At 56.7% G+C, this 115,343-nt stretch carries 102 protein-coding genes and 7 pseudogenes (2 of these 109 running past the window's edge); 52 read left to right on the top strand and 57 right to left on the bottom strand.

Going from position 1 to position 115,343, the window contains the following annotated elements; genetic code table 11:
- A protein-coding gene (locus VSQ83_RS12745; protein ID WP_326426930.1) for a polyamine ABC transporter substrate-binding protein crosses the window boundary here: on the bottom strand, positions 1–260 show its beginning. The gene continues 820 nt to the left of window position 1, outside the view; only the first 260 of its 1,080 coding nucleotides appear in the window; the start codon lies at positions 258–260; the stop codon falls past the left edge of the window.
- A 111-nt stretch (positions 261–371) separates the two neighbouring features.
- Here VSQ83_RS12745 and VSQ83_RS12750 point away from each other — a divergent pair, with 111 nt between their 5' ends.
- The gene (locus tag VSQ83_RS12750; protein ID WP_326426931.1) at positions 372–1,271 is read left to right on the top strand and encodes a LysR family transcriptional regulator; all 900 of its coding nucleotides are present in this window, start codon (positions 372–374) and stop codon (positions 1,269–1,271) included.
- Between the two features lie 324 nt (positions 1,272–1,595).
- Here VSQ83_RS12750 and VSQ83_RS12755 read toward each other — a convergent pair whose 3' ends face one another.
- On the bottom strand, positions 1,596–2,669 hold the full coding sequence (locus VSQ83_RS12755; RefSeq protein ID WP_326426932.1) for a GlxA family transcriptional regulator: 1,074 nt from the start codon (positions 2,667–2,669) through the stop codon (positions 1,596–1,598).
- A gap of 359 nt (positions 2,670–3,028) precedes the next feature.
- On the opposite strand from VSQ83_RS12755, the gene VSQ83_RS12760 reads away from it, so the two are divergent.
- Genes VSQ83_RS12760 through VSQ83_RS12775 form a run of 4 tightly spaced genes read left to right on the top strand, consistent with a single transcriptional unit; the run spans position 3,029 to position 9,071 of the window.
- Entirely contained in the window at positions 3,029–4,888 is a 1,860-nt protein-coding gene (locus VSQ83_RS12760) for a DUF1302 domain-containing protein (RefSeq protein WP_326426933.1), read from the top strand.
- A gap of 28 nt (positions 4,889–4,916) precedes the next feature.
- Positions 4,917–6,221 carry an MFS transporter gene (locus VSQ83_RS12765; protein ID WP_326426934.1) on the top strand — a complete coding sequence of 435 codons (1,305 nt, stop codon included), beginning with the start codon at positions 4,917–4,919 and terminating at the stop codon, positions 6,219–6,221.
- 55 nt (positions 6,222–6,276) lie between these two features.
- A complete protein-coding gene (locus VSQ83_RS12770; protein WP_326427716.1) occupies positions 6,277–7,374 on the top strand; it encodes a M14 family metallopeptidase in 1,098 nt (365 codons plus the stop codon).
- 47 nt (positions 7,375–7,421) lie between these two features.
- On the top strand, positions 7,422–9,071 hold the full coding sequence (locus VSQ83_RS12775; RefSeq protein ID WP_326426935.1) for a CapA family protein: 1,650 nt from the start codon (positions 7,422–7,424) through the stop codon (positions 9,069–9,071).
- Between the two features lie 96 nt (positions 9,072–9,167).
- Here VSQ83_RS12775 and VSQ83_RS12780 read toward each other — a convergent pair whose 3' ends face one another.
- The 3 genes and pseudogenes from VSQ83_RS12780 to VSQ83_RS12790 form a co-directional block, all read right to left on the bottom strand.
- Positions 9,168–9,692 carry a lysis system i-spanin subunit Rz gene (locus VSQ83_RS12780; RefSeq protein ID WP_326426936.1) on the bottom strand — a complete coding sequence of 175 codons (525 nt, stop codon included), beginning with the start codon at positions 9,690–9,692 and terminating at the stop codon, positions 9,168–9,170.
- A complete protein-coding gene (locus VSQ83_RS12785; protein ID WP_326426937.1) occupies positions 9,689–10,222 on the bottom strand; it encodes a glycoside hydrolase family 19 protein in 534 nt (177 codons plus the stop codon). The genes VSQ83_RS12780 and VSQ83_RS12785 overlap by 4 nt, the downstream gene beginning before the upstream one ends.
- A 324-nt stretch (positions 10,223–10,546) precedes the next feature.
- Positions 10,547–10,878: pseudogene (locus tag VSQ83_RS12790) on the bottom strand (phage late control D family protein); the annotation flags it as partial.
- A 218-nt stretch (positions 10,879–11,096) separates the two neighbouring features.
- Between VSQ83_RS12790 and VSQ83_RS12795 the strand changes: the two are divergent.
- The 7 genes and pseudogenes from VSQ83_RS12795 to VSQ83_RS12825 all read left to right on the top strand — a co-directional run.
- Positions 11,097–11,345: pseudogene (locus VSQ83_RS12795) on the top strand (hypothetical protein); the annotation flags it as partial.
- A 7-nt stretch (positions 11,346–11,352) separates the two neighbouring features.
- On the top strand, positions 11,353–11,679 hold the full coding sequence (locus VSQ83_RS12800; protein WP_326426938.1) for a hypothetical protein: 327 nt from the start codon (positions 11,353–11,355) through the stop codon (positions 11,677–11,679).
- Complete coding sequence (locus VSQ83_RS12805; protein WP_326426939.1) at positions 11,655–12,194, top strand: recombinase RecT; 540 nt, start codon at positions 11,655–11,657, stop codon at positions 12,192–12,194. Before VSQ83_RS12800 ends, VSQ83_RS12805 begins: the two co-directional genes overlap by 25 nt.
- Entirely contained in the window at positions 12,191–12,958 is a 768-nt protein-coding gene (locus tag VSQ83_RS12810; RefSeq protein ID WP_326426940.1) for a lambda exonuclease family protein, read from the top strand. The genes VSQ83_RS12805 and VSQ83_RS12810 overlap by 4 nt, the downstream gene beginning before the upstream one ends.
- A complete protein-coding gene (locus VSQ83_RS12815; RefSeq protein ID WP_326426941.1) occupies positions 12,955–13,185 on the top strand; it encodes a hypothetical protein in 231 nt (76 codons plus the stop codon). Before VSQ83_RS12810 ends, VSQ83_RS12815 begins: the two co-directional genes overlap by 4 nt.
- A 493-nt stretch (positions 13,186–13,678) precedes the next feature.
- Complete coding sequence (gene csrA, locus VSQ83_RS12820; protein ID WP_326426942.1) at positions 13,679–13,864, top strand: carbon storage regulator CsrA; 186 nt, start codon at positions 13,679–13,681, stop codon at positions 13,862–13,864.
- A gap of 302 nt (positions 13,865–14,166) precedes the next feature.
- Positions 14,167–14,526 carry a hypothetical protein gene (locus VSQ83_RS12825; RefSeq protein WP_326426943.1) on the top strand — a complete coding sequence of 120 codons (360 nt, stop codon included), beginning with the start codon at positions 14,167–14,169 and terminating at the stop codon, positions 14,524–14,526.
- 415 nt (positions 14,527–14,941) lie between these two features.
- On the opposite strand, the gene VSQ83_RS12830 is transcribed toward VSQ83_RS12825, so the two are convergent.
- Positions 14,942–15,484, bottom strand: a complete 543-nt coding sequence (locus tag VSQ83_RS12830; RefSeq protein WP_326426944.1) for a hypothetical protein — start codon at positions 15,482–15,484, stop codon at positions 14,942–14,944.
- 115 nt (positions 15,485–15,599) lie between these two features.
- Positions 15,600–16,181, bottom strand: a complete 582-nt coding sequence (locus VSQ83_RS12835) for a hypothetical protein (RefSeq protein ID WP_326426945.1) — start codon at positions 16,179–16,181, stop codon at positions 15,600–15,602.
- A gap of 626 nt (positions 16,182–16,807) precedes the next feature.
- On the opposite strand from VSQ83_RS12835, the pseudogene VSQ83_RS12840 reads away from it, so the two are divergent.
- The 3 genes and pseudogenes from VSQ83_RS12840 to VSQ83_RS12850 all read left to right on the top strand — a co-directional run.
- Positions 16,808–17,104, top strand: a pseudogene (locus VSQ83_RS12840) (tyrosine-type recombinase/integrase); the annotation flags it as partial.
- A 543-nt stretch (positions 17,105–17,647) separates the two neighbouring features.
- Entirely contained in the window at positions 17,648–18,631 is a 984-nt protein-coding gene (locus VSQ83_RS12845) for a lysozyme inhibitor LprI family protein (RefSeq protein ID WP_326397859.1), read from the top strand.
- A 57-nt stretch (positions 18,632–18,688) separates the two neighbouring features.
- Positions 18,689–19,876, top strand: a complete 1,188-nt coding sequence (locus VSQ83_RS12850) for a DUF4236 domain-containing protein (protein ID WP_326426946.1) — start codon at positions 18,689–18,691, stop codon at positions 19,874–19,876.
- Between the two features lie 248 nt (positions 19,877–20,124).
- On the opposite strand, the gene VSQ83_RS12855 is transcribed toward VSQ83_RS12850, so the two are convergent.
- Positions 20,125–20,925, bottom strand: coding sequence for an NYN domain-containing protein (locus VSQ83_RS12855; protein ID WP_219261808.1), 801 nt, complete (start codon positions 20,923–20,925; stop codon positions 20,125–20,127).
- A gap of 55 nt (positions 20,926–20,980) precedes the next feature.
- The gene (locus VSQ83_RS12860) at positions 20,981–21,181 is read right to left on the bottom strand and encodes a hypothetical protein (protein WP_326426947.1); all 201 of its coding nucleotides are present in this window, start codon (positions 21,179–21,181) and stop codon (positions 20,981–20,983) included.
- A gap of 849 nt (positions 21,182–22,030) precedes the next feature.
- On the opposite strand from VSQ83_RS12860, the gene VSQ83_RS12865 reads away from it, so the two are divergent.
- Complete coding sequence (locus VSQ83_RS12865; protein ID WP_326426948.1) at positions 22,031–22,795, top strand: scabin-related ADP-ribosyltransferase; 765 nt, start codon at positions 22,031–22,033, stop codon at positions 22,793–22,795.
- 18 nt (positions 22,796–22,813) lie between these two features.
- Positions 22,814–23,170 carry a hypothetical protein gene (locus VSQ83_RS12870; RefSeq protein ID WP_326397856.1) on the top strand — a complete coding sequence of 119 codons (357 nt, stop codon included), beginning with the start codon at positions 22,814–22,816 and terminating at the stop codon, positions 23,168–23,170.
- A gap of 232 nt (positions 23,171–23,402) precedes the next feature.
- Here VSQ83_RS12870 and VSQ83_RS12875 read toward each other — a convergent pair whose 3' ends face one another.
- The 5 genes from VSQ83_RS12875 to VSQ83_RS12895 all read right to left on the bottom strand — a co-directional run bounded on the left by VSQ83_RS12875 (position 23,403) and on the right by VSQ83_RS12895 (position 28,151).
- Positions 23,403–24,224, bottom strand: coding sequence for a MinD/ParA family protein (locus VSQ83_RS12875; RefSeq protein ID WP_219261805.1), 822 nt, complete (start codon positions 24,222–24,224; stop codon positions 23,403–23,405).
- 120 nt (positions 24,225–24,344) lie between these two features.
- Positions 24,345–24,878, bottom strand: a complete 534-nt coding sequence (locus VSQ83_RS12880; protein ID WP_326397854.1) for an AAA family ATPase — start codon at positions 24,876–24,878, stop codon at positions 24,345–24,347.
- 126 nt (positions 24,879–25,004) lie between these two features.
- A complete protein-coding gene (locus VSQ83_RS12885) occupies positions 25,005–25,433 on the bottom strand; it encodes a LexA family protein (protein ID WP_326397853.1) in 429 nt (142 codons plus the stop codon).
- A gap of 118 nt (positions 25,434–25,551) precedes the next feature.
- A complete protein-coding gene (locus tag VSQ83_RS12890; protein WP_219261942.1) occupies positions 25,552–27,054 on the bottom strand; it encodes a sensor domain-containing diguanylate cyclase in 1,503 nt (500 codons plus the stop codon).
- A gap of 173 nt (positions 27,055–27,227) precedes the next feature.
- On the bottom strand, positions 27,228–28,151 hold the full coding sequence (locus VSQ83_RS12895; protein WP_326426949.1) for a LysR family transcriptional regulator: 924 nt from the start codon (positions 28,149–28,151) through the stop codon (positions 27,228–27,230).
- A gap of 116 nt (positions 28,152–28,267) precedes the next feature.
- Here VSQ83_RS12895 and VSQ83_RS12900 point away from each other — a divergent pair, with 116 nt between their 5' ends.
- Positions 28,268–29,329, top strand: a complete 1,062-nt coding sequence (locus tag VSQ83_RS12900) for an SDR family oxidoreductase (RefSeq protein ID WP_219261801.1) — start codon at positions 28,268–28,270, stop codon at positions 29,327–29,329.
- Between the two features lie 171 nt (positions 29,330–29,500).
- Positions 29,501–30,031, top strand: coding sequence for a glyoxalase superfamily protein (locus tag VSQ83_RS12905; protein ID WP_326426950.1), 531 nt, complete (start codon positions 29,501–29,503; stop codon positions 30,029–30,031).
- Positions 30,032–30,297: 266 nt separating this feature from the next.
- Here VSQ83_RS12905 and VSQ83_RS12910 read toward each other — a convergent pair whose 3' ends face one another.
- Complete coding sequence (locus tag VSQ83_RS12910) at positions 30,298–31,323, bottom strand: alpha/beta hydrolase (RefSeq protein WP_326426951.1); 1,026 nt, start codon at positions 31,321–31,323, stop codon at positions 30,298–30,300.
- 54 nt (positions 31,324–31,377) lie between these two features.
- Positions 31,378–32,586 (bottom strand): MFS transporter, encoded by a 1,209-nt coding sequence (locus tag VSQ83_RS12915; RefSeq protein ID WP_326426952.1) that lies wholly within the window; start codon positions 32,584–32,586, stop codon positions 31,378–31,380.
- 128 nt (positions 32,587–32,714) lie between these two features.
- Here VSQ83_RS12915 and VSQ83_RS12920 point away from each other — a divergent pair, with 128 nt between their 5' ends.
- Positions 32,715–33,608, top strand: coding sequence for a LysR family transcriptional regulator (locus tag VSQ83_RS12920; protein ID WP_326426953.1), 894 nt, complete (start codon positions 32,715–32,717; stop codon positions 33,606–33,608).
- Between the two features lie 220 nt (positions 33,609–33,828).
- Here the strand turns inward: VSQ83_RS12920 and VSQ83_RS12925 are convergent, their stop codons facing one another.
- The gene (locus tag VSQ83_RS12925) at positions 33,829–34,281 is read right to left on the bottom strand and encodes a hypothetical protein (RefSeq protein WP_219261940.1); all 453 of its coding nucleotides are present in this window, start codon (positions 34,279–34,281) and stop codon (positions 33,829–33,831) included.
- Positions 34,282–34,506: 225 nt separating this feature from the next.
- Complete coding sequence (locus VSQ83_RS12930) at positions 34,507–35,388, bottom strand: LysR family transcriptional regulator (RefSeq protein ID WP_326426954.1); 882 nt, start codon at positions 35,386–35,388, stop codon at positions 34,507–34,509.
- A gap of 122 nt (positions 35,389–35,510) precedes the next feature.
- On the opposite strand from VSQ83_RS12930, the gene VSQ83_RS12935 reads away from it, so the two are divergent.
- Positions 35,511–36,617 carry an oxidoreductase gene (locus tag VSQ83_RS12935; protein WP_219261795.1) on the top strand — a complete coding sequence of 369 codons (1,107 nt, stop codon included), beginning with the start codon at positions 35,511–35,513 and terminating at the stop codon, positions 36,615–36,617.
- Between the two features lie 10 nt (positions 36,618–36,627).
- On the opposite strand, the gene VSQ83_RS12940 is transcribed toward VSQ83_RS12935, so the two are convergent.
- Positions 36,628–37,506 carry a serine hydrolase domain-containing protein gene (locus VSQ83_RS12940; protein ID WP_326397846.1) on the bottom strand — a complete coding sequence of 293 codons (879 nt, stop codon included), beginning with the start codon at positions 37,504–37,506 and terminating at the stop codon, positions 36,628–36,630.
- A 317-nt stretch (positions 37,507–37,823) separates the two neighbouring features.
- A complete protein-coding gene (locus VSQ83_RS12945) occupies positions 37,824–38,726 on the bottom strand; it encodes a phytanoyl-CoA dioxygenase family protein (protein WP_219261793.1) in 903 nt (300 codons plus the stop codon).
- Positions 38,727–38,976: 250 nt separating this feature from the next.
- Here VSQ83_RS12945 and VSQ83_RS12950 point away from each other — a divergent pair, with 250 nt between their 5' ends.
- Both VSQ83_RS12950 and VSQ83_RS12955 read left to right on the top strand, forming a co-directional pair.
- Positions 38,977–39,669, top strand: coding sequence for a response regulator transcription factor (locus VSQ83_RS12950; RefSeq protein WP_326426955.1), 693 nt, complete (start codon positions 38,977–38,979; stop codon positions 39,667–39,669).
- A 188-nt stretch (positions 39,670–39,857) separates the two neighbouring features.
- Entirely contained in the window at positions 39,858–41,309 is a 1,452-nt protein-coding gene (locus tag VSQ83_RS12955; protein ID WP_326426956.1) for an APC family permease, read from the top strand.
- A gap of 784 nt (positions 41,310–42,093) precedes the next feature.
- Here VSQ83_RS12955 and VSQ83_RS12960 read toward each other — a convergent pair.
- Positions 42,094–42,618 (bottom strand): hypothetical protein, encoded by a 525-nt coding sequence (locus VSQ83_RS12960; RefSeq protein ID WP_326426957.1) that lies wholly within the window; start codon positions 42,616–42,618, stop codon positions 42,094–42,096.
- A gap of 365 nt (positions 42,619–42,983) precedes the next feature.
- Positions 42,984–43,511 (bottom strand): annotated as a pseudogene (locus tag VSQ83_RS12965) (LysR substrate-binding domain-containing protein); the annotation flags it as partial.
- A 2-nt stretch (positions 43,512–43,513) separates the two neighbouring features.
- Here VSQ83_RS12965 and VSQ83_RS12970 point away from each other — a divergent pair.
- Positions 43,514–43,834: pseudogene (locus VSQ83_RS12970) on the top strand (zinc-binding dehydrogenase); the annotation flags it as partial.
- A gap of 220 nt (positions 43,835–44,054) precedes the next feature.
- On the opposite strand, the gene VSQ83_RS12975 reads toward VSQ83_RS12970, so the two are convergent.
- From VSQ83_RS12975 to VSQ83_RS12985, 3 genes are all read right to left on the bottom strand, one after another.
- Positions 44,055–44,543 carry a GNAT family N-acetyltransferase gene (locus VSQ83_RS12975; RefSeq protein WP_326426958.1) on the bottom strand — a complete coding sequence of 163 codons (489 nt, stop codon included), beginning with the start codon at positions 44,541–44,543 and terminating at the stop codon, positions 44,055–44,057.
- Between the two features lie 227 nt (positions 44,544–44,770).
- A complete protein-coding gene (locus VSQ83_RS12980; protein ID WP_326426959.1) occupies positions 44,771–45,817 on the bottom strand; it encodes an alpha/beta hydrolase family protein in 1,047 nt (348 codons plus the stop codon).
- A 450-nt stretch (positions 45,818–46,267) separates the two neighbouring features.
- Positions 46,268–47,338: an SDR family oxidoreductase gene (locus tag VSQ83_RS12985; protein WP_219261785.1), complete on the bottom strand. Its 1,071-nt coding sequence runs from the start codon at positions 47,336–47,338 to the stop codon at positions 46,268–46,270.
- A gap of 74 nt (positions 47,339–47,412) precedes the next feature.
- Here VSQ83_RS12985 and VSQ83_RS12990 point away from each other — a divergent pair, with 74 nt between their 5' ends.
- Complete coding sequence (locus tag VSQ83_RS12990; RefSeq protein WP_219261784.1) at positions 47,413–47,802, top strand: MerR family transcriptional regulator; 390 nt, start codon at positions 47,413–47,415, stop codon at positions 47,800–47,802.
- 383 nt (positions 47,803–48,185) lie between these two features.
- Here the strand turns inward: VSQ83_RS12990 and VSQ83_RS12995 are convergent, their stop codons facing one another.
- From VSQ83_RS12995 to tynA, 4 genes are all read right to left on the bottom strand, one after another.
- Positions 48,186–48,818, bottom strand: coding sequence for a hypothetical protein (locus VSQ83_RS12995; protein WP_326426960.1), 633 nt, complete (start codon positions 48,816–48,818; stop codon positions 48,186–48,188).
- Positions 48,819–48,957: 139 nt separating this feature from the next.
- Positions 48,958–50,547, bottom strand: coding sequence for a gamma-glutamyltransferase family protein (locus VSQ83_RS13000; protein ID WP_326426961.1), 1,590 nt, complete (start codon positions 50,545–50,547; stop codon positions 48,958–48,960).
- A 16-nt stretch (positions 50,548–50,563) separates the two neighbouring features.
- Positions 50,564–51,841, bottom strand: coding sequence for an oxalate/formate MFS antiporter (oxlT, locus tag VSQ83_RS13005; RefSeq protein ID WP_326426962.1), 1,278 nt, complete (start codon positions 51,839–51,841; stop codon positions 50,564–50,566).
- A 479-nt stretch (positions 51,842–52,320) separates the two neighbouring features.
- Positions 52,321–54,591, bottom strand: coding sequence for a primary-amine oxidase (gene tynA / locus VSQ83_RS13010; protein WP_219261780.1), 2,271 nt, complete (start codon positions 54,589–54,591; stop codon positions 52,321–52,323).
- Positions 54,592–54,971: 380 nt separating this feature from the next.
- On the opposite strand from tynA, the gene VSQ83_RS13015 reads away from it, so the two are divergent.
- The 13 genes from VSQ83_RS13015 (at position 54,972) to VSQ83_RS13075 (ending at position 65,906) form a co-directional block, all read left to right on the top strand.
- On the top strand, positions 54,972–55,871 hold the full coding sequence (locus tag VSQ83_RS13015) for a helix-turn-helix domain-containing protein (RefSeq protein ID WP_219261779.1): 900 nt from the start codon (positions 54,972–54,974) through the stop codon (positions 55,869–55,871).
- A 310-nt stretch (positions 55,872–56,181) separates the two neighbouring features.
- Positions 56,182–56,529 carry a metalloregulator ArsR/SmtB family transcription factor gene (locus VSQ83_RS13020; RefSeq protein ID WP_219261778.1) on the top strand — a complete coding sequence of 116 codons (348 nt, stop codon included), beginning with the start codon at positions 56,182–56,184 and terminating at the stop codon, positions 56,527–56,529.
- A gap of 22 nt (positions 56,530–56,551) precedes the next feature.
- Positions 56,552–57,835, top strand: coding sequence for an arsenic transporter (locus VSQ83_RS13025; protein WP_326426963.1), 1,284 nt, complete (start codon positions 56,552–56,554; stop codon positions 57,833–57,835).
- Positions 57,836–57,863: 28 nt separating this feature from the next.
- Positions 57,864–58,334, top strand: a complete 471-nt coding sequence (locus VSQ83_RS13030; protein WP_219261776.1) for an arsenate reductase ArsC — start codon at positions 57,864–57,866, stop codon at positions 58,332–58,334.
- A 9-nt stretch (positions 58,335–58,343) separates the two neighbouring features.
- Positions 58,344–59,042, top strand: coding sequence for an arsenical resistance protein ArsH (gene arsH / locus VSQ83_RS13035; protein WP_133078648.1), 699 nt, complete (start codon positions 58,344–58,346; stop codon positions 59,040–59,042).
- Between the two features lie 256 nt (positions 59,043–59,298).
- The gene (locus VSQ83_RS13040) at positions 59,299–60,282 is read left to right on the top strand and encodes an AraC family transcriptional regulator (RefSeq protein WP_219261775.1); all 984 of its coding nucleotides are present in this window, start codon (positions 59,299–59,301) and stop codon (positions 60,280–60,282) included.
- A 147-nt stretch (positions 60,283–60,429) separates the two neighbouring features.
- Positions 60,430–61,464, top strand: a complete 1,035-nt coding sequence (locus VSQ83_RS13045) for a DUF1254 domain-containing protein (RefSeq protein ID WP_219261774.1) — start codon at positions 60,430–60,432, stop codon at positions 61,462–61,464.
- A 50-nt stretch (positions 61,465–61,514) separates the two neighbouring features.
- The gene (locus VSQ83_RS13050) at positions 61,515–62,360 is read left to right on the top strand and encodes a MipA/OmpV family protein (RefSeq protein WP_326397839.1); all 846 of its coding nucleotides are present in this window, start codon (positions 61,515–61,517) and stop codon (positions 62,358–62,360) included.
- Between the two features lie 14 nt (positions 62,361–62,374).
- Complete coding sequence (locus VSQ83_RS13055; protein WP_326426964.1) at positions 62,375–63,190, top strand: acid phosphatase; 816 nt, start codon at positions 62,375–62,377, stop codon at positions 63,188–63,190.
- Between the two features lie 16 nt (positions 63,191–63,206).
- Positions 63,207–63,974 carry a hypothetical protein gene (locus VSQ83_RS13060; protein ID WP_405046692.1) on the top strand — a complete coding sequence of 256 codons (768 nt, stop codon included), beginning with the start codon at positions 63,207–63,209 and terminating at the stop codon, positions 63,972–63,974.
- A gap of 362 nt (positions 63,975–64,336) precedes the next feature.
- Positions 64,337–64,879 carry a DUF3833 domain-containing protein gene (locus VSQ83_RS13065; protein ID WP_326397837.1) on the top strand — a complete coding sequence of 181 codons (543 nt, stop codon included), beginning with the start codon at positions 64,337–64,339 and terminating at the stop codon, positions 64,877–64,879.
- The gene (locus tag VSQ83_RS13070; protein ID WP_326426965.1) at positions 64,876–65,586 is read left to right on the top strand and encodes an SDR family NAD(P)-dependent oxidoreductase; all 711 of its coding nucleotides are present in this window, start codon (positions 64,876–64,878) and stop codon (positions 65,584–65,586) included. The genes VSQ83_RS13065 and VSQ83_RS13070 overlap by 4 nt, the downstream gene beginning before the upstream one ends.
- Positions 65,587–65,600: 14 nt before the next feature.
- Positions 65,601–65,906, top strand: a complete 306-nt coding sequence (locus VSQ83_RS13075; RefSeq protein WP_219261769.1) for a DUF6482 family protein — start codon at positions 65,601–65,603, stop codon at positions 65,904–65,906.
- Positions 65,907–66,009: 103 nt separating this feature from the next.
- Here VSQ83_RS13075 and VSQ83_RS13080 read toward each other — a convergent pair whose 3' ends face one another.
- Positions 66,010–66,579: a YceI family protein gene (locus VSQ83_RS13080; RefSeq protein ID WP_219261768.1), complete on the bottom strand. Its 570-nt coding sequence runs from the start codon at positions 66,577–66,579 to the stop codon at positions 66,010–66,012.
- A gap of 412 nt (positions 66,580–66,991) precedes the next feature.
- Between VSQ83_RS13080 and VSQ83_RS13085 the strand changes: the two genes are divergently transcribed.
- The 3 genes from VSQ83_RS13085 (at position 66,992) to VSQ83_RS13095 (ending at position 69,686) form a co-directional block, all read left to right on the top strand.
- Positions 66,992–67,975 carry a DUF1852 domain-containing protein gene (locus VSQ83_RS13085; protein ID WP_326426966.1) on the top strand — a complete coding sequence of 328 codons (984 nt, stop codon included), beginning with the start codon at positions 66,992–66,994 and terminating at the stop codon, positions 67,973–67,975.
- 27 nt (positions 67,976–68,002) lie between these two features.
- Positions 68,003–69,037 (top strand): methionine synthase, encoded by a 1,035-nt coding sequence (locus VSQ83_RS13090; RefSeq protein WP_326426967.1) that lies wholly within the window; start codon positions 68,003–68,005, stop codon positions 69,035–69,037.
- A gap of 139 nt (positions 69,038–69,176) precedes the next feature.
- Entirely contained in the window at positions 69,177–69,686 is a 510-nt protein-coding gene (locus VSQ83_RS13095) for a flavin reductase family protein (RefSeq protein ID WP_326426968.1), read from the top strand.
- A gap of 79 nt (positions 69,687–69,765) precedes the next feature.
- Here VSQ83_RS13095 and VSQ83_RS13100 read toward each other — a convergent pair whose 3' ends face one another.
- From VSQ83_RS13100 to VSQ83_RS13110, 3 genes are all read right to left on the bottom strand, one after another.
- On the bottom strand, positions 69,766–70,605 hold the full coding sequence (locus VSQ83_RS13100) for a 5'-nucleotidase, lipoprotein e(P4) family (RefSeq protein WP_219261764.1): 840 nt from the start codon (positions 70,603–70,605) through the stop codon (positions 69,766–69,768).
- 187 nt (positions 70,606–70,792) lie between these two features.
- Positions 70,793–71,161: a histone-like nucleoid-structuring protein, MvaT/MvaU family gene (locus VSQ83_RS13105; protein ID WP_326426969.1), complete on the bottom strand. Its 369-nt coding sequence runs from the start codon at positions 71,159–71,161 to the stop codon at positions 70,793–70,795.
- A 256-nt stretch (positions 71,162–71,417) separates the two neighbouring features.
- A complete protein-coding gene (locus tag VSQ83_RS13110; RefSeq protein ID WP_326397831.1) occupies positions 71,418–72,239 on the bottom strand; it encodes a MinD/ParA family protein in 822 nt (273 codons plus the stop codon).
- Positions 72,240–73,251: 1,012 nt separating this feature from the next.
- Between VSQ83_RS13110 and VSQ83_RS13115 the strand changes: the two are divergent.
- The 7 genes and pseudogenes from VSQ83_RS13115 to VSQ83_RS13145 form a co-directional block, all read left to right on the top strand.
- A pseudogene (locus VSQ83_RS13115) lies at positions 73,252–73,494 on the top strand (ornithine cyclodeaminase); the annotation flags it as partial.
- Positions 73,475–73,834, top strand: a pseudogene (locus tag VSQ83_RS13120) (amino acid permease); the annotation flags it as partial. The pseudogenes VSQ83_RS13115 and VSQ83_RS13120, both read left to right, overlap by 20 nt.
- Positions 73,835–73,988: 154 nt before the next feature.
- Complete coding sequence (locus VSQ83_RS13125) at positions 73,989–74,324, top strand: hypothetical protein (protein WP_326426970.1); 336 nt, start codon at positions 73,989–73,991, stop codon at positions 74,322–74,324.
- Positions 74,325–74,912: 588 nt separating this feature from the next.
- Complete coding sequence (gene glcD, locus VSQ83_RS13130) at positions 74,913–76,412, top strand: glycolate oxidase subunit GlcD (RefSeq protein ID WP_326426971.1); 1,500 nt, start codon at positions 74,913–74,915, stop codon at positions 76,410–76,412.
- On the top strand, positions 76,412–77,473 hold the full coding sequence (gene glcE, locus VSQ83_RS13135) for a glycolate oxidase subunit GlcE (protein ID WP_326426972.1): 1,062 nt from the start codon (positions 76,412–76,414) through the stop codon (positions 77,471–77,473). The genes glcD and glcE overlap by 1 nt, the downstream gene beginning before the upstream one ends.
- A 3-nt stretch (positions 77,474–77,476) precedes the next feature.
- Positions 77,477–78,730, top strand: a complete 1,254-nt coding sequence (gene glcF, locus VSQ83_RS13140; RefSeq protein ID WP_326426973.1) for a glycolate oxidase subunit GlcF — start codon at positions 77,477–77,479, stop codon at positions 78,728–78,730.
- Positions 78,709–79,110: a heme-binding protein gene (locus VSQ83_RS13145; RefSeq protein ID WP_219261756.1), complete on the top strand. Its 402-nt coding sequence runs from the start codon at positions 78,709–78,711 to the stop codon at positions 79,108–79,110. Before glcF ends, VSQ83_RS13145 begins: the two co-directional genes overlap by 22 nt.
- A 151-nt stretch (positions 79,111–79,261) precedes the next feature.
- On the opposite strand, the gene VSQ83_RS13150 is transcribed toward VSQ83_RS13145, so the two are convergent.
- The 5 genes from VSQ83_RS13150 to VSQ83_RS13170 all read right to left on the bottom strand — a co-directional run bounded on the left by VSQ83_RS13150 (position 79,262) and on the right by VSQ83_RS13170 (position 87,691).
- The gene (locus VSQ83_RS13150; protein ID WP_219261755.1) at positions 79,262–80,689 is read right to left on the bottom strand and encodes a sigma-54-dependent transcriptional regulator; all 1,428 of its coding nucleotides are present in this window, start codon (positions 80,687–80,689) and stop codon (positions 79,262–79,264) included.
- Positions 80,658–82,136, bottom strand: a complete 1,479-nt coding sequence (locus tag VSQ83_RS13155) for a sensor histidine kinase (RefSeq protein WP_219261754.1) — start codon at positions 82,134–82,136, stop codon at positions 80,658–80,660. The genes VSQ83_RS13150 and VSQ83_RS13155 overlap by 32 nt, the downstream gene beginning before the upstream one ends.
- 100 nt (positions 82,137–82,236) lie before the next feature.
- The gene (locus tag VSQ83_RS13160) at positions 82,237–83,253 is read right to left on the bottom strand and encodes an SCO family protein (RefSeq protein WP_219261753.1); all 1,017 of its coding nucleotides are present in this window, start codon (positions 83,251–83,253) and stop codon (positions 82,237–82,239) included.
- Positions 83,250–86,057: a multicopper oxidase domain-containing protein gene (locus tag VSQ83_RS13165; RefSeq protein ID WP_219261752.1), complete on the bottom strand. Its 2,808-nt coding sequence runs from the start codon at positions 86,055–86,057 to the stop codon at positions 83,250–83,252. The genes VSQ83_RS13160 and VSQ83_RS13165 overlap by 4 nt, the downstream gene beginning before the upstream one ends.
- A gap of 182 nt (positions 86,058–86,239) precedes the next feature.
- On the bottom strand, positions 86,240–87,691 hold the full coding sequence (locus tag VSQ83_RS13170) for a sensor histidine kinase (RefSeq protein ID WP_326426974.1): 1,452 nt from the start codon (positions 87,689–87,691) through the stop codon (positions 86,240–86,242).
- 282 nt (positions 87,692–87,973) lie between these two features.
- On the opposite strand from VSQ83_RS13170, the gene VSQ83_RS13175 reads away from it, so the two are divergent.
- Genes VSQ83_RS13175 through VSQ83_RS13190 form a run of 4 tightly spaced genes read left to right on the top strand, consistent with a single transcriptional unit; the run spans position 87,974 to position 93,600 of the window.
- Positions 87,974–89,320: a hypothetical protein gene (locus VSQ83_RS13175; protein ID WP_219261750.1), complete on the top strand. Its 1,347-nt coding sequence runs from the start codon at positions 87,974–87,976 to the stop codon at positions 89,318–89,320.
- A gap of 35 nt (positions 89,321–89,355) precedes the next feature.
- Positions 89,356–91,605, top strand: coding sequence for an Ig-like domain-containing protein (locus VSQ83_RS13180; protein ID WP_326426975.1), 2,250 nt, complete (start codon positions 89,356–89,358; stop codon positions 91,603–91,605).
- Between the two features lie 57 nt (positions 91,606–91,662).
- Positions 91,663–92,124, top strand: coding sequence for a curlin (locus VSQ83_RS13185; protein WP_219261748.1), 462 nt, complete (start codon positions 91,663–91,665; stop codon positions 92,122–92,124).
- A gap of 27 nt (positions 92,125–92,151) precedes the next feature.
- Positions 92,152–93,600, top strand: coding sequence for a curlin (locus tag VSQ83_RS13190; RefSeq protein WP_326397823.1), 1,449 nt, complete (start codon positions 92,152–92,154; stop codon positions 93,598–93,600).
- A 344-nt stretch (positions 93,601–93,944) separates the two neighbouring features.
- Here VSQ83_RS13190 and VSQ83_RS13195 read toward each other — a convergent pair whose 3' ends face one another.
- The 19 genes from VSQ83_RS13195 to mnxG form a co-directional block, all read right to left on the bottom strand.
- Positions 93,945–94,805 carry a CsgG/HfaB family protein gene (locus tag VSQ83_RS13195; protein ID WP_133079447.1) on the bottom strand — a complete coding sequence of 287 codons (861 nt, stop codon included), beginning with the start codon at positions 94,803–94,805 and terminating at the stop codon, positions 93,945–93,947.
- 31 nt (positions 94,806–94,836) lie between these two features.
- Positions 94,837–95,256: a curli assembly protein CsgF gene (locus VSQ83_RS13200; RefSeq protein WP_133079446.1), complete on the bottom strand. Its 420-nt coding sequence runs from the start codon at positions 95,254–95,256 to the stop codon at positions 94,837–94,839.
- Complete coding sequence (gene csgE, locus VSQ83_RS13205; protein ID WP_257622883.1) at positions 95,253–95,615, bottom strand: curli production assembly/transport protein CsgE; 363 nt, start codon at positions 95,613–95,615, stop codon at positions 95,253–95,255. Before csgE ends, VSQ83_RS13200 begins: the two co-directional genes overlap by 4 nt.
- Positions 95,616–95,641: 26 nt before the next feature.
- Positions 95,642–96,181 carry a type II secretion system GspH family protein gene (locus tag VSQ83_RS13210; RefSeq protein WP_219261745.1) on the bottom strand — a complete coding sequence of 180 codons (540 nt, stop codon included), beginning with the start codon at positions 96,179–96,181 and terminating at the stop codon, positions 95,642–95,644.
- A complete protein-coding gene (locus VSQ83_RS13215; RefSeq protein WP_219261744.1) occupies positions 96,156–96,530 on the bottom strand; it encodes a type II secretion system protein in 375 nt (124 codons plus the stop codon). Before VSQ83_RS13215 ends, VSQ83_RS13210 begins: the two co-directional genes overlap by 26 nt.
- 4 nt (positions 96,531–96,534) lie before the next feature.
- Positions 96,535–97,008, bottom strand: a complete 474-nt coding sequence (locus VSQ83_RS13220; RefSeq protein ID WP_219261743.1) for a type II secretion system protein — start codon at positions 97,006–97,008, stop codon at positions 96,535–96,537.
- A gap of 2 nt (positions 97,009–97,010) precedes the next feature.
- Positions 97,011–98,843 (bottom strand): secretin N-terminal domain-containing protein, encoded by a 1,833-nt coding sequence (locus VSQ83_RS13225; protein ID WP_133079441.1) that lies wholly within the window; start codon positions 98,841–98,843, stop codon positions 97,011–97,013.
- Positions 98,840–99,364 (bottom strand): hypothetical protein, encoded by a 525-nt coding sequence (locus VSQ83_RS13230; RefSeq protein ID WP_326397821.1) that lies wholly within the window; start codon positions 99,362–99,364, stop codon positions 98,840–98,842. The genes VSQ83_RS13225 and VSQ83_RS13230 overlap by 4 nt, the downstream gene beginning before the upstream one ends.
- Positions 99,364–99,912 carry a GspMb/PilO family protein gene (locus VSQ83_RS13235; RefSeq protein ID WP_219261740.1) on the bottom strand — a complete coding sequence of 183 codons (549 nt, stop codon included), beginning with the start codon at positions 99,910–99,912 and terminating at the stop codon, positions 99,364–99,366. Before VSQ83_RS13235 ends, VSQ83_RS13230 begins: the two co-directional genes overlap by 1 nt.
- On the bottom strand, positions 99,899–100,444 hold the full coding sequence (locus tag VSQ83_RS13240) for a PilN domain-containing protein (RefSeq protein WP_326397820.1): 546 nt from the start codon (positions 100,442–100,444) through the stop codon (positions 99,899–99,901). The genes VSQ83_RS13235 and VSQ83_RS13240 overlap by 14 nt, the downstream gene beginning before the upstream one ends.
- A 1-nt stretch (position 100,445) precedes the next feature.
- Positions 100,446–101,249, bottom strand: coding sequence for a hypothetical protein (locus tag VSQ83_RS13245; RefSeq protein ID WP_326426976.1), 804 nt, complete (start codon positions 101,247–101,249; stop codon positions 100,446–100,448).
- On the bottom strand, positions 101,230–102,936 hold the full coding sequence (locus tag VSQ83_RS13250) for a GspE/PulE family protein (protein ID WP_326426977.1): 1,707 nt from the start codon (positions 102,934–102,936) through the stop codon (positions 101,230–101,232). Before VSQ83_RS13250 ends, VSQ83_RS13245 begins: the two co-directional genes overlap by 20 nt.
- 84 nt (positions 102,937–103,020) lie before the next feature.
- Positions 103,021–103,551 carry a response regulator gene (locus VSQ83_RS13255; RefSeq protein WP_326397817.1) on the bottom strand — a complete coding sequence of 177 codons (531 nt, stop codon included), beginning with the start codon at positions 103,549–103,551 and terminating at the stop codon, positions 103,021–103,023.
- A 217-nt stretch (positions 103,552–103,768) separates the two neighbouring features.
- Complete coding sequence (locus tag VSQ83_RS13260; protein ID WP_326426978.1) at positions 103,769–104,722, bottom strand: peptidylprolyl isomerase; 954 nt, start codon at positions 104,720–104,722, stop codon at positions 103,769–103,771.
- A gap of 13 nt (positions 104,723–104,735) precedes the next feature.
- Positions 104,736–106,286 carry a cytochrome c/ABC transporter substrate-binding protein gene (locus VSQ83_RS13265; protein ID WP_326426979.1) on the bottom strand — a complete coding sequence of 517 codons (1,551 nt, stop codon included), beginning with the start codon at positions 106,284–106,286 and terminating at the stop codon, positions 104,736–104,738.
- 9 nt (positions 106,287–106,295) lie between these two features.
- The gene (locus VSQ83_RS13270) at positions 106,296–106,931 is read right to left on the bottom strand and encodes an SCO family protein (protein ID WP_219261734.1); all 636 of its coding nucleotides are present in this window, start codon (positions 106,929–106,931) and stop codon (positions 106,296–106,298) included.
- The gene (locus VSQ83_RS13275) at positions 106,928–107,584 is read right to left on the bottom strand and encodes an SCO family protein (protein ID WP_133079431.1); all 657 of its coding nucleotides are present in this window, start codon (positions 107,582–107,584) and stop codon (positions 106,928–106,930) included. Before VSQ83_RS13275 ends, VSQ83_RS13270 begins: the two co-directional genes overlap by 4 nt.
- A gap of 13 nt (positions 107,585–107,597) precedes the next feature.
- Positions 107,598–109,526, bottom strand: coding sequence for a cytochrome D1 domain-containing protein (locus tag VSQ83_RS13280; protein ID WP_326426980.1), 1,929 nt, complete (start codon positions 109,524–109,526; stop codon positions 107,598–107,600).
- Positions 109,527–109,613: 87 nt separating this feature from the next.
- Positions 109,614–115,343 carry the 3' portion of a manganese-oxidizing multicopper oxidase MnxG gene (gene mnxG, locus VSQ83_RS13285; RefSeq protein ID WP_219261731.1) on the bottom strand. 87 nt of this gene lie beyond the right edge of the window, so 5,730 of the gene's 5,817 nt are visible here — the last part of the coding sequence; the start codon falls outside the window, past its right edge — the gene reads right to left on this strand; it ends in the stop codon at positions 109,614–109,616.

Consider the following 115,343-nt stretch of genomic DNA (forward strand, 5'->3'; position numbering starts at 1 on the left):
TTGGCCTTGATCGCCATCCCCAGTGACGTGGCTGAGGGGAAAACCACGTCATACCCGCTGCGCCCGGTCATCAACTTGCTGTCTTGTTCATCGGCGCTAGAAAATACATCGAGTGTGACCTTGATTCCGGTCTTATCCTTGAAACGCTGCAGCGCTTGCTCCGGCACATACTCGGCCCAAGTAAAGATACTTAACTCTTTATCGGCAGCCTGGACACTTGCTCCCAGCGACAGACACAACAAACCGACCCAAGCACGCATGTGATCACTCCTCTGCCAGTAACAGTGAAGAGATCCTAGAAGATGCCATGCTTTAAATAAATATGAAGCATGCTAACTTGGCATTCATAACTATCAATGTTTGGAATGTCCATGCTCAGCCAGGTACGCGATCTTGATCTGCATTTGCTGCGTTTGTTCGTCACCGTGGTGGAGTACGGCGGCTTCAGCGCAGCTCAGGGTGCGTTGCGCATAGGGCAATCAACCATCAGCACCCAGATGGCCAAGCTTGAAACCCGTCTTGGCTACCGATTGTGCGAGCGCGGCAAAGCCGGCTTTCGATTAACGCCCAAGGGCGAACTGGTGCTACAAGCCACACGCAGGCTGTTCGCCTCAATTGACCAATTCAAGGGTGAAACCCAAGGCATGGCCGATACCTTGCTAGGCGAATTGTCCATCGGTTTGTCGGAAGCGCTGGACTCACATGTGCTTGAGCGGGTAGCCAATGCCATCGGCAACTTTCGCAAGCGCCGGCAAGCGGTCCAGATTGAGTTGATCAGCGCCATGCCGGCCGAGTTGGAGAGGCGCCTGCTACAAGACCAGTTGCATCTAGCGATCGGCTATTTTTCGGGGCATCAACAAGCCTTGAATTACCAACCCCTGTTTGACGAGCAGCAACGCCTTTACTGCGCCAAGGGCCACCCGTTATTTGGCGTGAAGAGCCCAAACCAAGCACAATTGGAGGCGTGCGACGGAGTCCATCACCCTTACCGCTTCAGTGTCCCGGCCGAACCTTTTCTCCCGCGCCAAAGCACTGCCCGTACGGAACAAATCGAAGGCACCTTGACCTTTATTCTCTCAGGTGCCCACATCGGATACCTGCCCCGCCACATTGCCGAGCCCTGGCAAGCACGCGGTTTTGTGCAACCGCTTGGTACGGAAACTCTGGGTTTCAATGTGCAATTTCATCTAGCCAACCATCGCGGGCGCAATCCTAGTGAGGCGCAGCTCGCCCTAATGGAAGATTTGAAGCTCGCGTTTGCAAAAACCTAACTCAAGATCGAATCGAGGCCCACAAGCTCGCGGAGACCTAGCTGACTCTGCTGCCTCTAGGTTCAGCGTGGCCGGATACTGTTGCTCAGGATCATTGGACGAGTTAAACACTGACTCGCGACCAATATTGACCGCTGCCTGGCTGAAACAACAGGCAGCTTGGGTCGGTGACTGCCTGTCGCCACCGGCAGCAATGGGCAGCTCTCCGACGATCATGTTGATTAGCGTGCTGGTGAAATCCAATGGAATCGGTGGTCATATCCAATGCAAACGCTTGGCCAAGTGCAACGCAAACGAGTGGTCAGTACCGATGCAATCAGGTGGTCAAGTTGAGTGCAATTTCGCATTATGGTCAGGCTCAATACTCAGTCCCTTGATCAAGTCATCGACTCTTTCCTTGGGGCCAGACTCGTCAGCCCGCCACCAACGACTAGATATGCGCATGGTGTAGCGACGGCGATATTCCGAAGGCGTGACTCCCGTTGCTCGACGGAACAGGCGCCGGAAAGCGCTGGCATCCTGATAGCCGCAGTACTCCATCACTTCAGTCAGATCTACCAAGGTGACTTCCAATAATTGCTTGGCCCGTTCCACCCGCAGTCGGTGCAGATAGTCGAGCGGCGTCATGCCTTCTACTTCTTTGAAATGACGCAGCAAGGTGCGAGGACTCGCTGCCGCTTCCTGAGCGACGCGTTCCAGGCTGTAAGGCGTCTGAATGTGCTGCTGAATCCAGTGCTTGGCACGGAACACCACGCTGTCACGGGTCTTTACCGAAATGCCAGGGAAGTTAAGGCTCGAATGCTCAAAACGCATTGGGTGATAGAGCAACCCATTGGTCGCAATCTGCGCCATTTCTTCGCCTGCAAAATGACGAATCAACTCCACCATCAAATCGCATACGGCTGCCGGCGCGCCTGCGGTAAAGACCAACCCGTCAACCACCACCGGGCCTTCCATTGCCAACTGCACCGCAGGAAAGCTTGAGGCAAACCAATTGGCAATCATCCATGTGACCGTCGCACGCCGGCCGTCCAGCACACCCGCTCGAGCCAGCATCACCGGGCCGTTAAAGCTGGCTGCAACGACACGTCCTTGAGAGTGATAACGCGCGATGCAATTCAGCTCCTCGGTGCATTGATCGAGCACATGCTTAAGATCCGGCACGCTTTTCATCTGCACCCCTGGCACAAACAGCGCGGTCTGCGAAGGCCGCAACGCTTTGCGCCCTCCGGAAGGCGATTGCATCCCTGACAACCAGTCCGGAAGCGGCAGTTCATGGCCCGCTGCATCAATCAATCGCCAGTGAAAAAAGGCCCCTCGCTTATCCGGATTACGCATCTGCCACAGGTTATTAAAGGTGCGCAGAATGTCGATCACACTGAACAGCGTCCCGGCCATGCCATGGGGGCTGTGCAATAAATCTATTCGGACGTTCATCGGTCCACCTGGCGTTATTGGATTTATTTTTGGCGATATTAGCCCTACTTCCAAATGCTGTCTGCCTACGGCTCGTACTCGCTGCCCTACCCTGCTCCCCCTCCCTGCCAGAACACTCGATATCGAAGCGTATGAGTAGGCTGACTCAGGGGTGGGCTAGCTTCTTTTGAGCGCTCAAATAAAGGGCCTTAATGCCTGTTTTCTGCTGGCGATATTGACCCCATCGCTGTCGGTATTCGCCGTATTAAGAAAAATAGTTCAGCGCTAGACTGAAAAACGCCTGGCATTCACAAGAGAAACAAAAATAAAGGTATTAGTCAGTGACAACAACAATAAGAAAACAGTGGGCAGCGACCCGAAACCCCGTATTTGCAGGGCTGGCCACGTCTTTATTGACCGTTGGCATGACGGCTTCCGCTGTGGCTGGAGAGCTTGCTTTCGGCGATCTCAAGTCAGGATTGGGCAAAGGTATCGAATGGCAGCAGGACGACACTCGCCTGAACGTGAAAGGTGCTTTTTCACTGGGCTCCGTGTGGCGCATGGACAAACCGAGCCATCGATTGACCAGCACCGAGTACGGCATGAATTTGTTCAATGACGGCAATCTCAACTACAAGCGCGGCGATGCGGTTTCTACTTCCACCGAGGCTTACCTGCAAGCGGATTTGAGCCACCGAAACCTTGGCATGTTTGTGAGTGCCAAAGGCTGGTACGACTACACCCAAAAACACCAGAACGTGGACTACGGCAGCGTTCCGAACGGCTATCAATCCGGTGAGCCGCTGAGCGATGCAGGGTTTGATTCGCTGGCGCGGTTTTCCAATGCAGTCATCAACGACGCGTATGTTTACGGCACGTTCCAGCCTGGCGGGCATAACCTGCTGGTGCGACTCGGCGATCAGGCGATTCCCTGGGTCACGCCAACCACCATCGGCGGCGGCTTACAGGCAGTGAACGCTTTTGATTGGGCCGCGGCACGTCGAGCCACTTCAATTGCAGAAGCTCGCACCGTGGCGATGCCGACCCTTTACGCCAAGTTGACGCTGACTGAAAACCTGTCGGTCGATGCGTTCAACCAGTTTGAGTTCCGTCCCAGCGCTTATCCGGGTTGCGGTACCTTTCTATCGACCAGCGATTACGCTCAACCGGGGTGCGATCAGTTTCTTCTCAATGGCAGTATTTTGAGCTCCCTGGCCGGGCGCCCGATTTACACCACCGACGGCCAGGCCTTGAACAACCCTCTGGATTACGTGTCCCGTGGCCCGGACCATCGCCCCAGTAACAATCAGTTCGGCGCCAGCCTGCAATATTTATGGCAAGACGTCGGCATGTTCGGGCTGTATTTCGCTGACTACACCAGCCGCGAAGCAGTCACCCAGGCGGTACGTACCGGCCCCGGCGTTCTGACGCCGCCCGCCGCCAACCTTGGCCAAGCCAAACCCACGGGGATTGCCGCTTATTATCAACGCGCCTTCCCGACCAGCATCCGGATGTACGCCCTTAATTTCAAAACGCGACTGCCAGGTGGCACAGGTATCTACGCTGAATACAGCTATCGTCCCAATCAACCGATCGCCTGGAACGGTTCCGATTTCATTGCTGGCCTGTTAGGAGGCAACGGGCCCATGGGCTACCTGTCCAAAACGCCCACAGGTTATGTGGCCAGCGGTTTCGACCGGTTTCGAGTGAGCCAGCTTAATCTCGGCGCCAGCCATCCTTTTGGCACTGTATTGGGCGGCGAGATGAAGTTGTCAGCCGAGGCGGGATTCAAATATGTCCACGACCTGCCCGACACTGACGACATCCGTTACGGACGCCCCGGCTTCGGCAGCGCGCCTTACGGCAACAGTTCGAAATGCACAGGCCCGGCGGCAAAATGTGCAATCGATGGTTTCGTCACACCTTTCTCGTGGGGAACCCGTTCCAAAGGGGAGATTCGTTATAGAAACGTCTTGCCCGGACTTGACCTGACGCCTTCGTTAACCCTGGTGTATGACGTTAAAGGGCACGCCTATGACGGCGTGTTTTCCGAAGGGCGTTATGCACAAATTTTCGGACTGCAGGGCGAGTACAAAAGCGACTACAACTTTGAGCTCAACTACCTGAACACCGGGGGTGGCGATTACAACATGGTTGCAGACCGAAGCATGTTAGAAGCCAGTGTCGGCATGCGCTTCTAAAAAAGCTCCTCAATTAAAGGCCATACCCATGCATTTACTTCCCGATAAAAGACGTCCGTTCGTTGTTGCTTTGCTGATGACTGTGGTGATTATCAGCGTGCTGGATAAAACCATTTTTGCCTTCGCCGGCCCGCAGATTATTGACGAACTGAAACTGACGCCCGAGCAGTTCGGTTTTATCAGCAGCGCGTTCTTTTTTCTGTATTCCATCTCTGGGGTACTGGTGGGCTTTCTGGCCAACCGCATGCCAAGCCGCTGGATCCTTTCGGGCATGGCCTTGGTCTGGATGGCCGCGCAATTGCTCGCCGCCCTGTCGAGCAGCTTCGTAACCCTGCTCATCAGCCGCGTCATGCTGGGCGCCGGTTGCGGCCCTGGCACAGCCGTCACCCAGCACGCCTGTTTCAAATGGTATGCCACCCGCGAGCGGGTGCTGCCAGCGGCGCTGATTCAAGTCGCAATCATGTTAGGTGCCATCGCAGGCGCCCTGGCCCTGCCGACCTTGATTGAGCATTACGGCTGGCGTACGGGGTATGTGCTGCTGGCAGGTGTTGGCCTGGTGTGGCTGCTGCTGTGGCAACTGTTTGGCCGCGAAGGCCAGCATGACGATACAAAAGCCGCCAATGGCAGCCTGTTGCCCACACTGCCCTACAGCCGACTGCTGCTCAATCGCACGTTTGTCTGCATTACTCTGGTCGCTTTCTGTAGCTATCTGCCCAATGCCCTGCTTTACAGCTGGCTGCCCACCTACCTGCAAAGAGGGCTGGGGATGACGCCGATGCAGTCCGGTTATCTGGTGCTCGCCACCACGCTGGGGGTGATCTTCATGAACTTGCTGGTGTCCAGCCTGGCCCAACGAGCAATGAAGCGTGGCGCCAGCATCCGCAAGGCGATGGTTATTCCGCCCCTCGTGGCATGCCTGATCGCATCCGTGGCTTACATCATCATGGGCTTTAGCTCGACATCGCTGACGGTCACGCTGGGGCTGTTTCTTCTGGGCAGTATCCTTCTTAACTTGCTGTCAGCCTTTGGTTTTAGCATCGTCGCCCACATCGCACCGGCCCGCCAACGCGGAAGTATGCTGGCCATCCACATCGCCTTGCTGACCACCGCAGGCATGCTCGCGCCTCTTCTGGTGGGTCAGGCCATCGGCTGGCAGGGGGGGGATTTAGTCACCGGTTTCGAACTGGCGATTGGCCTGTTCGGGATCGCACTTTTAGTGTTCACCGTACTTGGCCTGGTGCTCATCGACCCTGAGCGCAGTCGTCGCGAACTTAACGCCAACCTTCCCGAGCCCGCCCCTTCAACTGCCTGCCCGGCCCACATCGCGCAGTGATTACCCCCACTCCCTGATCGCCAAATTTGGCACGACTGTTAATAGGACATCCTTGATGGACGTATCCTGCTTTTCACAAAGCTACGCCGAAGCTCGGCAAAAATTCCTGCAGGCTTGCGCCTATGCCCATCTGGAAGTTGAATCCCGCGTTCACCCGTTACCCGGCCGCGATGGAGAAGAACTGGCACTTGATGTCGCACTTCTTGGTTCACCCACAGCAGCCAACCTGCTTGTAGTGAGTAGCGGCGTGCATGGCGTTGAAGGCTTTTGCGGCTCGGCTGTTCAGGTGGATCATCTGCGCAATCATGATTGGAGCAGGCAGTGTCGGGATCAGGATATGGCCGTGCTTTATGTGCATGCGGTCAACCCTTATGGCTTCTCCTGGCTGCGTCGCGTCAACGAAGACAATGTCGATATCAATCGCAACTTCATGGACTTCGATCGGCCTTTGCCCGGTAACCCCGAATACACCTCAATCGCTCCGTTGCTGGTGCCACGGCGTCAACCGCCCACTCTGCTCAGTACCCTCGGGCTCCTCGGATATGCGTTACGCCACGGCACCAAAGCCTTGCAGTCGGCCATCACCCGAGGCCAACACAACGACCCTGACGGCTTGTTTTTTGCGGGCACCCAGCCCACCTGGAGCAACGTACACGTTCGCCAGATTATTCGACGTTATGGCGGCCAATGTCGGCGCATAGGCTGGATCGATGTGCATACAGGGCTTGGTCCCAGTGGCGTGGGAGAGCGCATTTATAAAGGACGCGATACCCCGGACGCGATTGCACGGGCACGAAGCTGGTGGGGTGAACAGGTCACTCTCAGCACACAAGGTACTTCTTCATCAGCCGTTTTAAACGGCACCCTTGATTTAGCCGTGATGCAGGAATGCCCCGACGCGCAATACAACGGATTGACCTTGGAGTACGGCACCAAACCCGGACCAATGGTGCTCAAAGCGTTGCGTGCCGATCAGTGGTTGCACAACCAAGCAGCTGTCCCAACAGAACGGTTAATGCAGATCAAACGCCAACTGCGCGATGCCTTCTATATTGATACCGACCCATGGAAACGCCGGGTACTGCAGCAGGCGCAAGACGTGCTTGAGCTCACCCGACTCGGGCTGGCCGACACCCCGAAAGTACATAGTTAAAACCGACTTGCGCTGTAATCATCAAGCAAACCAAGAGGATATTCAGGATGAATGCTTATATGTTTGAAGCATTAAAGGATCTTATACGGTCAATCAAGTGTTGCCTGGATGGGCACGAAGCCGAGACCATCGACATACTGCGGCGCGTTGCTGATGGCGACCTGGAAATGGTCGAGACCATCAGCCCCGAGGAAGAGGCTTACGCGCGGGCGTTGTTCGGCTGGATTGCACAGCAGGGCCCGAAGCGGGTCTGGGAGAGGCTTCAGTCGGTGCTCGCCGACCCATCTCAATTACTCAAGGCGGAGATCATGCTCGAGAAACTCCTTTATGATCCCGGATTTGGAGTACTTCCCCCTGCCCTCAAGGACCCGATACACCAGCGCACCCTGCTCAGGCTTGGTGTTTTGCTAATGAGTTACATCTGCTATGACCAGTTTCATTACCCGCAGCCCGAATCAGGCGTGTATGACATCTCGGGCAATACTTTCCAGAAGACCAAGTGGCTCTACCGCTACTGGCTTAATCAACTTGAAGTTGCCGAAAAAGAGTCGGGGCTCGAAGGATTCTTCGCTGACCAGACCTTGAAGTTCCGTAACCTGAGTGACCCCTCACTTGAACAAGGGGGTGTGTTCCCGGTTATTCCCGTCCTCTCAGTTTCATGTGCGGGAGACTTGCTTGCGGTGGATGTGCTGACGCCTGAAAACACACAGCACCTGTTCGACGACATCACAGATTTTTACAGCACCGCTGACATCGTTAGTGCCAACCTGGAGTCGACCGTTGATGAGAGCAAGCCTATAGGGCGCCACCAGCAAACTGGCAAGCCGGCGCAAATGAACACCTCTGAAGCGATGTTCAACAAGTTCCGCCATGAAGCGAAGATCAACTTCTTCAGCACAGCGACAAACCACGCAATGGACTGGGGCAAGGAAGGCGTGGAGGCCACACTCAAAGTACTTGAGAAGTCAGGGGCCTACTATTCCGGCACTGCCCTTAGTCAGGTCGAGCAGGATGATGTCGTCGTGGTGGAAAAAAACGGCATCAAAGTCGCTCTCCTGTCTTACACATTTGACCTCAACGGTCACTCACGGAATGGGGAGCTTTACCTGGCCAACGAAGTGCGATTCAACGACGTTGACCCGCCTCCGGATTACGCCCTGATAAAAAAACAGGTCGCTGCCGCCAAGGCCAAGGGCGCCGACTGGATCATTGCCTACTGCCATTGGGGCTGGGAGTTCGAAATGTACCCCCATGCAAAAACTGTTGATGCCGCGCACAAGGTTATCGAGTGCGGCGTGGACACCATCCTCGGCAACCACGCGCACGTCAGCCAGCCAGCGCAAGTGATTCCACGGCATGGCAAGCAGGATGCGTTGGTCATCTACGCTTTCGGCGACTTCGTGAGCTTCCATCCAGAGAGTCGCAACTCAAAACTTGCCTACTCCGTAAAGTTCGACATTGGCAAAACCCTTGGGATGACTCGGCTGTATAACCTAAAGGTACTGCCCATCTATATTGTTAACGAAAAACGTGACACGACCGACTACAACTGCCGCATCGTCAAGTTCGAAAATGTCCTGAGCAACCCCGACCACTACGGCCTCACCGAACTGGAAAAGAGTCAACTGCCTCATCTGCGTGACAAGGTGTGGAAGGAGATCCTGTCACCTCTTTCGAGCCTCTATTCGGACCTCTAGAGAATGGTTTGAGAGAAACACCCGCCCCTTGCAGGACTCAACTTCGGAATTGTTGGCCGGGCTGGATGTTGACGCATCCAGCTTCGGCCGCTCCTTTTATTTCGTGCCTGATACTTCTTTGGCGTAGGCCTGGCAGGCCTGCAGCGCGATCAGTCCTTGATCGCCGTCGCCGGTGATTTCGATAATTCGTTGAGCATGCGCTCGGTCAAGTTGGGCTCTACGGGCTCCATAAACCACGCCGTCGGTGTTGGTGGTGGCTTGCATTCCGTCACAACCAGTTGCGGTGGCGTTGAGTTGGACTGACAACCGCAGGTCAGCAGTAGCAAGGCGATCACGCAGGCGTGCTTGTTTGGTTTTTTCATCGCTCAGGGCTCGGTAATGGGCTTGGTCACTGGCTGCCAGCCATTGCTCCAGAGCGAGGCGTTTGTCCTGCTCCGCCAAAATTTGCGCGGAGTTGGCATTGGCCAGATTGGTGCGCTCGATTTGGCGGGTGGTTTCCTTGGCGGCCAACTGCTGACCGTAGGCATTGGCCTGCCACTCCCATGCAGCCCATGCGCTGCAAGCCATCAGGGCAAGGTTGACCAGCAGCACCCCGCCCCACTTCACAGCATCGATCTTCACGCCAACACCTTGAGCCCACGGGCATACAGCGCCTGACGATCCTCCACGCCATTCTGGCCACCATTGATGCGCTGAGTGATCTTGTCGAACTGGCCAGCGTCAGCCAAGGTGCTGAGACCCTTGGTCGCCCAGAACCATGCGGCCGACATACAGGCATGCTCAGGCGTCTCCAGTAGCTCGGGCTGCTTGATCAAGTCAAGGCCCAGCGCTTCACCGCAAGCCATGTAGTTGGCCCGGCCGGTGATTTGGATCAGGCCACGCCCTCGATACTTGGATCCGTCGCCGACCACGGTATTACCTAGGTCTTTGCGACCTTCGTATCTGGCTTGGGCAGCCGTTGGGCCCCAGATTTCTTTTACGTATTTGAGCTGGCCCGACTCATGGCCAATCTGAGCGATAAAGGCGGCCACGCGCTTGGTGCCTATAATCTGGTACCGGTTCATAGAAATGTTTAAGGCAGGAACAAAAACGCCGGCAACTTGGCCGGCGTTCGGGAGGATCTGCAGCAAGTGCTGCTTTGAAATAGGCATAAGGCCTCCAGCTTTTTACAAATACTTAATATTTAGAGCTATACCATTCGTTAGTGGCTATTTGATATTGTTCCAACTCCTAAAATAATTGCCCGGAAGCAACGTCATGAGTACAGCCTCTAAACGTGGATGGATGTGGGCGTATCGCAAGATACGTGACCTTCACTGCTCTCGATCGACTGCGATCTACAGAGCGACTCTGTATGCAGTTCGAGGCGATACGGGGACTTTTCCCAGCACGTTAACTCAGCGAAAGATCCATATTCGCCGCTGACGATTGGTTTATCACCACCTCGAAAGAGCCCAGATGTGATGGTCGCCGGGTTAGAGCTGAACGATTTTCAGGGTCTTCTCAGACTTCTTGCCGGCATTGCACTCGATCGCCGTCGACCAACCGGATTGGGTGAACACATATTCCCGAGAGTCGACCATATACTCACCATTGAGCCCGTCCTTGAATCCCTGGGCGTTGATCATCTGTTCAGCGAATAGATCGGTGCGCCCCGGCATTTCCAGCCGCACACCTGCAGTCGAGCAGTTGAACGCCGTCAAGCGCGCCTTGGTGGCCTGCTCGACGGCGGTTTTGTTGGGGTGGATAGCCGATCGGTGTGCACCGGCGGCAGGCCGTCCGGTGCGTCTGAACTGGCCAGACTCATGGCCAATCTGAACGATAAGGGCGGCCACCCGCTTGGTGCCACAAATCTGATACCGCTTCATCGAAGTGTTTAAAACAGGAACAAAAACGCCGGCAACTGCGCAGTGATGGGCATGACTTTCTCAGGAAAAAAGAATACCTGCGCTTTGCGGGGTTAGATGTAGCTGGTCAGATTAGCTCGGCCGTTCTGGCCGCTGGCTTGAATCGGGATATCCTTCGGCGTCCATCCAGCGCCAGGCGCAGGCCGTTGAACAGGCCAGGCAAGATGAAATCCGGCGCCAGAACGAAGCCAAAGCCGAGGAAGAGCGCCAGGCCAAAGCCCGCGAAGCTGACAAAGCCCACAAGGCAAAAATCAACCGTGCCGCACTGGACGCTTTTATTGCCGGTGGCATGCCCGATGAGTGCGCCCGACAGGCCGTCACCTTGATCGCTCAACGCAAGATCCCGGCGATCGCCATCACCTACTGAGGTCGTTATGAACAATGATCTGGCAGTTGTCTCGCAGGACATCTATGCCTGCCGTGACGTATTTTTGGCCGTGCAGGCCGAGCCCTCACTGAACTTCGACCGCGAAGCCAATTTCGCCATTCAGATACTGGAAGGCAACAGCTTCACCCTCAAAGTCGCCTTGCAGAACCGCCAAGCGGTAATAGACGCCATCACCAATATTGCCTCCATCGGCCTCAGCCTGAACCCCGCCAAAAAGCAGGCTTACTTCGTGCCTCGCAAAGGGAAGATATGCCTCGATATCTCGTATATGGGCCTTATGGACAAGGAATGGTCATCGGTGTCTATGTGGTGATCAAAACGTCAGACGGCGACTACCTGACCCACCCGATGAGCATGGCCGAGGTAACCGCGATCCGTGACCGCTCAGAAGCTTGGAAGGCCTACGTTAAGGACAACTCAAAGCTTTGCCCTTGGGTCACTGACCCGGGCGAAATGACCAAGAAAACCTGTGTAAAGCAGGCCTACAAATACTGGCCGAAAACGGACCGACTCGAAAATGCTATTCACTACTTGAACACCGAGACGGATGAAGGGCTCAAACAAACCCCTGTTACACAGCAAGTGGATCACGCCCTGACTCAACACTTGGTCGCTCAGGCCAATGCAGCCGCAACGCCCGAGACGCTGACGGAGATCTGGAAGACTGGTGTGGCGGCAATCAACGAGGTCAAGGACATGGCCTCCTACGACGCATTCAAGGCCGCCGTGGTTGCACGCGGTACAGAACTGAAAGCGGCGTCGGTTGACGCCGAGCCTCAACCCGCGGCCGATGAAGAAGAAATCGAATTTGCAGAGGTGAACCCATGATCATCGTCAATTGCACTCAGGGCTCCGAAGCCTGGCACCAAGAACGCGCTGGAGTTATCACGGCCAGTATGTTCAGCACCGCCCGCTCCAAAGTGAACGGCCTGACCTCTCAGCAACAGAAATACGTCAGCACCATTCTGGAGGGACGCAGCGAAAGCGCTGCACGCGATATCGCCGGTTACAAGGCTGGCCCGAAGGCAGAAGTGGTTCAGCGCGCCCTTGATGGTGAGACCGTTGGCGAGCCGTCAGCAGCAGCCCTCAACTACGCCTTCCAACTGGCAGTAGAGCGCATTGGCGGCAAGCCGCTGGATAACGGTTTTGAAACCTGGCAGATGCGCCGGGGCCATGACCTTGAGCCTGAAGCACGGATGGAGCATGAAATCCAGACAGGTCTCATCGTCACCCAAGTCGGGCTGGTTAAAACTGACGACCACGCATTTGGCGCCAGCGCAGACGGCTTCATCGGTGAGGATGGCGGCTCGGAGTACAAGTGCTTCCTGGCCCCTGAAAAGCTGCGCGCCTACCACATCGACAATGACGCCAGCGAAATCCTTGACCAGGTGATGGGCTGCATGTGGATCACCGGCCGCAAGTGGTGGCATATCGGGATGTACTGCCCGCTGCTCAAGCCTGTCGGCCGCCAGCTCTGGCTGCAGGAATTCAAGCGCGATGACGACTACATCGAAAAGCTCGAATCCGACCTGTGGAGTTTCAAAGTACTGATCGATAGCTACGAGCAAAAACTGCGGAGTAAAGCGGCATGATCGATAACCAAATCCTCGCAAGCGCCGAGAGGCAAGCCCAACTGGATGCCGCAAAAGCGGCCTTCTTCAATTCTGGCGGGCAGATCACACAGGTGAGCGGCTTCGCATTCAAGCCTGTGCTCCCGACCCGCCCCGACAAAATTGACTCCGGCACTATCCTGAAGCGTCGCCGTATTTCGCCAGCTATGGCTGAGCGAAAAATCCTACAACGACTCGCGGAGGAATGACGCGTCGCGACCGACGCCCATCAGAGCATCGTCCCGCTGAAATGCGCTTGGTTCGACGAGCCTAAGCGATGGAGTTGGACGTGTATCCCGAGTCAACCAGCGCTACGACAGCCTGTCGCTAACTGCCCGGTCACCTGCGTGCCAAAGCGCAGGCTGTATCGGAGAGTGATCGAAGCGTGTCCAAGCGTGCTGTAGCGCTAGGATCGTAAAGCCCCGTAAATCTCCTGAGCTGGATTTACCCGCCAACACAAGAAACGCGGCGGGAAACAAGCGGGCCAATCCAAATGCATACCGGGCAGTTCCGGCGTCTGCAATTTCAACCTCAAATCATAAAGACTGCACTTAAAGGTGCCAGTTAGATTCAATCCGCAAAACGTACGGACTAGACCATTTGCATATTGCGAAGTTTGCAAAGCTCTGAAATATTGAGGCTTATTGTCCGACAATCAGACGTAAGACAACCTAAAAACTCAACGAATTCAGGAGCAGATCCTTGCTGGCACTTAGACGAAGCGTAGGCGAAACCATCCGCATCAACGACGACATCAGCATTCAAGTGCTGAGCGTGAGCGGGCAGCAAGTCAAGCTAAGTATCCGTGCTCCAGCAAGCACGACGATACACCGAGAGGAAATTTATAAACTGATTAAAGCGGAGCGCGAGAAAGCGATTTCACCTTAATCAGATGGTATTTCCTCAGATCATTTACTGATTGGATTTTGAGGGGTGGCTGCCAGGCTAATAGATCATGGTGTCCCCCCCCCCTACACCTCAGCGACGAAAAAACCGGAGGGCTCAATCATGAAAACCTAACAACACCGGACGCACCCGCACAGCCTTGCTCTTACATACGGTGGCGTTTTAAGAGTGCAACACAGCCCGGTTTCGACTGGGCTTTTTCATACATGTAATTATTTGTCAGCTACGCCTCATCGCAAGGCCTGAGTACTGAAAAATAATCGTAATTCTGTCGAGAATCGACCATGCCTAACTCCATACACCCATCTTTTGCTAAGCGCTGCGTAATTCTAGAAGGGTTGCGCGAGCGTACACGCCAAGCTACGGCTGAGTTCTATCAAAAGCCAAACATTATTGCTCCAGCCTTAGCGCCGCGATTCATCGTCAAGCCCAGCGGAAACAACAACTTCGAAGTGGTTGAACGCGCCACCGGCAAGATAATCGCCGAGCGCTTCGGTCACAACAACGCTACCGGTCACGCTCGTGAACTGGAAGCTAGGACAGCGCCATTCAGCGGCAAGCGTTTGGGGCTAATCCTGCGCGACTGGGCCTTTCGCATGAGCGTGATGTTAGTGCTATTCGCCTATTTCGGCAGTCACGTTTGAGGCGCATAAGAATATCTGTGCTGACCAAACCTGACATCAAATGGCGCCTAACAAAATTAAAGAGGTCGGAAATGGCCAAATCAGTACAGTAACCACCGGCTTAGTCTGCCAAAAAACGTATAGCTGCACATGAAGGATTGTGGCTCCGAGTGCCGCCGGGTTCTCAACAGCAATCACGGATCTCATGGCTTAAGGCCGATATTACTGAGTAGGGGGAGGCTTTGACCTTGATGACTCATCATCTGTGCGCTCTGGGCTCTAGCCGTTGCCAGCCACTTATAAAGCCTTCGCTCCACGGATATATACCATCGTAAAACTTGGCGCAGGAGTTTCGTAATAAAAACCTCTTTCAAACTCAGCCCCCCTAAAAACGAGATTATCGAGCCTGTAACAAGCCAATGAAGACTATTACAATCTAAACTGGAAAGAAATACCAGGCTGCACTCCCAATACCAGCGACAAGAAGAATCGCCGAGGTCCACTTCAAGACTTGAAAAGACCTCTCACCTCTTTTCACTCTCCCCCACTCACCTTTTAGAATCACCTGCGTTTCAGTTACCAAATCCTGAATTTGAGCCTCTGACTCTTTTTTGCTCAAACCTTCAGACTCGTCAATTTCCTTGAGCAGCTTTAGCATATGAGTATGTTCATTCACATTCAGCCGCAAACGTATACGTGCAAGAAGGTTATTTATATCTACAAAATGATCTCTGCTGGACATCGCAAAATCATATGCATAATCGCCACCCTTCTTTTTGACAGGCTCCGTTAGGGCAAGCAACATATGTAAAATACCCGCAAGCTTAGAAACATCGTTTCGCAGCTCATCTATCCACAGCTGTCGAAACTCTGATATTTTCTGATCTTTCGCGAGAATTGTTACAGTCAAAGAGATTGCACCAGCAATGCCAGCAACTATAACGGTCCCCACCAAGGGAATTAACAGTTCATCCTTCAAAGTACAACACTCCTTCATATCACAATAAAACGGACTAACAAGCCTCATCTAGCAACAGATGTTGCGCCCATCCGCAACGACTGAAATTATCCGTAACCAAGTAGCTTTTTAACTATCACACCCCTCCAAAAAAACTAAGAATTTTAGGACCAAAAATCACACCAACTTTTATAAACCCATACATAACCGTTACAGCTCCAATAATTGCTGACCAGCCTGCTAGCCTTATTAACCACGAAGGGTATTGGCGCTGCAATATTACTGATATTGCTTTTCCAAACCCATCATCGTGTTTAATGCCTATATTTATACCGGTCACAAGCAACGGCGCAAAATACAGGTATGAAATTGTAACTTGCTGACCTGGTACGACTGTAGGAAACACTAAATCTATAGCGCCATCAGGCAGATTTTCAACGTGGTAAGGTATTTGTGGAAAAACATTCACATTTGGCAGTGTTGCGTGACTCACACGAAGATTTTTTGCGCTACGCTTACCCACATTACGAATAACAACCGTATGCGTATTAATTGTAATCGGAGCAATATCATTCGAATTTATGCTAAATGACGATGCATGCCCAAAAAAAGAAACTATTACAGGTCGCCTTTCAAGCTTGCGATTAATGATTGCACCGATAAAAAGGCATGAGACTGGTACAGCGACTGATGCAACTAAATTCCAATCTATAGCCATGAAAAGCCTCCTAAGCTACGCAATGGCAAAATGCCTTACCGGCTATTATATTAAAACCTAAAGCAAGCTTCATAACCACCCCTCCCCCTTAAAATTCACCAGCTACCGCGAAAAGTACGAAGTCATACCTGTAATAACTATTTTCACTCTTCCGGGGCGCGTAATACGCGACAACATGGACTCTTGGACTTATTTTGACCCGGAATGAAATGGATCTCCCTCTCGATCCACGACACATTGGAAGGGGCGATCTGGGTGGGTGCGCTGTTCACGTAAGGAATAGTCGTCGCTTAATGGAGAGGATGAGGTCCTGTAACTCCAACAGACTAAAGCAACGCAGGGGATTCGATGGGTCTACCACAGTGCATGCACAAGCAGTGCTGTTCTTGATTTGGAGCCGTACAAGAGCAGCTTAAAGCCCTGGCACACAAATACTATCAACCGGATTTCTTTACGGTTAAGGCAATAACTCTACACGTAATCATCAAAAATCAGGTGCTAGAGGTTCTAGCATGACTCACGACCCAAAAGGCTGCATGTACTACGTATACCAGAACGCCCGTCGTGACTGCAGCCCCTGTAGTTCAAGCAACTGCGGTGCACCCAAACATTACAACTCAAAATACATACTGGAAAGGAAAAAGGGGCACAAGATTCGATCCACGCGACTGGTTGTCATGGACAACGGGCAGCCGATGACCACGAGCATGTTGCGAGGACGATTTGACGCGGCCCGGATGAAGGCCGGAATTCAAAAGTCAGCGTTTCAAATGCGCGATCTTCGCGCAAAGGCTGCAACGGACAAGGAGGAATCAACAGGCAGCATCAGGGATGCTCGAGACCAACTTGGGCACACCACTGTCGGTATGACAGAGCAGTACATTCGGCGCCGCAAGGGCCTGAAAGTGATGCCGACAAAGTAGAAATTTCGTTCCGCAATTAAAAAAGCCCCCTTGAAAATAAAGGCTTTCAGGCCAGTTACAGCTGGCTGACTGCGGAACGTAGAAACACACAAGTTACTGATATGTATAGGTTTATTATCGGACTTAAAATCCCCCGCTCGTAAGGGCGTCCCGGTTCGATTCCGGGTTCGGGCACCACTTCTCTGTTTCAAGACTTCCCAAGAGGTCTCTGAAACCCGCATAGAACCTGCCTTGTGCAGGTTTTTTGTTGTCCGAATTTCTCTCTCATATTCACTCCAGCCCAACCTTTTCAGTACATCCTGAGTTCGATTTACGGGAGAGCTTCGCAACGCAAGCTTGAGTCAGTCCGACTTGGTAGCTCTTGCGCTTGGTCGATCACGTTCGAACAAGAGCGTCTCAGAGCTCCCTTCCATGTTTTAAATCTCGCAATTTACCCTTCGCTCGCTTCATACTTTGATGGCTCAATGATGGCAATGGCTTCAAGGACTACCTGATTGCGGTCCCTGCGGCCGGCTTTTTCAGTTTGAATTTAAGGGATTATCCATGACTCGTCTGAGTACGGGACTACTGAGCATTTCGTTTTTTGTAATTTGCCTGATAACCGCCTCAACCCACGCGACCAGTTTCGATTGCACAAAAGCCAGCACCTTTGCTGAAAGCCAGATATGCAGCAACCCTCATCTTGAGCGTTTAGACGAGCAACTTAACTCTGCCTACGTTGCTGGTTTGGCGTCTAGCAAGAACAAAACCCAGTACCGTGCCGATCAGCGTAAGTGGCTGAAACATCGTGACGCCTGCGTGACTCAGGCATGCGTTAACGAGACGATGACAACCCGTCTAAAAGTCCTGGATACAACACCCGCCCCTGGAGCGGTCGCTCAGGCTGCGACAGAAGCCACAAAAACGATACAAAAGCAGTCTCAACTCGCCGCCATACCAGCAGCGACTGTGAGCCAAGGGCAACAATCCAGTGCAGTGTCAGACCAACAGCCGTCAGCAACGACCTCCAACAACGCAACGGATGACTCGACGGATTGGCGGACGGTAAAAATTGCTGTGTTGATCATGAGCCTGTTGCTGGTTGTGTGTATCTGGCTTCATTCACGAGGCTCAATGACCATTTACAGCTGCTATACCGACGCTTTATGGACGACGTTGACGCCCTTTATGGCTGCCGCCACATACTTCATCGCGTCAGCCTGGCTTGAGTTGCCTACTCAGACAGCTCAGATAGCCGCAGCAGCGATATTGGGCCTGATGCTACTCCAGGTCGTGATTCAAACTGTGCGCCACAATGGCTTCTCGATTTTTTTCCTGTTGGCGCTTTATGCAAAGCTCCTCCTGTTCACCGTCTACTTCTTGTGCATGGTCGTACTGATCTTTAGCGGAGCACGTACTCCGGCCCAAAAACGCCGACAACGTAACCTCGCCCTGGGCACAAGTGTGCTCTTTGCCTTGCTGACGGGATGGATGACGCGCACGCGCAACTTCTCACATATCGACGATTACATCGCTGGACGCTCGTAATGGGATCGTGGTTTCAACCAGGACCTTGATTCGAAACCTGGATATCAAGAGGCGCAAATGGCTTTTAGATTCAGCAAACGCATTACTCTCATCCCCGGTGTTCGTTTGAACATCAGCACCAAGGGTGTCAGCGCTTCTGTGGGGCCACGCGGACTTAGCATGACCATGGGCCGCAACGGCACTTTCCTGAACACTGGCTTGCCGGGTATCGGTTTGTCGTATCGGCAACGACTGGATAGCCCGCGCCGTGCGGTCAAGGCACCTGCTTTTGACCCGGATGAGTACAGCGGCTCAATCAAGATCAAGGTGCAAGACAATGGTACGTTACTCATCACAGACACCGATGACACGGAAATCCCGGCATCACTGGTAAAACGAGCAAAGCTGGAGCAAGCCGAAGCTATCCAGGCCTTACTGGTCAAGGCCGCCGAGACTGTCAACAAAGAACTTTATGCCTGTCTCGATGTGCACATGGCAACACCTCGACCGGGGTCGCTACCGATAATTCCATCCCCGTTCGCAGTTGATGCTCCCAGCATGCCATCTCCCCCACCCGCGAGCCTCGTTGACAAGATGTTTCGCGCCCGCAAGTTGGAGCGCGAACGTCAGCTGGCCGAGGTACAGCACCAGCAAGACATGCTCGACTGGGCTGTTGCTCGCGATACTCATGAGTTTGACCGCACTGAAATAGAGAAGGCATTTCGTCTGGCGGCAAAAGGGTTTAGTGCGCCGATGGAGAAGGCGCTCGACTACGTACTCAGCGGTATTGCCTGGCCAAAGCAGACGCTGGTGTCCTATGAGTTTTCCCACGATGTCACTGGTGTTGCCCTTGACGTCGACCTGCCTGACGAGAGCGATATTCCACGTCGCACGGCCGAAGCAAAAGGCAATGGCAAGCTAACCTTCAAAAATCGATCAGACGCTCAAGTTCGTCGCGATTTTGTCAGGCTGTGCCATGGTTCATTGTTTCGGGTGGTTGGCGAGGTCTTTGCTTTACTGCCAGCAATCGAGAACTGTCTGGTGTCGGGTTATGTTCAACGTCACGACCCAGCAACCGGCCGAGACGAAGAACCCTATATAATTTCAGCATTGGTCACTCGGGAAGAGTGGTCGTCTTTGGACTTCGATAATCTTGAGTCCATTGATCCTGCATCAATGCTAAACGCGATTGGTGCACGAGTTAGCCTGGATCGTTCCTCACGGTTTAAAGAAATTGCTCCCTACGAGATGAGCGATCTGGGTTAGATCATTGAGTCGCATTCGATATTCGGGCTGTTTTTTTCGCCACCACATCCCCTCGCCGGGTCAAGACTTGAGAAATTTGGATCGTTTGAATATCTGGCGCAGTGGCAGGGTCTACGGAGAGAAGACCTGAATGTCGACCCTGAAACCGAACAAGTGCTGATGTGCACGAAAACCAACCTGTTAGTGATCTTTACTCCGGATCAAGCCAAGTACGTTTCGCAAGTCTAAACAGCGCCTCAAATGAATATTCATTTTCCACTCCCCCCCGCTTCATCTGCAGTGAGAGGCCTCGTTGCCAGGCCGACCGTCCAATGACCGCCAGATTCTTTATGTGTTTCCAGCAAATCGTATGTCTTGAGCATGTCCAACAACCCTGAGTGCCCATACTCAGTGGGAGAGAACGCGGGGTCTGTCCGCTTCAAATAGGAGCCTAAACCACTGACCGTGACCCTGCCTTCATTGGTACTTCCAGCCAGCAATGACACCGCTTCCACTATAAAACGAGGACGACGGAGTTTGGGTTTGGCAGCCTGATCCGGTTCTTTCTTGGGATTGGGCAGATCTGGAATATCCTTGGGGATCAGAGCATCAGCCAGTGCAGGATCATGTACTTTGCGCCATTCGAAGAACTGATCACTGGCATTGCGCAGGGCGTCCGGGGTTTTGGCTTCACCCACGATGCAAACGGCTGCACCCCGCTCCCGAAGCTTTCGACACAGATAGGCGAAATCCGAGTCGCTGGTAACCAGGCAGAACATGTCCGCTCGATGATCGAACAATGCTTCCAGTGCATCCAGTGCAAGTGCGATATCTGACGTGTTTTTCCCAGAGGCATACTGGTACTGAAGACAAGGTGTAAAGGCAAGCCTGACCAACGCCTCCTGCCACTTGTTGGCGAGCGTGCCGTGATTTCCATATCCACGGCGCAAGACAATTCGTCCAAACTGCGCCACAACTTTCAATGCATGCTCCAGCACCTCTGGTGACACATTGTCGCAATCGACCAGCACCGCTACGCGCGCATCCCCGTTATTGGCAATTTGTGGCATACATCAGCTCCTTGCTTTTTTATATGTCGTGAACGTATCTGGATGATGCGTTGGGTCACGGAACCAATAGCGACTGGAAATCACTCTCACCTAAAACTCGAATTTTCTGGCCTATGCCGATCAACTCTTCTGCTTTCAAGTGTTTCGAACTCTTGTCCTTACCCGCCAACTTGCTGATGTCCTGATCTCCGACCACCAACAGCGTGGTGTACCTGGTCACGTTGGCGCCGACCTCACAGCCACCCGAAGCCACCATTTCTGCTGCATCCCGACTAGGTAGACACTACTGCATTCCCAGCCAAGAGCCCCTCCGGCATCATTGTTAGCCCTTCAGTGATACGTCGCCCACGCTCCCCCACGTTCATGAACGGGCTCAACACATTCAGCGGCACCGGCCTGTCTCCCGCATTCAGCAACAGTACATTGGCAAACGCCACTGCATCAATGGCCCTGGCGTCATTGCGTAATGGAATGTTCACTCGACGCGACGAAGGTCAATGCCATGCAGCCTGTGGAGCGAATCAACACCTTGCTCAATGACCGTGAACAAGCCCCATTCAATAGCCTTATAGATAGCCTCGCTATTAATCAGACTTCCGATAACCGAAGGTATGGGGGGTAAATACCAGTGCCGCGATCACTTCTGTCAGTCAGTGGCACACTCAGTGTTGGGATGAAGGCCTGCACTTTCCCGATGGCTGCCGTAAGTAAAGATATAGAAGTGACGACGAATTGCTTTAGCCTAAACCGAAAGAAGTAAGTGGCTTATTAAAGATTTTGAGTTCCAAAATCATGGAGCCACAGCAATAGAAACCTGCAATCAATACATTCTTTATCGCCAGCAGTTAACCCCTATATTTTTGGACACCAGTGCGATTGTCGCGTCAAGCTACTACAATTTGTATTTAGCTTTTGTATGGTGCGCACAATAACTTGATTACAAAGGCAAACGGATCGAGTGGCGAGCAATATCTTGAGACGCTTTATACGATCGAGGTATTATTTTATACTTGCAGTTTTTTCTCTTGCAGGGCGATATTAAGCCCGATTAAGACCACAGCGAATTGTTTTGCTGTAGACATTAAGCTGCCAGGACAAATAAGCCATGAAGAAGATTTGCCTGTTGTTTTTAAGTAGCGTCGTTATGCTTCTGGATATATCTCTTTCATTTGCTATTCCGCCAAGCACTGTGTGGCGAATGGACACACGGGGTGAGCAAGAAATATTTTCATCGGGTTTTCAGGCCTGGGGGAATAACGTGAATGTTCATGCGCATGTCTCAGGCGAGTCCTGCGTGAACAGGCCAGGGTCGCAAAGAAACTCCGGGTTCGTGTCAACAGCCGCCGACTTTCAGTATATCCGCACTGTTGCAGCAGCCAGAGCCTTCGCTAGGCCCGGGCAGCACATATTTCTTTATCGGATCAGAGCTGACGGCAATTTTTACAATGCCGAAGCTTCTCTTCGGGCGTTGCACGGCAATAACCCGCAAACGCCGGTTTCCCCCTTGAACTATCAACCTTCCGTTACAGCGAATGAATATATAACACCGGGCGCTATACCTCCTCGAAATATCAGGGATGTCGAGTCCTATGTTGTTGTTGACGGTCAGTTGCAGGTTTCAACTGCCCGTGCAAACCCCGCTTACATGACAGGCAATACAAATGCCGCAGCAACACCATTTGTAAATGGCGTCGCAGGACAAACAGGCCGGTCGACATGGGTGGGCATGATACCTATTGTTGGAGCCTGCCTGGCTTTACCACGATCGGACTTGAAGCTCGATGAGCTCCAAGTGTCTTCTCCGATGACACTCACGCTGGAATCTATTGTGAGTAACCGTTTGAATGAACTCAATCATGATGAACTATGACTGCTGAGGAATATAGCTATGCGTTTAGTCTCTGGCTTGTTAATTCTGTGTACAAGCGCTCCTGTTTTTTCTGCTGAATGGGATCAGTCAAGCAGGCAGTCACGCGCCTATACGTGTGCAAAAGGAACCGTCACTCAACTCTCGGTGGGCAAAGATGATAAGGATGCCGGCAATATCATAGAAGTTCAATTATCCACCACGGGGGGACGGTGGTGGATCGCCAATAATGCTCGCAACCTGAACGATTCGTCAGGGTATGCGATGCTTAACCTTTTGGCGCTGTCAAAGTTAACGGGGCAAAAGGTTGCACTCGCTGATGATAAAGGTACTCGTTGCGATGACTTCAACGGAGTTACTTTGACTAATGAGTATTAAGATGTTGGCGTGATTATCTGGTCGTTGGGCGAAGGCCTATATTATATATAAGCGTTCCATCAACTGAGCGAAATCATTGAGTTAGGCTTAGTGTTCGACTCCGGGTCCAGGCACCAGACAAATCAAGGGCTTGTATGAGATTCTTCGTGCAGGCCCTTGATTTTTCAGGTGCGTGAAAAATTCACTCTCTTCTCCAGCCTCCAGCCTCCAGCCTCCTGCTTACAGCGTGTTCTCACCCTCTCGAGTTAGAAATGAGCTGCTCAATGAAAAACTCCAGCCCCCCTCTGGGGCTGCCCGGCAATGGCCAGGCGTCGACCCTCAGGGCAACGTTCTGAAATGCCTTGGCGATCTGAGAGCGCGGAAAACTTTGATAAACGGCGCGTTGAGTCTGCACGGATTTACGCACGCATTCGTCATACGGAATCGCTCCCACGTACTGCAAAGAGACATCCAGGAATTGATCGGTAATCTTCGCCAACTTGGCGAACACGCTGCGTCCACCCTGGTACTCAGGCACCATGTTTGCCAAAACTCTAAAGCGGTTTATCCCGTAGTCACGATTTAGCAGCCTGATCAGTGCGTAGGCATCGGCGATAGACGCTGGCTCGTCACAGACCACCAGCAAGACCTCTTGAGAGGCCCGAGCGAAACTGATCACCGATTTACCGATACCTGTCGCAGTATCAATCACCAGCACATCCAGACTGTCGGCGATGTCGTTGAAGGCCTGGATCAGGCCTGCGTGCTGAGTGGATGACAGGTTCACCATGCTCTCGACACCGGCAGAAGCCGGGACGATACGCACACCTCCCGGCCCCTGCACCAGTACATCCGATAACGCACAACGACCTTCCATCAAGTCAGCAATCGTGTATCGGGGGATAACGCCCACTGCAACATCAACACCCGCCAATCCAAGATCACCATCGAGCAAGACGACTCGCCTTCCGCGACTCGCCAACGCCAAAGAAAGGTTCACTGCCACAGTCGTCTTTCCGACGCCCCCCTTACCACTCGTCACAGCGACAACTTGTACAGAGTGCGCAAGTCCCATGTCAGTTATCCCGCAGATGTCATGTCTTAAATCATTGATTACCCCATTAATAGTTAGCGCAGACAATACTCACATAGCATTAGTAAATGACTGCATATCCTGGATAGAGAACGAGGACTTTCAGGTAGGCGACTTGCGCGCCAAGGCAGTTACGGGCAAGGCATCGAGAAAATCGGCAATCTGGCGGGTCGTCCTCAAGCGGATGACAGGCACCTGCGGCCCCACTTTTTTGCGCACCGTCTCGATACCCGGGCGTGTGCCTTGGTCGAAATTCCATACGAACTTCAGGAACACCCAGTCGAACTTCTCCCTGCAACCTGCTGCAAGGTCAGAGCGGGAGCGGTTTGTGAGGCTGCGCATGATCACCCGGGTGAAACACGTGAGACGCGGCGTATCCAGCCAAATGATCACGTCGGCACGGGGCAGGCGAAGGTCGAAGGTACGCCGGGCATAATTGCCTTCACACACCCAGGCATCCGGGGCGATTGCCTGGCTGACCCGCTGGCGGAACTGTTCAGCGTCCGGTTCGATCCAGCCGGGCTCCCAGAACAAAGGGTCCAGATGCACCACGGGCAGGTTCAGGCGCTTGCCGATGGCTCGGCCGAGGGTCGATTTTCCGCTGCCGCCATTACCCAGTATCACAATCCGTTGCATGCCGACTTCCTGTTGAAAAAAAACAGAAAATTCTACCGATCGGGATGGCCCGTTAAAAGCTGAAAGACAGTGACTTGATGCTCATTTCCTGAAGCTCATTGGCCCTCTCACCGCCAATGAGCAACGTTAATGACCATGACTGCGCACGCTGTGGGTGATCACCCCCCAGATCGACAGGTCGTCACCTTCCATGACGTACCGGTCCGGGTATCCAGGGTTTTCAGACCGGAGGATCACTTCCTTGCCGCGCAAGCACAGGCGCTTGCAGATGGGATCATTGTTCAGCAGCGCCACCACAATATGGCCGTGGGCAGGCTCAATGGAACGATCGATGACCGCCAGATCCCCTGAGAAAATCCCGACCCCCTGCATGCTGTCGCCATCAATCGACGCCAGATAGACATGGGGCGCACGCACATTGAGTACCTGATCAAGGGAGATGACTTTCTCGATGTGGTCTGCAGCGGGTGATGGGAATCCCGCCGGAATCTTGAACGAACACAGCGGCAAACCAATCCCGCCCTGCGCAAGAGGTCCCAAAAATGTGAAGCTCATGACCCGCGCCCTTATTTTACTGTATAAATATACAGTTAACGCCGTAGGACGATTCTGGTCAATATTTCTGTCAGGGATTTCGACGAGAGGAACACACACCAGCCCCCCCCCCCGGGCTTCATCCGCAGTGCTTCACGAACTGGTTTCGACCCAGTGTCTTGGCGCTGTACAGCGCCTGGTCTGCCGCTTCGATCAAACCCTGCACGTGATCCAGCTGTGCACCTGCGGCACAACTCATCCCGATGCTCACACTGACTCGTCCCAACGGGCTGGCGGTGTGGGGGATGCTGGCTTGCTTCAGGCGATCGAGGATAAGTTGCGCCACCACCGCCGCCCCCTCAATGTCGGTGTTGGGCATGATGACACTCATCTCTTCTCCGCCATAACGGGCGACCACATCCGACGGTCGACGCACGCACTCCTCGATAATTTTGCCAACCGCCTGCAGACAGGCGTCTCCGGCCACATGCCCAAGGGAATCGTTGTACAGCTTGAAATGATCGAGATCGATCATCAGCAGGGCCAAAGACGTCCCTTCCCGCTTTGCCCGTCGCGCCTCTATGTCTAATGTCACATCAAAGCAGCGCCGGTTGGCCAGGCCGGTCAGGGCGTCCTTCATCGCCAGCAACTCAAGCTGGCGGTTCGACGAAAGCAATTGCTGCTGAGCCCCTCGCAACTGATCTTCTATCTGGGTTCGACGGCGGATATCCAGGATCAAAAACCAGCCGATCAGGCCGGTAAGCCCCAGCAGCGCAGTCACCACCACGGCTGACAGCAATGCCTCCATGCGCCACGCGGCAAGGGCTTCGCGTTTTCCAAGGGCTACGGTCGTGATCAGCGGCAACTGGCTGCTTTTTCGGAAGGCGTAGAGCCGCTCCACACCATCCAGGCTGGAGGTGAACGAGGCGGTACCGACGGATCGATCTACCAGGTATTTGGCATAGATCGGCGACTTCGAAAAGTTGCGGCCCATGTCCTGCTCGCGAAAAGGATAGCGAACCAGCAACGTACCATCGGTATAGGACAACCCGATTGCACCCTCCTGCCCCACATCGATCTTGCCAAACAGCCGCAGGAAGTTCTCAACCCCCAGAGTTACCGCCACCACCCCGGCAAACGCTCCGCGAGCATCATCGAAGCGCCGGCTGACGGTCACCACCCACTCATGATTGGCACGGCTCTGGATTGGCGGGCCGATAAAGGTCTCGCGGGATGGATCGTCGCGGTGATGAATGAAATAGGTACGATCACTGCTGTTGGCCCCGGCCGGGATCCGGTTGGAGGACATCAACCAGCGCCCCTGGTTGTCGTAGATCGTGATCCCGCTGAGCTGTGGCATCAGGGGCTGCTGGCGGTCGACCAGCGCACCCAGCCGCTGGATCTGGATGGGGCCGCTGCCTTCAGTCTCCAGGCGCTCGACGAGCCCGAGCAACAGCAGCGAACTTTGCCGGACAATGCCTTCGGAGTAAGTCGCGAGCGCCTGGGTAAGGTTCAACCCGTGGACGTTCACATCCGCCAGCGCCCGCTCACGTGAGGCCAGCACTTTCCAGACAGTCAGCGAGGCCAAGGAGCAGCCGATAACAAACAGCAAAAGAACAACCAGATGGGTATCACGCTTCACGTCATTACCTGATGGAAAATCCATTTTTCCGTTCCAGCCACTGTGGGAGAAAGGCAATAACGGCAGCCGTGTGCCTTCACCTGGGGCAAGGATACAAGCAGTTACATGTTGCTGCAGCAACAGATTATCCCGTCAGCGGGCAGATGCCCTTGAGCTCTTGAACAGAGCAACGATCACTCAAAAGGCTGCACCGGCGGCAAGCGACCAGAATCATGGCTACGTTCGACCGCTTCTGTGCACAGGGCTTCGAGCAGCACCTGCTCCAGAATGGCAAAAAAACACTTTATGTGGGCCTGCTTCAGTGCCTGAGGCCGGGTCACCAGATAGACGTCCAGATCTGGAAGCTCAATACCCTCGAACAACTCGATCAGATCCTTCGCCAGAATACGGGGCAGTACACCAACCCCCAGGCCTCGCCTCACCGACTCGAGTTGCACGGTAAACGAGTTCACGCTGATGTGGGCCCGGTCAAGACCGGCTGCTTTTGCTGCACGCATTTGCGCCAGCATGTCGAGCGGAGGAAGCAGCGCTACATTGACTGCGGTGGCCACCGTGCCCCCTGGACATCGCTTGAGGTATTCGGGAGCCGCGAACACACCGTAGGCGAACCGGCCAATGGGTCGATAAATCAACGAAGGCTCACCGAGATGGATCGTGCGTATCGCAATGTCGGCCACGCCGCGGGCGATCTTGTGAAAGTCGGCGGTTACTTGCAACTCCACCGAGCAACGCGGGTGCAGGGAGGTAAAGCGACCCACCGCTTCCAGCACCCCGGAAGAGAACCCCTCCCCTGCACTGACCAGCACATTGCCGGACAGCTCTGCGCCTGATCCCGGGATGTCAGCAACAACTTGACGCCTCAACCCCGCTTCAGCCGCGATGGCAACGTCCACCAGGGATTGGCCCCGCGAGGTCAGCCGGCATCCCTCAACGCCCCGTTCGACAAGGGGCTCGCCCAGGGCAGCCTCCAACTGGGTCAGGCGCCGGGACACCGTAGACGCCGCAATCCCCAGCAACTGGCCCGCCCGCAGAAAGCTGCCATGCCGAGAAACCGCCAGCAGCAGTCGAAGATCGTCCCAATTTGCTTGCAACGCCATGCGTCATGTCCTCCCTGGTGTGCATCTGTGCAAAGCCATTATGCAGCAGTCGCTGTTTTTCAGAAGCGCTCTGGACGGTATATCTACAGCCCTTCGAAACCACTGGACTGGAATGTATGACTAGCGCGCCAAAGGACTCTGCACAACACGCCCCGCGCAACGTATTCGTGACCGGCGCAACCGGCTTGCTGGGCAACAACCTGGTGCGAGAGCTGCTCGCTCGCGGCTATACCGTCAAAGCACTGGTGCGCTCGATGGCCAAAGGTGAACAGCAGTTCAAAGGCCTGGCCAATGTGCAACTGGTCATCGGCGACATGGCCCGGGTCGACGCATTCGCCGCATCACTGCAAGGCTGCGATACGGTGTTTCACACGGCGGCTTTTTTTCGCGACAACTACAAGGGCGGCAGCCACTGGAAGGCGCTCGAAAAGATCAATGTCACCGGTACGCGGGATCTGCTTCAAGAGGCCTACCGTGCCGGAATCCGGCGATTCATCCACACCTCTTCCATTGCCGTGCTTAATGGCGCACCGGGCACCTCCATCGATGAGACATGCCTGCGGGCCGAGGCGGATGCCGATGACTATTACCGCAGCAAAATCCTCAGCGACCGGGTGGTGTTGTCGTTCCTGGAAACCCATCCACAGATGCATGCCTGCATGGTGTTGCCCGGCTGGATGTGGGGGCCTGCCGACATGGGCCCCACGTCCTCGGGGCAACTGGTCAATGATGTGGTCAACGGCAAGATGCCCGGGCTGATCCCCGGCAGTTTCTCCGTTGTCGATGCCCGTGATGTGGCAGCCGCCCTGATTGCTGCCGCCAGGTATGGACGACGAGGTGAGCGCTATCTGGCGGCGGGTCGGCACATGACGATGCGTCAGCTGGTACCGGCTCTGGGACGCATCGCGGGGGTCAAGACACCTGCGCGTCAAGTGCCGACGCCTGTTCTGTATGCCCTGGCGGCGGTGCAGGAGATCTATGGGCGCCTGACCGGAAAACCCGTTCAGTTGAGCATGGCCACCCTGCGCCTGTTGATACGAGAAGAACATCGCACCCATTTCAATCACCACAAGAGTGAACAAGAACTGGGCCTGAGTTTCCGGTCACCGGACCTGACAATCATGGACACCGTGGCGTGGTACCGTGACCACGGCTGGTTTGAAAGCCACGGGGCTTGATCTGTTTAGGGCTCATCAAACTGGGTATGCTGGGCGCCGGCTGATACTGCCTGCCGCTCGCACCCCAAGGGACTGGTGAAAGTATTTTTGAAAAACCCGAACCCTGTCGATTTTCTTGCAGTCGAGGTTTGGCAACGCGAGCACCTGACTGACTCGACTCCAGGAGGAACGATGATTTCCATTGAACACGCCAAGCAGATGGCCAAACGACTGCGTGCAGTGCTGAAAACCCGCGGGCAAGAGATCACCCACTCGACCGCGCTGGAGTTGATAGCCCAGCAACTGGGCTATCAGAACTGGAACACAGCGTCAGCGCTGCTGCACCCGCAAACTGCCTCGCCAGCGATAACGTTCGAAAGCCCCATCCCCCTGTTGCGCATGTTCGACGAAGCCAAGGCACGTGAGTTTTACCTTGGTTTCCTGGGCTTTCACGTCGAGTTCGAGCACCGCTTCGAGGCTGGCCTGCCTCTCTATCTGGGGATCATCCGCAACGGCTTGCGCATCCACCTTTCTGAACATCACGGTGATGCGAGCCCCGGGACCACGGTATTTGTGCCCATGCATAATATCGAGCTGCTTCGCGATGAATTACTGTCCAGGCAATACGGGTACGGCCGTCCCGAAATTGTCCAGCAGGGCTGGGGCAAGGTACTGGAAGTCCATGACCCGTTCGGTAACCGGATCAGGTTTTGCGAAGACTGATCGAACGAGCGCAAAGCGGTCGCCAAACCGGTACACGCGGTATCCCTGATCAACCGCGCAAGCTGACTTTACGACTGCTTCGCAGCCGATCGCAGCCTCGCACGGCTCGTCAGCGACTACAGACTCGTCACCTATCCCGCGTGTAGTCGCTGACGAGGAACGAAGGCTGCGATCGAGCGCGAAGCGGTCGTAAAACCGACACACGCGGTATCCCTGATTAACCGCGCAAGCTGACTTTACGACTGCTTCGCTGCGCTCCTCAGCGGCTACAGATGACGTTGAAAAAAGCTCGCCAGGGTGTCGAAAGGAATGAGGTCGACGCGGTCATAAAGGTCAACATGACCCGCTCCAGGAATAATGACCAGCTCCTTGGGCTGACCCGCGAGCTTGTAAGCTTCTTCGCTGAACTCTCTCGAGTGCGCATCCGCTCCAGCAATAAACAGCATCGGACGAGGTGAAATCGTCTCGATGTCGTTGAACGGATAGAAGTTCATGAATTTGATATTGCTGGTAAGCGTCGGGTGCGTGGTCAGCTCTTTGGTCGAGCTGGCGGGTGTGTATTCGCCGCGGGGTGTGCGATAGAAATCATAGAACTCACGCTGGATCGGGTGAGTATTTTCATCCAGTTGGTGCACCGTGCCGCTGGTATAAAGGGTTTCACCGCCCGTGAACTCTACGTAACGCTGCTGAGCGGCTTGAGCGATAGTCTCTTTGCGCTGCTCAAGCGTCTGCCCATGCTTCAAGCCATTGCGATTGGCGGCGCCCATGTCATACATGCTGACCGTTGCGATGGCTTTCATGCGCGGGTCGATCTTGGCCGCGCTGATGACGAAGCTGGCGCTGCCACAGATGCCGAGTGCACCAATACGCTCCTTGTCGATAAAAGGGCGTGTGCCAAGAAAATCCACTGCCGCGCTGAAGTCCTCGGCATAAATATCCGGCGAGACTGCATTACGCGGCAGCCCTTCGCTTTCACCCCAGAATGAAAGATCCAGGGACAACGTCACGAAGCCTTTTTCGGCCATTTTCGTGGCATACAGGTTAGCGCTTTGCTCCTTGACCGCCCCCATCGGATGGCCAACAACAATCGCTGGGCTCCTGGTTGTATCGTCGCGGTTTTTGGGGATAAACAGATTGCCCGACACATTCATTTGATACTGATTTTTAAAACTGACCTTTTGCACGGTCACTTTATCGCTGGTGTAGAAGTTATCCGCGCCGTTGGACATATCGGCTCCTGTCGCTGAGAGTGAACTGACCAGTAACGTGATTAAAACAATGAGCTTTTTCATTGGATCTCCCTCTATGCGCAGTCATCAGTGTTGAAAGAACGTGATTTGCACGGTTTACCGACTTGGCACCTGTGCCAGGTGCGACGCAGAAGATGTCGAGCGTGACGCCTGCAGGGTCACCGCTGCGCCCAGCAGCAGCACGGCTGCGCTGGCGACAAAAGTGGTCTGATAGCCGCGACTGTCGAACAGCAACCCGCCAACGGTAGAGCCCAGCGCAATGGCCAGTTGAATCACGGCCACCATCAGGCCGCCGCCAGCCTCGGCATTACCTGGCAAGGCTTGAGCAATCCAGCTCCACCAGCCCACCGGGGCCGCAGTCGCCAACAGCCCCCATAAACCCAACAGCACAGCAACCACAATGGTCGAGCGGCCAAAAGGGATCAGTGCCAGGGCGAACAACGCCATCAAGACTGGAATTGCTATCAATGTCCGCAGAAGGCTGCGCTTTAGAAACCGGCCGATGATCAGCGTGCCGATGAAGCCTGCGGCACCGATCACCAGCAAGATCAGCGACAACGTGGATACATCGACCCGTGTGACCGTTTCAAGGAAAGGCCGCAGATAGGTGAACAGCGCAAACTGCCCCATGAAAAAGGCTCCGCATCCGGCCATACCCAGCGCCACGGTTCGACTCTTGAACAGTTTGAACACGTTCCCGGAGCCTGGAATGCGTGATTCCACCCTCATGGGCGGCAGGCTGATGTACATCCAGATGAAAGCAACCGCCGCGACGGGCACCACACAGAAAAAAGCGCCGCGCCAGCCAATCATCGAGCCCAGGTAGCTGCCCAGCGGTGCGGCAATGACGGTAGCCAGCGCGTTGCCGCCGTTGAAGATGGCCAGTGCTTTCGGCACCTGCGGGGCGGGTACCAGGCGCATGGCCGTCGCCGCAGACATCGACCAGAAGCCGCCGATGACCACACCGATGAGCGCACGGCCGACCATGTAGGTCAGATAGTCAGGGGCCAGCCCGACGATCACACCCGAGACAGCCATCAGCCCGGCCAGTGCCAACAGCAGAGTCTTGCGATCGAGGGTTCTGGCAACCCACGAGATCGACAGGCTGGTCAGTACGGCAAATGCCCCTGAAATCGCAATGCCCTGCCCGGCCATCCCCTGCGTAACCTGAAGGTCACTGGCGATCGGCGTCAGCAGGCTGACAGGCATGAACTCAGAAGCAATCAGGGCAAACACACACAGCGTCATTGCAAAGACACCGCCCCAGTAAGCCGGCGCCTCGCTGCTGGTTGAAACCGTGTTCATCAGTGCCTCACCGTCATTCGTATTCATGTCGGCAATGGTGACGAACGAACACTCACAGGACTAGCTAATTAATACTTAACAGGGATATAAGTGCAGCTAATCAATTGCTGCAAAAGGCGCTTCGCCCCATGGTTAAAAGAAACCTCAACGATCTGCTGTCTTTCGTGACAGTGGCGCGCGAAGGCAGCTTCACCCGCGCCGCCGGGGTGCTGGGTGTTACCCAGTCTGCGTTGAGTCAGGCCATCAGCGGCCTGGAAGCACGCCTGCAAATCAGGTTGCTGACGCGCACCACCCGCAGCGTCTCGCCGACCGTCGCGGGCGAGCGGCTATTGCAAGCGATCGGTAATCGCTTCGATGAAATCGAGGCAGAACTGGATATTCTGACGCAAATGCGCGACAAGCCTGCGGGTACCGTGCGCATTACCTGCGGCGATCATGTGCTGCGCACAACGTTGCTGCCCAAACTCACTGCGCTGCTGCACGAATACCCGGACATCAACGTTGAGTTCGACGTCAATTACGGATTCAGGAACATCGTGGCGGATCGTTTTGATGCAGGCGTGCGCCTGGGTGACACCATCGACAAAGACATGATTGCAGTGCCGATAGGTCCGCCATTGCGGATGGCCGTGGTGGCCTTGCCAGCGTACTTTGCCGCCCGTGGAGTTCCCGAAAACCCGCGCGACTTGATGAGCCATAGCTGTATCAATCAACGCATGCAGACCTCAGGCGGGCTTTATGTGTGGGACTTTGAGCAGCAGGATAACCAGGTGAACGTTCGAGTGGACGGCCAACTGATTTTCAACACCTCGAGCCATATCGTGGATGCGACACTGGCCGGGCTGGGGATTGCTTACCTCCCTGAAGAAGAGTTTGAACCGCACCTTCGGGAAGGCAGGCTGATGCGGGTGCTGGAAGATTGGTGCCCACCGTTTCCCGGATACTATCTGTATTACCCCAGTCGTCGACAACCCTCACCCGCATTTACGCTGGTTGCCAATGCGTTGCGCAAAGTTGGGTAGCGGTGTGCAAAAAAGACGTTGTAACCAGTCAATGACCAGGCTGTTTGGGCGACCCTGATTTTTCAACAGAGTCGGTCGATAGCAGCCCTTTGCTAGAGGCCGTAAGCGACCATAAAAAGTCACTCCCATTTTCGTGGACTGCTTGATGGTATCGTTTCTGTCTGCCAAGAGCGGGTCTTCGAGGGCACTTGTTAAATCAGCGGCGACTCAACACTTTCAATCAATACTGCTTTGTTGCGCTGGCTATGCGCCGGTACTTACGCAACTCCCGATAAGCGCTGCGGATATCCAGAAAAAATATCTCTGCGCTGCGCCAGAGCAGCATCCACACCGTAACGGTAAATACTGCCACCGGAATGGTGCTTTCAATGCCTAGCGCATTGCCTATCAGCCCCACCACCAGTGCCATGCCCAGGAGTGTCAGCGCTTCCAGCCGCAGGATGAGAATATCCCCTCTGACTTGCTCGCTCTTTTCTGCAAAGGTATTGCTGATGGCTTGCTGCAGGCGTTCTCGCTCATTTTCGGGGCAGTTTATCTGCAGGCACAGCTTGGGGTAGTACCAGGCACTCTCCAACAGGTAGTCCACCAGCTCCGGGCTTAGTTTGGGGGCGTCCGGCGAGGAAAATGGATTGAGGTAATCGTGGGTGATCGTCAAATCGATTTTTTTGAGCATTACGAACTTTGGCCTGGTTGAATTGGGGTCGGAGGCTTCAGTGATCCAGATAAAACTAGTCCAAGATAGCTGTTCTGCTTTGTCGGCGGTCACTCGCGCTGTTGCAGGAGCGGATTTATTCGCAGTGCGCTGGCTGAACGTGCACCTCTACTGCCTCCATCAACGCTGATTGTTATCGCTCTCTGCGAGTGGGTATCAGGCTGCGGGCGACGCATTCGCGGAACATTAGTCGCGGGGATTGAGCACCGCCTCCAGGCGCTGAAGGAACACTCCTACTCTATGGGGCACGTGCTGACGAGTGGGCAATAGTGCGGTGATGAACAGTTGTTCCGGGTCAACATCCTCCAATTCAACCACGCAAAGGCTTCCAGCAGCCAGATCATCACGGATGTCCCAGTACGTGAGCATCGCAATCCCCAAGCCTTGCCTGCTCGCCGTGCGCACCGCCTCGACACTGTTGGCCGAAAAAACGCCCTCCGCCCGCATGGAAACCGCTTCACCGTCACGCATGAACGGCCAGAAAGGCATCCCATGCAACGCTATGCGGCGGTGGCTCAACAGTGCGTCCATCGTAGCGGGTATGCCGTGGCGCTCCAGGTACAACGGACTGGCGCACAGCACTCTAGGGTTCGGTGCGAGGGGAAGCGCGATTAAAGTCGAGTCTCGCAGGGTCGAGATGCGCACCGCGACATCGATCCCGAGACCGACAATGTCCACAATGCTGTCTGATAGTGTCAGATCAACCCGCAGCGCCGGGTGTTCTGCCAGGAGAGCGGGAATCAGCGGCATGATCACTGCCTGCCCGAACACGGTGGGAGCAGTTACCTTCAAGACACCGCTGGCAGCTCCGGCATTGGATTTCAAACTGACCCTCGCCCCCTCACTGGCTTCCAACAGCGTCGTTGCAAAGGGGAGAAATGTTTCGCCTTCGGCCGTCAGTGAGACGGAGCGCGTTGTTCGATGAAACAGTCGAACGCCTAGTTCACCTTCAAGCGATGCCAGCCTGCGAGACACTGTCATGGGCGCCAGGCCGAGTCGTCGAGCGGCTGCCGAAAGACTGCCGCTTTCGGCAATGGCGCTGAACACTTCCACATCTGGAATTTGCATCATTACATCCATTTTTGATAAAGCGGCTTATCGTTTTTGCTGGCTTCTCAGCGTTTCAAGCCAGGTTTATCGTCCTCTACATCGCTATTTAAAAGCATCTTGGATGAATGAGGACTGACTGCATGAATGACTACGATCAGCGGATTTTAACTCAGTATGATATTGGCCGCCTCAGATTGAGGAATCGCCTTGCCGTAGCACCCATGACCCGTGTCAGTGCTACCGAGGCGGGCCTGGCGACCGCTGAGATGGCGCGTTACTACGAGCGATTCGCAAAAGGCCGCTTTGGTCTGGTCATTACCGAAGGGCTGTACACCGATCAGAAGTATGCTCAGGGTTACCCCTTCCAACCGGGGATCAGCGATGTTGAACAGGCTCAGGCCTGGCGTGGTGTGACCGATCGTGTTCATGCCCGGCATGGCGCGGTATTCGCACAACTCATGCACGCTGGAGCGCTGAATCAGGGCAACCGCTTTAAAACGGCCACCGCTGCACCCTCGCCCGTTCGACCGAAAGGAAAGCAGATGAAGTTCTATTACGGTGAGGGACAGTATCCGCTACCCCAAGCGATGAGTGATGAGGATATCGCCGATGCCATCGCGGGATTCGCACAAGCGGCGGTGCTGGCAACCCGTGCCGCGGGCTTCGACGGTGTTGAAATCCATGGGGCGAACGGCTATCTACTGGATCAATTCCTGACCGGCTACACCAATCAGAGAGACGACCGCTGGGGCGGTAACGTCGCTGGCCGGATTGCTCTGACACTGGAAGTCATCAAGGCAGTCAGAGCGGCCATCGGCACGCTTGCCCCCATCGGGGTACGTATTTCACAGAGCAAAGTGAATGACTACGAACATAAATGGCCTGAAGGCGAAGCAGCCGCCGAGGTCATTTTTGGCTCGCTCAAGGACGCTGGCATAGACTTCATCCATGTGACGGAATTTGAGGCCTGGAAACCGGCGTTCGCAGAGGGAAATGCAAGCCTGGTTGAGTTGGCTCGCCGGTATGCGCCACAGGTGACGATCATCGCCAATGGTGGCCTGGATGTTCCGCAACGCGCCGAGCAGGTGTTACGAGACGGCGCCGATATGATCGCGCTGGGCAAGGCCGCCCTGGCCAACCCCGATCTTCCCCACCGCCTGGCAACCCATACTGCCCTGGACGAATTCGACCCCTCGATCCTTGGGCCGATTGCGAATATCAAGGACAGTGAATTGACGTTGGCGTGACACCACCCCACTACCCCAAAGCCTGTAACAGCTTATCGACAACGAGGGTTTCGACGGATCCTTCACTGCTACCTTCGTCAAAAACAGCACAACACGCCGATGCGTCGCCGTCGCAGATACGGTAAACGGCAATGACGCCACCAGGCCCGCAACCTGTGTGTCCGCAGAGGGTAAAGCCCCCTTCAATCGGACCCAGCATCAAACCCAGACCATACCCCGGTGTAATCCATGGGCGTCCTGGAATCGGGCTGCCCAAAGTTTTTGCTTCCTGCATTTCCTGGAGCAAGCCCGCAGGGAGGAGATGCCCCGCGAGAAGTCGGTCGAGGAATAGCGCTGCTTGCGAAATGGGGCCGATCAGCAAGCCGTGATAGACCCAGCCAGGGTCGTAATTTGATTGATTTCCAAGGCAGGAGTCTCGTAAATCTGCTCGCGTTTTAGCGAAATAAACATTGGAAAGCCCCGTAGGCATCAGTGCGTATCGAGCCACTGCCTCTTCAAGCGACAGATCGGTCACCTGCTCAATAAGTCTGCCTACAAGCAGGTAACCCACATTGGAGTAACGCCATCCGGTTCCGGGGCTATATCGAAGCCGGGCACCCTCAAGGCGCTGCATCATTTCGTCTACTGACCATGGAGCCTCATCGTTAGCGACAGCGGCGTGATAATCCGCAAGCTCACCATAGTCGGCGAGCCCTGCCTCATGTCGAAGCAGTTGGCGTAATGTGAACGGTTGATCACGAACCGGGGCGTCCAGTCCGAGCCGTCCATCACGCACCAAAGACAGAGCGGTAGCGGCCAGGAGGGTCTTGGTAAAGCTCCACCACGGCACCGCCAGTTCTGATCGGCAGGACGCAGGTTGCTGACCATTTGATACGAGTGAGCTCAGCATTGACTTCCCTGAATGGTTGAGCGGATTGACGCCTCAACAAGATATCCCATTCAACCTCACGCGGAGGGCGGAAAGTCAGGTTGAGATTTATGTCATGTTCTGAGGGACGGGCTTAAGCGCCGCTGGCGCATCCGCAGTTAACAGCGCCTGAACGGATGCTGGCTAGAAATGGAATCAGCCGACGATAGGCCATGGGAGCGCAGGTCTAAATAATTACTGGATAACAGTAAGCCGCTAATAAAAGCGGCTTGACCAAGTGCCTTGGCAACCGAGTTCAGCCGGTGCGGTTGGATAGCGTAACGACTACTAACGACTGATTATTTTTTAACGTAATTATATACGCTTTTCGCAATATTCGAAAACCGTGAGCTTTTCTCCAGAAGCTCAATAAAAAATTTCTGATCAAATGGTTCTTCTGGATAAAGCGCCACACGTGGATCTTCAAACTCCCTGACGTAGCCCATACTTGCAGCCCCCATTTCGTAGCCAATTAACCGCTGAAGCTCATCGGGAAAGGTCTTAGCAACCTCTATTGGAATTGAAAGGTATTGGTTCTCCTCTTGACGAACCCAGCCGACGCAATAATCAATATTCAACGCCCGGCGACTTCCCTTGGATTTGTTTTCTCCGCCCCCGTGAATAGTTTTGCCGGTATAAATCAATACAGAGCCTTTCTTCATCTCGGCAGCAAGCGAGTCAGCTTGTGTAAAGCTAAGTGGAAGCAAGCTATGCTTATGGCTACCAGGTATAACCCGAGTGGCGCCATTCTCTTCGGTGAAATCGTCCATTGCCCAAATTGTACTTACTTCAATATGGAAATTCACTGGGAAATGATCATACCAGTCCCACGCGCCCTCATCTCGGTGCAAAAACTGCGCTTTCTGTCCAGGATCTATGCAAATAACCTGTGTAAGATTGAGTTGGATGTTGGAAGAGTTTCTGCACAAAAACTTCCTAGTTGCGCCGAGTACGATGGGGTGCATGACCATCGCGTGAGATGCTGTCGATCTTCCTGGAACGGCACCACAGCGACGCGTGAGCTTGCCTAAAGCATTATTCTCCCCCTCTGGCGTGCGGTCTAAATACGGCTGGATTTGATCATTAACAGCATCTACGACATCATCGCTTACGGCATTATCGATGATGCAATACCCATCCGAATCTAAACAGCTTACAACCTCGTCAATGGAACAGTTTGCAGGGAGGTGGATAAGAGTCATAACTTCTCCGATATTCTAAGTTGGCGCACATTTGAATCATTACATGAGTTACATAAGCCTATGCGAATAGATGACGTGACGCATCAACCTAAAGTATGAGGGCGCAATATTGATACTCGCGGGGTGGCACGGGTTGTGCTTCGCCCTATGTAAGCTAGAAGCTTTAATTAATAAAAGAGCATTTAAGCTCCACAATAAAGCAAGCGCTAGCGTCGCGCCCTAAAACAGTGCAACATATTGAGAAATTAGAATGCAGAACGTAGAGCTAGGTACAAGGTGTCGTGATTTTGCTCAGAACACTGTCTCTTTCCTGAAAAACACGAGTGGTTGCACCGCCGTCGTCTTTACCTGGTATGAGACTCACAAAACCAAGCCCCCCCATGTACAAGCTGGTGCTGATGAACGCATGATCACCGAGTATTATGATCGCTATCACAACGCAGATCCTTTACGTGCTGAATTATTAATTCGGAGCTCCAGCAGTTTTGAAACTCTTTCCGATGCCAAAAAGGCCCACGACCAATATCTTCTTGAAGAATATCAACCATTTCTTCATAAATATAATATCCATGAGGAAATGGATTTGATTTTTCGGGCCGGTGGAACCGTTGTTGCTTCCGCCGCATTACTTCAACAAGAAAATGGGCGGAAATTGAACTCCCCCTACATCAGAGAGACTTGCAATTATCTACAGTATACATTTTCCATTCTGCCAGCAGTTCGCCTCTTAAACTTAAATAGTGATCTGGAGTTACGATACAAGCTCACACCTAAAGAGAGAGCGGTAGCAGAGTTGATGCTTGCGGGCGAGCCGAATAAAACTATAGCTTCCCAGCTTGACATGGAGTTGCCGACGGCAAAGACACATATACTGCATATATTCCAAAAACTTCAAGTTACAAGTAGAGCTAAGGCAGTTGCACTGTTAAGCGGTGCGCAATGAAGCCTTGCAGCGCTAGCGGGACGACTCATCTTGCAAGCCATCTCATCCCAAAGGTTGATGTGGCGCGGAGTAAAAGCGCAGATAGTCATCTGATGGCATGATGGTTCGCTTATACAACTATTCCTCTAAAGCGGTTTAATCCACATGCCCACGCTGCCAGTTTTCGTGCACAATCGATGGTGATGATGATGACAACTTCAGATGGGACCATGCTATCCATAAATGCAGTGACAGAGCATGAGCAACACGCACCTGAAACTAAGCGGCTAAAAGGAAAGATGTCGAGTTGGGAGCTGCTTTGTTCGGTCTTGGCGTTTGCCGCACCGGTAACATCGGTAAGCAGTTTGATTCCATTTGTAATCCAAGGTGGCGGAGTCGGCGCTCCCGCCCTCATTCTTGCTGCTACAGCCTTAATGCTGATGTTTAGTATCGGTTTTGTAGCGATGTCTGAACATGTTTATAAGCCTGGAGCTTTTTATGCTTATGTGGCCCATGCATGGGGGGTTAATATTGGGCAGGGTACGGCGTTCGTTGCCATATTTGCTTACTTCACGCTAGGGTTTTGCACCATCGCACTAATTGGCCCCGTTTTTTCGAGTTTTCTCTCTGATATATTTGGCATTGCAGGTACGCCTTGGTATATAGGAAGCGCAATCGCCTTTGTAACGAGCGGTATATTATCCTACCTCCGGATTGACCTATCCGCAAAGGTGCTAACTATCGTCATGCTCGTGGAGATTGCAGTGGTGCTTGCGTTTAATCTGATTGTTCCTATCTCACAAGGAGCAACTAATATCTCTTTAGCACCGCTTTCCCCCACACACCTATTTGATGGGAGTTTTACTACAGCTTTTCTGTTTTCAATTATCATTTTTATTGGCTTCGAATCGACAGCTGTTTACCGAGATGAAGTGCATAACGCCAAAAAAACGATCCCCTTCGTTACCTATGCCGCAGTACTATTCATCGGCATTTTCTACGCTTTTAGCGCTTGGATGACGATTGCGGCCTACGGGACAGAAGAGGTCATGACTGCCGCGTCTAAAGATGCATCAAGTCTATTTCTGAACGCAATGTCCACCTACATGGGAAAAACCAGCGTCGACATCACGCGCGGTGTTCTAATACTTTCTGCGATAGCCTGTTTGCTTTCGCTGCACAATGCGCTAGCCCGATACATCTATACATTAAGTCAAAACGGTGCGATCCACCGAAAATTCAGCCAAGTCCACCCCAAGCACATGTCACCTTACATAGCTAGTTTAACATGCACTATTGGATGGGCAATTGCCACCACGATTTTCATCAAAGCCGACCCCTCTGTCCTGTACGCACAAGTTGGCGGAGTTGGTACATATGCAATGCTTCTTCTTATGAGTTTGACTAGCGGCGCAGTTCTTTACTTTTTTATCAAGCGTAAGACTTTTAGTTTCAAAACCACCGTCTGCCCACTGCTTGCTCTTATCGGAATCGCTGGTTTTACACTTATAACAACCGTTAATTTTCATGTGCTAACCAGTGGCGAGCCAGGTTCAGGGATATGGCTCCAACTAATGATCCTGGGGATGTTTGCTTATGGCTATCTTTCGGCGCTATTTAACAACCGAAAGGGTCATGTTGCTCGTGATATAGCTGTTTAGGGAACTCTAAAATAGCCGGGCATTATCCGGCTATCGAGTCGTAATTAGTCTTTAAAGAACGAACCGCGTCGAAATTGGACCACTGTACGCAGGCGCTTGGGGTGATGCAGCGGGTGAGAAAAGCGCAAATTCGGATCCAGTTCTCCGCCCAATTATTATCAATGGGCACGGTCCCTGTCATCGAGGTAGCGCGACAACGCTCCCCAGCCAGATAACGACCGTGTCTATTCTTAGAAAGGTCGCGTGATTGGGGACTTCATTTCAAGGCATAACCGGCAGAACCAGCGATACGCCAATTTTCAATAGGCCTCTTCGCACAACCACCGCTTTGAGCGAATGCCTAGCAATAATTGGCTGGAATATGATTTCCAAGATTGAACTAGTAAAACTAGCCGATCCTGCCCAATCGATAACTCTCCCATCAAGGTGTGTGATCCCTCGCCGACCAATGAAGCTTTTTTTCGGAAGCTAGACAAGGGAGCTACTTTTTCATCAGAGTCGGCCGATTACTACCTATCGCGAAGGGCTGCTTTTGGCCGATTGCTGCCTGTGTGTACTGGTTGCAATCGGCCTAAAGCAGACCGCCGGCGCGGTTCGGTACTCGTTTTGGTGATCTCAGTATCATCAAAGAATTCGAGAAGTGCTTAGCGAGATTTCCAATGAGGCGCCCCGGCCTCGGCCCTAGCTCTGCCACATGAATGGGAGGTGTTTCTAAGAGGTCCCAGGGCTGCCACTACTCATGGTTACATGAATCTCTGGAATACCAGCGCCTGGGGACTGTTGGCTATGTGCCGTTATGTTGTAGAAATGAAGACTTTGCGAGATTAACGGTTCCAAATGGAACGGTTCTCCTAACAAGCACTACAAACTTCTTTGAGTCAGTATTATTCTGCCAGGTTATCGGTGAGTCTGCTGTGGAGACCTGTTTAAAAATCTGCGTTTGCCCCCAAGTGGTCCATTCGATGGTGTCATTCGGTGCGTCATACTCGATGCTCCAGGGCATCTCAAACTCCCGGCTAGCAGAAGACTTTGCAGTTGCACGCCCAGTTGCAATCCAAGACCCTTGGCTAAGGTTTATAAGGCTTCCACTAAAGTTGTATACACTCAAATACCATCCTGTATTTGTGGGTAGGGTCCAAAGGCCATCCATTACGCCCAAAAAGTCCTCAAGCGACGGCTCAATGCTTAAAGTCCTCAAGCGGTCGTCGATTGCGGCTTCGGTTGCTGAAGCTATGCCGTAGAAGTCGACGCAATCCTCAGACAGTTGGGTCTCAAGTTTTGTCGGCATGTCCGTGTTCTGAAATGACATATACAGTGCTCCTTAGCTTCTTAGCTTCTTAGCTTCTTAGCTTCTTAGCTTCTTAGCTTCTTAAGTAGAGTATTATTTCAAAAAAACCTACGCTTTTTTATCACCTTATAGATCCTTGTATTGACTAAGTGGATCAATAGGCAGAGCTCGATTTTATACAATTACTACTTAGTTTTATCAGGCAATGAAAGCATAGCTCGCGAAGACGGAGCCTTACCTGATTTTTTACAGGTTTTGTAGCTTTGTATCTTATTAAGTGCTTGGGTTCACAGTGAATCCCCCTGATTTCATAGACGCGTTCAATTGTCTGACTTTTGCCAATTAGCCAGTTCTGAATGACCGAAGCGGGTCACTTCCGCTTTGCGCTAACTCTCTAGCCAGCGCCCATAAAGTTTGGGGAATTGTTCGCGAACCCAATCAACAAAAACTTCGACCTGCGGCGCCAGATGCGAGCGGCTGGGGTACAGGACCGACACGGGCCTTGGATGCGGACGATAGGCACGCAGCACCTCAACCAATGTTCCGTCGGTTAAAAAACGGTCCAGAGTAATACCAGGGGCCTGAAGTATGCCGAAGCCAGCGACGCCACACTCGACATAGGCGTTGGACTCGTTGACTGTGATGCCCTGGCGGCTGATGTGGGATTGCTCGCGAGCCCCGTCCATAAATTGCCAAGCCAGTGGGCGCTGGTTTTGGCCAGAGAGAAAGGTCACACCGCGGTGTGCTCTTAGATCCTCTAAGGTTTTGGGCTCGCCGTGCTCTTTCAGGTATTGGGGCGCCGCGCAGGTGATCATGGTAGCCATCCCGATGCGACGGGCTACCAGGCTCGAACTTGGTAACTCGCCGATTCTCAGCGCACAGTCCACACCTTCTGCGACCAAATCGACGGTTCTATGACCTGCTACTGGATGTCGCCGGTGGGGAAGGCTTGAATCAGTCCATCCTGGCAACCAAGGCCGCCGGCAAGATCGCGCAAATCGGCTTTCTGACCGGTCAGACCACAACGCTGAGCCTGATGCCGTTGATTTTCCGCCAGACAACTATCCGCGGCATCGCAGTGGCGCCTCGATCGTCGTTTGATCGCATGAACGAATTCCTGAACGAACACGCGATCCGCCCCGTGATCGATCAGACCTATTCATTCGAAGACGCCCACAAGGCTTTCGAGCACCTGGCCCGAGGCGCATTTGGCAAAGTGGTTATCAAAGTTTCCTAACCCTTTAAATCAGGCGACATGGAGGTGATCAGGTATGTCACCTCAGCACTTCACTCGGGTGGACCGACCGCGGCGCTCGCCTATCTCATCTCGGACGGCAAGGATCTGATGCCGTTCGACGCGATATCGTCATACCCAGGAATGTAGATAGTTGCCCTCTACGAAGGATTGCCTCGGGTCGATTTCAGCCTGTCATCCAAGGTAGTAATCGACTGTGTATTCAATCTGTCGAGCTTCTGCTGCGCGTCATGTGTATGAGGGCCGATCGGCCGTTTCCCAAAGAAGGTCGCTCCTCAATGGAATAAGGGACAAACCCAAGCTTGGGGTAGAGCAGCAGCCCTACCGTGTTTTCGTTAAAACAGGAAATCTGCACCTCGTTGGCTCCATAACGCTCGAATGCCAAGCCGGTCATCGTCTCTACGATAAACGTAGCCACTCCTTCGCCCCGAGCGCTCGGCGAGACGATGACATTGCCGATACAGCAAACGCCATTGCGTTCAGCTCGATAGAAATTGGCAAACCCAACGACAGTCCCATTGATCTCCACAACGGTAGAGTCGAAGCGTTGGGAGATTGCGATATTCAACTGCGTTTCCGTTAACGGGAAGTGCGCCTTCGGAAACATGAAAAACAACTCTTGAGCGTTCTGAGGAAAGCCGCAGATCTTTCTTACGTCGCTAGCCTTCACTGGCCTGTGGTTCAGTTTCATTGCTCGTCTCTAAGCTCCATGAGTCAGTAATTTAGCGACTAGCTCAGGGGATGGAAAGCAATGTTTTGTCCGCAAATGGCTGATGTTTGCCCTTGGTGAGAGGCTGCTTCTGGCCGATGGCTGTCGTTCAAGCAAGGGAGTATTCGGCCAATAGCGGTCACCGAACACCTACGAAAACCGAGGCTACTCATTTCAGGCCCCCACTAAATGAGTAGCGTATCCGCTTTTTAGCGTGCCTCAGTTACGCCCGCTCTTGCATGAACCCACTCGGTTATCGTTTCAAGGGCACCAGGGGCGTAGGCATGACGGCCTTCCATCAGGAATCTCAGCGTGGTTAGCCAGGGCCATTCGCTGGTTAGTTGCGTGTTGTAGGGAGCCGCCCTCAGGAGTCCATGACTTGCATCCGGTATGACTTCAATCCGGTTTGCGGGATGGTTGCCCCCTACAGTCTTTCGGTAAATATCTGCATTGACTTCAGGATTTACATTCAGATCGTCCGCCCCCCACAACGCAAGCACTGGAATCTCGAGTTCTTTCAAATCATGGGTTGCATCTTCATGAAGACTTCTGTGCACAGAAGCCCACCGCTCCGGGCTCATACCGCCCGGAAGGGCTGCTGGCGGCACTTGTGAAGAGGCAAACAAACGTTCGTCATCTGCGGCCATCTCCGCCATCACTCGTTCAATGTCAGGCTCAGGCATCCCTGAGCGCTGCAACCGCGTCCTGGTGTAATAGTCTCCTTGCCGTTGCCAGGATACGGCGCCTCCAACCAGTACAAGAAAGTCCGCACTATTCGTCGTAAGGCGGGGTAGTACCCAACCGGCTTGCGAAAACCCAAGAGCACCAACAGGGATCCCTTGTAACTTGTTGCGCAGGGTAGAAATCGCGCTGCGCACGTTAACAGAGCGGTCAGCCATCGACTGATTGAGCCAGTTCCCCTGCGAATCCCCAATGCCCGGTTTATCCCACGATACAACCGCAATGCCTGCATCAAGAAGAGCGTTGATGAGTGGATCGTAACCCTGCTGCGATGTGCGATCTTGCGGGCCATCCCCGTGAACCAGAACGACTGCCGAAGTTGCAGTTTGGTCAGGAAGCCAGAGCGTTCCCGCCAGGAGCAGTCCATTGGCTTCGAATCTAAAAGGCTCACTTACTCTGCGATCCAGCCCATAAGTGTCAAGACGCGAGAGAACTACAAAAGCGATTGCCAGGATGAGGCAAACGACGGAAATCAACCATCCGCGATTACGCTTCGTCCAGATTGCTTTATGCATCGTCACTACCTTTTCGTTTCATGAGCTCAGGCCAGCTGGCCCAAATCGTCAGCGCCAGACGAAGCAGAGCTTATGGTTCGTGACTGCAATGTTTTACGCAAGGACGGGAGCGCTCTTACCGGTCAGGCTAACCCCAATTTATTCGGCCTCGAAACTGCTCGGCGCTCCGTCCTTGCCAGGCCCCAGCCATGTGCGGCGCCCGTCATTACGAATGATCCCACCAACCCAAGTGTTTATTAAGGCATTTGAGCGTTAGTTAAACATCCCCTCAAGCTAGAGGCGACGATGCACCCTGCTCTCACAGCATAGTATCCACATGACTCGACAAGGGCCGACTTCAAGCACGATGGTTGCACTTCCAAGTTGATGAGTCCGCATTACTTACCTTAGAAAGGTCCATTTAATTGGGGCTGAGAACTATGTCGTCCCCCAAAGGATAAGTCAGAGGGCTTAGCCCTTGGCTATGCAATATGAGTTGACGAACGTTGCAGTGTGCTGCAAAGACTGACGTATATCTGGCTTGGCTATTCCATACCTGTTGGCAAATTGCTCGACCGCCGCCGTATCAAAACGAGTGGTCTGAATGAAATCCAAGGCTTCGGGCTTTGTATTCAACATCCGCGCGACGGGAGGAATTCTCAGTAGTAACTTCAGCAATCGGAGTGAAATATGATGTTTGGGAGACTTTATGCCCAAAGGCTGTGCCAACTGTGCCAAGAGTTCTCGCAAATTGGGCGTTTGGTCATCAAGCGCCAGTAGTTCCTGACCAACCATGGCAGGATCAAAAGCACAAACCGCCACCAGTTCAACCAGGTAATCCACGGTGACCAGTGGCAGCCAATGCTTGGCCGTACCAGGCACTGCAGTCAGCTTTCCCTGCACAAGGTTGCGTATCAGCTCCACTAGCGGCTGACCGTCAACGATATGCCCCGTGCGGCTGTGCCCACAGACCGTCGAGGGGTGGACAACGGTAATCTCCCCACCCAGGGCGGACATGATTTCCAAGGTCGCAAAATGCGCTTCCAGCTTGCTCGCCTCGTAACCACCGACATGCAGGTAGACGGCAGGCCAATTCGTCCGCTCCGGATAACGAGGATCAATTCCGATTCGTTGCAGATGTTCATGGTTTTTCAGCATGTAGCCGCCGATCATCACTAACCGGCTCTTTTGCTCAGCCGCCAGCAGCGCAACGCGCTTTGCCCCTTCTACGTTCACCGCACGAGATTGCTCGACTGAAAGCCCCCAAGCGAAGTGTGCGCCCAGGTGGAATACGACGCTGGCGTGCCTTAGCACTTCTCGATCAGCAAGGCTCAGCCCTAGTTCGTCCCGTTCCAGATCGCCAGCTACGGCAAATACCCGGGTCGCACACCCGCCCAATTTGTCGATTTTCTCCCGCAGTTCAACTAGTCGCTCCGGGCGGCGCATCAACACCCTAATGGTGTGACCTTTTGCACTCAGGTACGCCACTAAATGTTGACCGATGAAACCGGTACCCCCCGTGACAAAGCACTCCACGCTCATTTCCCTGTTCCTTGTTCAAGTTGAGGAACCAAGCGTAAACTATCGACCAAACTCTATGGTCAAGCGGTGTTTTCATGAAAATCGGCGAACTCGAGGCCCGCAGCGGTGCCAGCCGCCATACGCTACGTTACTACGAGCAAATCGGCCTGATCTCACCGCAGCGGCGAACTAACAACTATCGCGATTACACAGCGCAAACTCTGCAGGATCTGGACTTTATCAAGCGCGCGCAAAGCATGGGGTTTTCCCTGGGGGAAATAGGCGAGATTCTGGATGCGCAGCGGAATAAGCTGATCGATTGTGCTGACGGGGCCAAGCTAATTGAAAAAAAGATGGCAGAAGTCAAACAGAAAATCGCCAACCTTCAAAGTATTTATCGGTACCTGGATGAAGAGCGTGCAAACCTCGAAGCCAGTGCTGCCAAACAACTTGAGCTTCAGCAGTTGAACAACTCTTCCAACTGAACGGTCAGCATCTAGAGCTTCGGAAGCTGCAGCCTGCTTTAAGTTTCAAGCCCCCTTAAGCATTTTCTAAAGCCTTCTGGCCAGGTCATGGAAAGCAAACATCCGCCCAACAGACCTTGCATGGTTAAACCGGCGCCCATCTATGCGGCACCAACTCGATCATCTGTATCCGTCCGGCGGTGGCCAATAGCAGCCCGTCACGGAGGCCAGCTCTCGGCCAATTGCCGCCCATCGTGCCAGACAGCTCTTGCTCCTTTCCAGCCCGAAGTCGGTCACTTAGCTGAGCCAATTGTTCAAAACCCATTATTCAGTTCACCGCTTCAAGGTTGATCCAGCTAATGCCACAGCAATGGGGGCCGCAGCATGAGTGCGAAGAGTTTTAATTACTCGACCTTCTTGTCTGGCAGTGGGATCGCATGAATTTCGTCAAACATAGCGGTAGCCTCTGAAGCAGCATAAACAATGTATTTCATATCACTCTCTTTGCTATTGACTTCATAAATATCACAAAGAAGACTTCTATTGTCCTTGGGTAACGCTACAGGCGACCAAGATGTGGGACTCTTGAAGTTATACTCAGGGCCTTTGTACGTCAAAGACCTTATGCCGACTACGACTCGCTTATATTGTTGTCTATCAGATCTTTTGGAGGTTTCATAGTCACCTATAAATGCCCCTAAAGAACCAGAGACAACATCTATGCACGCCCTGTCTAGCTCGGCCTCATAATCAGCAATCGCATAAGTTCCAACGCCACCATGATTGGAATAGAATTTTTGGCGCGGTGACAATTTCTCTTCTGGATACTGGGGGGTATATTTATCACCCTCGAAATAGTATTCGATGTACCCTCGCGAAATATCTACCCTATTATATGTGCTTCTCTTTTTTATCACGTCTTCGAACGTATACCAGCGCTGCTCAATTAGTTTATGCTCGACTTCTAACCCACTCGCCAAAACCTTTAAAGAAAGCACGGAGCTTAACAAGACAGATGCAATCAAAATACTTTTCACGAGCTCACCCAAGGCATGACTTTTAAATTTTTATTTATTTTAATCAGTGCGCGATAGATTTGTAAATTTATCTAATAGAAAAATCAACCTCGTCGCGCCATGCTTCAGTCGCTGGCTTTCGCTAACCCACATTCAGTTGTCAATAACCGGCAGCAGCTCCATTGCCCCTCGGGTCAAATGCACCTTCAAATGATCCATTAACGAGCCGAACCGCTGCTCCCGCGTGGCCCATGGTCTCGGAAAAAGGATTCAATACCTCTACTTCGTGCCCTCGACGCTTGAGCTCATTCAAAACTTCATCGTTAAAACGCGACTCCATTTTCAATGTGTCGGAACTTTCACCCCAGGTACGCCCTAGCAACCAGCGCGGTGCCGTCACGGCTTGCTGTAACGGCTGACCAAATACGGCGTAGCGACTGAACACAGCAGCTTGCGTCTGCGGTTGTCCATCACCGCCCATGGTGCCGTAAACCATGGTGCTTCCATCCTTCAGGCGTGCTGCAGCAGGATTGAGGGTATGGAAAGGCTTCTTTCCGGGTTTCAGGGTCAAAAGGTGCTGCGGATCCAGGCTGAATGAAGCCCCCCTGTTCTGCCAGTTCAGCCCAGATTCTGGCAGCACGATGCCGCTGCCGAATTCGTGATAAATACTCTGGATGAACGATACGGCTAGCCCGTCGTTATCGATCACACCCATCCAGACGGTGTCGCCGGGGCCTTTGCCTTCGCCCCAAGGCGCGGCTTTCTGAGGGTTGATTTGTGCCGCAAGTGCTTGCAGGTAGGCTGGATCGAGACAGCTTTGCGGGTCGATCGTCATATGCTCAGGATCGGTAATATGGGCGTCGCGTACAGCAAAGGCCAATTTGGTCGCTTCGACCAGGGTATGGACATGATCAGCCCCGTCCGCAGAGTAATGACCAAGACCGGCATGGTCGGCAATGCCCAGAATCAGTTGCGATACCAGTCCCTGGCTGGGCGGTATCAGGTTGTAGACGGTGCCAGTACTGTGCTCCAACTCCAGAGGGCGTACGCGCCTGGCTCGGTAGTTGGCCAAATCCTCACGGGTGACCGGTGCGCCCAGCGCGCTCAAGTCTTTGGCTATAGAGTCGGCCAATGTACCCCGGTAGAAGCTGTCCAGACCTGTTTCGGCGAGTGTGAGCAAGGTGGCTGCCAGGCGCGGCTGCCTGAACAGGCTACCAGCCTCAGGTGCAGCACCGTTGTGCAAAAAGGTTTCGGAAAATCCCGGGATGCCTTGCAGTTCGGCTTGTTTGCTGGAAGTAGCCAGATGCTGCGACGGTGTGGTGGGGATCCCGGCGTACGCGTAGTGGATGGCATCCTCCAGCAGGCGTGGCAACGGGATTTTTCCACCCAGCTCAGACGCTACGACCAGCGCTTCCTGCCAACCGCCAACGGTGCCCGCGACGGTGACTGCGGCGTCGGCACCACGTGTCGGGATCTTGCTCATGCCGTCGTATCGAGAGAGCGTCGCCAGGCTACCCGCCGGGCCGCTGGCGTCGATTGCGAGTGGCGCGCCTTGAGCTGGCACAATCAACCAGAAACCGTCGCCCCCAAGGCTATTCATATGAGGATAAACCACGGCGATCGTGGCAGCCGCTGCGACCATGGCCTCGATGGCGTTGCCGCCTTCGCGCAAAACGGCCAGGGCTGATTGTGCCGCCAGACTATGAGGGGCTACGGCTATTCCGCGGGCAGCAAGGGTAGTGTTCAACATACGATTTATCCTTTATTCAAGACTTCATAGCGTGCTTGGCGATCCAATTGGCGCGCATGCGTTTAAGGACGAAAAAGGCGAGCCCGGCGGTAATGATGTCGAAGCTGATGGCAACAGCAAAAACCGGGTACCAGCTGTCGGTACTTTGGTGCAGAAGCGCAGCAACCGGGCCACCAAAAATCGAACCGATTCCTTGCGCCATGTACAGGAAGCCATAGTTGGTGGTGGCGTGACGTGTACCGAAGGTGTCAGTCAGGGTCGAAGGAAACAGCGAGAAAATTTCGCCCCAGCCCAGGAACACAACGCCAGAGAGCAGGACAAACAGCACTGGGTTATCGCTGGTCAGCAGCCAAAGGGTCATGGCGATACCTTCGAAGAAGAACGCGAAGGCCATGGTGTTCTCGCGGCCGTAGCGGTCGGAGATCCAGCCAAACAGCGGCCGTGTCAGGCCATTGCATATCCGGTCGATGGTCAGGGCTAGTGGCAAGGCAGCCATACCCATCACCATCACGGACGTCATTCCAAAGTCCTCGGCGAAACTGGCCATTTGCGAAGTGACCATCAGGCCTGACGTCGACATCATGGTAAACATGGCAAACATCAGCCAGAACACAGGTGTCTTGAGCACTTCGCGCGGTGGCACATCGACTACGATTTGTTTCGTTTTCGGCAGTGGATCATCACTCTGCGATGTCGGGGGTTGGCGCAGAAAGCGCGATGCCACCAGCCCCACAAGCCCTAGCGCCAGACCGAAGGTCAGCATTGTGGTTTCCATGCCTGCACTTTTCAGACTGTTGCTGATAGGAAAGGTGGTGATCATGGCGCCCATGCCATACCCGGCAGCCACAGCCCCGGCGGCAAGGCCCCGGCGATCAGGGAACCAGCGCACCATCAGGCCGATGATGCCGACATAAACGATTCCGGTACCCAGACCCCCGACCACTCCGTAGCTCAGGTAAAGCATGCTCAGCGACGAGGCCTGGCTGGCCAGAATCCAACTGAGACCCGACAGCGCACAACCGAGACCCACGAGTGTACGAATACCAAAACGATCGACCAGATAACCCTGTATTGGCGAAAAGAAGGTCTGCAGGATAATCAATAATGAAAAGGTTATTTGAACCTGCGCCAGCGAAACACCCAGTTTTTCAGTGAGGGGGGCGGTGAAAAGTGTCCAGACATATTGCGGGCTGGAAATAGCCATCATACAAATAACACCAATGACCAACTGATAGCCACGGACACTGAATAACTCAACCCTGGTGCTTTCTGCTAAGTATTGCTCTCTATTCATTGGACCACACTCGCAACTAAGTTAATGTCACAATGATTGAGAGCAAACCGCATGCCAAAAGCTTTAAGTGCCGAGATATAAAAGCCATTCGCCTGACGCTTAATAATTAGCAGGCACAATTAATTATTCCGCTATCGCCGCAGAAAACAAAAATCAAACAGGCACTTAATAATAAATCATGAAGGGTTTTAATATTATAATTATGAATACAGGACATCTATCCCTGGAAGGTCATAATGTATCGCCTAACGGACATACTTGATCCTTGCGATTTTCGGTCGGGTTTTTCATGCGAGACAGTAGTGCAAAGAGTTATGAGTTGCACCATGTTGGCGCCATTTAATTGAATATCCGGCAAGAGTGAAAACGTACGTGAGGCCTCAGCACGCGCCGCAACAATCTGGCTGGGTAAGGATTACCTGTGACGACCACAACCAGGGGGAAACCTCTGTAGCTGAAAACGGCTACAGAGGCTGAGCTTATTTCGGTGAGTTGAGGTTCAGTGTGGGTGTCTCGTCGAAGAAGTTCCAAGGCTTGAGCAGTACGTGCACCCATTCGGTTGGCATGATCGGCCACTCCTCTGCGCGAGCCACGTGAGTGGTACCAGTGGTAAGCCACACCACATTGTCACTGCTTTCGATCGATTGGTTGTTGGCTGTGAATAGGCCCAGACCGGTATCCGTTGCAGAGCGATTCGGGTATTTACCTTCTGGATAGCGCTCCAGAGGATCGTAACGGGTCACCCATATCTGCTTGTCCATGAAACTCAGTCGATGGTACAGCCATTCGTCGCTACCGAAATTGGCGCCCTTGGCCACAGGGTGAGTCCCACCTGCATAAGGGATCAATTGGTAGGACACCGGGTATCCCATCTTGTTTTCCTTACTCGTGTTGCTGATCAGGCGAATAGTCGCGGGATCGAATTTTTGTGCAGCTTGCTGCTCAGTGCTGACCACCTTTTGGTCAATCTGCATGGTGCTGGAGCGCGGCCCGCCGCGGTCATTTTTGGCAACGACGGGATTAAGTTCGACCAGCGAGTTGTTTTCGCCATCTACGTCCATGTCCAGGCGGAAATTGTAGATGTGTTGGTGAGTGGTGCCGACAATGTTGTGGTCGATCAAGGTACCGTAGCGAGTGTCCTCTTTGGCAGTGGCGTCATGAATGGTGCTGGACTTCACACCTTTGACTGCCTCGATGCCAGTTGCACCTGCGTCGATACCGATCACACCGTTCTCCTGGAAGACCCAGTCAAAAATGTAGTCATAATTGCCGACGGTGCTGATCCATCGAATGACCAACTCCCGGCGCTCGGTGCTGAGGTTGGGTTGGCCCATTTCCTGATGCTTGTATTCAGGTCCCGCATAGCGTTCGAATATCGCCATCGCGCGGGGGATATTGACGGGCGATCCGGCATAGTCGGCGATGGTCGCGTCAACAAACACCGCGTTCTGAGGCGCATCCTTGCCAGGCTGGATCTGGGAAGTGAGAGTCCCCATGCCGTAGTCTCCGGAATCGAGATAGGCTTTGAAGTACCAGCCCACGTCTGGATCTCCATAGGGCACGATCATGCCGCCCAGATTCCCTTCGTACATGACTTTGCGCTTCTTGCCCTGATCGTTATAGGTGACTGTGGAAATCACCGGGCCTACCCGCGAATCGAGTGCCAAATGCAGATCCCAGTTTTGCCAGTGAATGCTGTTGCCGGTGATCGTGTAGTTCTTGCCCTCGGGTTCGATGATCTCCAGTGGCTTGACGGTCGCCGCTTTACGCCCTCGCCCGTCGTAAGGCGTAGGTTTCATTGGCACCGGCACTATCACTCCATCTTCGATCTTGATCACGCTCTTGGTTTCCAGGTCGACGACGGCCACCAGGTTTTCGATCGGATGAGCCCAGTAGTTGCCATCGCCAACATCCAGATAGCTGACCACCTTAAGCAGACGCTGGTCCTGAACAAGGCCGTCTTTGCCATCAAAGTAGCCCACAGTGAGCGGCGTAGTGACGACCTTCTTGACGTCTTTGATGCCACGTTTGGCCAGCGCCTGAGCATATTCAGTGCTGCCTTCTATGACAGACTGCACAGTCGCGAAGTCGTCCAGCAAGACCATCCCGTGAACATTCCTGGTCGGTTCCCAACTCAGGAGTTTTTTGCTGCCCAGGTCTACCACAGCTTCGACGACGTGCCTGCCATCGAGCACGGTCACATCGGCCTCGCGAGATTGGCTTACGGGCTTTCCGGTATAGATAAAGTCCCAGACTTCGCTCTTTTTCGGCCCCCGGAGCGATATTGCCGTGAACCGGAAGTCTTTTTTAGAGTGCTCCGAAGCTTTGATCACCTCGACCGCCAACTTGATTTCGTCTGCACTCAAAGCATTAAGTGGATGAGGCCGGGTTTCGACGCTAAACGTTTTATCCAGGCCCGACTGGAATACTTCATTGATGAAGTTATTCGACATCAGTGCAGTATTTTTTTTGAAAACCACCGGAACGCTAAGCTCCAGTCTTTTGCCGTTAAGCATCGCCACTTTGCTGTTCGGCTTTACCTTGATATATGCCCCATCCTTGGAAATAACGAAGAGGTTGGCGTAGTCGTCCCATTTTACAGTGGCCCCAAAATTTTCCAGGGTCGACTTCAGGGGCACCATCTGCGCTGCGCCGCCATGTGCATGGGCGGTCGAGGCAAGGCCGGCAAGGGCTAAAGCCAAGGCCAGCGGAGCTAAATTAAATTGACGGCGTTTGAGTGTATGACTCATCAGTGAAGTCCTTAAAGTGCCCAGTAAAGTAATGAGGCATGTTTCTTTCGCCAACGGTTTTCTTGTTCAATTTTGCGGGCGAGCCAAACAGCGTTCTATGCATGAGAGCGAAGTAGTCGGGAGCCAGCAGGCACAATCACTGTAAGGTGAAGTTGTTGGCGTCCTTTAACACAAATTGGCAATTCATCACGCCAGGGGCTGGCAGTGATAGTTGCGCCAGAGCGGCGCACTAACTTGACGCAGGCATGCTGCAAGTTGGTGCTTTAAATGGCACTACTTGGTCCTTCAGCACGTATTGGGGGGGGGATTTTATTGGCATAACGCTTGCTAACAATTTGTAACATTTACCCGTTACAGAGTCCTGCCCGTAGAGGTTCCGCGTGCGTCAATCCCTTCATACAACCGATATTTTCGAGCATGCCAACGCATTGCCAGGCTGGCGTCAGCGCTATGACCAGCTCAGCTGCGGCCGCCTCCAAGGTTGGCTGGATGTGGTCCAGGCGGGTGAAGTTCAGCTGTTTCGTGAGCGTCTCAATCAGCAGGTTATCCAGCACATCTGTCTACCGCGCAATGCGGTCAACATATTGTTTCCGCTGGCTTGGCCTGCTGTGGATTATCAAGGGACGATGGCGGAAAAATGCGCAACAGTTTTGCTGCCGAACGACGAATATCGCGTCTTCACACCCGCGGGCATGGATGTGCTGTGCATGTCGATTCCCTATGCAACGTTACGCGGGCTGCTGGACGAAGCGGTGCTCGATGCATTGATGCAACTGGATCGGCCGAAACGCGTGTGCCTGCGAACACACCGCATGGCCCCTGGCATAGTGATGTTCAAGGCTTTGATGGAGGGCTCGCCGACCAGCTCGACATGGCAGTCGCTGACTCTCATGGCCGTAGAGTGGTTGGAGCGAGTGACTGATGCACCTCAGGAAACGCCGCGGCCTGGTACCCACAATTACATCGTTGAACGCTGTCATCAGTGGTTGATTGAAGAACCCGCAACGCCAACGAACGTGCTTGAGTTTTGTCGACGTTTGAAGGTGTCACGACGCACACTTCAATATAGTTTTCAGTCGGTGGCCGCGGTTACACCTGTGCAGTATCTGCGGTCGGTTCGCTTGAACGGTGCGCGCCGCGCATTGAAAGAGGACCCATATGCAAGCATTGCCGATATCGCCGAACGTTGGGGGTTTGGCCACTCGAGTTATTTCACCCTGGAATATCAGAAACTGTTTAACGAGTTACCGTCGGCTTTGCGCTGTCTTGAGCGAAGGTAACGCCTGCCATAGTGGCTCGCACATCACAGCTGCAGTGTCTTGGCCAAAGACTGTAGTTGCGAACTGCGCGCCTGATCCCCGGTACTCTTTTATTCAAGCCACGCAGGATAAATAAGCGCAAACCGCTGACTTACCCAGCCGACAAAGCATGTACCTGCGGAGCAAGATGCGTTCTGCTCGGGTACAACACGGACGTATGGGTCGTCAGCAGCCGGGAGCGAACGTCCGCTGTTGGCCGTAAGAAGTTTTTTTCTTGCTAGTTATATATGGATATTCGTATATTCGGCATTCCGTATGTAGCGAGCCTCTCATGATCACTCCCACCAAACTCTTCAAGAGCCTGGCCGATGAAACCCGCGTGCGCGCGACCCTGCTGATTGCCGATCAAGGTGAGTTGTGCGTGTGTGAATTGATGTGCGCCCTTGATGAAAGCCAGCCAAAAATCAGCCGCCACCTGGCGCAATTGCGCAGCAATGGTTTGCTGCTTGATCGTCGTCAGGGCCAATGGGTCTATTACCGCCTCAATCCGGATTTTCCGGCCTGGGTTCACGACATCTTGCAAGTGACGTCCAGGGCCAACGCCGATTGGCTCAAGGATAACGCCGCCCGTCTACAAAACATGGATGGCCGTCCGGTTCGCGAAGCGACCTGCTGCTGACCCCGGATCAAGTGAGTCTTGAATGTTTGTCGCTATCGCTGTTTTCGTCTTCACACTCGTGCTGGTCATCTGGCAACCCAAAGGCCTCGGCGTCGGCTGGAGCGCTACCCTCGGCGCAATGACAGCGCTGGCGGTTGGTGTCGTCTCGCTACATGACATTCCTGCGGTGTGGGCCATCGTCTGGAACGCGACCGCCACGTTTATCGCGGTGATTATCATCAGTCTGCTGCTGGATGAAGCCGGCTTCTTCGAATGGGCTGCGCTGCATGTTGCGCGCTGGGCGAAAGGCAGTGGTTACCGCTTGTTCGCGTTTTGTGTACTGCTCGGGGCGGCAGTGTCGGCGGTTTTTGCCAACGACGGCGCGGCGCTGATCCTCACTCCCATCGTCATGTCGATGCTGATCGCACTACGCTTTTCAGCTGCCGCAACCCTGGCGTTCGTTATGGCTGCAGGCTTCATTGCCGACACCGCGAGCCTGCCACTGATAGTGTCCAATCTGGTGAACATAGTCTCCGCTGACTATTTCAAACTGGGCTTTGCCGAATACGCGTCGGTGATGGTGCCGGTAAGCCTGGCCAGTGTCGCCGCGACCTTGCTGGTGCTCTTTGTCTACTTTCGCAAAGACCTGCCGCACCACTATGCGACGGATGCGTTACAGGAGCCCAAAGCAGCGATCCGCGATCGCGCGACGTTCATCGTCGGTGGCTGGACGCTGTTGATCCTGCTGGTAGGGCTGTTCGCCCTGGAACCGCTGGGCATCCCGGTGAGCGCTGTGGCTGCGGTCTGTGCGGCAATCCTGTCAGGCGTCGCCGCCAAGGGCCACAAAATCTCGACACGTCGCGTGCTGAGGGATGCTCCGTGGCAGATCGTAGTGTTTTCACTGGGCATGTATCTAGTGGTATATGGCCTGAAGAATGCCGGACTGACGGACCTTCTCTCCGAACTGCTCAACCGCCTCGCTGAACAGGGAATATGGAGCGCCACCCTCGGCACGGGGCTGCTGTCTGCGCTGATGTCGTCGGTGATGAACAACATGCCCAGCGTGCTGATCGGCGCGCTGTCGATTCAGGCCAGCGATGCGCAAGGGCTGATTCGCCAAGCGATGATCTACGCCAATGTCATCGGCTGCGACCTGGGCCCGAAAATCACCCCCATCGGCAGTCTGGCCACGTTGCTCTGGCTGCATGTGCTGGAGCGCAAAGGCCTGCGCATCACCTGGGGTTACTACTTCAAGGTCGGCGTCGTGCTTACCCTCCCGGTGTTGCTGATTACCCTGTCGGCGCTAGTCCTGCGCCTCAGTCTTTGATGTCCGCCCAATGCGCAAGGAAAACCCCATGCGAGTCCTGTTTATGTGTACCGCCAACAGCTGCCGCAGCATCCTTTCAGAAGGCATGTTCAATCACCTGGCACCGCCGGGATTCGAAGCGGTGAGTGCTGGCAGCTTCCCCAAAGGCCAGGTACTACCGCGCAGCCTGACTACCTTGCAACAGGCCGGTATCTCGATTGACGGCCTGTACAGCAAAGGCAATGACGCCTTCGAAGGCAATCCGCCGGACATCGTCATTACCGTTTGCGACAAAGCCGCTGGTGAAACCTGTCCGGTGTATTTCGGCCCGGCGCTAAAGTCCCACTGGGGGTTAGAGGATCCCTCCGAAGTGACGGCTGACGAAGCGGCAATTGACGCTGCCTTTCGCGCCACCCTGGCGCACATCGAACGACGATGCCGGGCCTTTCTTGATCTACCGTTTACCCGTCTCAGCCGCGACGAACTGAAAACCGAGCTCGACCGCATCGGCGTGCTTTAAGGAGGATATATGTCCGAACATCTGCCTAACCTCGACTCCACCCTGTTCGATCATTCCGGGCCATTGCTGATCGAGGGGCACAAACCGCGCATCCTGCTTCTCTACGGCTCGACCCGAGAGCGCTCTTTCAGTCGCCTATTGGTCGAAGAGGCCGAACGCCTGCTCGAACACTTCGGTGCCGAAACGCGCATCTTCAACCCGTCCGGTCTGCCCCTGCCTGACGATGTGCCAGTCGACCATCCCAAAGTGCAGGAGCTGCGCGATCTGGTGTTATGGTCCGAAGGCCAGGTCTGGTGTTCGCCGGAACGTCACGGCGCGATGTCGGCGGTGTTCAAGGCGCAGATCGACTGGATCCCGCTGGAGCTTGGCGCCGTAAGACCCACCCAGGGCAAGACACTGGCGGTGATGCAGGTGTGCGGCGGCTCGCAGTCGTTCAACGTGGTCAATCAACTGCGCGTGCTGGGTCGCTGGATGCGCATGTTCACCCTCCCCAATCAGTCTTCAGTTCCGAAGGCGTATATGGAATTCGATGAGGCCGGACGGATGAAAGCCTCTGCGTACTACGACCGCGTCGTCGATGTGATGGAAGAGCTTGTGAAGTTCACTGTTCTGCTGCGCGATCGGCAAGATTTTTTAGTAGATCGCTACTCGGAACGCAAAGAATCGGCTGAGCAACTGATGGCGCGTGTTAACCAGCGTTCAATTTGAGAAGGTGGCATGTCTTTTGAGTTAAAAAAACGGAGCGATTCAGTTCGCACAGCCGCCTTTTTCTCTTTGGCGATGCTTGCTGCTTGAAACCCGTCTGCACGCGCTACGGTGCGGTGTGAATGTCGAAAATCGATGATCGAAAGTCGTGGCTCCTGTACTGTCAACAGCGCGACTTTGGCAAAATGTTTGCCCGCTTTTACATGCGTCCCAAAACGGTTCTCAAGTGCATTGCCTTTAAAAACAGGTGCGGATACCAATGACGAATGCCAGGCCGGCCATCAGACTCAGCACACTTAGGCAAATAGCCCCCTACCTGAGCATGCGCGGGGTTTCGCCGCTGGAGTTCTTTCGGCGTTTTGGTATTTCCCCCCATGTTTTTCAAAACCCTGAAGCCTGGGTACCGCGAGCGGACTGTTTTCATATTGCCAACAAAATGGCCGCTATCGCGCAGGATCCCTTCGGCGGGGGGATGATCGGGCACCTCACAGATGTGCGCTCAACCGGCATGTGGGGCGAGTTGATATTGGGCTCGACCAACCTCGCTCAGGCTTGTGCAGCAGCGGCAGTCCATACGGATTTGTTACATCAGGGAAGCGAAGTCAGAATTATCACCGAAGGCCGCACGACGAAACTGATCCAGCACTTTACCGGGCACCACGGGGCTGATCCCAAGCAGGTCATTTTCGGCACACTGGCGGTACTTCGAAAAGTGCCGCTCATGTCCGGTGCGGCTGGTGCCATACGCGTGCATCTGAAAAACCCGAGAGAGCGCGGCGACGAGGCGCTGGAAGAATACCTGGGCCCGAACCTCGTCATGAACGCCGAGTACAACATGATCGAATTCGATCGTGAGTTGCTCGAAATCCCCCTGCAACCTGTAAAAGATGTCGCCTGGAAAATCACCCAGGCCTTGAAGTCGACCGCTGACGCAGCTGACGTGCTCGCCCGGCAGATAGCGGATCAGGAACTCTCCAAGCTGACGACTATTTCAAGAAAGATCGGGTTGTCTGTTCGAACCTTGCAGCGTCGACTTGAACATTGCGGCATCGACTTCGATGCTCTGCGTGACGAGACACGTCGCAGTGAAGCCCTTAAGTTGATTGCCACCGGCAGATACAGCGCGACTGAAGTTGCCTATATGGTCGGCTACAGCGATCCAGCGCACTTTACGCGGGCCTTCAAGCGCTGGACCGGGAGCCCGCCGTCGCGTTATCGCGCCCTGTTGAAACAAGACCTCTAACCCCCCTCCCCTAAATATTCCTCCCCTTTCCAAAGGCGCGTTCGCGTGCCTGCTCACTTTGTTTTTGGCACCAAATGGCAAGTTTGGGTCAAGGCGTTCTTATACAGTCGAAAAATTAACGCCCACTTATAAAAGCAAGAGGTTTAAATGTCCCATTCGTCCACGGCCTGCATCTTCGCAATAGCGCTGGCAGCGTTCGGAAGTGCCAACGCACAGTCGCACTCGGATGCGTCGATACCGGTGGGTGTAGATAATTTTACCCGTGCCGAGTCCGACCTCTACTTGGGGAAAATGGTCGCGACTGGCAGTTTGGGCCGGTTTGTTCATACCCGCGAAGCGGTGCCCATCGACGCCCAGAATGTGGTCCGGATGAATCGGGACACGCTCTATTCGTCTGCGGTTTTCGATCTCGATGCAGGCCCCGTCACGATCATCTTGCCTGAGGCCGCCGGACGGTTTATGTCGATGGCGGTGGTCAATGAAGATCACTACGTTCCTATCGTCACTTACGGCGCCGGCCGCCAGACACTGACGAAAGAGGCAGTCGGTACACGTTATGTGTTTGTCGCTGTGCGCACGTTCTTCGATCCCACGGATCGCAAAGACCTTGAAAAGGTACATGCGCTGCAAGACGCAATCACCGTCAGCCAGGCCAAGGTGGGGGAATTCGTGGTTCCGAAGTGGGACCAGGCCAGCCAGACAAAAGTGCGTGATGCCCTGGAGGTCCTGGGTTCGACTATTCCCGATTACAACCAGTCCTTTGGTCCCAAGGGCACGGTCAATCCCGTTCACCACCTTATCGGCACTGCCACAGGGTGGGGCGGCAACCCGGCCAAAGACGCCATTTACCTTGGCGGCGTGATGCCTGAGAACGATGGCAAAACCATTTACCGGCTCAACGTGGGAGATGTCCCCGTCAACGGTTTCTGGTCTGTCAGTGTTTACAACGCAGAGGGTTACTTCCAGAAAAACCCTTACGACGCTTATTCGCTGAACAACTTAACGGCCAAGAAAAATGATGACGGCTCGATTGTCATCCAGTTCGGTGGCTGTGACGGAAAGATCCCTAACTGCCTGCCTACTCCGCCCGGCTGGAACTATACGGTCCGTCTTTATCAACCGAGTGACCCGATATTGAACGGCCAGTGGCTTTTCCCAAAACCGCAGCCCGTCGCCCTCTAAATCAGCCATTAACTAAAAGTTCTGACGTCTTGCACCAAAGGAAACAATCAATGACGACCATCGGTGGTTCAAGCTTTTTCAAGCATCCAGCTCAGTTCATAACGGGGGCGACCCTCGCCCTCGCGATGGCACTGCCTGCACACGCCGACGACTCAGGCAGCGAGCCGTCTGTCACAGTCGGTGGCGGACTCGCCGTCGGCCCCTTGTACGAAGGCTCTTCACACTACGCCGCGTTCCCGTCCCTAAAACTCAAGGCGGTTTTGCCTACTGAAAACTGGGGCAAGTTTACCGCCTCATTCCCGGATGGCCTGCGCTGGGACTTGCCAGGATTGTCCCCTTTCGGGATCGCCCTGTTGCTGGGTTACGACCAGGGTCGCAAGGAAAGAATCCACACGCTGGGCGGTCGCGATGACTACCTGAGGGGAATGGGTAATCTGGACAGCACTGCGCTTGTCGGGGCGGAAGCGTATTGGGTCTTGCCGGGCGGTCGTCTGTTTGTTCGTGGCCTGCAAGCTAGCCAGAGCCGCAATTACGGTGGCGAAAGCCTTGGGCGTACCGCGTTCCTGGAAGCCGGTTTCGCCACAACCTACGCGCTGTCTTCAACATTGACCCTGGACTCGACCCTGTACGGCACCTGGAGCAATGAGAAAGACATGATGGCGCGCTTCGGCGTCACCGCCCAACAAGCGGCGCGAACCGGCTTCGACGAATACCACCCCGGTGGCGGCATGCGGGACGTGACCTTGAAGCTGGGCCTCACGTGGCAATGGCAACCACAGTTGGCGCTGGAAGGCGGCATCAAGACCTACGCCCTGGTCTCCGACGCCCGCAACAGCCCGCTGACGGGTGAGAGCGTGGGCGCAGGCGCCTATCTGAATGCCCTTTACCGGTTTTGATAAGGGAACACTCGATGAAAACAGTACATAAGCAACTGGGGCTGGCGGGCCTGCTCTGGTCGGGGCTGGTGCTTGCCGACGATGCTGCCACCAAGGTCACGGACCCTCACTTCAAGCTGGCCCCAGGCTATCTACCTTCAGCAGACCTTCCCCTGGGCCTGGCGTTGCTGGGCGCCCCGCCAAAGCCCGACTCTGCGGCGCTGGCACGGGATGAGGAAGCACGGCGAGCAGCGCTGTCGCTACGCGGTACGGCCCGGGAGAAACTCGCTGCGACGGATGCGGAGCTGTCATTCCCGGGCCCGGCCAACGCATTCTCCTGCGCGATGGGTACGCCGATCACCGAGAAAAACACACCGCATCTTTATACCTTGATGCAGCGCACCCTGTCGGATGCGGGCGGCTCCACCTATGCCGGGAAGAATGCCTACAACCGCACCCGACCATTCGTGGCACACAACGAAGGAACCTGCCGCAAAGACATGGAACCGCTGCTGCGCACGGATGGCTCCTGGCCTTCCGGCCACTCCGCAGCCGGTTGGGCCTGGGGGCTGTTGCTGGCCGAGATACAGCCTGCGCGTGCAAACGAGTTGATGACCCGCGGGTTGTCATTCGGCCAGAGCCGGGTCATCTGCGACGCTCACTGGCAGAGCGACGTCGATGCAGGCCGCATCATGGGCGCTGCGACGGTGGCGAGCCTGCACAGCAATCCGACGTTCCTGGCGGATATGGCGGCCGCCAAGGAAGAGGTCAAGGCCGCGCAAAAAGCCGGTTTGAAGCCTGCACAGGACTGTGCGGCCGAGGCCGTGGCGCTCTCGCTGACCCAGCACTGATCGGGAAAACACCATCATGTACAGTGACAACACCCGCTCGGCTTTGCGGCGCAAGCACGCACGTCTGGCACTACTGGCTGGCGCCTTCATCGCAGCCGGGCCCGCGATGGCGGCAGACAACGAAGACTGGACGTTCAACGGCGGACCTTACCTATGGGGCGCTGGCATTCGTGGACACGTGGGTCATGGCAGTACTGGCACCCAGTTCATCAAATCCGATTTCTCCGACATCGCCAAGACGGTCGATATGTCGGTGATGCTGATGGGTGAGGCGCGTCGAGGCCCCTACAGCGTGCTCGCCGACCTGATGTACATCGACACCGACACCCGCAACCACCTGCCTGGGGGCGCCAAACTTGAGGTAGAAAGCAAGACAGCCTCCGGGTTCCTGGGTGGAGGCTACACAGTGCTGGGTGATGATAATCGTCGACTGGATGTCGCCGGTGGCGTGCGTGTCTGGTACAGCGGCACCACCCTCACCTTCCATGGTGGCCCCCTTGGTGGCTTGTCGGGCTCTGACAATGCGACATGGGCAGACGCGATGGCAGGCCTGCGCGGGCACTATGCCGTGAACGATCGATTCTGGTTGTCATCCTGGGGGATGGCGGGCGCCGGGCAGTCCCGGGAAGACTGGGACCTGGCAGCGCTGGCAGGCTGGGAGTTTTCCCCCGGGTTTTCGGCGGTGGCCGGTTACCGGGCGATGGGGGTTAATTATCGTCATGACGGCTTTGTCTACGACATTGTCCAGAAGGGGCCGTTGCTGGGTATTAGTGGGCGATTCTGAGCCGCTCATCCTAAAGCTCCCACACAGCACAATCAGCTATCCGAGCAACCTCACATCTCTGCGTTGTGAGGTTTTCGCGTGCGCACAAAAAAGATTATTGATTCATTGTCAGGTGTTTTTTTTCAGCCTACCTTGATCAAAACCTATACAAAACATTTATCGCGTATAGGTATTTGGCTATAGAGATGAAATCGGTCATGGCTGCCTCTGAAATGCCGGGCGCCTTGGGTGATAGTCGACGACGCGGCAGGAATTCCTGCCGCTCTTGCAACGACGACAAACCTGTACGCGGGCTGCCAGCCGTACAGGGCTCTGGCTCGAAACTTCACCTTCACCACCTGTGAACTTCAGGGAGTAAGGCAATGACCCGATTTCTGCTGTTATTGGCCCTGGCACTCAGCGTCGCGAGCTGCTCCAGTGTGGATGTCGCCCGTTATACGGATCAGCAACCGGCATTGGATCTGGAGCGTTTTTTCAGCCAGCCCGTCAAAGCCTGGGGGATGTTTCAGAAACGCAGCGGTGAGGTTGCCAAGCGTTTCGAGGTCAACATCGCCAGCCGACGCGAGGGCAACAACCTGATTCTCGACGAGCGCTTCCTTTACAGCGACGGTACTCGCCAGCGCCGCGTGTGGGTCCTCACCCCTGAGGGCCAAGGGCGCTGGAGCGGTCGTGCGGATGATGTGGTGGGTGTCGCCAAGGGCCAAGTCGCTGGAAACACCTTGCACTGGCGGTATCGCCTGAACCTGCCAGTCGGCGACTCAACCTACGAAATGAGCATGGACGACTGGATGTACTTGATGGACGAGGACACGTTGATCAACCGCACCACTATGTCCAAGTTCGGGGTAGAGGTCGGCCAGGTGACGTTATTCTTCCGTCGCCAGGGCACGGGAGCGAGCCAATGAACCGGCCCTGGACCATGGCCTCCCTCGGGGACGGTTATCGCGCGCTGGTAATCGGCGCCAGTGGGGCCCTTGGCACGGCTTTTTGCGAACAGCTCAGACAGGATCCGCGCTGTGCCGGAGTTCACGCCCTGGGGCGCCAGACCGTTCCCGAACTGGACCTTGAGCGCCCCGACACGATTGCCAGCGCCGCCACCGAACTGGCAGCCGAAGCGCCCTATCAACTGATCGTGCACGCTGCCGGCCTGCTCCATCGCGACCGGATCAAGCCGGAAAAAAGCTTCAGCGCGATCGAACAGGAGGCGCTGCAGGCCGTCTTTCAAGTGAATACGCTGGGCCCGGCGCTGGTATTGCGGCACTTTCTGCCGCTGCTCGAACCTCGGGGAGCGATGGCAATGCTTTCGGCCAAGGTCGGGAGCATTGGCGACAACCGTTTGGGCGGCTGGTACGCCTATCGCGCCTCCAAGGCGGCGCTGAACATGCTGATCAAGAGCGCCGCCATTGAACTGGCCCGCACTCGCCCGCAGAGCCGTTTGCTCAGCCTGCACCCGGGCACGGTTGTGTCAGGGTTGTCGCAACTTTTCCGCGGAGCCTGCAACGCCCGTCCGGCAGAGGTAGCCGCTGCCCAATTACTGACCTTGATTGACCAGTTGACGCCGGCCGACAGCGGCCATTTCTTTGCCTACGATGGAGAACGCCTGCCCTGGTAGGCAAGGAGTGAAACATGAACCTGCAAACCCTCACCGAACGTGCGGCCAACAGCGAAATACGCGAGCTGGAGTTGCTGTCAATCGAAGGTGGATTTTATCTGGCACGGGTCCGTCAGGATCACGGCCAGTTCACCTTGCTGGATGATGCGGCCCAGCCAATGCACCTGCGTTCGATCGCCCACCTGCGAGAATTGCTGCACGCCGTACCGGCATTTCCTTGCGTACTGGTGCAGCAATGCGTGCACGACGAAATGTGCGGCCGGGATGCAGGGCCTGTCGAGGCGCTGCGCATTCCGTTTTCGCTCACCATGCCATTGTGATTTGAACCACGCCGAGCATCACTGGATGAACGTTACCCGCCGGTTGTATAGTTTTCCATCCAGCGTTCAGCACGAACCATCGGCCCCCAAACACCTAATACTCTCAGTGCTCCGGCGCAACCATCCGAAAGCGTATGTCGATGTCATCGGAAACCAGGCTGTCGGACCACTCCCCGGCACCGACCTTGAAGTCACTGCGCTTGAGCACCAGCTCGGCGTCGAAAATGCCAATGGTTCGATCTGACTTCAGCAGCACCGGCACTGTCACCTCCCGGGTAACCCCCTTGAGTGTGAGGTTGCCCGTGATCCGGTAACGATTGTTTCCCATGTCCTTGATGCGGGTCGACTCAAAGATCGCCACGGGATAAGCCGTGGTATCGAACCAGGCAGGCTTTTGCAGCTCGGTGTTGGCGTCTTCGCTACCGGCGTCGATGCTGTCGAGGTCGATGGTCAGCCTGGCCCGGGCCGCCTCGGGGTGTGCGGTGTCGAATTCGAGAGTCCCGACAAACTTGCCAAAGGTGCCATAGACCCTCGATCCCATCTGGTTGAAGGTAAAACTCAGGGTGCTGGCCGCAGGATTTACGCTGCTGTATTCGGCGGCATCCACGCCGGGGAAAAAACCGAGGGTCACAGTAACAGCCAGTGCGGCGGAACGTAGAGATCGAGGGCTCATTGCATTCTCCAGGACCGGCCCCTTATGGGTCGACGTGTGTAGCAGTAGATAAACTCAAGCAAAGAATCGCCGTTTATTCCAGCCCGCAGACGGTTTAAAGCCCACGCTTTACCTGACGGCACACAAAAGCGACTGATGGCTCGCAAACACTTGTCATTGCGCAGCATCGTTGTCTTTTAAACAAGAGGGAGGATTGTTAGCCGCGATTAAACGTAAATCCCATCATGAACAGGACTAACGATTTAGTGAAATCAATTCATTGTCGCTCAATCTATCGCCCGGCTTAAAATACGTCTTAATGACAGGCACTCTACATTTTACTGAGAAAAAAACCAGACGACAACAGTGGAAAACACTGAAAAACAATAAACACATTCAGGACTTATCTCAGACATCAGGATGGCAAATTACAATGAACACCGCGTTCTCATTTACGATCAAGAGCCTTCGTTTCGACGAAGACTATCACCCCTCCGAAAATACGCGCATCACGACCAATTTTGCTAATTTGGCCAGAGGAAAGAGTCGCCAGGAGAATGTGCGCAACACGTTGAAGATGATCGACAACCGTTTCAATGCCTTGGCCCAGTGGGACAACCCTAAAGGCGATCGCTACACGGTTGAACTCGACATTATTTCCGTCGAGATGAACATCGACAGCGAAAACAGCAGCACTGCCATCCCTTTGATTGAACTCCTGAAGACCTGCATTATTGATCGAAAAACCAATGAACGCGTTGACGGCATGGTAGGGAATAATTTCTCTTCGTACGTGCGTGACTACGACTTCAGTGTGGCGTTGCCGGGGCACAATGAGGGCCAGTCCGCATTCAGCACGCCTGAGAATTTTGGCGACCTCCACGGGAATCTGTTCAAGTGCTTCGTGAATTCAAGTACCTACACGGATAACTTCAAAAAATCACCCGTTATATGCCTGAGCGTCTCGAACACCAAAACCTACCATCGCACTGAAAACCAGCACCCCGTACTGGGCATTGAATACCAACAGGATGAATACTCTTTAACGGATGAATATTTCAAGAAAATGGGGTTGAAAGTCCGCTACTTCATGCCGACCAACAGTGTGGCGCCTTTGGCTTTTTATTTCTCTGGCGACTTGCTGGGTGATTACACCAACCTTGAACTCATCAGCACCATCAGTACGATGGATACTTTCCAAAAGATCTACCGCCCTGAAATCTACAATGCGAATTCGGCCGCCGGGAAATTCTATCAGCCCAGCTTGAAGCACCAGGACTATTCACTGACTCGAATTGTTTACAACCGAGAAGAACGTAGCCAGCTGGCTGTTGAGCAAGGCAAGTTTGTTGAAGAGCACTTTATCAAACCCTATCAGGCAGTACTTGAGCAGTGGTCGGCTAATTACTCTCTTTGACACCTAACATATTCAAGGTCTTCTAACATGAAAAAATTGCTACCCACTTCAACGGCTGGCAGCTTGCCTAAACCCGCCTGGCTTGCACAACCCGAGACACTGTGGTCTCCCTGGAAACTGCAAGATGAGGAGTTGGTCGAAGGCAAACAAGATGCCTTGCGACTGGCATTTCAGGAACAACAGCACGCGGGCATTGACATAGTCAGTGATGGTGAACAGACGCGCCAACACTTCGTCACCACATTTATTGAGCACCTCAGCGGTGTTGATTTCGAGAAGCGTGAAACCGTCAGGATTCGTGATCGCTATGATGCGAGCGTACCGACGGTCGTGGGCGCGGTTGCTCGCCAAAAGCCGGTTTTTGTCGAAGATGCCAAGTTCTTGCGACAGCAAACCAGTCAACCTATCAAATGGGCGCTGCCGGGCCCCCTGACCATGATCGATACGCTTTATGACAATCACTATAAAAGTCGCGAAAAACTGGCTTGGGAATTCGCCAAGATCCTCAATGAAGAAGCCAGGGAATTGGAAGCTGCCGGTGTCGACATCATCCAGTTTGATGAGCCTGCCTTTAACGTGTTCTTTGACGAGGTGAATGAATGGGGGGTGGCGACCCTGGAAAGAGCAATTGAAGGCCTAAAATGTGAAACGGCTGTGCACATTTGCTATGGCTATGGCATCAAGGCCAATACCGACTGGAAAAAAACCCTGGGGTCCGAGTGGCGTCAGTATGAGGAAGCCTTTCCCAAGCTGCAAAAATCCAGTATCGATATCATCTCGCTGGAGTGTCACAACTCTCATGTTCCCATGGACCTGATTGAACTCATTCGCGGTAAGAAAGTGATGGTGGGGGCCATTGATGTGGCCAGCCATATCATTGAAACACCCGAGGAAGTTGCCAACACGTTGCGCAAAGCACTTCAATTCGTCGACGCCGACAAGCTCTATCCTTGCACCAACTGCGGCATGGCCCCCCTGCCTCGCCAGGTAGCAAGAGGCAAGCTGAACGCATTAAGTGCAGGCGCAGACATCGTTCGAAGAGAACTCTTGAACCAGCGCTGAGTTAAAGCCGCAAGTGGCGTACGGGAAGCGGACTGTCGGGCCCGCTTCCAGCACTGGGCACCGCTCTAGTCAGCCGACATTCACGGCTACTTCAGGCCTTTTCTCACGCTCGGGTTGCACCCCATTTTCAGGACTTGCCATGTCACTTCCCAACACGACTATCGAGCCATTGAGCTTTCGCGAAGCGCTCGGGCATTACGCATCCGGTATCACGGTGATTACGTCACACCTTGATGGCGAGCCGATAGGCTTCACATGCCAGTCGTTCTATAGCGTGTCGACGAGCCCGCCGCTGGTGTCATTCAGCGTCATGGCCAGTTCGGCCAGCTATCCAAAAATTCGTCAGGCTGGCCGATTCGTAGTCAATATCCTGTCGGGCGAGCAAGTCGGGATCTCCAACCAGTTCGCTCGCAAAGGCACGGACAAGTGGCACGCCGTCGAGTGGCAACAATCGCCGCTGGGTAATCCGATCATTGCCGGGAGCCTGCACTGGCTGGATTGTAAAATTCACGCCGAACATGCCGCCGGTGATCACCTGATCGTGATTGGCGAAGTGAAAGCGTTAAGCCTGCAAGCAACTGCAGTTACGCAGCCACTGCTGTATTTCAAAGGGCAATATTGCAACATCGCCACCCAGAGCGCTGTTTGAGGGGTTACCTGCGCTGCCCTTCGTTATCCCTCCATCCATCAAGGATCTTTCTGGCCGCGAGCGCAGGTACATCTGCGTATTACTCCTTGGGCTGCCAGGCGGTTGAACCCGCCGCCGCCTTGAACTTGCTGCGGTTTTCAGTCGTTGCAGGCGGTTCAGAGTCGCCAAAAATCGCTTTGAGCCAATGCCCGTCGGTAGGGTTCGGGAAGATGATGAACTTGCGACCAAACTGCTCTTTATCTTCAGTCATCAGGCTCAGGCGTTGCTTGACGTCGGCAACGTAATACTTGCGCTTGAAGTCGTTGAGGTTGTCACCCAGCATCACGACCACGTCAAAATCTTTGGCAATCTCCAGCTGTCGGGGTTCTTTGTTGGAGCTGTCGCGATAAACCGTCAGGTGCTTTTCGTCGGCAAAAGGCAGTTTGTTTTTACGGAGATTTTCCAGGGCATATTGAAAGGTATTTTCCCCTTGATCACGGCTCGTGACATAGAAAACCTCTACACCCTTGGAGTGTGCGTAGTTCAGGAACTCCAACGCTCCGGGTGTGGCAACAGGGCCATTGTCAGCAACCCATTTGTCCCACGCGCCGTCATCAAAAAACTCTTTTCCCGAGTTGATCATGTAACCCCAATAGCTGTTGCTGCCCAGAACGGTGTCATCGACATCGCTGATGACAGCCAAAGGGCGATCCCCCTTCTTGTGAGCCTGGAGTGCTCGATCCAGTTGCATCCTCGCTACATTGAAGCCCTGATAGTAAAGCGCTTCGAACTCGGCAGCCGTTTGCTTCCAGGCGACTGCGGCAGTCAATAGATTGGAAGGAGCAGCGGTGCTCTCCTCGGCAAAGGCTTGTGTTCCCTGAAGCATCAGAAGCGAGATGAGCAACGGTGTGGCTAGCGTTCGATTGGTTTTTATTTTCATTTTCTGGCCCGGACCACGAGGATTGAACAACTTGGACAAACACGCCAGGGAGTTCTACATCAGCCAAAGTTTCAGCTCAATGTGGGTGTCGCGTTTCTGGCTCAATGAGGCGTAATACCCTCTTTTGCCACTGAGTCACGGGCCTTGAAGAGACGCCTGAGGTTCACATGCTCGATCCGTCCATGACTTATGTCAGTAGCCAGCGTCCGACCTGATCCGGGCCATGCTCCTTTTTCCAGGCCTGAAGCATCTTGTGATTGCCCCCCTTGGTCTCGACGACTTGATGGGTGTGCGGGTTCAGGTAACGCTTGAGAACCCGGGCAGTGCGCCGGGCCTTGGTCACACCCGCGCCGTTGTCGGTTGTACGAACATCAACCGGTTCAAGCAAAGCCACGATCTGATGGAGGTTGACCCCGTACGCTTCCATCAGTGTGCGCAACTTGTGTTCAAACTCGGCTTCGACCTGAAAGGACTTGTCGTTCTTGAGCGCCTCCAGGACCCGCTGTTGTTCAATGATCTGGCGTTCGAGGTCCCGGTATCTGGCAACTTTAGACATTGGCTTATGCTCTCTGGATAAATACGGTGACGTGACAGGTCAAGGGGGAAACTCCCCCCTGGCCCCTGCTGTTTCAAGTAATGATTTTCGTCATCGACACCCGAAGTGTATGTGACAGTGACTCACGACACCTGACACCTGACACCTGACACCCCTGAAATCAATAACGCTTGCGCCCGTTTGAAACAGGCAAGTACAACCGCCTGTATCAACAGATACAAAAAAACAGTTAACACTCAACGGCCAAACAACAACCTCATCTTATAGAGTTACTCACCAGTCCCTCTATGAAGAACTCTATGTGTCCTCGCGGACTGTTTGAAATTGGCCAGGCATCGATCTTTTGAGCAATGGCCCTGAATGCCTTTGCGCTCTTGGAACGAGGAAAGTTTCGGTAGACGGCTCGTTGTATATGCGCAGCCTTGCGGACCTCCTGGTCGTACGGAATGGCCCCCACATACTGCAACGTTACGCTTAAAAAGTTATCCGTAATCTTGACCAGCTTTGCGAACAGCCTTTGGCCGTCCATTGGATGGTGCTGCATATTGGCCAAGACCCGAAAACGGCTGATGCCATGGTCTCGATTAAGCAGCTTGATAAGCGCATACGCGTTGGTAATCGAGGTCGGCTCGTCACACACCACCAGCAAGACTTCCCGGGCAGCCCGAACGAAGCTGACTACCGATTCACCGATACCCGAAGCGGTATCAATCACCAGTACATCGAGCGTGTCAGCTATGTCGCTGAAGACCTGAATCAAGCCTGCGTACTGAGCTGCAGACAAATGCGCCAGGCTCTTATCACCTGACGCGGCATGGGCAATGAGCACCCCGCCAGGCCCTCGCATCAACACATCGGTCAACTCGCAGCGGCCCTCGATCAGATCGGCAAGGGTGTACCGCGGGTTAAGCCCCAGCAGAACACCTATATTCGACAATCCCAAGTCAGCTTCCAGCAATACAACCCGCTTGCCGAGTTCTGCCAGCGCCAATGAGAGGTTAACCGCTACAACGGTCTTGCCTACGCCCCCCTTGCCGCTTGTAACGGCGATAACTTGTACAAAATGTCCGCCCTCCATTCTTTTCATTCCTTCCTTGTGTGACGCGTGAACACTCTGCAAAGCGAGGGATAACTAAATAAACTTAACCGATACCCCTGATTGACTTAGTTCGACTTTAGTCACTGAGACATGAAGTTGGATTTACTGTATGTCACGGTAAACCAGCGCTTCACCCACCTGCCCCAAGTAGCCTGACGAAAAATAATGATCGCCGTCAGCATCGAGCAACCTGCCCTGCAGGATGGCCTGACATTTAGCCACAAAAGCGGCTGCCCACTGTGCTTTTATTGTTAACAAGGGTCCCAACACCCCGCAAAAGCTGTTCAATCAGTCCTTAACCGGCCAGGAGTCCACACAAAACATGGTGCCATAACGGCTAATCTATAAAAAAATAAAACAAAAGAAAAGCCATATAAAACAAAATCCGGCCACGGGACATCAATAAGGCATTTGAATGGCGCCAACAACCCGTCAATTCAAACACATAAAACAATAGATAACCGTCAAACAGGTTACAGATCAGCAAGTTTAGTATTATCATCAACCCGGCTTCTTGTCCGGCACTGCACACCGACCTTTCTGAAAACCATTAACTCGAAGAGCACGCCACGCTTCCTGGCGCCGAACAAAACAAGACATTAATTAACATCCTTATTAGTAGACCACCCCGTAATGAACACTGTTTTACCCGCCTAAAAAACAACGCCAATGCAACTACAACCATGGACGGGCTTATGGACTCTGCAAACACCCCTCATTCCTGCCACCTGACGCATTATGTATCAGGCGAATCCCATCCCATTGAGGCAGCTATATGACCAACGTACCCGGACATGGCTGGATGTGGGCATATCGCAAGATGCGCAGCCTGTTGTGCCCGCCGCTGTCCTCTGCCTACAGAGCAACGCTGTATGCACTTCGAGGCGACACAGGCACTTTTTATAACAACCGCACTTATCAGAAAATCCGTCTCCGCCGGTAACTGCCCGGTGTTACTTCGTGGCCTGCCCCGCGATAGCCACACGGCTGTGAAATTCAGCAACTGGCACCTGATTATCCGGTCATCGAATATTTCCGCATTGTTCGGGACAACGGACCAGGACGCGAAAGCGATACCCAAGTTACAGTGTTCGACTCTGCAGGCTTTGCCCTTGAAGATTTTTCTTCGCTTCGTTATTTACATGACCAGGCCCGCAAGTATGCCCTCGGTGAAGAAATCCACCTGGTACCTTCCCCGAATAACATCAAGAATCGGCCTGGCCGACCTGGGTAATGCGCCCCGCATCTTCAAGCGGCTCTCGAAAAACAGTGTTCCTCTCACCAGCCTGGCCTTCACTACATTCCTGATGCTGGTGGGCGTACTGCTGCTGTTCATCATCCCTGAAGTCATGACCGACTTTACAATCGTGTCGACGGTGTCGGCCATCCTGGTGATCTTTACCTGGTCGACCATCCTGGCGTCCTATATTGCTTATCGCAAAACACGGCCCGACCTGCATGCGCAATCCCGCTACAAGATGCCAGGAGGCCTGCCCGTGGCTTGGTTGTCCCTGGCATTCCTGACATTTGTGCTGTGCCTGCCTGCCCTGCGACCTGACACCCGCCTCGCCCTGCATTGAAGTGGGTCACGACCCGCTCGTACAGGTATCAGCTTTCACCGCTGGTCATAAAAGAAGAACCCGGCCTGAGCGTGAAGGTCAGACACGTTATGGCAAGCAGCGCGCCAAGCGCTGCCAAGAGTCAGCCATCCACAGTGGAGGTGTTGTCATGAGTGCCCTGACGATTGAAGGCTGGTGCAAAAACAGTCCCGGCGAAAGTCCCATCCCCGTCGGCGAGATCCATTTCTACGTCGACGGTCCCCTCCATCGACGCATGGAACAAGCAGAGGAACGCCTGCAGAAAACCCAGGAGCCTGAAGTCATGGTCGACGTCGACATGAGCACACTGGATCTGACCCTGCCTCAAGGCTATGGCCCGTTGTCGGACTGCCAGATGCGCGTCTATTTGCACCTTGACCGTGGTCAGTTCCATTTGGTCGGGCATCAATCGAGCGACGGTAGCCTGATCTACACCAATGCGGTCCTGATTGACCAACTGCTTTAGGCGTCACTGCCTGCTCCAGAGATGCTCCGGCCCACTTGCCGCCAACAGGCGGTAAAGTGGCCAGAGCATCCCGCCTTGCTCTGCCTTCACACCACCCGACAGCCCCTCCCTGGATCTACCGCCTGAAATGAGCTGGGGAACTACTGGGCCAGAGCCGGTCCAAACAGGCTCAAGTCATTGATTATGCAGATTTCAGGGGTCAGGTGATGAACAAGCAGGATGAAGGATGAGCACCAGGACAACCCACGGCTGGATATGGGCATACAGCAAGATTCGCGGTCTGCAATGTTCCCGATTATCATCGGCCTACAGGGCCTCCCTCTACGTGATGCGCGGTGATACGGGAACGTTTCACAGCGATCTGAGCTGGCAAAAAAACCGCATCCGGCGCTGACCGGGCAGCCACTACCCTCACCCCACAGACCTGCACGTTGCCCTGCGACGGGCTTGCTTGCGCCATCGCAACCTTTACAAAATCGTTTCCACCCGCCAAACAATACATGGACAGGAGCGCGCCCGAGTCCAATGATGGACCGCTGCATCCGGATACAGACCTCTAATAAAAACAATCGAGTGTCGTGAGCCGCCATGAACATCCTTTACGATGAACGCGTCGATGGCATCCTGCCCGACGTCGATTTAGCCCTGCTGCTGCACACCTTGCAGGCACGTTTGCCGGACCTTGAAGTCCTGCATCAGCGTGAAGAACTCAAGCCTTACGAGTGCGACGGACTGTCCGCCTACCGCACCACGCCCCTGCTGGTGGTGCTGCCTCGTCACCTCGATGAGGTGCAGGGCGTGTTGCAGATCTGCCATGAGTTACGTGTCCCGGTCGTCGCACGCGGGGCCGGCACCGGTTTGTCCGGGGGCGCACTGCCGCTGGAAAAAGGCGTGCTGCTGGTGATGGCCCGTTTCAACAAGATCCTGCACATCGACGCTGCGGCCCGCACTGCACGGGTGCAGCCGGGTGTACGCAACCTGGCGATTTCCCAGGCGGCAGCACCGTTTGGCCTGTATTACGCCCCCGATCCCTCCTCGCAAATCGCCTGTTCAATCGGCGGCAACGTCGCGGAAAACGCCGGTGGCGTGCATTGTCTCAAGTACGGTTTGACCGTACACAACCTGCTCAAAGTCGACATTCTTACCGTAGAAGGTGACCCCCTGACCCTGGGTTCGGACGCGCTCGACTCCCCAGGCTTCGACCTGCTGGCGCTGTTTACCGGCTCCGAAGGCATGCTCGGCGTCATCACCGAGGTCACGGTCAAACTGCTGCCCAGGCCCCAGACCGCCAAAGTACTGCTGGCAGCATTCGACTCGGTGGAGAAAGCGGGTCGGGCCGTGGGCGACATCATTGGCGCAGGCATCATCCCCGGTGGCCTGGAGATGATGGACAACCTGGCCATCCGCGCCGCCGAAGACTTCATCCAGGCAGGCTACCCCGTCGACGCCGAAGCCATTTTGCTGTGCGAACTCGATGGCGTTGAAGCCGATGTACATGACGACTGCAACCGCGTGCGCCATGTGCTGGAGCAGGCCGGTGCCACCGAAGTGCGCCAGGCAAAAGACGAAGCTGAACGGGTGCGTTTCTGGGCCGGGCGCAAAAACGCCTTCCCGGCCGTGGGTCGCCTCTCACCCGATTACTACTGCATGGACGGCACCATCCCGCGCCGTGAGCTGCCGGGCGTGCTGCAAGCCATTGCCGCGTTGTCGGTCGAGTACGACCTGCGGGTAGCCAACGTGTTTCACGCCGGTGACGGCAATATGCACCCGTTGATTTTGTTCGATGCCAATCAGCCGGGGGAGCTCGATCGCGCCGAAGCCCTGGGTGGCAAGATCCTTGAATTGTGCGTGAAGGTCGGCGGCAGCATTACCGGCGAGCACGGTGTGGGTCGCGAAAAAATCAATCAGATGTGCGCGCAGTTCAACAGTGATGAGCTGACCCTGTTCCACGCGGTCAAGGCTGCCTTCGATCCCGGTGGCCTGCTCAACCCCGGAAAAAATATTCCGACCCTGCATCGCTGCGCCGAGTTTGGCGCCATGCATGTTCATATGGGGCAGTTGCCTTTCCCTGAACTGGAGCGTTTCTGATGCGCAGTGAACACGACAGGGATGACAGTTACCGCCTGCTGGAACAGGTCGAGCAGGCTCTCCAATACGCGACCCCGCTCCGTATTCAGGGCTCCAACAGCAAGATGTTCCTGGGTCGCCCGGTAGCGGGCGAAGTGCTCGACACAAGATCCCACCGGGGCATCGTCAGCTATGACCCGACCGAGCTGGTGATCACGGCCCGCTGTGGCACCCCACTGTCGGAGCTGGCCCACGTTCTGGATCAATCCCGACAAATGCTGCCCTGCGAGCCCCCCGCCTTCGGTGACGCCACGGTAGGCGGCATGATTGCCAGCGGGTTATCGGGCCCACGCAGGCCCTGGTCGGGTTCGGTCAGGGACTACGTACTCGGTACACGGGTCATCACCGGGCACGGTAAACACTTGCGCTTTGGTGGCGAAGTGATGAAAAACGTCGCCGGCTACGACCTGTCGCGCTTGATGGCTGGCAGCTACGGTACCCTGGGGGTTGTGACCGAAGTGTCGCTCAAGGTACTGCCCAAACCGCGACAATGCCTGAGTATCAGCCTGGAACTGGATGCTGCTGGCGCCCTGCTGCGCCTGGCGCAGTGGGGCCAGCAACCGCTGCCGATCAGTGCGGCATGCCATGACGGCCAGCGCCTGCACGTGAGGCTTGAAGGGGGGGAAGGCTCGGTGGCGGCGGCCCATGAACGGCTGGGGGGCGAATGGCTGGACGCTTCGTACTGGACCGATCTCAACGAACACCAACTGAGTTTCTTCGATGAAACCCAGCCCCTCTGGCGACTGTCCTTGCCCAACAACACCCCGAATCTGGTCCTGCCCGGCAGTCAACTGATCGATTGGGGCGGCGCACAACGCTGGCTCAAGTCCGATGCCGATCCAACGCTCATTCGCCATGCAGTGACAGCAGTCGGCGGGCATGCGACCTGCTACCGGCACGGCCTTGTCGACAGCCCGTTCCAGCCCCTGCCCGCTGTACTGATGCGCTACCACCGCACGCTGAAACAACAACTCGATCCACGGGGCATCTTCAACCCCGGTCGCCTGTACGCGGAGTGTTGAACCATGCAGACCACCCTGAGCGAAAAAGCCCGCCAGCTGCCCCGTGCCCTGGAGGCCGAAAGCATCCTGCGCAGTTGTGTGCACTGTGGTTTCTGTAACGCCACCTGCCCGACCTACCAGTTGCTCGGCGATGAACTGGACGGGCCGAGGGGACGTATTTACCTGATCAAGCAAGTGCTCGAAGGCCACCAGGCGACCGAAAAGACCCAGCAGCATCTGGACCGCTGCCTGTCGTGCCGCAATTGTGAAACCACCTGCCCTTCCGGCGTCGATTACCACAACCTGCTGGATATCGGCCGGGCCGTGGTCGACGCTCAAGTGCCACGGCCGCTTGGCCAGCGCTTGTTGCGTGAAGGCCTGCGCAGTGTTGTCCCGAGTACGGACCTGTTCAGAAAGCTGGTCAGCAGCGGTCAGGTCCTGCGCCCCTGGCTACCTGCCCCCCTGCAAGCTAAGGTGCCCCGCCATGTGCCCGCTGCAAAACCCCGACCGACCAGTCGCCATGCCCGACACGTGCTGATGCTCGAAGGCTGCGTGCAACCCAGCCTGTCACCCAACACCAACGCTGCCGCCGCCAGGGTCCTGGACAGGCTGGGGATCAGTGTCATGCCCGCCCGGGAAGCCGGTTGCTGCGGAGCCGTGGACTATCATCTGGACGCCCAGTCGGCGGGGCTGGATCGCGCTCGCCGCAACATCGATGCATGGTGGCCCGGCATTGAAGACGGTGCCGAGGCCATTGTGCAAACCGCCAGCGGTTGTGGCGCTTTTATCAAGGACTATGGCCACCTGCTCAGCCGCGATCCGGTTTATGCCCGCAAGGCGGCCAGGGTCAGCGCGCTGGCCAGGGACCTGGTTGAAGTACTGCGCGGCGAGCCGCTGGAACAGCTCGGCATACACAGCGATCAACGTCTGGCGTTCCACTGCCCTTGCACCTTGCAGCACGCGCAGAAGCTGACCGGCGCGGTGGAAACCCTTCTGACCGGCCTTGGATTCAACCTGACGGCGGTTCCCGACAGCCACCTGTGCTGCGGCTCGGCGGGCACTTATTCGCTGACCCAGCCTGAACTGTCCCGGCAACTGCGCGACAACAAACTCAATGCCCTGGAAAGCGGACACCCCGACATTATTGTGACGGCCAATATCGGTTGTCAGTCCCATCTCGACAGTGCAGGCAGAACCCCGGTCCGTCACTGGATCGAACTGCTCGAAGCCGCACTGCCCCAACCAGGAGAGCCTCCATGCAAACCAAAGCCGTACTGAGCCAAAAAGAAGTCAGCAAAATCCTTGCCGTGGCCCGTAGCGAAGCTCAGAACAACAATTGGGCCGTCACCATCGCCATTGTCGACGACGGCGGTCATCCGCTGGCCCTTGAGCGCCTCGACGGCTGTGCGCCCATAAGCGCCTACATTGCCACCGAAAAAGCCCGAACCTCGGCGCTGGGTCGGCGCGAGTCAAAGGGGTATGAGGAAATGGTCAACGGCGGACGCCACGCCTTCCTGTCAGCACCTCTGCTGACCTCCCTGGAAGGTGGCGTGCCGATCATCGTCGATGGACACGTGATAGGTGCCGTCGGTGTGTCCGGGGTCAAGGCCGAACATGATGCGCAAGTGGCCAGGGCCGGCGCGCAATGCCTGAAGTGACCCGGCCTCGACTCAGCGATCACCCAAACAAACAGCGCCTCTGTGGGAGCGGGCTTGCTCGCTATGGCATCACCGCGATGTGCCTGGCAGACCGCAGCACCCGCATCGCAGGCAAGTCAGCTGCCACAGATAGTATTGCCCGGCTTTGCACTCACCACTGGCGTTTGTCCGGGCGTTCCAGGCCAAGCTTTTCTATCCGGTAGCGCAACATGTCCCGGCTCAGCCCCAGCAGACGGGCCGACTTGGTGACGTTCCAGTCGGTCTTGTCCAGCATCTTGCGCACCATGTCCCGCTCTACTTCGGGCAGGTTCATCGACTCCATACCGTTGTACACCGGGCGTGGTTCCTGATGCTGCACCTCGTGTTGCATCGGCGGCTCATCCACCAGGCTCAGGCACACGTTCAGTTGATTCGCAGCAATGGTGTCGCTCTGGGCCAGCAACACCGTTTGCTCAAGCATGTTGCGCAGTTCACGCACATTGCCCGGCCAGCTGTAACTGAGCAGCAGTTCTTCGGCCTGGTGGCTGAAATGCAGCAGCGGCTTGCCGTAGCGCTTGCCGTGACTGGCGAGGAAGTGCCGCGCCAGCAACAGAATGTCCTGACCTCGGCTGTACAGTCGCGGCACCTTGATGGAAATGATGCGCAGCCGAAAGAACAGGTCGCGACGGAATTTACCCTGTTGGACCATCTGTTCCAGGTTGCAATTGGTGGCGCTGATCACCCGCAGGTCGACCTTGCGCTCCTTGACCGAGCCCACACGGCGGATGGTCCGGTCTTCCAGCAACTTGAGCAGCTTGGCTTGCAGCAGCAGGTCCATTTCGCCTACTTCGTCGAGAAAAAGCGTACCGCCATCGGCCGCTTCTACCAGCCCCACTCGACGGTCCTTTGCATCGGTAAAGGCACCTTTCTCATGACCAAACAGCTCGGACTCCACCAGGTTGGACGGAATCGACGCACAGTTGAATTCAATGAACGGGCCTTTGCTGCGCGGCCCGTCGAAATGCAGCGCCCGCGCCACCAACTCCTTGCCTGTGCCCGTCTCACCTTCCACCAGTACCGGCGGCAGGTCGGTGTTGGCCATGCGGCGCTCGGCGTCGAGTAACTGGGTAATGGTGCCCTTGAGATACTGCATGGGCGCCGACTCGCCGATCAACGCCTGGACCCCGGATTTTTGCGCCTCGCGGTCCTGGTAAAACGACAGAGTGCGCTCCATGCGGTCCGTCGCCATGGCCTTGTCCAACAACAGCTTGAGCTCGGCCAGGGCAACCGGTTTGGTGACGTAATGGAAGGCGCCCTCCTTCATCGCAATGACCGCATCCTCGACGTTGCCGTAACCGGTCATCATGATCACTTTCACATCCGGCGCGCTGTCGCGCAGCTTCTGGATCAGGTCATGACCACTCATGCCCGGCAGCGAGTTGTCGGTCAACACCACGTCCGGGGTGAAGGCCGTCATTTTTTCCAGCGCCTCTTCAGCCGAATGGCAGATCGTCACTTCGAAGTTTTTACGCTCCAGATAAGTCTGAATATTCTCGGCTAAAAGCTCGTCATCCTCGACCAGCAGAATGCTGTGTTCCATATTCTTCTCCCGTTGCCACTTTAAAGTTGAGTCGCACGCGGGTTCCTTCCTGCTCTCGGCTGGTCAGTTCGACCGAACCTTCAAAGCGCTCCATGATTCTTTTAACCAACGCCAGGCCGACACCCAGGCCGCCTTGCTTGGTGGTAAAAAACGGTTTGAAAACCATCTGTTGCTGCTGCGGGCTCATGCCTTTACCCGTATCGCTCAAGGTCATGCTCAATTGCCCCGGCTGCGAGGATTCGATGTCGATCGTCAGCACGCCGCCCTTGGGCATGGCCTCCAGAGCATTGGCAAACAGGCTGTTGAGGATTTGCGTGAGCAGCACTTGTTGACTGACTACCGGCTCGAACGCCGGAGCGTTGAACCGCACTTCGACATTCGAACTGCGGATCAGGGGTTCGAAAGCGCTCAAGGTGTCTTCGAGCGCCAGCACCAGATCCACAGCCTCGGACTCTTCCGTGGCCGGGCGCAAAGACACCAGCAGCTCACGGACCCAGCGCGACATGCGGTCGACCTGATTGATGATATCCCCGATGTTTTTCTGTGCGCTCTGGCTGGCAAGGCCCTGGGACAGTTCGGCGCTTGAGCGGATGTTTGCCAGCGGGTTGCGAAGGCTGTGGGCCACGGCCGAAGACATGGCCCCCAGGGCGACAAACGTTTCGTTGGCGATCAGCTGCTTTTGCTGGCTTTCGAGCAACCGGGCGGCGCGGCGCACAATCCAGAACAGCGCCAGGTAGATCACCAGCCCGCCCAGAATCGTCGCCAGCCAGATGCTTTTGAAACCGCGCTGAATGCGCGCGACCAGATCCGTAGGTTCCTTATAGATCTCAACCATGGCGATAACGTGACTTTTGTCGGCGTTGAACATCGGGATGTAGTTCTCGACGAACAGGTAATCGGGTTCGTGCAGCAGCCGTTGTTCAGGACGCTCATCGTCAATCTGGTGATAGCTGGTGGATACCGCTTCCTTCATTTCGAAGGACTGATCCAGCTCATCGTCATTTTCGATACGCACGCCCACCAGTTCAGGGTTGGTTGACCACACCACCGTACGATCAAGGGCATAAACCGTGGCCAAAAGCAGATCCGGCAAGTGCTCCACATGGTCAAGAAACTCGATGCGCGCAGTGGCCCGCGTCTCGGGCGGAACATCCGGATAGGCGTTGTCCTGGCGCGGGTCGAGCATTTCACCCATGGTACGGCCAGGCGTAATCGAGGCATGGCGGATTTCTGCCGCGCCAATGGCCTGGATAAATTGCGCGGTCAGGATCGAGTCCCGTTCAATACTCTCTTCGACCAAAAAACGCGTGGAGATATGTCCCAGCCCCAGTGCGACGGCGGCGATGATCAGAAAGCTGCCCAGCGAAAACCAGCGCAGGAGGTTGAACTGCCCACGTTTTAACAGTTGCTCATTGGGATCGGCTTCTATTTTTTCGGGTAACTGCATGGGTGTTCCCCGGTTGCTGTTCTGAGCCTTTGCATTCGAGTTCAGAGTCAGTGTAGGCGCCCATTTTCAAGACGGGCGATACAATGATGCTATTTTGCCTCTACGGCGCTTGTGCAGCCAGAGACTGCTGTCGATCCGTCTCTTCCTGCAGGAAGCCAATAATGGCCTGTGCCGCGCTTTCATCCAGCCGCAGGTTGGGCATCGGGATCTTGCCGTAACGCTCGAACAGTTCCAGCGCCACGGGGTCCTTCTGCGCCAGCATGCGGTCCGGCTCGCGAATCCAGCGACTCAGCCAGACCGGGTCGCGCTGTCGTGTCACACCGATCAGGTCAGGCCCGATACTGCGCATGCCGATACCTTGCCCGTCCTGCATGCCCAGGCTGTGGCACGAGGCACAACGTGTACGAAACAGCTCTTCACCGTTGCTTGGGGGACGAATTTCAGGGGCATCGACATAGCTTTCTTCGGAGCTGGGCTGCTTCCAGTTTTGCAGGGTATTGGCCAACTGATCGGCCAGAATCCACGGATTTTCAAAGGGCGAAGCCTTCATCCAGCGACCGGTTTGCTGATTGCCCACGATCAGGCTGAGGTTGTGATCCTTGGTCCGGCCATTGTCCACACCGTCAATGAACAACCCGAGCTTGTGCCGCAGTTCGGTGACCGCGTCGAACTCGCCGGTGAGAAACTGCCAGCCTGGCCCTACCTTGAAGCGTTGCGCGTATGCCTTGAGCACCTGGGGGGTATCGCTCAATGGATCGATACTGATGGAGTAGAAGAAAATATCCTGGCCTACCCGATCACCCAGCAATTTTTGCACCTGGCGCAGGCGCGCCGTTTCAAGCGGACAGGAGTCACTGCACGAGGTGAAGATAAAATTGATCACCACCACCTTGCCCTTGATCATGTCATCAAAAAAACGCACCTGCCGACCGTCCTGGTCGGTCAGCAGGGTGTTGGGGAAGTAGTCTTCGCCCCAGGGCGTTACCTGTTCGCTGACCGCTGCCGGCTCGGCTTCGTGGCCCACACACACCTGGGTCCCCAGCAGGCAGGTGACCAGCAACACCAGGTGCATGCGCAGTGCGCGGCAGAGGGCTGCGTCGGCTCCTCCAAGGCTCATTTGGTCACCTGCACTTGAGGGCCCACGCCATCGCCTTTGCGGAAAGTAGGCAATGCCGCCGAGTTCACATAGCGCACCCCGTCCCAGCTCGGCAACGGCGTTGGCATCAACTGGAATTGCCCCGGTTTCTCGATGTCCCAGCGCAGCAGCATGGAGTTGTCCTCATGCTGGGTGTTGTGGCAATGCTCCATGTAGGTGCCGGCAAATTCGCGGAAGTTGATCGCCATCTCGACGCTGTCCAGGCCGTCCTTTTCCGAGCCGATGCGGTACACGTCCTTGCGGGCCCATTTTTCCCATTCAGGTGGCGCCTTGCCGCCCCGGCTGAGAATGATCCCCTCCTCGAAGTGCACATGCACCGGATGGCTCCAGCCCTTGCCGCCAGCCTTGATGTTCCACACCTCAAGCGTGCCGAACCCGGTAGTGCCTGCATCGGTGGGGCCACTGGCCAACTGGGTGGCTGCATTGAGCCGCCGTGGGTCCATGTGGTAGCCGAAGCCGCCATCGGTTTTGACCGTCCAGGGCGCTTCGTCGGTGCCGTCAGAGCGGCCGAAGATGAACGTCCGGTGGCGGGCCTTGGCCAGCAGGGCCTTGTCTGCCGCATTGTCGCGGTGCAGCTTGAGCGGGATCATGACCAGGCCTTCTGCCTTGCCCGGCTTCGCCGGTTCATAGGCGGCGGGGTCCATGGCCAAATCCTGGCCGGTGTAAGCCTTGACGTTGAACTGCAACACCTTGCCCACCGCCGGATCCCCCTTGTCCCACTGCGGGCCTTTGCTCGACTGCTTGATCACCGCCAGGTATTTTTCGGAGAGCACATCGCCCAGTGCTACAGGTTCTTTGGGGCCCTTGCCATCGTCATGCACCAGCAGATTGACCAGGAACAGCTTGTCCCCTGGCTTGATACCGTTTTTTGAAAAATTGACGATGATGTCAAAGCGTTCGGCAATGCCCTGGGTCGGCAGGATTGCGTTGTGATTTTGCTTGTCGCCGTCCGCATCCAGATCCATTGAGCCGTCAAAAGGAACGCTGTGCTCCATGATGTTGCCGTCGTTGGCGATCATGTGAAACGGCACGCGGGCATAAGAGACACCAGAGCCTTTTGGCCCCTGGAACTCGCCGCTGGTGCCTTTGATTTCACGCACCATGGCCAGTTTGAAGTAGCGCGACACCGAACCATTGAGGATCCGGAAGCGGTAGCTGCGGGCACGCACGTCGAGCGTCGGCTTCCACTGCCAGTTCACCAGCATCTGGTCGCCGATGAAACCATCGGTGTTGAACGGGTTGAACCACAGCTGACCATTGGCGTCCCAGGCCTTGTCGGCGAGTACCAGGTTGACGTCGTAGTCACGGTTGCCCCACGCCAGCGCGCTGCCACTGGGCAAACGCAGGTTGACGCCGTCGTTCACCGCTTCGTTGCCACGGTCCAGGGCGCTGTAGTAGTTCATCATGGCCGCGTTGCCCTTGTAGACATTCTGCGCGGTGAAATCGAGCATGTGGTCGTGGAACCAATGGGTGCTCATGGTCTCGCGCCAGTCGCCACGGATCTTGATCGTGCCATTTTCGCAGGTCTTGAGACTGGGCTTGATATCGTTGGTCCACAGGGTTTCACCGGGCGAACACGGGAACGCGGCCCGCGGATCATGGGCATCGGTGTTGATGCTGTCGTAGCCGGCCAGCTGGATCGGCCAGCGATAGTCGTAATATTGACCGGGGAAGAAGAACGCGTTGGCATAGCCGTCGCTTTCCGCTGGCGCGTGCCCGTTGTGTTCGTGGGTGCTGATGGTATGCAGGCCAAAGCCCATGTTGGCCGACGGGTCGATCGGCAAGCCGTTGTAGTGCCGCATCAGCACCGGCTGACCGTAGCGCACCATCAACAGCTTCGGTGGCAAGGTGCCGTCGAAGGTCCACACCGAGTTGTGGTTCTGCACCGGCATGCTCGGGTGAAAGCGTGCATCAACGCCTTTGGCTGTGCCATCGGTGGCCGGTACGCCCGCCACGTTGTGGTACAGGCCGCCGGGGCCGAACTCGCCCAGCGCATAGCCGTGCATCTGCCGACTGTCCCGCAGGCCGCCGTTGACACGCGCCCCGGTCTGCACTGTCTTGTAGGCCAGTTGCGGGTAAAACTCGTTCCAGCGCTGATGGGACCAGCCCTTTCCTGGCGGACGCCCTTCTGCAGACGAACCTATGCGCCGGTTGAGAAAGAACTCGATCTGCGCCTGCCACGGATTGCGATCCACGACATTGGAAAACTGGCTTGGAAACGGGGTCAGCCCCGGTTGGCGCAGGAAGGCGTCGAGGGCCGCACCGGGTGGTGCACTGCGTGCCACGCTGGCGGGATCCTGTTGCGGCAGCGGGCCAATCGCCGCGGGCGGAAATCCCAGGGGCGCTGCCGGTGTCGTGGGGTCCAGTTTTTCCGGACCGAACTCTTCGAACAGTACCAACTGCTGGGTAAACGGCTGGGCCCCGAACAACGGGCTGGGTTTGCCGTTGGTGGGGTAATTGAAGCTGGTCTGCTGCGCGGGCGGCAAGGCGTTCTCCTGACGCTCGGTTGCGCGGGTGCCCTTGACCCCATTGGGCAGGTCGAAGGAGTCCTGGTTGGCTTCCGGCATGGTCAGGATGGCGTTCAACGCTGCCTGCTCATCCGCCGGTTCATCTACAAAAGCGGATGGGTCTGACGGTTCGGGCTGTCGCTCGTCGTCAATGGGGCTGGCATGCAGAGGCGTGATGCCCATGATCATGGTCAGTAGAACGCTCAGCGGAGCAAGCACACCGAGCCACTTGGAAGGGAATCGCGATTTTATGTCCATCACCAGCCGCCTCGAAGTCATAAAGGGGGTAATGGGGACGGTGCAAGGAGTCGGCCAATTTTAAACAATTACTTACAAATAAAATAAAATCATTAAAAACAATTGCTTGCACACATATCATTTAAAGCATCGAGTGCATCCATCCGGGGATGCACCCGCTAATGGGGAAAATTCACACCCGTTTACTGGGGTATTAACTTGAAAGTGAGGTGCACACACGTCCCCTCGCCCTTTGAGCTTTGCAGGCTTGCCGAGCCGCCGTAACGCTCCATGGTCCGCTTGACCAGCACCAGCCCCACCCCAAGCCCGCCTTGCTTGGTAGTGAAAAACGGACGGAACGCCATACTGCGCTGCTCCTCGTTCATGCCTCTGCCGTTGTCACTCAACACCACGCTCACGCTGCCGGCATCGTTTGAAACCAGCAAAATGGTCAAGGTTCCACCCTTGTCCATCGCGTCCAGAGCGTTAGACAACACACTGTTGAGAATCTGGTTCAACTGCAGCTGCTGGCTAACCACCAGCGGTGTGGAGTGCGGCTCGAATTCAACCCGGATCGAGGCCTTGGCTATCTGCTGCTCGAAAGCCACCAGGCTTTCATACAACGCCGCCACCAGATTCACCGGTTCGGGTTCACCGCTGAGCGGGCGCAGGGACTGCAGCAATTCGCGAACCCATTTGGACATCCGGTCAACCTGCAGCACGATGTCGTTTATGTTCTTGTGGGCGGCGCCACCGTCGAACTCCAGCGCCAGCTCGGCGCTGGAACGTATGGTCGCCAACGGATTGCGCAGACTGTGGGCAACCGCCGAGGACATTTCCCCCAGGGCGACAAACGTTTCGTTGGTCACCAGCTGTTTCTGCTGTGCCTCAAGCAGCATGGCGGCCCGGCGTACGATCCAGTACAGGCCCAGATAAATCAGCCCTCCGCCCACGGCAGTGGCCAGCCAGATCAGCAGCAATCCCCGGACCATGCGGTCGATCAGGTCGCTGGGCTCCTTGTAGATCTCTACCATCGCCGTGACCTTGTCGCCATCGGCATCGAACAACGGAATGTAGTTTTCGATAAAGACGTATTTCGGCGGGACTAAGAACTTCTGTTCCATACGGGCTTCATCGACATTGTGATACCTGGCCGACACGGGCGTCTTGGAGTTGAAGGCCAGGTCCAGGTCTTCGTCGGCGTGGATCGTGGTGCCGATCAGCTCCGGGTTGGTGGACCAGATGACGGTGCGGTCAGGGGCATAGATGTTGGCAAGGATCACGTCCGGCAAGTGCTCGATATGATCCAGGAACTCACCTCGGGCGCTGGCGCGTGCCTTGGGGTCGACGTCGGGGAAGTCCTTGTCCTGGCGCGGATCGAGCAACTCACCCATGGTCCTGACATTGGGGATGGATACATGGCGAACCTCGGCCGAGGCAATCGCCTGGATAAACTGGGAGGTCAGCAACCCATCGCGGTGGACGCTCTCGGCAATCACGAACTGGGTCGAAACGGCGCCCAGTACTGCCGCGACTGTGCCGATCACTGCGAGGCTGATCAGCGAGTACCAGCGCAGCATGTTGAACGCTGGCTTGCGTGAGCCCTTGCGCTCATTGGCCTGGACGACCCGAAGTGTTTTAGTCAGCACACTCATAGACGTTGCTTCCAACATTGTCCCCTCTAGGGTTATAGCCCACTTATGGGCGTTTGCCCGACTCTGGGTGTGACTCACCGCCATCCCCCCGCTGCCCCCCAACTGACCCCAGGTGTGGGGACAGATGCCCGCCCTGAAAACCTGGCTGATCCGCTGTTCAACGGCGCGAGGCGCTTGTAGCCGGGGCTTTCAGGGACATTACGGGCTGTTGGTATGGAATTTGCCAAAACCCTCCTAACTGGCCCACCTCCGAGGGGCAGGTTTCCATTAGAGGGAATACACATGCACCCTTTACTGTCCAAAACGGCGGCCGTTCTGGCCGTCAGCGCCCTGGCCCAAAGCATTTCCCAGGCAGCGCTGTTTGCAGTCGACACCGGGCCTTACACACCTGCCAACGGCGGCTTTGCCGCCTGGTACCAGGACAGCCACGGCCGTACCCTCGACTTGTGCCTGTCCAAAGCGGTGAGTTCCCGGGTGCCCGGCACACCGGGTGCACCGACCTACATGTGCAACCTGCTGCCAACCCCCGGCGTATTCGATGATGCACAGCCCGTGGTGTTTCCCACCAACTTCCCTGACGAAGCGTTCTGGTTCACTGCTGACGGCACCATCGTCGATGCCGCCAGGGGGATCAACCTGGCCTACGGCTCGGCGATCGAAGCGGCCTTCGCCGCCGATGAGCCGATCGAGGGTGACCAGATCAGTTTTGCCCGCGTGCGGATTCGCGTCGATGTACCCACTGCCGGTACGTACGTGATCACCCACCCCTACGGTATCGAGGTGTTCACCGTCGACACCCCGGGGCGCCGGGCAATCAATATGACCCGGGACATCGGCATCGGGGCCCCCAAAACCTACGATGGCGCCCTCAAGGGCGATATCGGGCCGTTCCTGCGCAGCGTCAACGGCCCCTACACCGAAACCAACCCGGTGAGCGGTGGCGCCGAACAGTTCATCGGCGACCCGAACCTCACCGAAGCCGTGACCGGCAGTCCGTTCAACACCAACTACATCCGCATCGAAGGCCCCGGCGGGCTGGACTTGCGCAGCACGGTGTTTGCCGTCTCGGGCAAATTGTCCACCGTGGTACGGCCAACACCGCTGATCACCCAACGCAGCACCTACTCACGCAAACAGGGTGCCAGCGCCCCCATCGCCCAGCAGGACGTGTTTGTCCTGGCACCTCCGCCTCCGGCCACTGTTTCCCTTAGCAGCAGCACCCCGGCGCTGAAACTGACCGAAGCCGACACCACCGGGAGCTGGTATGTCCAGAACCCGGTCAATCCGACCTTGCCAACCACCTTGCAAGTCACGGCCGACAACCATCTGGCAATTGCCAGCAGTACGCCGACCACCCTGCCCATGGCACTGACCGACCTGGTGGTGATCCAGCGTGCCGAATACAGCCTGAGTTCCGGGCAACTGACTCTCGTGGCCACGACCAGCGATGAAACCTCGCCGCCGGCCCTTACCGCCACGTCCGGCACCGGTGCTGCCATTGGCGCATTGAGTGGCAGCGCAGCGGTGAAAACGCTGACCACGGGCATCTCGCCGATCCCGCCAGCCAAAGTCCGCGTGACGTCATCCAATGGCGGCAGCGATATCGAAGAAGTGGTCATTGTGCAATGAACGCTCACATGCCCAGACCCCCATCAGGAGGCATCATGAACAATTGGCCACGCCTGGCGCTCAACGCCCTGGGACTGACTCTATCGCTGACCGGCAGCGCATTCGCTCAACTCGCAGCCGTCGACCCTGGCCCCTACACCTTTGCCACGGGGAAATTCCCCATGTGGTATCAGGACAAAAACCTGCTGTCGATGGAGCTGTGCCAGTCCCGGGCTGCCAGCTCGCGGGTAGCGGTCAGCGTGCCACCGGCCTACATGTGCACGCTGCTGCCGGAGCCGGGCATTTACGACGACACCCAGCCGATGGTGTTTCCGGACAACTGGCCACCAGAAGCCTTCTGGTTCCTCGCCGAAGCCACCATTCCCGCTGTGGGTAACAGCGGCTTTGAAATGGACGCCTACGTGGCCGGGATCGAAGCCGCCTTCGCCTCGGAAAACCCGGTGGACGGCGACCAGCAGAGCTTTGCGCGCATCCGCATCCGGGTCTCGGTTCCCGTTGCGGGGGTCTACACCATTACCCACCCCTATGGCGTGGAAACCGTCAACGTGACCACACCGGGGCGCAGGGCAATCAACATTACCCGCGACGTCGGCATCGGGGCGCCGGGCAACTTCAGCGGCGCGGTAAACGGTGCCATCGGGCCGTTCCTGCGCAGCGTCAACGGGCCTTATACCGAAGTGAACCCGGACACCGGCGCCGTCGAAACCTTCGTGGGTGACCCCAACCTCACCGAACTCGTGACCGGCAGCCCCAACAACACCAACTTCGTGCGTATCACCGGGCCGACGGGCACTATCCAGACCAGCCTTTTCAGTGTCGCTGGCAAGGTGCTCGACAACCGGGCGCAAACGCCAGTCGAAATTTCACGCGCGACCTACCGACGGACCACTGCCGGCGCTGGCAGCAATACGCGGGTCGAAGTGTTCGCCAAGGGCGCGAACACCTCGTCCGTGTGCTTTCGCGAATCCATTGCCCTGGTCGCCGGGCCACCCCAGTCGCCTTGCCAGACCAACCTGATTGGCGACAACAATGGCCTCTTCTTCGGGCAACGTTTGCTCACCGGAGCCTTGCCACCGGTCGTGGTGGTGACGGCCACCAACCCCACCGGCACCACACGCCCGACCTCGGTGTCGAGCAAGCTGACCGACCTGGTGAAAATCCAGACTGCGCGCTATAGCTGGGACAACAAAAGCCTGGTGATCGAGGCCACCTCAACCGATGAAGTGGCCATTCCAGACATGGTTGCCCAAGGCTACGGACGCCTGTCCAAAACCGGTACCTTGCAGAAGATAACCGTCGCCGGCCTGGTTCAACCTCCAGCCAGTGTCACCGTCAAATCTGCAGCGGGGGGCAGTGACACCGAACCCGTGGTGGTTGTGGGGACTGCGCCGAACATCGGCGCCAATCAGCCGCCGATCGCCATTGCCGATACCGGCAGTACCAGCTCCGGCGTGCCGATCACCCTCAACCTGCTGGCCAACGACAGTGACCCGGATGGCAACATACCGCTCAGCATCACCGCATTGACCCAGCCTCCTGCCGGGCAAGGCACAGTGGCCCTGAGCGGCAGTACCGCGGTCATCTACACCCCACCGGCAGTGGTCAATGCACCGCTGACCACCACCTTCACCTACAAGGCACAGGACATCAAAGGCCTCGCCTCGACCACGGCAGCCACCGTCAGCATTACCGTTGCGCCAAACCGGCCTCCAGTCGGCGTCAACGATGCCGTCGCGACCCTGGGTGTCGCCATTCCGATCAGTGTGCTGGCCAACGACACCGACCCGGAAGGCAACTTGCCGCTGGCAGTCGCCAGCTTCACCCAACCGGCAGCGGGTCGCGGCACAGTCACCAGCAATGGCACGGTACTCACGTACACCCCGCCCGCCACGGTGACAGCGGCCTTTACCACGACCTTCACCTACACCCCACGGGACAGCCTGGGAGCGGTCGCTACCGCACCCGCCACGGTAACCGTGCAAGTCTCGCCAAGACCGGCGGCGGAAACCTTTACCGTCACCACGGCAACCGTCTCGGCACGCTCCAACAACCGCTTCACCTGGGACTTTGCCGGTACATCATCGGTGGTCACCGGCAATACCATCACCATCCAGGTCAGCACCCCGACCGGGCTGGCAACACTGGGCACTACCACGGTACCGGTGACCGGGCGCTGGCGCCTGACGGTGAACAACATCACCACCGTGGCGCCGTCGGCCAACCCGACCGCGACCATCACCTCGTCCCAAGGCACCGTACGTACCGTGTCGGTTACCGCGAACTGAGCCTGTGCCCCATCAGCCGTGCGCTGATGGGGCGCAACTCCTGCCAGAGGACACCCCATGAACACTTCAACCGTCGTCCTGCTCTGCATGCTTGCGCTGGGTTGCGGCGCGGGCGCGCAGGCCGATGACTTGATGGAAAACGACGACCTCGGCGCCGCATCCGACCTTGGCGAGTTGCCCGCGCCGGTTGGCCAGCAGGCATTGATCCAGCAGTACGGACAGGCCAATACCGCCAACGTGCAACAGAACGGCCAGTCATTGCTGGGCACCATTGTGCAGTCCGGCAGCAATCAGGAAGCCTTCATCCTGCAACAGGGCAACGACCTGATGGCAATGATCACCCAGCAAGGCAGTGGCAACAGCGCTGACATCAGCCAGAGCGGCAGTCACAACCGTGCGCAGATATCCCAGAACGGCAACAACAACGACGCCACCATCGATCAGGCCGGTACGGGGCTGCAAAGCGCCGTCAACCAGGCCGGGAATGGCATGAGCGTTTCAGTCAAACAATATCGTTAAAGCACTGCGCTACCTGGAGGTTTCATCATGTTCAAACTGACGCCCCTCACCGCCGCCATCCTGGTCATTGTCAGTGCCCAGTCCATGGCTGACGACAGCCTGTCCACCCAGAACCAGTACGGGACGGCCAACATTGCCGATGTAAAGCAAAGCCAGGCCCCGTTCAGCACAGCCAACCAGCAGCAGTCAGGCCAGGGCAACGACGCTGCCGCCGTACAGGACCACGCGACCAGCCCCATCGAGCAACATCAGGAAGGTGATTACAACGCAGCGTACGGCGAGCAACTGTACGAGAGCTCCAGCACCATCACCCAGCAACAGCTCGGATCCTTCAACGTCAGCCACGCCAGCCAGTCGATCGGCGAAGGGGGCAGCGTCGCGCTGCAACTGCAGCAAGGCGTCGGCAACTTTTCGTTTATCTATCAGGACAGCCAGGACGGTACCACCGGCAAAACCCTGCAGTTCGGTGACGGCAACGAAGCCTATATCGAGCAGATTTCTCCGGGCGTCGCCAACAACGCCCTGGTCATCCAGTACGGCAACACCAACTACGGCACGGCTGAGCAAGTGTTCCACACCGCCGGCCAGATCGATATCAACCAGGCAGGCGATGGCAACTACGCCTACGCCGATCAGCGCAACGGCCTGGGTGGTAACGTGACGGTCAACCAGTATGGCGATTACAACGGCACCGAAGTCTGGCAAGAGACCCAGACCGGCAGCCTGACCACCATCAATCAGTACGGACTGAGCAACGAAGCGGTGGTCGACCAGAGCTTTGGCGAAAACAACTTTGCCCAGATCCTGCAGGTGGGTGATCTGAATGCCATCTACGCCGACCAGTTTGAATCGGTCAACTCGACACTGGCGCTGTACCAGGAAGGCACGGGCAACGTGCACTTCACCTATCAGGCCGGTGAAAACCAGGTGCTGACCGCCACCTCCCTGGGTAGCGACAACAAAGTCTACGCCAGCAACTGGAAAGGCCCGCAAACGGGAGGTCAGTTCGGCAAGGACCAACGGGCAACGGTCAACCAGGTGGGCAGCGGCAACGTGGCCAGTTTCACCCAGGACGGCGTCGGCCACATCATGACGACCCATCAGTCAGGCACTGGCAACGCAACCACCATCAACCAGGCCGACAACTACAACGAGCTGTACTTTGATCAGAACGGCAGCGACAACATCCTCATCGCAGACCAGCGCGGCACCACCAACCTGGCCCAGGGCTTCTCCAACGGCAACGGCAACAGCACCACGTTCGAGCAGTCCGGCAGTGGCAACCAGGCGTTCACCGCACAGCTGTATGGCAGTGACAACCAGATCACGGTCAAACAGGCCGACACTCTGAACGTGGCTTACGTGACCCAGGGCGGGACAGGCAACATCGCCCGTGTCGACCAGAGTGGGGTGACGCAACTGGCGACCGTGCAGCAATCCGGCTCGGCCAACCAGGCGACCGTGTTTCAACAATAAGCCCGAGGTAAAAAAACCGCGGCCCCCTTCATACAGGGCCGCGGTTTTTTTATGGCTGTGCGAACAGAGTGCATGCCATGGCCAGCAGGTGTGGTTTGTGTCAGGGCGCGGATGTTGTGATCACCTTGAAACCTGTGGGAGCTGGCTTGCCTGCGAGGCTGACGGCGCGGTGTTCCAGGCTCATCGAGGCGAGGCCTTCGCGAGCAAGCCCGCTCCCACAGCAGGTGGGTTTGTGTCAGGGCGCGGATGCTGTGAGCACCTTGAAACCTGTGGGAGATGGCTTGCCTGCAAGGCTGACGCCGCAGTGTTCCTGGCTCACTGCGGCTGTACCATCTGCAGTTCGGTCATTCAGCGTCAGGGTCGACTTTGTTCTGGGTCAGGTAACGGCCCAGTGTCTCGTTCTGCAATGGGGTTGAACTGTCCCCCGCCACTTGCCACATCTTGCGCTCAATGCCCTGGGCCACCAGGTGCCCGACCGCCGATTCAATGGCCGACAACACACACAGCTGCGCCGGTTCGTTGGTGGTGTAACCCACTTCGGCCTCAAGCAGTTTCTTGAATTCGATGAACTTGAACACCCCGGCACTGCGGCCTACCGAGTAGATGGTCTTGCTGGTCATGACATTCGCCAGCACCTGGCCGCTGCGCACGTCCACCGCCCGCAGGTTGACCGACACCTGATCCACCCGGTATTCACGGGAAATATCGATGCCCAGGTACCGCGCACCCTCCCCGCCGCTGCGCACGTTGGTGTCGTAGGCAATGATGCCGCCTTCGAGCATCAGGTTTGCCGCCTGCAAGGGGGGCAACTCACCCTGGATATTGACCGGGGTGTCGGCTTTTTTCTGCGAGGCACGAATGATCTTGCGCTCGGTCAGCAGGTTCTGCAGGCCTTCACGCTCAAGCACCACGAACCAGCCACTGGACTGCATGGCGTCCATCAACATGCTCGCCGCACCCTGGGTGACGCTCGTGGAAAACGAGCTGGCCGGAGTCGGTTTGTATTGCCCGGTCTGATCGCGAAAGTTGTAAACCACCGCCATCAAGCGACCTTTGGGCCGGGGCATTTTCAGCAAGTCGTAGTAGGTCGACGCCCGGGGTGTCAGGGTCGGTGCCTCGGTGTCCTGTTCGGCCGATACCGTGTCACGCAGGCTGCAACCCTGCAACGCAACACACAATAGCCCCAGCATCAGTATTGTCTTCATGTCCATTACTCCCCATCGCCCCAAAGCCCCATCAGGGGGCGAGGCCATTAACCCGGATTTCCGAGATTTCACCGGTTGCCCGGTCGGTCACGACAATGGTCAGTGCACCGGAATCATCGGTAACGTTGACGATAAAAGCGTCAGTGGACAGGCTCCCCGTGTTGCCGGTGGAGATGTTGTCCAGCAACTGCCCCAGCAACCGCGACTGCAATTGGCTGGTAAAGCGTTCAAGGGCCGAGGTCCCGACAGGCGTGATGCGCGCCTTGATGTCGGGATCGTCAAAGTCATTCTGTGACTGGGCATTGTTCAGCAACCAGGTGCCGTTCAACGGGTTGCCGCCAAACGACGGGTTGATGGGCGTGTAGACCAGCTCTGTGGCCTGGGCCAGGCCACACCCTCCCAGGCATAACAGCCAGAGGCAGGCACGCTGCGAACGTGATTTTGTTTTCATAATTCGTCCCTCTCAAGGTCCGTGGTGTCTTGCAACAAGGTTTCCAGCTTGCGCTGGACAATCTGCATGCGGACCAGGTCGGCGGCCTCGTAGGCTTCGTCCTTGAGTTCCACAGTGTTGGGAGCCAGGAAGCGGCGATACACCAGGCGTTGCTGATATTCCACCGTGACCAGGCTGCCCCAGCGCGCCGAAGGTCGCTCGCGTACCACCAGGTTGAAATCCATCGGGCTGGTGGCACGCAGGCGTTCACTGAACAAGTAGTAAAAGTCATGGCCAATGTGTGAAATCGTGTCATCCACGATAAAGCCGAGCATTTCTTCGTCTCCCCTGGCAGCAGAAAGCGGCATTAACAGAGCCATGACCACGGCGGCCAATGTGCGACAGTTCATGGCTGCACCCCCTGCAGGCCGCCGGACTGCCCCTTGGCCCGCTGTGGGGTACCGTCGAGAAAGGCTTTTTCGGCCACAAACTGCCAGTCCTTGTAACTGGCCATGCCGTTGAAGTCCGACCACTGGCTGGGAAAGTCCGCCTGCTTGAGCGGCTTGACGGTAGAGGGGCTGCTGACCCCCGTGATACGACCGTCGAAACCGCGCTGCAGGGTCCATTCGCCGCCTCCGATCGGGTCTGGATAGAGCTGGCGGATATGGTGTTTGGCGTTGGGAAAACGCTCGTCCTGCAACAGGTCTTCGAGGGCTTTCGGGTACTGGGCCAGGCCCGGCGAAGCGCGGTAGTAGCTGCGTAACGCCTGGGCATATTGAGTGCCAACCCAGAGCAACTGGCGCTCGCTGTCGCGGCGCGCGGCGGTCGACCACAGCTGGCCAGCACTGGCCAATCCCATGCCCATGACCATGATCAGGAACAAGACGCCCAGGTAGGTGAACCCGCCCTCGCCCGACGGCTTACCACTCGGAATAAAGACTGCCATCACGCGCCCTCCCTGTAGCACCGCTCTTGATATCTGCCACCCCACCCGCCACGCCTTCTGGAGGTGGAACCAAAACCCAGGTGTCCTTTCGTTCGGCAATCGGGTCCATGGGTGAATTGCGCAAGTAGCGCTGTTCCACCAATTGCTCAAGGGATTCGGGGTAGTGCCCGGTATCGCCGTAGTAGTGGTCCAGGGCTTCGCGCATCGCCGAGAGGCTCTGGCGCAGCGTGGTTTCCTTGGAGGCCTCAAGGCTGTTGAAGTAGCGCGGCAAGGCGATGGTCATCAAGGTGGCGATGATTGCCATGACCACCATCAGCTCCAGCAGGGTAAAGCCTTTTTCCCGGCGCATAAGCTCACCACTCCCGGTACGCAATGCCGTTGAGCCCTTTGCCCCGGGCCTTGGAGTACACGTCAAACACGTCCTCACCTTCACGCGGGCTTTGCGCCGAGCTGTCGTAGGAACGCAGCCCCCAACCGCCCTCGTCGTCGCGCTTGACGGAGGTCATCGGGTCATGGGGCACTCGCCGCAGAAAGTAGAACTTGGCCCCCTTGGCGCTGCGCACATCACGTACTCCGTCCACCAGCACTTGCAGGTTCGGCGGGTAGCCACTGCTGTTCAGGGACTTCTCGATGTAACCGGCGTCGAACGCACGCTTGTAGGCGTCGATGGCATCGCGAATCTGGTACAGGGACGTGCGCAGGTCCTGCTCCTTGCCCCGGCGCACCACGGTCTCGGTCAGCGGCGCCGCCATGCCGGCCAGGAGGCCGATCAGGGCCAGCGTCACCACGACTTCGATCAAGGTAAAACCACGTTGCGAGGCGTTCATGATCAAGGCTTCTCTACGAAAACTTGGGTGGAGGCAGCCATCGGGCTGTTGATGATTTCGGTCCGGGTCGCCGGTTCCATCCCACGCTCAGGGGCCTGTATGTGCATGCTTGTCTCGGTGCCTGTCGGGAACTCCATGTCCGAAGGGCTCTGGTACGGCAGGTTGCGCACGATGCGTGGGGTGATCGACAGCACCAGCTCCGATTGGCCAACGGTGTCCTTGTTGCTCCCGAACAGCCGGCCCAGCCAGGGAATGTCACCCAGCCCGGGGATTTTGTTGCCGCTGGCGCCATGGTCGTTGCGCACCAGCCCGGCAAGAATCTGGGTTTCACCGTCATGCAGGCGCAGCGTGGTCTGGGCGTTGCGGGTGTCGACCTGAACCGGAATCGTGCCTTGGCGGGTGGGTTGCAGCGGCGTGGCGTTACTGACTTCCAGGGCGATCTTGATCGCCACTTCATTGTTCAGGTGCACGGTGGGCTGGACTTCGAGCTTGAGGCCGACATCCAGGTAGGTGACGCTCTCGGTGATCACCGGGCCCTGGGTCGAGGGCACTGCCGTGGCGCTGATGATAGGGACGCGCTGACCGATGTGGATACGGGCCTGTTCGCGGTTGCTGACCCGGATCACCGGGCTGGCCAGGGTGTTGATGTCGTTGTCCTGAGCGTTGATCTTGGCCTGGGGCGATGGCGAGATGCTGATCCGGCTGGAGGTGATGCCTTTGAGTTGATCCAGTACCGTCACGTCCCCGCCCGCACTGTTCAATACACCGAAGGTGTTCGGCCATTGCAGGCCAAGGTCGAGAATGCGCTGGCGGGCCACTTCCATGACTTCCACTTCCAGCACCACTTCAGGGTTGGACTGGTCCTGGGATTGCAGCAGTTTCTCCGCCATGCGAACCGCATCTTCGCTGTCGCGCATGGTCAGGGTGTTGAGGCGTTCGTCTACAAACACATCGCGGGTCTTGAGCATGGTCTTGATCATGTTCAGTGCGGTGTTGGCGTCGATGCTGGTCAGGTAGAAGGTGCGCATCACCAGCTCCTGGTAGTCCTTGAGCTTCTGCGGCGAGTCCGGGTAGATCAGCAAGGTGTTTTCGTTCACCACTTTCTGGTGCAGCTGGTTCTGCTGCAGCAGCAAGGCCACGGCGTCTTCGATGCGCACGTCACGCACGAAGATGGTGGCTTTCATGTCCGGGCGCAGGTCCTTGTCGAAGATGAAATTCAGACCGGCAACCTGGGACAGCACTTCGAAGATTGTCTTGAGGTTGGCATCGCGAAACTCCAGGGTCACCGGCCGGTCAAGACGGGTACGCAGTTGCGGGTACTGCACGACATTGCGGCTCTGAACCAGGCGAATGTTGCCTTGCAGTTCCAGGGCGCCGTCATTTGTCGGGTCCAGTTCCAGGATCTGTTTGACCTGACGGTCGGCGCCGTAAATGTCGCCGCGACGCAGGTCGCCACGGGCCAGTTCCAGTTTCTCATCCATGCTGCGCAGGTAGTCCAGTTGGCGCAGGGAGTCCTGGGCACGCCGGTTGTTCGGCTCGATGGTCAAGACGCGGCCGTAGCCCATGCGGGCTGCCGCAAAGCTGCGCTTGGCGCGGTCCTGGTCGGCTTCGGTCATCAGCGCCGTAATGGAACGGGCGCGACCATGGCTCAAGGCAAGGTGCAATTCGGTGTCGCGGGGGTTCTCGCGCAATCCGTCCTCGATCCGCGCCAGGCCAGCTTCGTACTGGCCCGCCTCGATCAACTCGTTCGCCTCCTTTTGTGCGACCTTTGCGGTGCTGCACGCGACGAGCGCGGCGCATAAGCCAAGGCTCATCATCAAACGGGATCGGTTCATTGCGAGCTCCCCACAGACAGTGTCTGAGACAAGTGCAGCGGCAGGTACACGAAGCTCAGTTCCACATCGGAAATGCCCTCGATCCGCCACGTCTTGTCGATTACGTCGCCTTTGCGCACGACGTATATTTTTTCTCCGTCCTGCAAGAACACTTGCAGGTCGCGACGATCATCAAGCCTGCCGACAAATTGAAAGGGCATGGGCGGTACGGTCGGGGCTTGTTCGACCGGGGTCACGTCAACGGGTTGTTCGATGACCGTGGCGAGGACCGCTGCAGCTTTCCAGCTGTGCGCGGAAAACAGGTCGCCGACCGGGCTCAGGTCGCGAATCGGTGCTGCCTTGACCGTGGCCGGTGCGGCAGGCAAGGCTCCCCGCAGAGTGGAAGGACTCTTGCCCCCCGGGGTGGCGACCACGAGCTGATCGTCACTCTCCTCTGCCGGTTGCAGGTACCCGGCGCCCCAGGTCAGCGCCGCAGCCACGGCGAAGAATCCTGCCCAGCCCACCACGCGTTTAGTGTTCATCATGACCTCGACAGATAAAGGGTCATGCGGATCCGGCCAGTCAGGTCGGTGTCGGCGATCTTTTTACGTTGAAACTCCACGTCCTCCACCACCACCGCAGGCAACTGCCCCAGCAAGGCGTGAAGGAAACGGCGCAGTTGCGGATAACTGCCGCGTACAGGCAGCAAAATCTGATAACGCGCCAGGTGAGTCTTGGGGTCGATGCCCAGGGAGTATTCGCCACGGGCCAGGGTGATGTGCTCCTGGGCGGCCAGCGCGTAGATCTTGTCGATGGCCACGGTTGCCTGGGGCTGGGACGGCAGCTTGCTGCGAAAATCGTCGAGCTGACGTTGTGGTCCGGCCGGAGCCGCCACGCTGCCGTCTTCGACACGGGCCAGGTACTCGCTGGCTTCACGGGTCTGTTGATTGAGCTGCTGCAGCGCTTGCCAGTCGGGCATCAGCACGGCCGGGCCATACACCAGCGCGACCAGCACCAGCGCCGCTCCGGCCAGGCCGGGAACGCCCAGGCGTTGCAGGTACTCGTAAATGATCAGTCTAGGGATTTGCATCGCCTATCTCCCAGGTTGCCGACAGGTTGAATTGCACCGGGTGTTCCGGCACGTTGGCGACGATTTCGTGACTGAGCAGTGACACATCGGACAGCTCGTCACTGGCCTCAAGGCGCCGGTGAAAGTCGAGCATGGCTTCCAGGTCACGGGCTTCGGCACTGATGCGCACCTGGCCCTTGCGTGCATCCGGGGTCAGGGTCAGCAAAGCGATGTTGTCCAGCGGCAGGCTTTCCAGGGTGGCAAACAGACGCTCCCACGGGCGGCGCAATTGCTGGGAAACCTTGCGCATCTCTGCCAGGTTCTGCGCCTGCTCTCGGGTTTGCGCTGGCGTCAGGCCACCCTTGGCGCCGCTGTTGCCGGTCAACACGTGTTGGGTGGCCTGCAGGTCGCCTTGCTGTTGTCGGGCCTGGGCACTGAAATGCTGCTGCCCCACAAGGCAGCCCGCTGCCAGCAACACACCGGCCACCAGCAGGCTCCAGCCCAGAGGGCTCGAACGGCGAGGCGGCTGAAAATCCAGATTGAGCGCGCGCATGTCAGGCCACCGCCCGGGACATGGCATGCAGGCTGTCACGCACGCCCGTACGGTCCTCATCCAGGGTACAGAGCAGCACACCCGGCACCTCGGGCGCAGAATCCAGGCGTGCTGGCGCATGCAGGTAAACGTTCAGTGGTCGCTCATTGCTGGAGGCTTGCAGCTGGATTTCACGGCTGATCAACGCACTCAGTGCGGCATCGCTGTCGCTGCTGCCCACCGAACGCACCGACACCCATCGCCCTTCTCGCGCCAGGAGCAACACGCTGCGCACCGGTTCGGCCACGACAAAAAGGAAATCATCCGTACCCAGGCGTTTATCGAAGTGATTGAACGCGGCCATCAAGTACGGCTGGACCGAACTCAGGCGCAGGCCACGCGCGGCGACCAGGCTGCGCAAACGCTCCAGCAGTGCTTGAGGCAAGGCGGCCGCAATCCGGTCGTAGCCTGCCGGTTCGGCTGACAGCACCAGGCTCCAGGCTTGGCTTTGGGCGCCGTAGAGGTCCTCGAAACACAGTTTGGCGAACCCCAGCAGTTCATCGGGACGGCTGATCTGCTCGCTCCAGGGCACCAGGCAAAAGCGGCTGAAGTGCCCGGAAATCACCACCCGCAATTGAGCCCCGCTCGCCGCATGTTCGCCCAGCAGACGGTCGAGGGTTTCCAGGGCTACCGCCCAGGCATGAAAACCCTCGTCGATAAAGCCGACGCTGCTCAGCCACCGGGTTTCGCCGCCGAGGCACTGGCCCAGACCGACACCACTGGCGCCGACCACGGCCACATACTGATCACGAGATAAAAGTGACACGATTGATCTCCTCGAGCGTGGTCCGCCCTTCCATCACCAGTTCCAGGGCAGACTCGCGCAGCAGGCGCAAGCCACGGCTACAGGCCACGGCCTTGATTTTTGCAACAGGCTGACGCTCGACGATCATCTGGCGCAGTTCATCGTCCAGGTGCAGCAACTCGGCAATGGCCGTGCGCCCGCGATAACCGGTGCCCCGGCAATGGCCGCACCCCTTGCCGTGGACAAAGTTGTAGGCAGCCACCTGCTGTGGATCGAGGCCGGACAGTTGCAGCTCATCGGCACTGGGCTGATACGGCCTGCTGCACGTGGCACAGACCAGGCGGATCAGCCGCTGGGCGAGCACCGCGTTAAGGGCCGAGACCAGGCTGTAGGGATCGATTTCCATTTGGGTGAATCGGCCAATCACGTCGAACACGTTGTTGGCGTGGATGGTGGTGAACACCAGGTGCCCGGTGAGGGCTGACTGCACGGCGATCTGCGCGGTATCGGGGTCACGGATTTCACCGACCATGATCTTGTCCGGGTCATGGCGCAAAATCGAGCGCAGGCCCCGGGCGAAGGTCAGGCCTTTTTTCTCGTTGACCGGAATCTGCAGGACGCCCGGCAGCTGGTATTCCACCGGGTCTTCAATGGTGATGATCTTGTCCACGCCGTGGTTGATCTCGGTGATCATGGCGTAGAGGGTGGTGGTCTTGCCGCTGCCGGTGGGACCGGTGACCAGCACCATGCCGTAGGGTTCGGCGGCCAGCCGCCGCAGCTGGCGCAGGGTTTCATCGGCGAAGCCCAGGGCCTGCAACTGTACGCCGCTGACCTTGTCGGCCAGGTCCTGCTTGTCCAGCACCCGCAGCACCGCGTCCTCGCCGAAAATGCTCGGCATGATGGACACCCGAAAGTCGATCTGGCGGCCACTGATGCCAATCTTGAAGCGACCATCCTGAGGCACACGCTTTTCGCCGATATCCAGTTCGGCCATGACCTTGACCCGGGAGATCACCTGTTCGGCGAACTCGCTGCCCTGAATCTTGCTGATGTTGTTCAGCACCCCGTCGATCCGGTACTTGATGACCAGGCCGGCCCCGGTAGTGCCCAGGTGGATATCGCTGGCGTGCATTTTCAGCGCGTCATACAGGGTCGAGTTGACCAGCTTGACCACCACGCTGGCATCTTCACTGATGCTGGTCAGGGACAGGCTTTGCAGGTTGTCGCTTTCGACATGGGCATCGGCCTGGGCGTTGAGCGATTCCACGGCATGAAAGCTTTCTTCATGACGGGCCAGGTAGGCCTTGAGGTCATCGGCATGCACCAGGTACAGCGGCGCGCCGTGGAGGCAATCATCGATCCAGGCCAGGCGCGCAGTATCAAAGGGATCGGCAAACACGCCAATGACCGTTTCGTCATGGCGCAGCAGCATGAATTCGCGTTTCAGGCACTGGGCCAGCGTGACCCGATCGAAAATCGGGGTGGCCTTGAACAGGGTGTCGGTATCCAGAACGGGGTAGTGCAACGTGCGGCCGAGGCATTCGATGAAAGGCATGGGGGCCAGTTCACAGAGTACCCCCAGGGCTTCGAGCACCCGTTCGCCTGAAGTGACGGCAAGGGCGCGGGCCTGGGCCAGTTGTTCACTGGAGAAGGGAGGCGGTACGCAGTCCAGCAGTGCCGGTTCCACGGCAAGGGATAGACGGTCCATGGCTTGCTCTCCAACGCCGGGGGCTTGACGCCCTGTCGACGCGGCGAGCAATTGCGGCCTGGACCGGAACGGCTTGTCGCGCCACTACTTCCCGGTGAGCAAGCGTTCGTCGTCTTGGGCAAGGGAGGCCGGTGTTCGTCGGCGATCCTCCAGCACCCAACTGCCGTCGTACAGCTGCAGCGGGAAACTTTGATTCCTGTTCTTGCGTCGTTCGACGAATCCTTCAGCGCGTGGGTGGCTGGTGCCCGGTTGGTCCTTCACCTCTAAAAGGTCAAAAATTGCCCGTGCCAGTTCTGCCAATGGAAACGGTTTGAACAGGATATGACTGACCCCACGCTGGCGGGCCCGATCACACACTTCAGTGGTGGGGTGCCCGGTAATCAGTACAAAGTGGCATGTCCTGTTCTGGCGAACGGTATCGAGAACTTCAAAACCTTCCATATCGGGCAAGCGGTAATCGAACACCACCACATCGGGTGCAAAACCCTCGGCTACACCAATGGCCCTGGCACCTTCGTGCGCTATCTGGACTTCCAGCCCCTGCGCCTGCAGATAATCCTGCAGGTTTTGCGCAAGCAGCTGTTCGTCATCAACAACCAGTATTTTGTTCACCAAGGTGGACTCCTCGTAACAGCAGGTCCGAATATCAAGCCTGACGGAGTGCTCACCTTACTTAGGCTTGAGCACACTTCATGCCAAGCAGCGGCAGGCCTTAGACCCGCTGTAACTGCTTGATACTCATCATAAAAAATTATCCCTGTTACTCCATCCCCCAAAGGCGGGGACGTGTACGGGTGTGGCTTGAAGCTTTTCCCCACTTTTGGGGCCAGCTTCAGTAATTGTCAGTGCGCTCAATGCGGTTGCGCGACCGTAGCTGCTCCAGGACCTGAAGGCGCGCTTGCGACTGTTGCTGTTGGGCGAGGTAAGTGCGAACCATTGCAAATCCCTGTTCCTCTGTGACATCAACTGCATCCAAGTGGTTCTGCAAATAAATAAGATGCCAGCCCACCGCCGTGCGTACCGGTTGGCTGATGTCGCCAACGGCCATGGCAAAGGCCACCGCGTCGAACTCGGGCAGCATGCGCCCCTTGGGAAAATAGCCAAGATCACCGCCTTCGCTGGCGGACGAACCTTCGGAACGGCTTTTGGCAACGTTTGCAAAGTCAGCGCCCTGAGTAATTTCCCGACGTACCTCTACCAAGCGTAGACGCGCAGCCTCGATTGTGGCGACGCTAGCACCCTGAGCCACCTTGATCAGGATATGCCGGGCATGGACTTGCTCCGGCCGATTCATCTCGCTGCGGTGTTCCTCATAAAAAGCGCGGACCTGCTGCTCATCCGGCGCACCGACGGTTGTCAGTTCGGCAAACACCTTCTGGGCCGCCAGTTCGCGGCGGGTGTACTCGGTATAACTGGCCTCGTCGAAACCCGCGTCGTTGAGCCTGCGCGCAAACACTTCGGATCCACCCACCGCAGTGCGCGTCTTCTCGACCTGGTCGTTCACCACCGCATCACTGATCACAACGTCGCGCTTGACGGCCTCCTGCCAAAGCAATTCCTTGTCAATCAGGGCGTCCAGTGCCTTTCGCCGTAATTGCTGATACGCCTTGGGGTTGCGAATATTGCCCACAGCCCGCCCCTGGTCTTCCAGGTACTCGGCGAAATAACGCTCGAGGCGAAATGCGGGAATTTCCTCGCCATTGACCCGTGCCACGACGGGCTCGTTGCTGCACAGCGCCGCGGGGCCCCAGAGGGTCAGCAGGATCAACCAATTATTGAGTTTCATAAGGGGTCTCCGGTCAGGGCATCGTAGCAACGGGTTTATAGGGGGCTACCAGGTAAAAACGCTGGTCCGGCAGTTCCAGTGCGACCACATGGGCACCATTGAGGCCCAGGCGGCGGCCGGGGCCGAAGCTGATCTGCGGCGTCAGCCCGGTGGCAAAGTCATGCAGCCCTTCCAGGGCACTGACCAGCTTTTCGCGACTGGCATCCCTTCCGGCCTGCTTCATGCCCTCGGCGAACAACAGCATCGAGCTGAAGGCGCCTACTTGCACAAAGGCATGCTGCCCACCCAGGGCCTCGGAATCGCGCACCTGCGTCAGCGCCAGGCGTCCGGCCGGGGTCCAGTCACTGGGTATGAAGGGGTAGGCAATAAACACCCGGCGGGAAAACTCGACGGGGACCTGGAACAGGTCCCCCGCCACCTGCTGCGCCGTGGCAAACAGATAAGGCGCCTGCCCTGCCTCCTGAAAACGGTTGGCGAGGCTGCTGAAACCGCCACCGCTGCCCAGGTAGAAAACCGAACGGCACCCCGAGGGAAACGGCTCTTGCGCAGGGTCGTAGGCCTGCACATGAACGTCCTGCCAGGCGTGAGTCTGTAAATAGAGGCCAAGCTCGTCCGCGGCCTTCTGCTGTCCGGGCGCACCGGAGTAAAGGACCCACGTTGGCCCCTGCAACGCCACAAGCTCCTGGCTGGCGAAGTCGGCCAAGGCAATCAACTGCTCGCGCAACCCCGGCAAGGGCTCGAAAATCAGCCTGCTGGACTGGCTCGTACCGAGCAGCGACAACGCCCCTATCAGTGGAACGCCGGCCTGCTCCAGATGGCGTGCAAGCTCGGTGTCGAGTGCCGGGGCCAGGGGCGCGATCAACGCGAAGATCTGCTCCTGATCAATCAGCCGGTCCAGCGCCTGCCCGGCACTGGCGCGATCCGGCCCGGGATCGAGGATGGTCAGGCGCAACTGGCGACCATGAATGCCCCCCGCCTGGTTGATTCGCTTCACTGAGCCATTGAGCACCCCGGCGATGGTGGCGGCCTCTTCGGCCAGCGGTCCTTCGGAAGGCAGCAACGTACCCAGGGTGATGCTGTCGCCCTCGAGGCCGGGATCACGATCATCCGCCACGCGCTTGAGATAAGCCGTGAGATTGCGCTGGTCGCTGATCGACAGGACGAACTGCGGCATGGCCGGGTCGAGCCGATTGCCGCCGGGGTCACGGCCTTCCTGAATGGCCCGGGCCAGCGCACCGTCCGAGTACGCCGGGTAGCTGCGGCCATTGATCTGCTGCTGGCCATGAATGCTGCTCAGGCGCGACCAGCTCAGGTCTGGCGGTCGTACCCCCCCCTCCGGGCGCCCGAGCCCGTCGGTGCCGTGACAGTTGGCGCACGGCAAGCTGGTGGCGGGCAACAACATACCGGCGGCGCCGACCCTGGCCATGATCGGTTCACCACTCGCCGACACCCCTTCACGGTACAGGCGCTTGCCGGCACTTTCAGTGGGGGTCAGAGGCAATGCCTGGGCACAGGCAATTGCGCCTGTGAGCAGCAACATCGCAAGGGCGAATGAGGTTTTCATCGGACACGCTCAACGCCCGGCTACAGGCATTGTCAGCAGCTGCAAGCGCTGGGCAATGGCCGCCGCCGGGGCATCGGGGCGGATCTTGCTCCAGCGTTTGTTGGCCACATCACCGACAATCAGTTGCGTGGAGTGTTGCTCGGGGGTTGGCACGATCTGGCCAATGCGCCCCAGTACCAGCTCCATCTGCGCCTTGTTGCCGGTCAAAAAAAGCCAGTGGGGATCGTCGACCCCTTGTTTCAAGGTGTAAGCCTTGAGCACCGCCGGTGTGTCACGCAGCGGATCACTGGTAAGGGAAATGAAAGTAATGCCATCGGCCTTGTCCCCCAACACCTCACGCACCTCCTTGAGCTTGCGGGTAATCAACGGACAGGCATCATTGCAACTGGTGAATATCACGTTCAGCAACACCACACGGTTTTCCAGGGCGTCGCTGTAGAAGCGCAGGGTCTGACCGTTCTGGTCCAGCAAGGGTGTGTCGGTAAACCAGGTTTTGGCATCACGGGTGCCCGTGGTCGGAGGGGCTACAGCGGCGACCGCCGCTGGTGCTTCAGAGGCCGATTGCGAGTGCCCTTCGTGGGCGAGCGTCACGCTGGTGAACAGGCAAAAGCACACACTCAAGGCCATGCGGTCGAGGATTTTCATGGCTGCTGCTCCATTGCAACGGCGGTGTGTTTGGCATGGGCACCGCGCTGACCCCTGAGTTTTTCCACTTCATGGATCAGCACCGCCGGGTCAGTGAAACCGTAAAAACGGGTCCAGTGCCGGCTATTGCCGTCACCCACCAGAATCAGCGGTGCATGATTTTTCAAGTCGCCGCCGAACGTACCCAACCCCTTGAGCGTGTCATTGACCGACTGGGTCGAACCCGTCAGCCAGCTCCAGCCCGGCCCGCTCTGAAAGGCACGGGCGTATTCATTCAACCGGCCGCTGTCGTCACGCTGCGGGTCGATGCTGATGGAGACCAGTTGCACTTCGCTGCCCACCCGCGCGCCCAGCTGTTTCTGCACCTTGCCCATGATGGAGGACACCACCGGGCAAACCGTGGTGCAGCTGGTGTAGATGAAACTCATGACCACGATTTTGTTGGCCACCAGATCCGGCTCCAGATGGACCGACTTGCCGTTCTGATCAACCAGCGCGACGTCGGCAAAACTGACTGGGGCGCCCTGGGTGCTGGCGGGGGTCGCCGTCATGTCATGGCCGGCATGTTCATCCGCCGAATGGGCCTGGGCCTGGCCGATACCGCAGGCCAGCAGCCAGAGGGTCGTTAGAGCACAATGGGCAAATCGGTTCATGTCGATTTCCTCTTCAATGAGCAGCGCCGGGAAGTACCCGCACGCTGGCAAAAGTCTTGTCGTCGAAGCCCGCGCCAAGGGACGCTGCGCGCACATGCAGGTACCAGGCACCTGGCTGATCGAGGGTCAGCGGGACTTCGTAGACGCCCTCTCCCACCTCCCGCGCCGCCACCGCCTGTGCCCGTGAGGACGGCGCGAGGAAGTAGCGCACCTGGACATCCCCGACCCCGCTGCGCCGGGTTTTCTGCTTGCCCTGAACAATGCGAAAACGCACCACGTAAGGGCTGCCAAGGGGCGTCGTGGAGGTGTCGAGCATGAACTCGACCTTGGGCACACCCGCCACCCGGCTCGCCTCTGTCGCCGGTTCTACATCCGCCGTGAAGCAGTGGATGATGTTCGGCTGGTTGAGCAGGAAGGCCACATCGAAACGTCCGGCGGGGGGCAGCTTGATCCGCGCACTGTAGAGCCCCGGCGAGACTTCACGCAGGCTGCGGTCAATCACCAGCGCGGCCCGCGCCACTTGCCCGCGGTTGGGGTAGCCGGACATCGGGGCATTCATGCCTTCGGCGTAGAAGTAGGTGGTATTGTCCACCGGGTTGACCACGAACACCGCATTGTCGTCCCGCGACACCGCCAGGCTTGAAGCCAGGGGCAAGTCACCGGCCAGGCGCGGCGCCTGTGGGCCTGCTTCGAAGCCCTGGGTGATCGGGGTACGCCCTTCCCCAAGCGACGCGAGGTTGATCATCGTGACCTTGGCCGACGCCAGGCCCCGGATGTAGGCATAGGCCTTGGTGAACACCACTTGATAGGGTTCGGCGGACACCGCCACGTCATGGATCAGCGAATCGTTGCTGGCATCGATGACCGACGCCTGGTTTTCCAGGGTATTGAGCACAATGCCAAAGCGTCCGTCGGCGCTGAAACCCATGGGCCCCAGGCCCTGCTTGAGCCTGATGACCCTGCGTACCGCCAGGCTTTGGGTGTCGACCACCGTCACCGTACCGTCCTTGCCATCCGCTACATAGACGGCCTGGGACAGTGGCGAAAAGGCGATCGACAATGGGTGTGAGCCAGTCTTGAGCTGCTTGCTCAGGGTCAGGCTGGCGATGTCGATGATGCTCACCGTGCCGTCATCGCGGTTGCTGACAAACGCATGCCGGCTGTCCTTGCTGAACGCGATCTCATGATGACCGGCGCCAGTTGCCAAATACTTGAGTGGCTTGAGGCTCTGCGCATCGATCACCGTGACCCCGGACTGCTCGCGGGCCTTGGCGTTGTTGCCCACCCACAGCAGGCGCTCGTCCGGTTGCAGGGCCACGCGCACCGGGTTGCTACCCGCCGCAACCGAGTCGATCAGCTTGAATTGCTCGCTGTCGATCACCGCTACTGCATCGGCTTTGGGCATGGACACAAACACCCGTTTATTGTCCCTGGGCGTGATCCAGTCCATGGGCGGCTGTTTCAGGTCGATGCGCGATAACGTACTGGTGATTCCCCCCACAGACACTTGCGGGTCGACCACCGACACACTGGCATCACGATTCATCACCATCAGGAAATAGCTGTTGAGATCCAGAAGCGGCCGGGCGCCGATGCTCGACTTGAGAAACACCCCGACTCGCGACTTGCAGCTGTGCTCACGCCCCTGGGCCAGGTCGGCGGCAACGGCCTGGGGGTCGAGCCAGGCACCCGGTGCAACACCCGCCAGAGGCTGGCCGGACGTGGCGTCGGTGATCCGGAAACGCACATCGGCGAACTCACCTTCACGCAGTACGCCGTCTTTGGCCAAGGGCTGTACATTCAAGGTGACCGTCACACCGTCACGCACCAGCCTTTGTTCGCCCTTAGCCTGTGGTTCGGCCGCCCAGCACACGCCCCCCAGGGCGCACAGTGTTGTTGCGAGCATCCACCCACACACACCGGTTCCAATGGCCTTGTTCATTGTCTTTCTCCCCGTCAAGTTCCTGCATGCCGCCCCCCCTGAACAGCAGGAGCGGGCTTGCTCGCTCCTGCTGATACGCACGGCCCGTCAAGGCGTCGGCGCAGGTTCCAGCTCATTGGATACCCGTAACAATCCCCACAACCCGGCGGTGTTGCCGTAGGCGGCGTAATCCCGGAAGAGGTAGTCCCCCGGTATTGCATTGATGCCCCCGGCACTTGGGTGCATGAAGCTGAAGTGCGCCGCCGGAAGGACGCTTTCATGGGCGCCGATGTACATCGACATCGGGTTAAGGCCAAACCGTACCGAGCCCACGCCAGGCGTACCCATCGGATAGCCACCGGTGTCGCTTTTTTCCGACTGGAACGGGTTGACTGACCACACGTGTCCGTCCAGCTGGAACGTGCTGCCACGACTGCCGCCGGTAGGCATCAGGATGTGGGTGCGGAACGGTTGCCCCGGTTTCACATAGAGCACAGGGGTTTGCGGATCGCCTCCCACCAGGGCGTTGCTGTACGCCATGTGCGCATTGGGCACGTCAGCGTAGCCACCGCCCTCTGCGTGGCCGAACGGTGCATCGGGGGCCAGCCCGAAGCGGTACCACAGCGGTTCGGCCTTGTAGTTGATCGCCATGCTGGAGTTGTCCTGCGGATCCGTAGGTACCCCCAGGCCTTCAGCCGCAATACCTTCCACTGGCCGGCCACCCGCCCAGCGGATATTCAGGGCTTTTTGCCAGACCATCGCAAAGTCGCGATAAACAGCCTGGCCCGGCGCAGTCACGCTGGCATTGACCTTGCGGATATCGTCAACCCAGGTGGCCCCCACCGGCAGGATACTCATGGCACCCCCCAGGCCTTTCTGCGGCTGCTTGATCACATCCGACGGGGTGAAATTCAGCCCGCCAAACTCCACGGCCGTGGCGTTGATGTTGTCGACACTGCGCCCCAGTTGCGTGATCGGCTTGCCTTCGCGCTCCAGGTGACCGGCGTAGTACTGATAGGTGCGGCTCGGGTAGGCACCGCTGTTGCCAGCCCTGGGAGCCACGGTCTGCACCGGGTTCGCACCCACGTTGGCGCCATCGGACTTGGTGATGTCATACGCCAGCAGTTGGGCATGCAGGCCAACATGGCTGGACGGACGCATCAGGTTGTTGCTGAAGGTGCTCGAGCCGTCACTGCCATTTCGATCACGCTTGACCACACCCTGCATCACGGCGGTCTGGGTCAGGTCGGGCATGACACTCGGCAGACGGTTTTCCAGTGTGATGTTGATGCAGTCCCCGGCCGTTGCGCGCAACACCAGCGGCTCGACGGGAACGCCGGGTTTGAGCTTGCCGCTGACCGGGTCCAGGTCGGCCTTGCGTACATAGAGGATGGCGGTCGGGTCATGCAGCGGGCCGCTCTGGCCGCCGATGGTCATGGTTACCCCGTCCTCGGGATCGGTCACAGTGACACGGGGGATACTCACCGGCCGCGAGTTGTACACCAGGGTCCCGCCAGCGGGTTTCAACGGCCCGCCCACATGCTGGCCAATGCCTGCCGGATCGCCGAGGGTCAGCCCCAACGGATTGCCGAGGATGTCGTTGGCCAGTGCGGCGACGACTTCATAGTTGCGCTGCACAGTGGGACGGGTACCGATGCCATTGGGGTTGGCGCTGATTCTTGGGCACGAGCCGTCGAAGGCCACGGTGTTGCGCATACCGGCCGGTTTCGGGTTGTTCGGCAGCGCAAACAGGTCGGTACGCTGGGCGGTGTAGTTGCGCATCACACCCCAGATCCCGCTCCAGTAACCTTCGATCGAAGCGTCCATCGAGTACAGGTAATCCCCGGTGGTCGCCGCCGAACTGGACAACATCGAGATCGGTGCGATAAAGCCCATCTGCTCGGAAATCCCGATCATCTGCGAAGCGCGCCATCCGGAGTTGGAACTGCTGCCGAAGCCCGAGCCGCTTTGCAGCCACTTCACGCCGTGCAGCGTCACGTTGTGCTCTTCTTCATGACCACCGGCATGTACCCGCAGCCGCACATTGTCACCCGTATAGGTACGCAACATCGGTGTGAACGGGTCGCCCGGTTCGGCGCCACCCCGGTTGATGTGCGGCGGAAACAGGGTGGTGCCGCCGGTTGGTCCGGTGGCGGACGTGATCAGGTTGGGCGCCAGGTTCATGGCCGGAATCGCCCGGTCGGTGCGGCTTTGCAGGGCATACGAGAGGTCGCCGCCCAGGCCGTCCGCCTGCATGCCACGCTTGCCGTCGGGGCCGACCTTGTTCGGGTCGTAAACCCGCAACGCCAGCGGTTCATTGCGATAATTGATCACGAACATGCCAGGGTCATCCACGGAGATGGCCTGTGGGCATGGACGAGTTGGGCAACCCGCGACCCGTCCACCCTGCACTTCGACAATGCCTTCGAGCAAGCTGCTGGCATTACTGCGCACCGGCGGGTTGATGGCGTAGCGGAAGCTGTCCGCTGTGGCCGGAAACGCCTGGGGATTGGGCACGCCATTGGGCCCTGCGCCCACATACACACCGGCTTCATAGGCGTGCTGGAAATCGCTGTATTCGAGGAAGAACTCACGGAAGCTGTCGTTCTTGCCATCGCCGTCCAGGTCACCGGTGGACACCACGGCTTGCCACGAGGTCGGCCCGCCGTCCTGACGCGCGCCGCTGTAGAGGGGCTCGCCGGTTTCGGCGTGGAACCAGGTGGAACCGGCCGGTTCGGCCAGCACGGTGGCGTACAGGCCAATCTGTTGATGGGTCGACGGGCCTAGATGGTCGTGGGTAAAGATGGTGCCCAGACCACGGTCGATGCCTTTGATATTGACCACAGGGTCGACAAACCAGCGTTGCATCGCGGTGCGCGCACCCACCCAGTCAGCCCGGCCGAACTGGCCGAAGTACGGGTGATTTTTGGCTTTCGGACAGGCTGGGGTGCCATCACGCACATCGGCCCCAGTGCACTGGTTGAACGTGCGGATGGCATGGATGCGTTCCTGCACGGCGCCGGGTGAAAGCACACCGTCTTCGTAGTTCCAGCCGTTGGCCGAGCCGTCTGCGGCAGTCAGGTCCCATTTAGGCAGGTGGATGTGTTGGCCAATGACGTCGGTGGGGGTCCGGACCTGATAATCGTCCATCTCATAGGTGGCCGGCACCAGGTTGGTCTGCTGGTACTGCACGCAGTCAAAGGTGTTCATGCGCATCACCAGAGGTTCTGGCGGACGCTGCTTGGTGATCACCGGCCAGGCGTCTTCCCACAAGGCCAGAATGCGCGCTTGCGGAAAATGGTAGCCAACCTTGTTGTACACCGCGTCGAACTGAATATTGGCTGCCTTGTAGATCCGTGGACGATCCGCAGTAAAGGTCGAAGAGCCGGTGAACGACATGCCGTCCATGCGCTCGCCGCTATTGAACTCGCCGGTCCCGGCGGCGCTGGTCAGGCGTTTTTGCCGATCATCCATGCACGGTTCGTAATACGGCGCGCCTGCAATGGGCAACGCGCCGTTGGTGCGGAAGTTGCGCGCGACGACTTGCTTGCCGGGCAACAGGGCAAAGCTGGGGTGGTCTTTTTTCGCGTGGAAGGCCATGGCGGCCTGTTCGACCTCGGTGCCCTCCTCAGGCATGTAGATCGGCTTGGCCCGTGTCACTTCCTTGGAAAAATCCAGCGAGGTCGTCACGGTGTGGGCCTTGCCTCCGGCAGAGAAGCCGGCCAGGGAGTGTCGTCCCAGGCCGCCGTCCCAGCCGCCCGACTGAGCCGGGTCGAGGTTGGCCCACAACGCCTTGCCGCTGTTCTTCAGTGTCTGGGCCTTGCCCGCGTCGAGCATGTCCAGTGGCGGGGTCGGTGGGCGTTGGCCGACCGAGCTTTCCATGCCGCCGATCCAGAACGGATAGCCGGGGTTTTTCAGGCTGCCGTCAGCATTGCGGTTGGCTTCACTGCGATCCACCAGGGCCAGAGAACCAATGGCCTGGGCGCCGCCACTGCGATGCACGCCGTCGTCATCATCGTCATCGTCCCCGGCAGCGACCAGGGTCTCGCTGATTCTGGGTACCACAGCCACTTTGCCTGGCATCGGCGCCATGGCCTTGCCGGGCAACGGCACCACGGCAGGAATCGGGGTACCCGCCACGATCTCTCCATCGGGCAATGCACGGGCACCGGCTGCGGGTTTGCCGCTGCGCAAGGCAAAAGGCTTGGTGTGATAACCGTCGCTGCCCTGTTGTGACACATCCAGCCGGGTGCCTTCTTCGAACACATCGTGCACCCGCCACATGGCCCACATGCCCTGGGCAAAGTGCGGGTAGAAATGGCAGTGATAGATTGCATCACCGGCAACACGGTTGCGGTTGCCCGAGCCACCGTTGGCAATTTCGTAGGTGTAACCGGCGCCCGGGCCAATCCCCTGGGCGTCTACATAGTCGGAGTTGTCATCGTTGGGGTTGAACAGCCATTGATGGCCATGCAAGTGGAAGATGTGTTGCTCATGCCCGTTGTGGGTATTGCGAAACTTGACGAAGTCACCGATGTAGCTGTGGTTGACGTTGGACGGCTCGGAGGGGTACAGCGCCATGCTCGCCTTGACCCCGACTTGCTCGGCACGGGGCACTTCGCCGGGACGGATGTTCTCCAGCCCGACGTTGGCCGGTACGTCCACCAGCATCGCCACGTCGCCGACGGTGTGCGAGCTCAGGAAAAACTCTTCGTACGCGCAAGACAGGCAGTCGTGCATCGGCCCGACCCCGAGCCGGTTGGCGACCACTTCGGCCCCCATGCCGCCAGAGCCATAGTTGATCATGAACGAGTCCCGGGTTGGCTCAAGTACGTGGGCCATGACCGGGTCTGCCCAATATGCCGGAAAGGCTTGGGTGACAGCGGTTTCGTCCTGGAACTGCGAGGCAAAGTCACGGAAGGGTTCGAGACGGTTGGGCAACGCCGGATTGCGTTTGCCAATGGACTCCAGGGGATAGGTCGCAGGCGGGAAACTGCCGTCGGCATTGCTGCCCATCACGATCGCATCGCTTTCGCTGGAGATGATTTCATTGCCATCGACCATGTTGATGATCGGCGTACCCGCCTTGCCTTCACGGATCCAGGGTTCGCGCTGCGGGTAGCGGGCCTGGTAATCGACAATCGGCTGGCCAGTCGGCGTGCGCCCGCTGGAGGCCAGGCGCATTTCTTCTTCCGTCACGGTATTGCGATAGTTGCGACCGCCCTTGGGCATCACCACCACTTCACCGAACAGACCGTTGGCCACGTTGCCTGCATCCCCTTCACCACCGAATGTGGCGCCACGGCTGCTGGCGGCGAATGCTCCTTCGCGCTCGGCATACAGCGTGTAGGTGCGGGTCGCTCCGGGGGCAACCAGGGTATTGGCGTTGCGTCCGGTGTAGGAGGAAATATCGTCGATACTGTTGACCGCTTGCAGGCCGTTGACCTGGAACCCCACATGGCGGTCAGCGACTTGTTCGTCAACCTTGAAGTTGTTGTTGCCGGCTTCGACTTCAACTTCGCCTTCTACCTCGCCCTCGTCCCCGTCTTCCGGGCTGCCGGGGTTGGCCTGGTAAGCCAGCAGGTTCTGCAAGTTGATGGTCAGGCAGTCACCGGCGGCAACCCGCAACACCAGCGGACGCGGGCGCTTGTCGGGTCGCAGCGAGACCTTGCCCGGAACTGCCGCCCCGCCCATGTTCAGTGGCTGGTCATGGTCATCAACCACATCACGGCGCAGGGCGAACATCATGCCGTTGACGTTCTGCGCACCCAGGCGGTTGAACATCAGCGGCTGGTCCAGTGCGACGATATTGGCGACCAGATTGCGTTCACAACGTGC

The sequence above is a fragment of the Pseudomonas sp. DSV-1 genome, assembly GCF_035830915.1.
GTDB lineage: Bacteria > Pseudomonadota > Gammaproteobacteria > Pseudomonadales > Pseudomonadaceae > Aquipseudomonas.

Excerpts from the sequence above, each read along its gene's own strand:
- VSQ83_RS12885 (WP_326397853.1), bottom strand. The coding sequence starts at position 25,433 with ATGAGCTTCACATTTTTGGGACCTCTTGCGCAGGGCGGGATTGGTTTG.
- VSQ83_RS13025 (WP_326426963.1), top strand. The coding sequence starts at position 56,552 with ATGTTTGTCGCTATCGCTGTTTTCGTCTTCACACTCGTGCTGGTCATC.
- VSQ83_RS13275 (WP_133079431.1), bottom strand. The coding sequence starts at position 107,584 with ATGAACCGATTTGCCCATTGTGCTCTAACGACCCTCTGGCTGCTGGCC.
- VSQ83_RS12950 (WP_326426955.1), top strand. The coding sequence starts at position 38,977 with ATGCAGAACGTAGAGCTAGGTACAAGGTGTCGTGATTTTGCTCAGAAC.
- VSQ83_RS12785 (WP_326426937.1), bottom strand. The coding sequence starts at position 10,222 with ATGCCTATTTCAAAGCAGCACTTGCTGCAGATCCTCCCGAACGCCGGC.
- VSQ83_RS12895 (WP_326426949.1), bottom strand. The coding sequence starts at position 28,151 with ATGGCGTTGCAAGCAAATTGGGACGATCTTCGACTGCTGCTGGCGGTT.
- VSQ83_RS12960 (WP_326426957.1), bottom strand. The coding sequence starts at position 42,618 with ATGTCATTTCAGAACACGGACATGCCGACAAAACTTGAGACCCAACTG.
- VSQ83_RS13250 (WP_326426977.1), bottom strand. The coding sequence starts at position 102,936 with ATGGACCGTCTATCCCTTGCCGTGGAACCGGCACTGCTGGACTGCGTA.
- VSQ83_RS12835 (WP_326426945.1), bottom strand. The coding sequence starts at position 16,181 with ATGGCTATAGATTGGAATTTAGTTGCATCAGTCGCTGTACCAGTCTCA.
- VSQ83_RS13200 (WP_133079446.1), bottom strand. The coding sequence starts at position 95,256 with ATGAAAACAAAATCACGTTCGCAGCGTGCCTGCCTCTGGCTGTTATGC.
- VSQ83_RS13000 (WP_326426961.1), bottom strand. The coding sequence starts at position 50,547 with ATGTTGAACACTACCCTTGCTGCCCGCGGAATAGCCGTAGCCCCTCAT.
- VSQ83_RS13070 (WP_326426965.1), top strand. The coding sequence starts at position 64,876 with ATGAACCGGCCCTGGACCATGGCCTCCCTCGGGGACGGTTATCGCGCG.
- VSQ83_RS12940 (WP_326397846.1), bottom strand. The coding sequence starts at position 37,506 with ATGCTGAGCTCACTCGTATCAAATGGTCAGCAACCTGCGTCCTGCCGA.
- VSQ83_RS13125 (WP_326426970.1), top strand. The coding sequence starts at position 73,989 with ATGAGTGCCCTGACGATTGAAGGCTGGTGCAAAAACAGTCCCGGCGAA.
- VSQ83_RS12875 (WP_219261805.1), bottom strand. The coding sequence starts at position 24,224 with ATGGGACTTGCGCACTCTGTACAAGTTGTCGCTGTGACGAGTGGTAAG.
- VSQ83_RS12855 (WP_219261808.1), bottom strand. The coding sequence starts at position 20,925 with ATGCCACAAATTGCCAATAACGGGGATGCGCGCGTAGCGGTGCTGGTC.
- VSQ83_RS13160 (WP_219261753.1), bottom strand. The coding sequence starts at position 83,253 with ATGAGCCTTGGAGGAGCCGACGCAGCCCTCTGCCGCGCACTGCGCATG.
- VSQ83_RS13060 (WP_405046692.1), top strand. The coding sequence starts at position 63,207 with ATGTACAGTGACAACACCCGCTCGGCTTTGCGGCGCAAGCACGCACGT.
- VSQ83_RS12880 (WP_326397854.1), bottom strand. The coding sequence starts at position 24,878 with ATGCAACGGATTGTGATACTGGGTAATGGCGGCAGCGGAAAATCGACC.
- VSQ83_RS13065 (WP_326397837.1), top strand. The coding sequence starts at position 64,337 with ATGACCCGATTTCTGCTGTTATTGGCCCTGGCACTCAGCGTCGCGAGC.
- VSQ83_RS13045 (WP_219261774.1), top strand. The coding sequence starts at position 60,430 with ATGTCCCATTCGTCCACGGCCTGCATCTTCGCAATAGCGCTGGCAGCG.
- VSQ83_RS12935 (WP_219261795.1), top strand. The coding sequence starts at position 35,511 with ATGAATGACTACGATCAGCGGATTTTAACTCAGTATGATATTGGCCGC.
- VSQ83_RS13265 (WP_326426979.1), bottom strand. The coding sequence starts at position 106,286 with ATGAAAACCTCATTCGCCCTTGCGATGTTGCTGCTCACAGGCGCAATT.
- VSQ83_RS12770 (WP_326427716.1), top strand. The coding sequence starts at position 6,277 with ATGGACGTATCCTGCTTTTCACAAAGCTACGCCGAAGCTCGGCAAAAA.
- glcD (WP_326426971.1), top strand. The coding sequence starts at position 74,913 with ATGAACATCCTTTACGATGAACGCGTCGATGGCATCCTGCCCGACGTC.
- VSQ83_RS12775 (WP_326426935.1), top strand. The coding sequence starts at position 7,422 with ATGAATGCTTATATGTTTGAAGCATTAAAGGATCTTATACGGTCAATC.
- VSQ83_RS12865 (WP_326426948.1), top strand. The coding sequence starts at position 22,031 with ATGAAGAAGATTTGCCTGTTGTTTTTAAGTAGCGTCGTTATGCTTCTG.
- VSQ83_RS13040 (WP_219261775.1), top strand. The coding sequence starts at position 59,299 with ATGACGAATGCCAGGCCGGCCATCAGACTCAGCACACTTAGGCAAATA.
- VSQ83_RS13235 (WP_219261740.1), bottom strand. The coding sequence starts at position 99,912 with ATGCAAATCCCTAGACTGATCATTTACGAGTACCTGCAACGCCTGGGC.
- VSQ83_RS13185 (WP_219261748.1), top strand. The coding sequence starts at position 91,663 with ATGAACACTTCAACCGTCGTCCTGCTCTGCATGCTTGCGCTGGGTTGC.
- VSQ83_RS13075 (WP_219261769.1), top strand. The coding sequence starts at position 65,601 with ATGAACCTGCAAACCCTCACCGAACGTGCGGCCAACAGCGAAATACGC.
- VSQ83_RS12850 (WP_326426946.1), top strand. The coding sequence starts at position 18,689 with ATGGCTTTTAGATTCAGCAAACGCATTACTCTCATCCCCGGTGTTCGT.
- VSQ83_RS13055 (WP_326426964.1), top strand. The coding sequence starts at position 62,375 with ATGAAAACAGTACATAAGCAACTGGGGCTGGCGGGCCTGCTCTGGTCG.
- VSQ83_RS13270 (WP_219261734.1), bottom strand. The coding sequence starts at position 106,931 with ATGAAAATCCTCGACCGCATGGCCTTGAGTGTGTGCTTTTGCCTGTTC.
- csgE (WP_257622883.1), bottom strand. The coding sequence starts at position 95,615 with ATGGCTCTGTTAATGCCGCTTTCTGCTGCCAGGGGAGACGAAGAAATG.
- VSQ83_RS12860 (WP_326426947.1), bottom strand. The coding sequence starts at position 21,181 with ATGGTGGCTTCGGGTGGCTGTGAGGTCGGCGCCAACGTGACCAGGTAC.
- VSQ83_RS12930 (WP_326426954.1), bottom strand. The coding sequence starts at position 35,388 with ATGCAAATTCCAGATGTGGAAGTGTTCAGCGCCATTGCCGAAAGCGGC.
- VSQ83_RS12920 (WP_326426953.1), top strand. The coding sequence starts at position 32,715 with ATGGTTAAAAGAAACCTCAACGATCTGCTGTCTTTCGTGACAGTGGCG.
- VSQ83_RS13190 (WP_326397823.1), top strand. The coding sequence starts at position 92,152 with ATGTTCAAACTGACGCCCCTCACCGCCGCCATCCTGGTCATTGTCAGT.
- VSQ83_RS13220 (WP_219261743.1), bottom strand. The coding sequence starts at position 97,008 with ATGAACGCCTCGCAACGTGGTTTTACCTTGATCGAAGTCGTGGTGACG.
- VSQ83_RS13180 (WP_326426975.1), top strand. The coding sequence starts at position 89,356 with ATGAACAATTGGCCACGCCTGGCGCTCAACGCCCTGGGACTGACTCTA.
- VSQ83_RS13110 (WP_326397831.1), bottom strand. The coding sequence starts at position 72,239 with ATGGAGGGCGGACATTTTGTACAAGTTATCGCCGTTACAAGCGGCAAG.
- VSQ83_RS12985 (WP_219261785.1), bottom strand. The coding sequence starts at position 47,338 with ATGAGCGTGGAGTGCTTTGTCACGGGGGGTACCGGTTTCATCGGTCAA.
- VSQ83_RS12975 (WP_326426958.1), bottom strand. The coding sequence starts at position 44,543 with ATGAAACTGAACCACAGGCCAGTGAAGGCTAGCGACGTAAGAAAGATC.
- VSQ83_RS12825 (WP_326426943.1), top strand. The coding sequence starts at position 14,167 with ATGCCTAACTCCATACACCCATCTTTTGCTAAGCGCTGCGTAATTCTA.
- VSQ83_RS12815 (WP_326426941.1), top strand. The coding sequence starts at position 12,955 with ATGATCGATAACCAAATCCTCGCAAGCGCCGAGAGGCAAGCCCAACTG.
- VSQ83_RS13150 (WP_219261755.1), bottom strand. The coding sequence starts at position 80,689 with ATGGAACACAGCATTCTGCTGGTCGAGGATGACGAGCTTTTAGCCGAG.
- VSQ83_RS13100 (WP_219261764.1), bottom strand. The coding sequence starts at position 70,605 with ATGAAAATAAAAACCAATCGAACGCTAGCCACACCGTTGCTCATCTCG.
- VSQ83_RS13085 (WP_326426966.1), top strand. The coding sequence starts at position 66,992 with ATGAACACCGCGTTCTCATTTACGATCAAGAGCCTTCGTTTCGACGAA.
- VSQ83_RS13195 (WP_133079447.1), bottom strand. The coding sequence starts at position 94,805 with ATGAAGACAATACTGATGCTGGGGCTATTGTGTGTTGCGTTGCAGGGT.
- oxlT (WP_326426962.1), bottom strand. The coding sequence starts at position 51,841 with ATGAATAGAGAGCAATACTTAGCAGAAAGCACCAGGGTTGAGTTATTC.
- VSQ83_RS12755 (WP_326426932.1), bottom strand. The coding sequence starts at position 2,669 with ATGGCCGGGACGCTGTTCAGTGTGATCGACATTCTGCGCACCTTTAAT.
- glcE (WP_326426972.1), top strand. The coding sequence starts at position 76,412 with ATGCGCAGTGAACACGACAGGGATGACAGTTACCGCCTGCTGGAACAG.
- VSQ83_RS12845 (WP_326397859.1), top strand. The coding sequence starts at position 17,648 with ATGACTCGTCTGAGTACGGGACTACTGAGCATTTCGTTTTTTGTAATT.
- VSQ83_RS13225 (WP_133079441.1), bottom strand. The coding sequence starts at position 98,843 with ATGAACCGATCCCGTTTGATGATGAGCCTTGGCTTATGCGCCGCGCTC.
- VSQ83_RS13260 (WP_326426978.1), bottom strand. The coding sequence starts at position 104,722 with ATGAAACTCAATAATTGGTTGATCCTGCTGACCCTCTGGGGCCCCGCG.
- VSQ83_RS13095 (WP_326426968.1), top strand. The coding sequence starts at position 69,177 with ATGTCACTTCCCAACACGACTATCGAGCCATTGAGCTTTCGCGAAGCG.
- VSQ83_RS12805 (WP_326426939.1), top strand. The coding sequence starts at position 11,655 with ATGGTCATCGGTGTCTATGTGGTGATCAAAACGTCAGACGGCGACTAC.
- VSQ83_RS12810 (WP_326426940.1), top strand. The coding sequence starts at position 12,191 with ATGATCATCGTCAATTGCACTCAGGGCTCCGAAGCCTGGCACCAAGAA.
- VSQ83_RS13175 (WP_219261750.1), top strand. The coding sequence starts at position 87,974 with ATGCACCCTTTACTGTCCAAAACGGCGGCCGTTCTGGCCGTCAGCGCC.
- VSQ83_RS12915 (WP_326426952.1), bottom strand. The coding sequence starts at position 32,586 with ATGAACACGGTTTCAACCAGCAGCGAGGCGCCGGCTTACTGGGGCGGT.
- VSQ83_RS12955 (WP_326426956.1), top strand. The coding sequence starts at position 39,858 with ATGACAACTTCAGATGGGACCATGCTATCCATAAATGCAGTGACAGAG.
- VSQ83_RS13050 (WP_326397839.1), top strand. The coding sequence starts at position 61,515 with ATGACGACCATCGGTGGTTCAAGCTTTTTCAAGCATCCAGCTCAGTTC.
- tynA (WP_219261780.1), bottom strand. The coding sequence starts at position 54,591 with ATGAGTCATACACTCAAACGCCGTCAATTTAATTTAGCTCCGCTGGCC.
- VSQ83_RS13280 (WP_326426980.1), bottom strand. The coding sequence starts at position 109,526 with ATGAACAAGGCCATTGGAACCGGTGTGTGTGGGTGGATGCTCGCAACA.
- VSQ83_RS13165 (WP_219261752.1), bottom strand. The coding sequence starts at position 86,057 with ATGGACATAAAATCGCGATTCCCTTCCAAGTGGCTCGGTGTGCTTGCT.
- VSQ83_RS12900 (WP_219261801.1), top strand. The coding sequence starts at position 28,268 with ATGACTAGCGCGCCAAAGGACTCTGCACAACACGCCCCGCGCAACGTA.
- VSQ83_RS13240 (WP_326397820.1), bottom strand. The coding sequence starts at position 100,444 with ATGCGCGCGCTCAATCTGGATTTTCAGCCGCCTCGCCGTTCGAGCCCT.
- VSQ83_RS12750 (WP_326426931.1), top strand. The coding sequence starts at position 372 with ATGCTCAGCCAGGTACGCGATCTTGATCTGCATTTGCTGCGTTTGTTC.
- VSQ83_RS12945 (WP_219261793.1), bottom strand. The coding sequence starts at position 38,726 with ATGACTCTTATCCACCTCCCTGCAAACTGTTCCATTGACGAGGTTGTA.
- VSQ83_RS13105 (WP_326426969.1), bottom strand. The coding sequence starts at position 71,161 with ATGTCTAAAGTTGCCAGATACCGGGACCTCGAACGCCAGATCATTGAA.
- VSQ83_RS13090 (WP_326426967.1), top strand. The coding sequence starts at position 68,003 with ATGAAAAAATTGCTACCCACTTCAACGGCTGGCAGCTTGCCTAAACCC.
- VSQ83_RS13155 (WP_219261754.1), bottom strand. The coding sequence starts at position 82,136 with ATGCAGTTACCCGAAAAAATAGAAGCCGATCCCAATGAGCAACTGTTA.
- VSQ83_RS12980 (WP_326426959.1), bottom strand. The coding sequence starts at position 45,817 with ATGCATAAAGCAATCTGGACGAAGCGTAATCGCGGATGGTTGATTTCC.
- VSQ83_RS12765 (WP_326426934.1), top strand. The coding sequence starts at position 4,917 with ATGCATTTACTTCCCGATAAAAGACGTCCGTTCGTTGTTGCTTTGCTG.
- VSQ83_RS12910 (WP_326426951.1), bottom strand. The coding sequence starts at position 31,323 with ATGAAAAAGCTCATTGTTTTAATCACGTTACTGGTCAGTTCACTCTCA.
- arsH (WP_133078648.1), top strand. The coding sequence starts at position 58,344 with ATGTCCGAACATCTGCCTAACCTCGACTCCACCCTGTTCGATCATTCC.
- VSQ83_RS12905 (WP_326426950.1), top strand. The coding sequence starts at position 29,501 with ATGATTTCCATTGAACACGCCAAGCAGATGGCCAAACGACTGCGTGCA.
- VSQ83_RS12990 (WP_219261784.1), top strand. The coding sequence starts at position 47,413 with ATGAAAATCGGCGAACTCGAGGCCCGCAGCGGTGCCAGCCGCCATACG.
- VSQ83_RS12870 (WP_326397856.1), top strand. The coding sequence starts at position 22,814 with ATGCGTTTAGTCTCTGGCTTGTTAATTCTGTGTACAAGCGCTCCTGTT.
- VSQ83_RS13215 (WP_219261744.1), bottom strand. The coding sequence starts at position 96,530 with ATGCGCCGGGAAAAAGGCTTTACCCTGCTGGAGCTGATGGTGGTCATG.
- VSQ83_RS13080 (WP_219261768.1), bottom strand. The coding sequence starts at position 66,579 with ATGAGCCCTCGATCTCTACGTTCCGCCGCACTGGCTGTTACTGTGACC.
- glcF (WP_326426973.1), top strand. The coding sequence starts at position 77,477 with ATGCAGACCACCCTGAGCGAAAAAGCCCGCCAGCTGCCCCGTGCCCTG.
- VSQ83_RS12925 (WP_219261940.1), bottom strand. The coding sequence starts at position 34,281 with ATGCTCAAAAAAATCGATTTGACGATCACCCACGATTACCTCAATCCA.
- VSQ83_RS13230 (WP_326397821.1), bottom strand. The coding sequence starts at position 99,364 with ATGAACACTAAACGCGTGGTGGGCTGGGCAGGATTCTTCGCCGTGGCT.
- VSQ83_RS12800 (WP_326426938.1), top strand. The coding sequence starts at position 11,353 with ATGAACAATGATCTGGCAGTTGTCTCGCAGGACATCTATGCCTGCCGT.
- VSQ83_RS13170 (WP_326426974.1), bottom strand. The coding sequence starts at position 87,691 with ATGAGTGTGCTGACTAAAACACTTCGGGTCGTCCAGGCCAATGAGCGC.
- VSQ83_RS13020 (WP_219261778.1), top strand. The coding sequence starts at position 56,182 with ATGATCACTCCCACCAAACTCTTCAAGAGCCTGGCCGATGAAACCCGC.
- VSQ83_RS13030 (WP_219261776.1), top strand. The coding sequence starts at position 57,864 with ATGCGAGTCCTGTTTATGTGTACCGCCAACAGCTGCCGCAGCATCCTT.
- VSQ83_RS13145 (WP_219261756.1), top strand. The coding sequence starts at position 78,709 with ATGCAAACCAAAGCCGTACTGAGCCAAAAAGAAGTCAGCAAAATCCTT.
- VSQ83_RS13210 (WP_219261745.1), bottom strand. The coding sequence starts at position 96,181 with ATGGCAGTCTTTATTCCGAGTGGTAAGCCGTCGGGCGAGGGCGGGTTC.